Here is a 111,284-nt window from a genome sequence, read left to right as displayed (position 1 = left end):
AAACTTTGTCCTCGCTCTCCTGTCTCAGATCTACTACCTGAGTATTATCTACCTACAGAGGAAAGAAGAAAGAAGAGCACTGGATGTTATAAAAGGGTTCGGTGTTCCCGTTACAAGAGAAGTAAAGCTAGCCTATGTTACCGACACTTACGAAGAGATAAACGGTGTGGCACGTACCGCAGCATTAGTGAGACAGATCGCCCAAGAGGAGAACATACCCCTTGACGTCATCACAGTAGGAGACAACCACCGTAAGGATCCTAAGCTGGTGACTCTACAGGAGTTTTACCGGTTCTCACTGCCCTACTACAGGGACTTTCCCATCAGAGTTCCCGCTCCTGTAGATGTCTTCCGAAAGCTGAAGGACTACACTCACCTTCATGTGGCCACACCCGGACCTTTGGGTGTGTTGGCTCTTGTAGCCGCCAAGGTCCTCGGTATGAGAACTTCCTTCGCCTTCCATACAGATATACCAGCCTACGCAAGGATATACACAGGTGATCCTCAGCTGGAGGAGTTCCTGTGGTCCTTGATGGTTTATATGTGCAACGCCTGTGATAGGATTTTTGTACCTTCCAAGTACTACAGAGATCTTTTGGTATCCAAAGGGGTGGAGGAGGCTAAGATCAGAATCTTTGAAAGGGGAGTGGACACAGAACTCTTCAGCCCTTATAAGAGACAGGAGAATTTCTGGCAGAAGTTGGGGATAAAGGTACACGGGAAGGTGATCCTCTACGTAGGAAGAGTGAGCAAAGAAAAGAACTTGGACACCTTCGTGGAGGTGGCTAAAACCTTTCCCCAACATACTTTCGTGGTGGTAGGTGATGGTCCTTATCGTCAGCAACTGGAGGAGAACAAGCCTCAAAACTTACACTTGGTGGGTTATCTTGTAGGTGAGGACCTTGCAACGGCGTATGCCAGTGCCGATATCTTCCTCTTCCCTTCCGAAACGGAGACATACGGTCAAGTGGTTCTCGAAGCTATGGCCAGCGGTCTACCTGTAGTGGTAAGTGGGAGAGGTGGTGCTGGGGAGCGGGTGACGGACGGTTTAAACGGTTTTGTGGCTTTCTCTTTTCAGGACTACATCCAAAAGCTGGAAATGCTCCTTAAGGACCACCAACTGAGGGAAAGAATAGGAAATAGAGCTTATCAACATGCCCTCAGCATGAACCTCAGAGAAACCTATCTGAAGTACATAGACAATCTACTGGGAGTGTATGTAAGGTCATGAGGATAATGGACATAACACCCTACGTACACAGCAGGAGTGGTGGTATAAAGACCTATCTGAGGCAGAAGTCCTTCTTTATGGAAAGGGTTGGTTTTGAACATATTCTCGTTATACCAGCCAAAACAGGGGACTTAAAACTCAGTCCTTCCACCAAGGTGATAAAGCTGTCCTCCTTTCCTTTGATGGCAGGATACAGGTTCTTCCTGAATCCTAAGGAGATACTCCGGGTGGTTGGGCGAGAAAGACCGCACCTGGTGGAGATGGGGGGCACCTACCTTATACTCCATGTTCTCAAAGGCATACCTGAGGTGCCAACGGTAGTTTTCTATCACTCTGACGCGGTAGGTGAACTCTACCACACAAAGTTACCTAGCTCTATGAAAAAGATACTACTCAGCAAGATGGTGGAAGCTGTCAACAAGTACGCTCATACGGTGTTGGTCCCTTCTCGGCAACATATGGACTCCTTAGTGGATCTGGGAGTAAGGAGAGAGCTACTGAGGTACCTGCCCTTGGGTGTGGACACCAATGTGTTTTACCCCAATCCCCAGTATAGAAAGGATGTGTGCAGAGTCATATATGTGGGAAGGCTTTCCCACGAGAAGGGTGTGGATATAGTTTTGAAAGCCTTTTCCTTGCTTCCTCCCGAAGATTACACTCTTACGATGGTTGGTGCAGGACCTCTGGAAGATCTGGTGAGGAAAGAAGCCTCCAGAAGGCCCAACGTACGCTACTTAGGTTATGTGGAAGATCCAGAAAGTTTGGCGGATATATACCGTCAACACCATGTACTGGTTACCGGTAGCAGATACGAAACCTTCGGTTATAGCTTGGTGGAGGCCCAAGGATGCGGTCTTGTGGTAGCAGGTTTTAACATAGGTGTGGAAACACAGCTGATAAAAGATACCTTGGCGGAAGATTACTCTCCCGAAGCTCTGGCTATAAGTATACAGAAGGCTTGTGCTATCGCCTCTTACGAAACAGCTCTTCATCTTCATACCCTTGTGAAGGAAAACTTCAGTTGGGAAAACACCTTTAAAAATCTCACCAAGTTATACGAGGAGGTGTGCCATGGAGTACATAGGTGAGCTTTATCTGAACCACGTGGGATATAAAGAGAGGACTGCTTAACAGTAAAAATGTTATAATATTGCAATCGAAATTTAATGCTTTATTGGAGGGGAAAGATGAGAAAAATAGCGTTTCTCTATCTGGCTTTCATTTTATTTCTCACCTCTTTAGCTCATGCCCTCAATCCAATTGATGAATGCGCTAACTATCTGAATGCAAAGGATTATGTAAGGGCAATTCAGGCAGGTCAAGAGGCAGTAAAACTTTATCCAAGAAGTGTGGATGCTTATTTTTGTCTGGGTATAGCCTATTACAAGACCGGTCAGCTCAATCTTGCCCTTGAAAATTTTAAGAAAGCCGAAGCCTATGCAGTAAGAGATGATGATTTGATGTATATCTATAACTGGCTTGGATCAGTTTATGACAGCAAAGGAGATTTAGATAATGCCCTGTTATATCACAGTAGAAGCCTTGATCTAGCTAAAAAACTGGGAAATAGAAAATTAGAGGCTACCCAGCTTAACAACATTGCATTAATTTTTGATAAAAAAGGTGAACTTGACAAAGCTTTATCATACTATGAGGAATCACTAAGGCTACAAACTAATGAATTGGACAAGGCTCCTACCTATAACAACATTGCTGTGATTTATGACAAAAAAGGAGATTACACAAAGGCAATAGAATACTTTAAAAAAGCTATTGATATCTCTACAAGATACGGAGACTATCATGGAAGTGGTATAGCAATGCTCAATCTCGGAAATACATATCGCAAGTTAAAGGATTTTGATAATGCCTATTTTTATCTTGATGAAGGACTAAAAAGAGTTAAAAAAGTTGGAGATAAATACTGGGAAGGAGTTGGATACAAGAATTTTGGCTGGTATTTCATGGATAAAGGAGATAAAAAGCTTGCAAAAGACTACCTGAATAAGGCATACGAGATTTTCAAATCCATTGGTGCTGAAGCCTATGCATCTCAGGTTTTATCTGATATTGCCTCACTTGAACGGAGGAGAACAGCTGTTTATGGTGGGGTTGAGATAGGTGCAAAGGGAGTTAAGGCAATTGCCCTTGAGATTACTCTGAGAGAGGATGAACTTTACGACATAAACGAGCTATTTCGGGAAAACATCAATACCACGATTATTGCAGGAGTTAAGGAAAAAGGAGAGTTTACCTCTGAAGGAATAGAGGAGACTGCTCAGGCTGTAAAAACTCTCATTAACAAAATGAGAGAGAAAGGAGTGCCAGGTAACAATATATTTCTTGTTGCCAGCAGCGCCATCACGGCTGTGAAAAATAAAGAGGAACTTTCAAAACGAATTGAAGCACTCACAGGATACAGGCTTTTGTTCCTTACTGCTCAGGATGAAGTCCTTTACAACATAGCTGGTGCTCTGCCTCCAAAATACTATTACAACTCAATCGTCGTTGATGTGGGAAGTGGAAACACAAAGATTGGATATCTTGAAAAAGTTGCTGACTCTATAATCGTAAAAAGCTTTGAAATTCCTTACGGCAGTGTAAGTCTCACCGAAGAAGCAATAAAAAGAGGAAGCTTTAAAAAATCACTGACAGAAATTTTACACAGGGAAATAATTCCCTTACTTAACAGAGAAAAGAGCAAAAATCCAGCTTATGTTAACAGGAAAAATGTATTTCTCATAGGTGGTGCTGTATGGGCATTATCCACACTGCAGAAGCCCGAACAGATTAAAGAAAGCTATGTCAAACTTACAGCAACTGATATTGAAAAATTCTTAAACACGATAAACAAAAACCCTGAAAAGGCTTTGAATCCCGATATCTCAAAACTGAAACCTGAGCTGAAAGACAGAGCACAAAAGCAAATTGAAAAAGTAAAAGATGTATTTACTCAGGAAAATCTCATATCGGGAATATCACTGTTGAATACCATCTCAAAAGAGTTCAATTTCGGACAGAGACAGTTAATCTTTCCTCGCTATGGGAACTGGCTTATCGGATATGTAATGCTAAATGGATACTGGATTGAAAAAGAGAAATAAACGGAGGTAAAAAAATGGTTAAAAGGGTAATTTTGGTATTCTCCTTATTTTTATTTTTCAATCAGGCGTTTGCAGAAGAGCCAAGACCTTTCGGACTAATTCTTGGAAAAACGACAAAAGAGGAAGCAATTTCAATCCTGAAAAAAGAAGGAGGTGAAATTACAGATTCAGGCTACAGAATAATAAAAGGAGACATCTACAACCCGAATGTTGAAGGAATTGATTTTAAAGGATTGCCCATTGAAAATCTCAACAACGCAAGATTCTGGTTTTTTCAGAAAATTCTGTTTCAGATAGTTTATACTTTTCCTCTTTCTATGTCTAAGGAAGAGTTTTATGTGATGTACAAACAGCTGGCATCGAAGTATGGAAAACCTTCAAGATATGTTAGGCCATATCTTGCTGATGGTCTGGCAGTGTGGAAATTTGGAAATGTAGAAGTTAGGCTGGAAGCTCCGTGGGTTTCGTGGAATATGTATGTAATTTATACACATCTGCCTCTATATAAAAAAGCAGAACAAGACGATGATGAAGTTTTTAAAAGAGAAACTGCTAAACCTAAGAGAGGATTATAAAAAACCAAAACACTGGAGGTGAATTATGGACAGAAGAGTTTTGGGTGTAATCATTGGAGTAGCAGGGATATTCCTATGGTTTATGCCTTTTGTTAGCTGGGAGGAAGAATTTTTTGGAGTTACATGGCAGTTATATCAAACCGGATACCATATTGGTGGAATTGCTTATCTATTGCTTTTTTCAATGTTTGCCTATTCTGTTCTTTCATGGTTCAGGCTTCATTCTCTAAGAATTATTGCTGGAGCTCTTTCTTTGTTGATATGTCTGATATTTTTCGTTCAGGCACTATCCAATGTGGCGTGGGGACTGATAGGACTGATTATTGTCTCAATTGTTGGAATTGTGATAGCTGTAATAGATAATCGTAAGGATAAGCAGAGTTAACTATTAAAACATTAATTTTTATGCATAATAAAATCGGGCCATTTAACTAAGTTTTATCTGAACCCTGTGGGATATAAAGATTAACCGTTTATTAACTCTTTTTTAATGAAATTTTAACAATTTTTTTGTAAGTTAAATATCAAACAACTTAGGGGGTGTGCCATGGAGTACATAGGTGATCTCATCAAAAGGGCTTTGTTAAGCAGAAGGGACATGCTACTGGCGATACCACCCTTTCTAATAGCCTGTGGTGGTGGCTCTTCCCTAACACCTTCTACGGTACGTTTTAACAGTATAAAACCCAACACCTTGGACGATATTACGGTACCTGACGGTTTCAGGTGGAGGATGGTGATAGGTTGGGGTGATCCCCTCTTCCGTCAAGAGGAGAGAATAAATTACCAAAGACTAAGGGAGGGAGGAACAACAACACAGGATGTAGAGATACAGAAAAGAACCTTTGGTTACAACAACGACTTTATAGGGGTGATAGAACACAACAACCGCTACATTATGGTGGTCAATCACGAGTATTTCAACCCAGAGCTTGTTTTTCCACCGGAACATCTCGGCAAACCCACATACGAGGAAGCTATGCTAATGTTAGAAGCTCACGGCCTCTCCGTGGTGGAACTCTTCAGAAACTCCGACTTCACCTTCAGGCCAGTAGTGGGCTCCAACTACAATCGGAGGATAACAGGGTCTACTCGCTGTCTTATAGAAGGTCCAGCTAAGGGACATCGTTATGTAGGAGACTCAGCGGAAGGTACCCTCAACAACTGCTCCGCCGGTAAAACCCCTTGGGGAACGGTTCTCACCTGCGAAGAGAACTTTAACTCCTACTTTGGTGGAGACATAAACAGTGTGCAAGAGACTCTGGTTAGGGAAATCCACCAAAGGTACGGCGTTCCTAGCAGATTCGCTGATGTATACGGTTTTTATAAGTATATGGACCGGTTTGACGTGTCCAAGAACCCTTACGAATCTTTCAAGTTTGGTTGGGTGGTGGAGATAGACCCCCTTGATCCTAACAGACCACCCATCAAAAGGACAGCCTTAGGAAGGTTCAAGCACGAAGCTGCCACCTGTGTGGTGGCACCCAGCGGTCAGGTGGTGGTGTATATGGGTGATGACGAACGTTTTCAACACCTTTACAAGTTTGTAACTAAGGGCAAGTACGATCCCATCAACAGAGAAAATAACATGAAGTTGTTGGATGAAGGAACCCTTTACGTGGCCAAGTTCTACGACAACCTGACGGGAGAGTGGGTTATGCTGGCAGAAGTGTCCGCAGGTCAGATAAGAGTAAACCCCTCTTTGCCTTCTCTTTACAAACAGGACCCAGCTTTGGTGTTTATAGACACAAGAGGCGCTGCCACTTCCCTCGGAGCCACCAAGATGGACAGACCTGAAGATGCAGAGTGGAACCCAGTCACACAAAGCCTGTGGGCCGTGATGACCTACAACGACAGAAGAACCTCACCAGAGCCTGCCAACCCACGTCCCTATAACTACATGGGTCACATTTTGGAGATAATAGAACAGCGCAATGATCCTACTGCCACCTCCTTCTCGTGGAGGATACCTCTCCTCTGCGGTATACCACAGCATCCTGACCCCACCAAGGAACTCCTCGTATACGGTCAGAGAGTGTCTACCGACACGCCTCCCATATCGGCCCCCGACAACATCACTTTTGACAGATTTGGTAACGTTTGGATAGCCACCGATGGAAATGAAGATGATGTAAGACTTAGAGTCAACGACGGTGTTTACGTGTTGGACATCTACGAGAGAAGTCTCAAGATGTTCCTTTCGGGACCAAGAGGGTGCGAGATATGCGGACCGGAGTTCACCTCAGATAACAGAACCTTCCTGTGTGCCATTCAACATCCTGGAGAAGGAGGTAAGGGATCGTGGCCTCACGACGCCGTTGTTCCAAGACCATCCGTTATATGCGTAGTCAGAGAAGATGGCACAAAGATTTAAAATAGATTTATGCCGTCCTTCCGAGAAGGTGAGATTCTGTTAGACACATACCAGATACTGTCCTTTTTAGGTAAGGGTACCTTCGGTGAAGTCTACAAAGTGAGGGTCCTGAGGGGAAGATATGCAGGTAGAGTTCTGGCCCTTAAGGTGGCCACCGATCCCGAAACGGTAGAGTTCCTCAGAAGAGAGGTACAAACCCTTTTACTTTTCAACCATCCTCACATAATTTCCATGATCAGTTACATGTACCGCAAGGACAGAAACGAGCTATATGTCCTTTACGAGCTTATGGACGTGGGAGATCTTAAGGATTACGTACAAAGAAAGGGAAGGCTGTCGGAGGAAGAAGCTCTGGGGGTTCTGTTCCACGTAGCGAAAGGCTTAGATTACCTTCATACAAGAGGCTATATACACGGGGATGTGAAACCCCAAAACATATTTGGTAAGAGGGTGATGAAAAACATTCTGTGGAAACTGGGAGACTTTGGTTTAGTGAGGGTGAGGGGTTCTCAAACAGTGCTAGATGTGAAGGGTACGGTAGGGTACATAGCACCGGAGGTATTCAGAAACGAGCTTCGAAGGAGCAGTGACATCTTTTCCTTAGGTTGCGTTCTCCTCTTTATGCTGACGGGTGAGACGCCCTTTGGTGGAGACATAAAGAAAAACAAGGCCGTAGAATACAGCATACCTCAGCACGTGTCGGAACGTACCCAACGGCTTCTAACCAAGATGCTGGAACCTGATCCTTCCAAGCGTTTCAAAACAGCAGGAGAACTCATAGAGTACCTGATAAAGGAGAGGATGGTATGAAAGTTCTCATGTATCACAACATAGACCACCCACCCAAGACCTCCGAGATGAAATCTCTCTACGTAAGTCCCCAAAAATTTCAGAGACAGATGCAGATTCTTAGAAGTATGAAGTTTAGAGTGGTAGAACCTAACAGATTTGTGGAGGGAAAAAGGAGCGTGATGCTCACCTTTGACGACGGCTACAAAGATTTCTTGGAAAAAGCTTACCCAATTCTAAAGGAGATGAATCTGCCTGCTATAGTTTTTGTACCTGCAAAGCTGGTAGGTAGCTACAACGTGTGGGACAGTTATAAACTGGGAGTGAAAAAGTACCTTATGGATTGGGAAGAGCTCAGTTTTCTTGTGAAAGAGGGCATAAAGATAGGGTCTCACACCCTCACCCATCCCTTCCTGACACGCATAAGCCCATCGGAAGCACGGAGAGAGATCGAAGCTTCTAAAAAACTTCTGGAAGACAAACTGGGTATCCCCATAGACGCCTTCTGCTACCCTTACGGTGACTACAACCAAGAGATAAAAAAGATGGTGGCAGAGGCAGGTTACCGGTACGCCTACACCACCGTAGAGGGAGACTGGAGAAGGGAGGATGACCCACTTGAGATAAAAAGAATATACGTTTCTGGATACTGGACAAGCTTACGCTTTCTCCTTAAGATTCTTATCTGATGGAACTGGAGAAAAAACCTATAGTGGAACTGGAAGCTCCGGTGGTGGACATCATCACCGAAACGCCATCCACCAAAACCCTAGTCCTGGACGTAAGACACCAACCCATAGATTTCTATCCTGGTCAGTACGTACTCCTGTACGTACCTTATCCACCCACCGGAGAGATCCTAAAGAGGGCTTACTCCATAGCCAGTTCACCCCTTAAAAAGGACTTCCTGGAACTCACCGTAAAGCGCGTTCCTAACGGAAGAGCTTCTTCCTTTCTTACCCAGATGGTGAAGGTGGGAGATGTTCTCAGGATAAAGGGACCCTACGGTAAGTTCATATGGCTCCCATCTATGTCGGAAGACATAGTACTCATAGGTGCGGGTAGCGGTATAGTACCTCTCATGTGCATCCTTCGCTACATAAAAGACGCCCGTCTGGAGAAGGTGAAGGCTCTACTCATATACTCCAACACCTCTTATGAGGAGATCATATACAGGGAGGAACTAAATAAGCTCTCTCAACTACCCAACATAAGGGTGGTACACACACTGACACGTCAGGTACCTGAGGGCTGGACAGGATACACCGGGAGGATAAACCTGGAAATGTTGGAGAAGGAAGTAAGAGAGCCTCATGGAAAGCTCTACTATCTGTGCGGACCACCCGCTTTCGTAGATTACATCTCTGGCCTCCTTACGGAGATGGGTGTAAGAGCAGAGAACATAAAGAAGGAAAAGTACGAGTAGGTCCTTAGTGCGATGGTCAGTTTTGAAGAGTTGAAGACAAGCTATCGTTGGACAGCGGAAGATGAGGAGAATCTGAGAAGTTTGAGCCACTTAGTTCCCTCCTGGGTGGAGGAATTTTTGGAAAGTATCCGAAAGGATGAACATGACGAGAGATGCTTTCAGAGTATAAGGGAGTGGCTCATAGCTACCTTCTCAGGACCTCATGATGAGAGATACGTAAGGAAGATACACAACATGCTTCAGGAACATCTCAAAGCGGGTTGTACCCTACACCACTTGCAGGTTCTTCTGAGTAGTGTGAGGGAGTTCCTTTTGGACAAACTTACCGCACAGCTAGGATACTCCCACCAGCGAGATAGCCTCTTTAGGTCCGTGGAGAAGACACTGGACCTCAGTCTAAGCATCATGCTCTTATCTCAAAAGGAGGAAGTACCGCGCCACAGGCGCCTTCTCCTAGATAACATTCAGAGGGGGTTATGGATCTTAGATCTTTTCATAGTCATTTCCCTCTTCATAGTGGGGGTGTTCCTCATATCTTGGATCTCCTACGAGTTTCTCTTGGTGTTGCTGGGTCGTCTTCCCTTAGAGAAGGGAGGACTCAGCATACTGGGTTCTATACTCATCCTCTATGCCATATCGGAACTGTTGGCCCATGAGGTCAAACACGTAAAGAGCGGGATCATAAGCCTCAAGGTGTTTGTAGGTGTTGCCTTAGCCGCTCTCATAAGGAAGGTTCTCATAGTGTCCCTTACTCCCGAGAAGATGTACGAGCTTCTGAGTCTAGCAGGTGTGATAGTGTCCTTGGGCCTAGTCTACTGGCTCATACACAGGGTGGAGGAAAAGGTTTAAAAGTTGACTTTTTCCCTTTGTATAAGATTCATAAGCCTGATGAACCCGCTTATTATCTCCGAAGGTTCAGGCGGGCAACCAGGCACATGCAGGTGTACAGGAATATGTTTAGACACAGGACCCTCTACACTGTACGAGTCTTTAAAAAAGGGGCAGCTTTCAGTGCAATCACCTACCGTTATAACCCATTTAGGAGAAGGTGTGTTGTCGTAAGCCTTTTTTAGAGCAGTGAGCATGTTACGCGTAACGCATCCGGTAACAAGAAGTACATCTGCATGTTTGGGTGAGGCTACGAACCTGATACCGAAACTCTCTATACTGTAGTGTGGGTTTCCTAACGCAGCAACTTCTACTTCGCACGCGTTACATGAGCCAGAATCAACGTGTCTTACATACAAACTTTTACCTAATCCAGCTATACCCTCCGCGTTCTTCAGGACAAGTTCTCTTCTCTTTCTTTTAAGAACCTTCTTGAAAAAGTAAAACATGACACACCCCCATCATAAATCATTTCCCGCATAGGATAAGTTCATGCTTTTGTTAACGAGAGGAAAATCTGCTATGATATCTCCGAGAACAGCGTACTGTATAGCTGGCCAGTTTCTGAAAGAAGGATCAACGTACTTCATCCTGTAAATCTTACCTTCTTCGTCAAGCATCACGAAGAAAAAGGCGTTTCCTCGCGGTGTTTCCGCCATTCCTACACTCCACTCGTAGGGCTTTATCTGGAAAGTTGTGTTTGAACCCTGGTACGCAGGTAAGTTATCGAGGAGTGTCTCCACCAACCTTATAGACTCATGTACCTCGTCTATTCTTACCTTGGCCCGTGCCATGACGTCCCCATCCTCATGGGTACAGATGTTAACACCAACGTCCCGGTAAGCAAGATACGGTAGTTCTAAGCGTGTATCTCGAGGGACCCCTGAAGCTCTTGCGCATACACCGCACAGAGCGAGTTCCAGTGCTGTTTTCCTAAAAATCCTACCGGTAGTCTCCCATCTATCTTTAACGGAGGGGGTTTTGTCCACAAAGGTATCTATCTCCTCCACCTCCTTCTTTACTTCCTTTAGTATTCTCTTAATTTCCTCAGCTATAGTGGAATCTATGGAAACTTTTACATCACCCACCCTTAGTATGTCAAACATGAATCTGTGTCGCGTTAAGGCCTTGTTAAATCTCAGCAGCTTTTCCTGAAGCGAAAAGAGGTTATATGCTACGAAGGTGGCACCAATATCCATAAAGAGCCAACCGAGATCCCTAACGTGATTCCACACTCTTTCCAGCTCCGCTACTATTACTCTCAGATACTTGACTCTTGAGTGGGGATCCACCCCTACGAGCTTTTCAACAGCTTCAAGATAAGCTATACCTATGTTTACAGCGTTGTCTCCTGAGATTCTCTGAACAAGCCTGAGGGTTTCTTCTATGTCTTTCCCTTCCGCGACTTTCTCCACACCCCTATGCTTCCAGAAGTGCCTTATCTCAAGCTGTAGAATGGCCTCACCTTGTAAAGAGAAGCGGAAGTGTCCCGGTTCTATAATACCGGCGTGTATGGGACCTACCAATATCTGGTTTATACCAACACCTTCCACATCTTTATATCTGTAGGTGCCGTACTTCTCCATGGCAGGTTTTCTTCCATCAAAGTCCTTTCTCAAAGGGTGAAGGTGTGGAGGCCAGTTTTCTGGATGAAGCATGAGAGGTCTTGGGTCTGGATGTCCAACGGGCTCTAGTCCAAACATGTCCTTTATTTCTCTCTCATAAAGCTTCGCAGCAGGACATAATGGGGTTATAGATGGAAAGCTTTCTTCACACAGCAACTCTAGAACTCTCAACTTTCTCTGTTCCGTAAAGAAAAAGTATCTTATGCAGAACTTACCCCTTAGTTCTCTTTCATCACTTCCTACAACAGCCAATAAGTATCCACCTGCATTGAGTATACTGCTAACCTCTTTTGCTAAGTTCTCATCCGTCACCTCATGTCTTATTGTCTCAAACTTCATGCATCAACCTCCCTACGAGATGGGAAAATGCGTAAGGCATACCAAAGCTAAACATCACAAGGAGGAAAAGAATCATCAACGGAACCAAGAAAAGCCCTCTTTCCTCCTCTATAGGCTTCAGATCCTCGTCTTTGGAGAGTGACATAGTGAGAGATTGGTTCAAAAAGGCAGCCACAGCTAATCCTATTCCAAACAAACTGATTAATCCTCCCGCAAGACTCGCATTGAAGAGCCCAAGGAGTATATAAAACTTACTTATGAACGTAGCAAAAGGAGGTAACCCCACGATGCTGGCAGTAGCAAATATCAGTAAGAAAGCTGTCTTCCTTGCTCTGAAGAACAGTCCATTAATCTGATCAGTTCTCCTTGTATGGAAATACAGTAGAAGGTTCCCTGCCAGCATAAAGAGGACTCCCTTACTCAGAGCATGGAAAAGGATATGAAGAGCTGCTCCCATAACACCGTATCCACCGGCAGCCAATCCAGCAGTTATCAGACCCATGTTTTCCATAGAGGAGTACGCAAAGAGCCTCTTGTACTCCCGTTGTCTCAGCATGAGAAAACCTGCAGACACAAGAGTTATTAGTCCGAACAGAAGTAGAAAGTATCTCACGTGGGTGATACCAGCCTTTACACCCAGTTGATAGAATCTCAACACACCCAATAGAGCCGTGTTCAGTAAAACTCCAGACAACAGCGCACTTATAGGACTCGGTGCTTGAGAGTGGGCATCAGGTAACCAACTGTGCATTGGAACAAAACCAACCTTAGTCCCAAAGCCCACTAAGGCCAGGATGAAGGATAAGAAGAGTGTCTCCTTTTGTAGAAATGATGCCATGTTCAGAAGGTCACTGAAGGATAGGGCCTTCAGGCTGTACCCGTATATACTTGAACTGGAAAAGTACAGCACTACTATAGAAAACAGTCCTATGGTTATACCTATGGAGCACATGATCACGTACTTCCAAGCGGCTTCGTAGGATTCTTTGTTGCGATAAAAGGATATTAAAAAAGCCGTGGTAAGAGTCGTAGCTTCTAAACCTACCCAGTATAAGCCTATGTTGTTGGAAAGTACAGATAACATCATGCTGAAAATGAAGGCATTTTTCCAGAAGTAGTAACTCCTGAATTTTTTCTTTGATATGCCTTGGTTTATCTCTTTCCTCACGTACCAGAAGGCGTATAAGGCTATGAAGAACTCCAGTATAGACACAGTTACGAGTAGTAGAAGATTTAGAGGATCAACAAGAAGTAGGCTGTAAGCAAATGTTCCGTAAGAGCCTGCGTACAGAACATAGATAGCTAGCAGCAGCACAGAAAGGGACAGCAATAGTTGAACGTATGTCATGCCTATAGTACCTACCATTAAGGAGAGTATCATACCGGTTATGGGAAGTATTAAAAACAGGATGTTCATTCTTTGAGTGCCTCCAACCTATCGATCTTTATTTCTTCAAAACTTCTTTTAATACGTAAGAGAAGTAGTGATGTTATTAGGACGCTTACGAGTATGTCAAAGAGTACTCCCAGTTCCACAATAAGAGGCATACCCTTTGTTACACTGTTGGCAGCTAAAAAAATAGCGTTTTCCATTATAAGGAGGCCGAGTATCTGAGATAACAGTATCTTCCTTACAACTATAAGCATAGCGCCTATGAGAAAAGTGGAGATGGAACTTACAAGGGCAAACTTCCCAAATATAGATTGGAAGTTTAAAAGTTTAGCTGACAGCATCGCTGCTATCACCACCAGAAGCCCGGAGAATACAGTGGCTGCAGGTATACTCAGGAACATATCCATTTCCCTCTCTTCCCCCAATCTCCTAAGAGTTTTCATCAACAGATATGGAGCCAGAAGACCCTTGAAGAAGAGGGTTGCAAGAAAAGACATGTAAAGGTGGGGAGTATGCAAATATACGGCTGCTGTGAGTATGTAAAATGCCAGCATCCATGACTGTAACACATTAAGTCTTACAGCAAATTCAAGGAACGGTGATGCTACATTCATTATGGCTGTCACGAGCACCATTAAAGCAAAAAATTCCCTAAAGCCTCCAATTTTATACCTCCAACGCGAGGATCAAAGCCGTTAAAGACAAAACAAAGGCGAGTGCAAGCACGTTTGGTATTCTAAACAATCTCATTTTAGGGTTGATAACTTCTACGAAAGCTACAGTGATGGATATAAAAAACATCTTTGTTAGATAAAATAACAGTGCAAAGAACATTTCGGATATGCCATCTGCAACATAAGGAAAAAGTAAGAGAGATAAGAGCGATAGGAAGACAGTTAGCTTCAGGTAACTACCTAGTTCAAACATAGCCAGATGACTTCCAGAAGCTTCCAGTATGTTAGCCTCGTGTATCATGGTTAACTCAAGGTGTGTTTCGGGGTTATCGAAGGGGATACGGGCATTCTCCGCAAGAGTGAGTATGAATAAAGTCAGTATGAGTAAGAAGGGTATACCCACAGAAGCAACACCTATGCTACCGCGAATAACGTTGGCTGCTTCCCTGCTAAGGTATAAAAAGATGTCCGTTATGTTCCATGAACCTGTGTACAGGGATAGGGAGACAAAGATCGTTAAAAGTGTAGGTTCTGCCAAGCTGCTGAGAAACCATTCTCTACTTGCACCTAAAGCGCCAAAGGGGCTCGCCTGATCTAAGGCAAACAGCGTCATGGAGAAGGTTGATAAGGTGAGTAGATAAATAAAGAGTACTATGTTGGCACTACCTTGTAGAAGGGTATGTTGGTAGAAGGTAGGTAACATAGCCAGTACAAGTACGTAGGGGATAACGTATGCCAAAGGTGTTATACGTGATACATGAGATGAATCCTTCGATAGGACTTTCTCCTTCCTCAAAAGCTTGTACAAATTTACGTAAAATTGAAAAATCCCGATACTCCTCTGAGCACGTAAATTTTGCTTGATTTTGTGGATAAATCCGGCAAAGAGAGGAGCTATCAGAATCAGTATAAGAAACTGTAATAAAGATGCTACAGTTTCCATCTTACTTTACCCCCAACAAGAACATGAACAGTAAAATATTCAATACAAGTGTGAGGAAAATAAAGGCTATGTAATGGTTTAAATTACCGCTCTGTAATACAGTTCTAATACTGTCTGCAGTTCTCAAGACAAATCTACCTAAAGGTTCATAAACTGTTGCCTCAACAAGATCCTCACTTTCTTCTCTGAACTTCAATCTTTTTCTGAAATATTTCTTGACATCCTCCTCAAAACTGATCTCAGAAAGCGTACGAAAGAACATGGAGAACACGCGCCTGGTACTGTATGTAAGAGAAAGTACTGTAGCCTGGGCTTTTGGGTTTTCCTCTTCCAATCCACAAAGCCATGTTTCGTAAGTCCTTTCGCCCGCACCTTTTGAGAGTATGTAAAGAACGAATACAGTGAACACCGAGAGAGGTATCAGCTCAACAGGTCTGTAATCTAAGGGTCCAACGGTAAGAGCAAACAACTTACTTAAGAGATTGTAGTAAACAAACGGATCTAAGCCTATTGCTAAGGAGAGAACCACTGGTATGGCTAAACTCACCACTTCCAGAGAAGAAGGTTTTACACGCATACCTGCTCCCCTATTTTTTCCCAGAAACACCAGTCCTAAAAACTTCACAGAACTGAAGACCACAAATACTCCTGATATGGCTACCACGGGCACGAGGAGGGTTAAAAGAAAACTCATATTCTCTTTTGTGGCTACACTATCTATCAAGGTCTTGTACAGAAAAAGCTCACTTAAGAATATTCCCGAAAGGGGAAGGGCAGATATGGATGCTGAATACAGCAACATTAAAAGAAACAGAGAGGGGCTAGATTTAGATAGTCCCCCCATCCTGTCCAGGCATCTTTCGTGGGTATATTTGAGCAGTAAACCCGCACCCATAAAGAGGCCACTCTTTATAAGGGCATGCATCAGAGAGTGCAGTAAGATGAAAGTCATCGCATACTGGAATACGGCGGTGTGGTTACCTTTGAGGGCCCATTGAGCAATACCTATGGCCACGCCTATAAGGCCTATGTTCTCAATACTTGAGTATGCTAACATCTTTTTGATGTCGCGTTCACCTAACATGTACAGAGATCCGTATATGGCAGATACACCACCACATATCACGAAGAGGAGGGCAAGGAAAACATGCTGTTCGTGAGCGAACTCAAGTATAAATCGGAGCATGCCGTATACCGCTACCTTCAGCATAACGGCTGACATAAGGGCCGATACATGTGAAGGTGCTACGGGATGGGCGTGTGGTAACCAAACGTGAAAGGGGAAAAGGCCAGCTTTTATAGAAAATCCCAGCAGTGCTAAGGTGAGTATGAGTGAATCAGCTTTCCCTCTGTAATAATAAAAATCAAAAGAACCACTTTTGAAGTACAAAAGCATGAAGGAGATCAATATGAATGCTGTTCCTATATGTGTCATAAAGAAATAAAGGAAGCCTGCCCGTTCTACCTTTACGTTTTCTTCCGCGATTACTAAGATGAAAGAGAAAAGAGACATAAGTTCCCAGAAGAAGAGAAACGTGAGTGAGTTGTAACTAAAAATTGTAAGGAGCATGGACAGTATGAATAGGGAAGTGATAGGAAAGATGTAAACTTTCTTTTTGTACTCTTCTCCGTATTTAACTGTATAAACAGAAACACACAGAGAAACACAGGTAACTATGATAGAGTAATACAGAGACAGAGAATCTACGTCAAACTGTACGGTCCAAAAGGGTGTATTAACTCTCAGGGGCAGTATGGGGTACAGGAGTACACCCAACAGGGAGGCAAGAAGTGGTAGATAAAGGTGGAAGTTACCACTCACGTGTTTCAGTATAACTCTTTTCTGATTTAAGTCAACATGATACTTATCATACAGACTGAGTACCTTGACTTATATCATATTCGGTATATATTTATATAATGAAAGCTCATTCATAGGAGGTAGATATGGAGACCGTGTGGGATCTCTTTCGTAGAAGGGGCTATTCGAGAAGGGAGTTTTTGAGTTTTGTGTCAGTAACAGCTTCCCTCCTTGCGTTACCAGCAAATCTGTTGATGTCCTTTGGTCGTGCGTTGGAACTTAGGGAGAAACCCGTGGTGATCTGGTTGGAGTTTCAGGACTGCGCAGGTTGTTCTGAATCCTTCATAAGGTCCACATCGGTGATGCCCTCTGACGTTCTTCTCGATTTCATATCCCTGGAGTATCACGAAACGCTCATGGTGCCTTCCGGTATTTACGCAGAACAAGCGAAGGAAGATGCTATAAAAAAATACCGTGGCCGATACATACTTATAGTGGAAGGTGCCCTAACACCAGCTGAAGATGGAGTCTACTGTACTGTAGGTGGAAAGGCGAACCATCACCTTTTACGTGAGGCTATTGATGGTGCAAAGTGGATTGTAGCTGTTGGTAGCTGTGCCTGTTGGGGTGGTATCCCTGCCGCATATCCTAACCCTACTGGGGCGGTTCCCATCTCCGATTTGGTGGAGGGGAAAACCGTTGTCCATCTACCAGGCTGTCCTCCTATAGGGGACGTTCTCGTGGCGACTCTGGTACATCTCATAGCTTTTGAGCGCCTGCCAGAGCTGGACAGTATGGGTAGACCTAAAGTTTTCTACGGACAGACGATACACGATAGATGCTACAGGAGATCCTTTTACAGTGCAGGGAAGTTTGCCAGCGGTTTGGATGATGATGGAGCAAGGAAGGGATACTGTCTTTACAAGGTTGGATGTAAGGGGCCTATAACGAGGAATGCTTGTGCCACCATAAGGTGGAACGGGGGACTTAGCTTCCCGATACAGTCGGGACATCCATGTTTTGGCTGTTCGGAACCCAACTTCTGGGACAGAGGTTTCATCTACAAACCCCTTTCCGCAATGCCAGATGGTTTTGGACCTAAAGGAATGCTGGGGGCTCTTGCTGTAGGAACGCTGGTAGGTGCAGGAGTAGCCTATATGAATAAGAAGCAAGCGAAGAAGGGAGGTAAGTGAGATGACGGATATACTGCTTTATGATCTCATCAGGGGGCATTTACTGAAGCTTTCTGTCTATGCGTTTTTTATTGGGATAGCCTACAGATTCTTCAGAGTACTTTTCCTTGGCCTGCCACCTGATTACGCACCTCCAAAGGGTAAACCTATACTGAAGGCGATAGAGAAGGTTCTTCTGAAGCCTTCCCAGGCATGGCGATTCTTTTTGGAGGTGTTCGCGCATAGAGGTATACAGTACGTAGGTGGATTCCTATTTCACTTAGGCTTTTTGGGACTCACATTCTTTGTTCCACAACATGCCTTCCTTTGGGGGGATATACTGGGTTTTGAGCCTCCTTACCTACCACAGGTAGTTGCCGACATACTCGCTTACTCGGCATTGGGTTCTCTCTTCGCTCTCACGGTTCACCGTATCTTCAATCCTGTCTTAAGGCTTTTAACAGGAAAAGATGAATATCTTGCTAACTTTCTTATAGGGTTGGTTCTCTTCTCAGGCCTTCTGGCTACACGGTGGGCAGGAGGAGCGTATTACCTCTGGATGCTGAACGTTCACATGCTGTCTGCCTGTGTACTGATCCTTTACATCCCCTTCAGTAGGCTCTCTCATTTTGTCTATTACTTTATGTCCGTTTTCTTTTACGGAAGAAATGTAGGCAAGAGGGGAGTTTCCTTTTGAGGAGGTTGTGACATGATGAAGGTAGAGAAAACAGAAGAGATAGGTGAAAGAGAGGCGAGGTTGTTCTATGAATTCTGTGTCGCTTCTATAAACGCCGAAGTTGCTGCATATCTTGAGTCGTGCGTGAGATGTGGGTTGTGTGCTGAAGCCTGCCTCTTCTATATGGGAGAGAATATATCCGGTAAAATAGACCCGACACTAACACCAGCATACAAAGCCGATCTTCTCAGGGAGATATACAAAGAGAACTTCACTCTTTGGGGAAGGATCAAGAAGACTCTTGGAATGGGCGTAAAGATAGATGAGAAGGAGTTGAAAGAGCAGGTTAAGCTCGCTTTTTATACCTGCACTATGTGTGACAGGTGTACAAAGGTGTGCCCTATGGGTATAGATACACCAAGGCTCGTAGGTATAGTGAGAGGGGCTTTGACATCAGTGGGTATGGCACCTAAAGATCTTGTGGATGCTACCAACACGGCCTTGGAGAAAGGAAGTCCCCTCGGTGTGGATGTAACCACGTTTCTTCAGAGAATAGAGTTTATAAGTGAGGAATGGGAGGTGGAGATTCCGGTGGACCAAAAGGCTGAATGGCTCTACATCCCTTCTTCTATCGAGCTTATGAAATTCCCCTCTTCGGTAGCAGCTGCTGCAAAGGTGTTTCATCACGCCGGAATAAACTGGACAGTATCCACAGTGGCACACGAGGCCACCAACTTTGGCCTATTTCTTCAGGATAGAGAGGTAAGTAAGGAGCTGCTGAGGAGGGTACTACGCGGAGCTAAGGAGCTTGAGGTTAAGACGATTATTGCACCAGAATGTGGACATGCTTATCAATCCATGAGGTTTGTAGCCCCCAACCTGTTCCCTTCGGAATGGGACCTGAAGGTGCTCAATATAGTGGAGTTCATATACCTCATGCTGGAGGAGGGTAGGTTGCACATAAAGAAGAAGGTGGTAGATAGAATTACTCTACATGACTCGTGTCAGATAGGAAGAAGGGGAGGGGTTCTGAAAGAACCACGATACATTCTAAAGCTTCTGGCAGAGAATTTCGTTGACTCCGTAGACATGCCAGAGAAGAACATATGTTGTGGGGGAGGCGGTGGCGTTGTCGTTGTGCGTGATGCAGATTATCACAGACAGAAGGCATTCCTAACCAAGGCTGAACTCTTTGATAAGACGGGAGTGAAAAACGTAGCCTGTTACTGTGCTAACTGTATGCTTGCCCTTAACAAGAGTGCGCAAGAATTTAACAGAGATTACAAGTTCATAAGTATTGTAGAACTAGTAGCCGACGCTTTAGAAGGAGGTGAATCATGAAGAGATTGGTGATAGATCCTGTGACCAGAATAGAGGGCCATCTTAGGATAGAAGCGGAGATAAAAGACGGTGTTGTACAAAAGGCCTACAGCTCTGGAACTATGGTAAGGGGTATAGAGATAATACTGAGGGGAAGAGATCCACGTGAAGCATGGGCACTGGCACAGAGGATATGTGGTGTTTGTACCACGGTGCATGCCATTGCATCTGTCAGGGCTGTGGAGGATGCTTTACAGTGGAAGATACCACAGAACGCTTCTCTCATCAGAAAGCTTATGATAGGCACCCTATTTGTTCACGACCATGTGGTACACTTCTACCATCTCCACTCCCTTGACTGGGTTAATCCCGTAGAGGCGTTAAAGGCTGATCCACAGACTACATCACAGCTGGCGAAGAGCATTTCCAGTTATGAGAAAGCTAGTCCTGCTTACTTTGCGGAGGTGCAAAAGAAGTTAAAACAACAGGTTGAGAGGAAACAGTTGGGGATCTTTTCTAGGGGATACTGGGACCATCCCCAGTACAAACTTCCCCCCGAGGTGAACCTTCTTCTCATAGCCCATTATCTGGATGCCCTCAACTGGCAGACCAAGATAGTACAGGTTCACACCATCTTCGGCGGTAAAAATCCACACCCTAACTTTGTGGTAGGTGGTATGCCTTCACCCATTAATCCTGACAGTGATAGTGCCATCAATATGGAAAAACTAAACAGGGTGGCTAGTCTAGTAAAGGAAATGCAGAGCTTCGTTGAAGAAGTTTATCTGCCAGATCTACTTTTGCTGGCCAAATACTACAGGGATTGGTTCTTCATAGGTGAAGGGTTGGGTAACTTCTTGGTTATGGGGGAACCTATGTGGGATATTCACAGGGATAACGTATGGTTCATACCACCGGGTTTCGTAAGGGGCAGGAATCTTAAGGATGTCGAAGATGTGGATATAATGGAGATAAAGGAAAGTATCGCTCATAGCTGGTATACCTACACATCTGGTGATAACAGTTCCTTGCATCCTTGGGAAGGTGAGACGAACCTCAAGTACACTGGCCCAAAACCGCCTTACGATCTGTTGAACGTAGATGGTAAGTACTCATGGTTGAAGGCTCCACGCTATAAGGGCTACTCCGTTGAGGTGGGACCGCTGGCACGGGTGCTTATACTCATGGCCAGGGATATGTACGGGATAGGTGAGAGGGTAAAGGAAATACTAGGCAAACTTGATCTGCCGGAGAAGGCTATGTTCTCAACGATGGGCAGGACGTTGGCGAGGGGTATAGAAACAGAACTCTACGCAAGCAGCATGGAAACGTGGTTGAAGCAGTTAGTAGATAATATAAAGCGCGGTGATACAAAGGTATTTGAAGAAGGAAGATGGGATCCATCTACATGGCCGAAAGAAGCAAAGGGTGTCGGTATAATGGAAGCTCCAAGAGGATCCTTATCTCACTGGATCCACATAAAGGAGGGTAAGATAGCCAATTACCAGGCGGTGGTTCCAACCACGTGGAACGGTAGCCCTCGTGATGAGAAGGGGCAACCTTCCGCTTACGAAGCGGCTATCGTTGGTCATACGGTTCACAATCCGGAGGAACCCTTGGAGATTTTGAGAACTATACACTCCTTTGATCCGTGTCTTGCCTGTGCTGTGCATTTTATAGAAAAACTTGCGGGCTAAAACCCCGTATCCGTGATGCGGGGATACAGCCAGCCCCGAAAGGGTTGACACAAAAACATTACTGAATTAATTTAATGTATAGCTAATACCCCATCGCTCTCCTGGGTAGGAGAGTTCAACGGCTTTAAGGTGGGGTATAGGTGAAGTAGAAGAGTTAAAAGTAGCTCCGCTAAACCGCTATATGGCGGTATAGGCAGGAGTAGGGGCGGTGTGAACCCGCCCGTGGTGGTAAGGGACACGTTAAGTGTCCAGACCCACCACGAAGCTCCGCATCTTTGATGCGGGGTAGTTCACAGCTGTATAGGAAACGGTTCCAACAGTGACGCTACCTGACCCAGACACAGTCCTCCATCCCCTGCAGGTACTTTTTGGTGAGTGAAGACTTTAAATCCTTCCTCCGTAAGGAGTTCTTTTATCCTGCTTACCAGAGGATCGTTCTGCATAACACCACCCGAAAGGCAGACCCTTTCCAGCCCTACTGTCTGGGCTACATCTTTGCAGATATGGGCCAAAGTGTTTATGAACCGTGAGGGTCCCTTTCCACTCCTGTCTTCCAGTAATGCCAAGAAGATGGGTCTCCAGTCTATGAGGCCGTTCTCCAGAATGTATGGGTAGTGATCCTTCACAAGAGGATCGTACATGTCTTCCAGCATCATGGCCGCCTGCCCCTCGTAGCTTACCCTATGTCTTAAGTTCAAAAGAGATGAAACAGCGTCCAGCAATCTTCCCGCAGAGGAGGAGAAGGGTGAGTTTATACCCCTCTTATACATTATGTACAGCTTCTCCAAACTCTTGGAGTCAAAGTATCTTACGGTGGGAAGATCTCTGTTTAACACCTCCTCTCCCAGCACATCCAGTAGTATGGCGAGGGCGACACGGGCCGGTTCCTTCACAGCTTTTTCACCTCCCAAAAGCCTGAACTGCCTGAAGTGAAACACTCTTTTGTAAGAGCCGTACCTACACAGTAAAAACTCTCCTCCCCACAGAGTGTTATCATCACCGTAACCTGTACCATCCCACGCTATTCCCAGTACTGGTTCCGTGATACCATTCTCAGCCATACAGGAGAGGATATGGGCGTAGTGGTGCTGTACTTTTACCAGGGGTATTCCATTAGTAGTGGAAAACTCGTGAGCCCAACGGGTTGTTTCGTATCGCGGATGAAGATCACATACCACCACCTCGGGTACAAACTCGTAGAGACGCATCAAGTCCTTTACCATATCCTCAAAGTTTTTCAAGGTCTCATAGTTCTCCACATCACCAACGTGCTGGCTCATTATCACTTTATCGTCCCATGCGAGGGCAAAGGTGTTCTTCAACATGCCACCCACCGCAAGAACCTTCTTGTTGAGTCTTTTAGGCAACGTTATAGGTAAAGGAGCGTAACCTCTGGAACGTCTGATGGGTAAAGGTACACCACCCACCACCTTGATCACCGAATCATCACATCTCCTGACGATATCCCTGTTGTGTAATAGGATCAGATCAGCAAAGTGGGAAAGTTTACAGAGAGCTTCGTGGTTATCCTTAACTATAGGCTCGTCGGACATGTTACCTGATGTGGCTATAACAGGAACGTTTAAAGAAGACAAGAGGATATGATGAAGGGGTGAGTAAGGGAGAAAAGCGCCTATTTTCTTCAAGCCTGGTGCCACCGAAGGGGCAAGACCACCTTTTCCCTTTACCAAGACTATGGGTCTCTGTGGTGACAGTAGAAGGGCTATCTCTAAGGGATCAGGTTCGGCGTAGAGTAAAACCTGATGAATGTCTCTGAACATAACGGCAAAAGGTTTCTCCTGTCTTCTCTTCCTTTCCCTGAGGGTACGTACCGTCTCTTCGTTGACGGCACTACACATAAGGTGGAAACCTCCTATTCCCTTTACCGCTACTATTCTACCGTCCATAAGTGCCTTTACCGTTAGTTCCAATGCCTCTTGATGGGTTGCCAAAAGCCTCCCTGAGCAATCGTAGAGGCTCACGTAAGGACCACAGTGTGGACATGCGTTGGGTTGTGCGTGAAAACGTCTGTCATTGGGGTCCTCGTACTCTCGCAGACAGTCTGGACACATGCTGAAGACACGCATACTGGTGTTAGGTCTGTCGTAAGGCAAGCGCTCTATGATGGTGAACCGTGGTCCACAGTTGGTGCAGTTAGTAAAAGGATACATAAACCTTCTGTTGTTCCTGTCGAAAACTTCCTCCAGGCATTGATCACACGTCGCTATATCAGGAAGAATGAGGACCTCCTTTTTCCCCTCTTCCTGACTTTCTCTTATCTCAAAGTCCTCGTATCCAACCGGTTCCAGATACTCCACCTCCTGGGAGTAGATATGAGCCAGTGCTGGCTTTTCGGTGTGAAGTCTGATGAGAAACTCATCCAAAGAGGACCTGTCACCTTCTACCTCTATAGTTACACCTGATGAGTCGTTTATCACAAAACCCTTTAGGTTAAGACTTTTGGCTAGTTTGAACACAAAGGGTCTGAAGCCCACCCCCTGCACGGTCCCATTTAGGTGTACTCTCAGTCTAATGGGTTGTGCATACTGAGCATACATCGAAGCTCCTCAACACCATCTCTGCTTTCACTGGGTTATCTAACCCCAACAGGGCTCTTTCAGCAACACCTAAGAACCTGTCGCACCTCGGTCCCAAGTTCCACTGGGAGGGTGTGATGATCTGATATCCCACTATGGTTCCCCTATCGGCCACCAGTCTGTGTATGAGGGTACCCCTTGCAGCTTCTACCACACCCCATCCTTCACCGGAGAGGTGGGCCGTTTCTTGAGGTACGCAGGACCTCTCATGAGACACCTCCAGAAGTCTTTTCAGTTTCTGCTCAAGGATCGTTATTATCTCCCATATTTCCAAAACTCTTGCCAGCACTCTAACGAGATAACTTCCCCCGTATTTCTGATACATCCTCTTAACAAAAGGGTTAGAGTTTATCAGCTGACGAGCCAGCGGTCCTGTTTCGTAGGGAGTACCGTTGTACCTTACGTAGCTGGCGGAAGAATAAGGAAACGAGGACCTTACTGTAATTTTAGATAGATTTACGAAGCACACCTTCTTCTTCCCTGTGTGGTGTCCCGGTTTTATGCAGGGGAATATCTCACCCCCCGTAAAGAAGGTACCATAAGATACGCCTGTTGACATCATACCGAGATCCCCACACAGCTGTATAAACATCCCTACGTCACCTCTTAGCATCTCCCAATCTCCCGACTGCCGTATCTTCAAAAAATCCTCTTCTTCCATTCCTACAACGTTTCTGAGGAAAAAATCTTTTGTGCTTCTAAGTACCTGAAGGACCTGCACTATGTCCCCTTCCCCCGGGCAGGAGGTTATACCTCCAGGGACGGCGTAAGAGTTGTGAGGATACTGTCCAGAAAGGAGGGCTATTCCTCTACCTATGAGGCTTGCCTGGGTTACAGCGGATCTCCATCGGCTACCTTTGAAAGGTTCCAGCTGTGGGGAGAGTTGAGGGAAGAAAACTGTAAAGTCGGGCAGTACAAAGAGATAGAACCACTTTATGTGATTCTGTAGTATTTCCAAGGACAGGGTTATGTCCCTGAGGAGTTGGGCTTTTTCGGGTACCTTCAGTTTTGGTATAATAGCCTCTATTGCCCTAACAGTAGCCATGAGATGTGCATGACCACATATCCCACACACCCGTGGATTGATCACCAAAGCGTCCATGATGGGTCTACCGATGAGGACCCTCTCTATACCCCGTGCTGAAGGAATGCTTATCTTTGCGTCCGTTATACGCCCTTCTTTCCACTCTAAGATTAGCTGGGCGGTACCCTCCACTCTTGAGAGAACACTTCTTCTAACTATCATCCTTCAGTCTTTCAGGTGCAAACATCTTGGCTACTCCTGCCAGCATTATGTACCCTCTCTTAGAGACACCTATGGGTAGTTCGGCAGGTATTCCAGCAAGGGTTTTAGTTTCCCAAAGCCCAACTTTTGGAAAGTTGTACTCTGTACACCCAAAACACGGTGTTCCTGCCCTCGTTTTAGAACTTACACCGTTCCATAAAATCCTGTTACAGGTAGAATGGGTCATGGGTCCCCTACACCCAAACTTGTAGAACAGACATCCTTTGGGTGAACCTAGCCAGCTAGGTTCTACTTTCCATTCAAAGTACTCGTTACGGACACAGCCCCAGTGAGTAAGGTCAGAGTAGTACGCCTTTGGTCTGTTCCATTCATCCAGGGATGGAACAACACCTTCTGCCAACATCAGCATGGTACCACATATCCACTCAGGATGAGCTGGACAACCGGAGATGTTTATGACAGGAAGTCCACCCTTGGATACAAAGTCCTTAAGGGGTCCACCTTTTTCTGTAAATCTGAAAGATAAACCACTCACGTGAGAGTTGTTTATGGCAGGTATGTTCCCATAAACGGCACAGTTACCCACCGCCATGACCCACCTTGCTCTGTTTGCCAGTTCTAACAGGGATCTGTCTTCCTCCATCACGGCACCTTCCACGATGAGAAGGTCTATTTCTACATCCTTTTCCAAGAGAGAGGTGATCTTTTCCTCCTCACCCTCTAAGGAGAAGGAAGGGTGGAAGAGGAACTCCACCCTTTCCAGGAGAGTTTCCATATAGGGATAATTGAGAAAGGAGTGGGTGTTGCCACAGCAGGTAAGTCTTTGTAGCCATACAACCTTCATACTGCTGTACCTTTGTACAGCTTCACCTTAAACCGCAGGTAGTCTATCCATTCGTTGAGGCCCTCACCCGTTTTGGTGGAGAGTTTTATAACATCAATGCCAGGTTTTATTTTTCTGGCAGAACTTACAGCTCTACCTACATCGAAGTCTACATAAGGGAGAAGATCTATCTTGGAGATTATCATGAGATCTGCAGCCCTGAACATAACCGGATACTTCTCCGGTTTATCGTCCCCCTCTACCACCGACAGCAGAACGACGTTTATGTGAGTTCCCAGGTTATACACGGCAGGACAAACAAGGTTTCCCACGTTTTCCACAAACACTATATCCAGATCTTCAAGAGGTAAGTGGTGTATACCTTCATGTACCATAAAAGCATCCAAATGGCACGCGCTACCTGTGGTTATCTGGTACGCTGGTACGCCCTTTGCCTTCAACCTGTCCGCATCCCTTGTGGTTTCTAAATCACCTTCTATAACCCCTATTTTAAGCTCGTTACCTAGCAGTTCGGCCGTTTTCTCCAGAAGCGTGGTCTTGCCCGCACCCGGTGAGCTCATCAGGTTTACGGCCAAAATTCCGTGCTCCTCAAAATGCCTCCTGTTACTCTCCGCCTGCCTATCGTTGGAGGAAAGGATCTTTTCTACCACCTCAAGACTCTTTGCGTCATGATGATGGTGGTGGGTGTTGACACTGCATCCACATTCCTTACACATGGCAACCTCCTCTTAAGTTAATTTAGGCTTCTCCCAACGTGTCAGCTATTTCTTGAAGGAGCAATAGGACAAAGCCAATGGCCAGCTGGAGCTTTTCGTTACCTCTCAGTTCGTTAAAGAGCTTAAGAGGTCCTACTTTGGGTTTTTCCCTCTTTGCCCTTAGGTAAGCTCTGTGATTGGCTAGGGCAAGATCTTTGAGCCTTCCTATCTCCAGTGTACCTAGTAGCTCCTGCAAAAGGAAGTCCAGTTTCTGTGCCCCCTCACGTACAGATGCCTTTCGTACACCGTTTTCAGAGTAAATGTTGCGTTTGAGATCTTCCTTCATGTTGACGTATTCATGGAGTATCTCTGCCAGATAAGCTAGGGCATCCATTCCGTTCAGCAGTGTGACAAGGTGTCTTATGTTGGCAGGTTCCCTAAAGTAGTTTTCTACCAGTTCATCCTCACTCCTTCTGAGAAAGACGTAGGTCATCGTCTTCCTCCCAGTGCTTGTCCCATTTTCTTGAGGGTCAGCAGTAGAAAAGCCAGTGCTCTCTGTATATCCTCATCGGTCATAGCCCTCACAACACCCGTGATGCTGGTTCTGTAGTTATTTTCCTTTACCTCCGTGTAAGCTTCGAAAACTGAAGTGAGGAGCCTTGCTACGTCTTCCCTTTCCATAAGTTCGTAGAGTTTTGAGAGAAGTTCTATAGAGCGTCTCACACCGTCCTCCGATTCTCTGAACCTCTCTCTGAACCTTATAACCTCTTCACTGAGGGATTCCAGTATGAAGGGCGTCCTCTTCATGAAGTCCTCTAAGGTGGCCAAGAAAAAGTTCACCACCTCCAGCTTCTCCATGAGCTGGACAAGTTGCTCGCTCTGGTCCGTTTCCTTCAGTATATCGGGCACATGGTGACTCATAGCACACACCTCCTTTAAGGGATATGATTACAAAATATAACGAATGTTCGTTCGCTAACTATAAGATCTTCTTATAGTCACCATAAGAAAATTGAATGGACAAAGGGGTGTATAGAGGGTAATTTGATGAACGAAAAATCTTTCAGAAGGAGGTTTAGCTATGGCTACCTTGCTGTGGCTGCACGGAGGTGCATGTAACGGTAACACCATGTCCTTTCTAAACGCCGAGTACCCATCCGTGTGCGACTTGGTGACAGATTTCGGGATAGAGATCCTGTGGCACCCTTCCGCCGGATTGGAGATGGGTAATCAGGTACAGGCTCTTCTGAGGGACATACTGGCAGAGAAGATACCTCTCGACATATTCGTCTTTGAAGGAACCGTGATTCTAGGTCCGAATGGTACCGGTAGGTACAACATGTTTGCCGGCAGGCCCATGAAGGACTGGGTGTACGATCTGGCACATGTAGCCAAGTATGTGGTGGCTGTAGGAAACTGTGCTTGCCAAGGAAATATCCCAGCCGTTCCTCCAAACCCTACTGAATCTACTGGACTCCAGTTTCATAAAACCAAGAAGGGTGGTTTCTTAGGAGAGAACTTTGTGTCACGTGGTGGTCTTCCCGTTATCAACATACCGGGATGTCCGGCTCACTATGACTGGATAACGCAAGTACTAGTTGCTTTAGCGGTAGGTAGAGCTGAGGACATACAGCTCGATGAATACCACAGACCTCTGACCTTTTTCAAGACCTTCTCCCAAACCGGCTGTACTAGAGTTCAGTTTCATGAATGGAAGATCGCAGCTGAGGAGTTTGGACAGGGTACGAGGAAGGGATGTCTCTTTTACGAACTCGGTTGTAGAGGTCCGTTGACACACGCTCCCTGTAACAGAATCCTTTGGAACGGTGTTAGCTCCAAACAGAGATCTGGACATCCCTGTATCGGTTGTACTGAGTTTGCTTTCCCCTGGTTCGATCTTGCCCCGGGTACCATCTTCAAGACCCAGAAAGTGGCCGGTGTTATACCTAAGGAGACGGTGTACGAGGCGGACAAGTTTACCTACATGCTCCATGCTGTCACCGCACGTATAGCTGCACCTAAGTGGGCAACTGAAGATATGTTTGTGGTGTAAAGAATGTGGTTAAAAAAACTTTTAGGAGGTAAAGCCATGGCTACAAAGCAACATCTAGTTATAGACCCTCTTGCCAGGCTTGAGGGTGATGTGAGAGCCGACGTGTTCGTGGAAGACGGGCACGTGGTGGACGTACAGGTAGAAGCTGTTATGTTCAGAGGGTTCGAGATCATACTGCGGGGTAAGGATCCCCTGGCAGGTCTCATAGTCACTCCGAGGGTGTGTGGCATATGTGGAGGAAGCCACCTCTATAAAGCATGTCAGGCTTTGGATACAGCATGGCACACTCAAGTCCCACCTAATGCATGGTGGATAAGGAACATAGCGCAGGTATGCGAAACGCTTCAATCCGTACCCCGTTGGTACTACGCCATATTTGCCATAGATTTTGTTAACAAGAATTATGCCAAGAGTAAACTCTACGACGAGGTAGTAAAACGCTGGGCTCCTTTCGTAGGTACATCTTACAAGATAGGTCTGGAGATATCGGCACTACCTGTCAAGATATACGCCATGTTCGGTGGTCAATGGCCTCACTCCAGTTTCATGGTACCTGGAGGTGTGATGTGTGCGCCTCAACTGGATCACATTACTAGAGCGCACGCACTTCTGGAAAGGTATAGAACTGAGTGGTTGGAAAAAGTGTGGCTCGGTTGTTCCGTAGACAGATGGTTGGAAAATAAAACATGGGACGATATACTCAACTGGTTGGAGGAGAGTGAGAGCCACAGAAACTCCGACTGCGGCCTCTTCATAAGGTTCTGTCTAGAAAACGGGTTGGACAAGTACGGCGCGGGAGTCGGGAACTTCATAGCATGTGGTAGTTACGTAGATCCTCAGTTTTATCCTGTTTCCACCATAGAGGACAGGAATAAAGCTCTCCTGGCACCTTCTGGTGTTGTTTACAACGGCAAGTACTATCCCTTTGATCACCTTAACGTAAGAGAGGATGTGACCCACTCCTACTTTGAAGGCTCATGGATGTTGCATCCGTGGGATGAGGAGACCATCCCGGTAGATCCAGAAGTAGCCAAGAAGCAGGGTAAGTACTCTTGGGCCAAGTCACCTAGGTATCTCATCAACGGACAGCCAGTTCCATGCGAGGCTGGACCTCTGGCCAGACAGGTAGTTGCTGGCTATGAAGAGGCAAAACACACCTGTACTGCGGCGGGCTGCGTGGAACATGCCATAGACCCTCTTTTCAGGAACATAGTGAACAAGATAGGTCCTAGCGTGATGGTGAGGGTCCTCGCTCGTATGCACGAAGCTGTCAAGTATTACAAGTGGGCGAAGCAATGGCTGGGTAAAGTAGATTTCAAAGATGATAGGTTCTACAACAAACCTAAAGAACTCCCAGATGCGAAGGGGTTCGGAGGTACAGAGGCAGCTAGAGGTGCTCTCATGGACTGGATAGTCCTGGAGAACGGGAAGATAAAGAATTATCAAATAGTAACACCAACGGCCTGGAACATAGGTCCCAGAGACTCCAAGGGACAGATGGGTCCCATAGAGAAGGCTATCGTAGGTTCTCCTGTGAAAAACCCTGAAGATCCCATAGAGGTAGCCCACGTGGCTAGAAGCTTTGACTCGTGTCTGGTATGCACGGTACACGTTTACGATAGGAAGAGCAGAAAGGAACTGGCCAGATTCAAACTTGGTGGTACAAAATGAAAAGACTGGTGCTAGTTGGTTGCGGTAACCCACTCCGTGGAGATGACGGGGTGGGGCCCCGTCTTATTAGGTACATGTGGGAGAAAGGTGTGCCACCTGGCGTAAAGTTGGTGGATGGTGGTACGTCCGGACTGGATGTTATTTTTCACATGGAAGGTGCCGAGGAGGTCATTTTGGTAGATGCCTGTTATACTGGTTCAGAGGCCGGCAGCATATACTGTGTGCCCGCAGAGGAAGTAGAGGAGCTACCCGATCTGAGGGAAGCTAATCTTCACTCCATAAAATGGTTTCATGCTCTTGCCTTAGCAAAGGAGATGATGCCACCTGAAAAAAGACCAAAGCGGATAACTGTGTATCTTATAGAGGGGAAAAACTTCCAATTAGGTGAAGATCTATCGGAAGAAGTGAAACGTGCCATGGAAAATCTTGCACAGCACCTTATAGAAAAGTTCCAGTTGACCACAGGGGAGGTTTATAGGGTCGTTTTGAGGGAGGATGGTTACCTGGTGATTCCCGCCGAGGTGGCAGAAAAGTATTTTGTACGGAGCATGAGTGTACTTGTACTTCCGCGAGGCCTTGAGTTTCTCCTTGTTCCTCTTCCCAACGACAGGCAAGGTGGCCTTATTCTTAAACGTATAAACAGGAAGGGCGATAGAGCTGTGTTGATCTACGAGCTTCTACCTGCGGGAATACAGTACGGGTCTAAGGTGGCCCAGTGGAGTGAAGAGGAGGGAGCACTTGTGGTGTCTTTAATATAGGAGGTGTTAGCCATGTTCCCCAACAAAGCTTTGTTGGCAGAAACCTTTGTAGAAAAAGATGATGGTCAGTGGGTAGTTTACATAGAGGTCCTTTTCCCCGATGAAACGGTCAGGTACGAGGTAGGCAGGTACTTTACACAAGAAAAGGCCGAGAGAGCGGCCAGCTATATAAAGAGGTGTGCCAACCGAGATCTCCCCTATCCCAATGACGGTTTGGGAGGATGTTGTTAATGAACTGGAGAATGGTGTATCCCCAAACAGTAGGTCTGCTACCCTACCCTCTGGACAGTGTTGTGGTACCTTACGTAGATAGATGGGAAGAATACATAGAGGATGTTCTAAAACTCCACCTTAACCATCTACCACCAGCGTGGTCCTACTTGGAGAGTCTGGTCTCAGGTAATTTCCAAGAAGCTTTGGAGAGACTGACGTTAGTGGAAGAAGGGCCGGTTAGGGAATACATCCGTTGTCTGATAACGGGTGAAGTTAAGGAGACGGGAGATCCCCTTTTGGACTCCTTACTGAAGGGCTCGGAAAGTTTGCTGGAAAGAGGAGACTTGGACGCTCTTCTCCTTTACAGAAAGGCGGTAAAGTTAGCTTCTTCCGGACTGGTGGACGATGCTCTTCAGCTCTACTCAGAAGCTCAAGCGTTGGTAAGAGGTATATCCCCTCTGTTTGAGGCAAGACTACAGCTGGAGAGATTGAGACTTATGGCGGAACACAGAGGCTTGAATTACGGTATCATCGCAGCCCTCGAGAAGTTATTTGAAGAGTTGCAACAGACTGGCGCAGAGCAATTAAAGGCCGAGATCCACTTTAATCTCGGTAACTTCTACTCCTCCTTGGGAGATATAAGGAGGGCCGTATTTCACTTTTCGGAGGCTCTCACATACTTTACCCATGAGAGAAATCCCTACATGTACGCCCTGATCAACAACAACATGGGTTTAACCTATCTGTCCGTACAGGCTACGGATCTCGAGGACCAGATGAGGCTAGCTTACGGCATCCAATGTTTGAGAAATGCTCTGAAGGTTTTTACCAAAGAGGAGTTTCCTAAGGAGTGGTCCAGTGTCACCATGAACTACGCCAACGCCCTCGTTTACCTTCCGACGGCAAACCCCTTGAAGAACTTACTGAAAGCCTTAGAGTTGTACGAAGAGGTTCTAAGATGTAAGGAGAGTTTGGGGGATACAGAAGGAAAAGCCCGAGTTCTGGCCAACATGGGTAATGCCCTCGCCCATTTGGGTAGGTTTGAGGAAGCTAAGAAGAGGCTTACCGAAGCTCTTCAGTTATTCCGTCAGTTGGGGCTCAAAGAAGAGGCGGAGGGAGTGTTGGAGCTTCTGGAGGAGATAAGAACGACTCAGGTGGAGGGCCATGGAAAACACGTGGACTGAGTTTGAAGATACCGCCAAAAAGATAGATGAACTTTTGGAAAAAGTGAAGAACTTTCCCGACGAGGAAAGAGAAGTGGTAGGTCTGTTGGTGGAGAACCTACAGAAGCTAACGGCCCTAGGCCTCCGTAAACTCATAAGAGTCCTCAAGGAGGATTCTGTAGGTAAAGAACTGCTCTTGAAGGCTGTACGGGAACCTGAAGTCTACGCCCTTTTCCTCAAGCATGGTCTCGTGCGTGAAGACACTCATACCAAGGTGGCAAGGGCCATAGCTATGGTAAAACCTTATATACAATCTCATGGAGGGGACGTAGAGCTTGTGGATGTGAAGGATGACACTGTGATAGTAAGCTTAAAGGGTGCCTGTGTAGGATGTGCGCAGTCCGTCTTTACCCTAAGACAGACTATACTGGAAGCCATACAGGCCTACGTACCTACCATAAAGAGGATCGTGGAGGTCCATTCCGCAGGTGGTGGAGAAGGTAACTATGTGAGGGCCTTTCCTCTGGCAGATCTGCAGGAGGGAAGTATCCGGAGATTTTCCCACGGAGATACTGACGTGGTAGTGGTGTCCTTCAACGGGGTCATTCGTGCTTACAGGAACTCGTGCGCCCATCAAGGGTTACCCCTGCACGATGGTCAAGTTACACCAGACGGGAGACTTGTATGTCCGTGGCACGGTTTTGAGTACGTTGTGGAATCTGGAGAATGCCTGACGGCCAAGTACATACAGCTGGAGTCTGTGCCCATCAAGGTAGAGGATGGATACGTATGGATACTGGTACATTGAGCTGGAAGCCCTACAGAATTGTAGGCGGTTCTTCCCCTTTCGGTCTCGCTGTACCTCCTGCAAAGGCCACACCGTATACCCTCTACGGGCCAAGGGGCGTGTTCTATAACGGGTCTACACTGGTAGTAGCTGATACAGGGAATCACAGAGTGTTGATTTGGTTTGGTTTACCGGAAGAGGGGAGGGGAGCGGACGTGGTTCTCGGACAACCCAACTTCTATTCAGACTCTCCTAACGCCGGAGGTGATCCTGAGAGGGGTATGTTCATGCCCACGGGAGTATGGATAACAGAGGAAGGCCATCTCCTGGTGGCCGATGCTTGGAATCACCGTATACTTCTGTGGGAAAGGATACCGGAGAGAAGTTTTGTCAAGCCTGACAGTGTGTTAGGGCAAAGATCTCTACGCGATACCGACAGGAATGTCTTCTTTTGGTGCTTCGGAGTAGCTTACCACGATGGTAAGCTTTATGTGTGTGACACCGGAAACAGGAGGGTCCTAATGTACGAGGGGTTACCCTCAGGTGAAAGGAAACCCGACGAAGTATACGAAGGTTTTGCGTGGCCTCATAGTTTGGCCTTTGGCACCAACTTCTGTGCCATCGCTGATGCAGGTAGCGGAATCAGCAACGTTTTTATCTTTAGCGAAAAGCCGGGAAGTGTAAGGGAAGTTGTCACTTCTCTCGGTGATGGTGAAGGTTGTGGTGCTAGACTGCTGAACCTTCCTTACGGTGTATCCGCTTACGGTAAGATACTGGCTGTGGCTGACACCTCCAACAACCGGGTACTTGTGTACGTTGATCCCCTAAGTAGGGCGGAACCGGTGGGCGTACTAGGTCAAAGGGATCTATGTTCTTGTGGTGAAAACAGGTGGGAGGCGGTTCTTCCGGATACTCTCTGTTGGCCCTACTCTCTTCACCTGAGGGAGAATCTGCTGCTTATTGCCGACACCGGCAACAACAGGGTGGTCATATGGAGACAACAGGAAGATAATTGATATTTATGGAACTAGAGCTGGTCCTGAAAAGGGGAGACAGAGAGATAATAAAGGTGTTTTCTGTGCCTTCCAGTAGCCATATGACACTTCTGGACGCCTTGTGGTACATAAAGGAGAACGCAGATCCGACCATTTCTTTTAGAAGTATGTGCAGGGCTGGGGTGTGTGGTACGTGTGGTGTCAAGGCTAACGGTAAGCCTGTACTGGCTTGCAGTGTGGACATATCATCCTTTGGTGGTAGGGTAAGGGTGGAACCACTGGATGGGCTGAGGGTGATAAGGGATCTGGTGGTGGATCACGAAGCTTTGGTGGAACGCCTTCGCAGAAACAGGGTATGGATGGTGCCAACCTCCGAAAACAAGCCTCTTCCCCCTTCCCTCTTCAGAAGGTTAGAAAGAGGATACGAGTGTATTATGTGTGGATTATGTGACAGCGTATGTCCCGTACTCATACAAAACAACTCCTTCGGTGGTCCAATGGCCTTTGCGAAGGCTTATCCCATCCTTTTAGATCCCAGGAATAAGGACCCCAGATGGCAGGCCTTGGCTCTCAAGGAGAACCTAATAAACGCCTGCACCCACTGTAAGAACTGCTCTCTGGCTTGTCCTAAGAGTGTTATGCCAGAAGCTCTGATAAGCCTTGAGGAAAACTATCTGGTATCGCTAGGGCTCCTTGAGAAGAACAGGCAGGAAGATTTCGGTTTTCTCTGATGATAATATTTCACGGTCACTTTTACCAACCCGCACGAGAGAATCCTTACACAGGTGAGATACATATTGAGCCCTCAGCAGAACCTTTTGAAAACTGGAACGAGAGAGTATACAGGGAGTGTTATCTACCCAACGCCTACGCCCATAGGGTGGAAGATCATCGTGTAACGGACATAGTCAACAACTACAGGTACATGAGTTTTGACTTTGGGTGTACATTGCTCCGGTGGATAGAGAAAAAACATCCGGAACTTTTGGAGAAGATAAGGGAAGGAAGGGGAGCTATGGCCTCCACTTTCAACCATACCATACTCCCCCTGGATCCACCCGAAGACAGAGAGATACAGATAGCGTGGGGTATAAGAGCCTTTCAGAAGTTTTTCGGTAGAAATCCAAAAGGTTTCTGGCTGCCCGAACTGGCTGTAGATTCTCAGACCCTTAGGTTGCTCATCAAGCATGGCATAGAGTACATAATACTGGCACCACATCAAGTAAAAACTAAAAGTCCCTACGCACGGGTGTTCTTCCAGGAAGGACATCTGGATGTTTTCATTTACCACCATGAGGTATCTCATGGTATAGCCTTCGGTGATCTTCTTCAAGACGCAACCACCCTTTTAAAGAAGCTTCTCTCCTTAAAACAGCAGCCACTCCTCGTGGCGGTGGACGGTGAGACTTTTGGTCATCACAAGAAGTTTGGTGAGATGGCTTTAGCTTACCTCTTTTCTCGCTACGGAGATTTATTCACCACGGCAGAGGATTACCACTCGCGGCACGTACCCACCGATACCACCCAGGTGGTGGATTTCACCTCCTGGAGCTGTCCTCACGGTGTGGAAAGATGGAGGGATCACTGTGGTTGTTCCACAGGAGGCTTACCGGGCTGGCACCAACGCTGGAGGAAACCCCTCAGGGAAGGATTGGAAGAGGTGAGAAGGAGGATAAGGGATAGAGTTTTCAACACACTGGATAGGTACTTGAAAGACAGCTTCAGAGCTACCCTGGACTTCGTTGAGGTTCTGTTGGGAGGTTCTAAGGAAGACTTTCTGGCATGCCACTCCAAAAGATCCTTATCACGGGAAGAGTCAAGACTAGTCTTCCGTCAGCTCTACGCTCTCCTGTACTGCCATCTTGCTTTTTCTTCCGATGGGTGGTTCTTTGCGGACATATCAGGAATAGAGACCGTAAAAAACCTCCTGTATGCCAAAAAAGCCATAGATCTCGTAGAAGATCCAGAGGCAGAGAGGATTTTAACCCAATATCTGGCGGAAGCACCGGGGAACACCGAAAGATACCCTAACGGTCTTATGGTGTACCAAAGGCTGGTCCTTCCGCAGGTGTACACTCCCAAAGACATGGCCGTTACTGTGGCCCTCATGTACCTTGCTGATGTGGAAAAGGCAGAAGGTCAAATAGGCTCTTGGCGTTACAAAGTAGAGGGTTATGAACCCATCACCTTGTATCTTTCATCTTCGGAAACAGAGGAGGAGTATGTCTTCCATCTCAGTTTTGAAGATCTCAGTTTAGAAAGGGTCCCGGACGTTTTTCTCAACGGTGTAGTGGAACTTTGGATCAACAGCTACTTACACAGTTTCATAGAAGCCACTGAAGATTATGGGAGTTTGTTGGAGAGGATAGTGAAACACTCTTCTTGGGAACTTCTCGTAAAACAGCTGACCCTCTTCTTACAACTTCACCTGTGGAGGTCCTTGACGCAGAATGCTGATCCTAAAACCGTGGAGGAGATTCTCAAAGAGGCTCAGGACTTACGTCTGAACATACATGCCGTGTGGTTAAGGGAACTATTCCTCCAGTACGCTCTCAAAAAGGCTCAGGAAACTCCTCACCTTCTGAAGGAGGTGGTACGCCTTATAAAAGACTACAACAGGGACGCAAAAAGCTGGGAACTGATGGTGGATCTTTGGCCCCTTCAAAACTACGTATGGGAAAACAGAAACCAGTTTAAAGATAAAGAGCTGTTTGAACTTCTCAATCTTGAGGTGCCAGACGCCACACTATGACCAGCTCTCCCTTTATCTCACCCCTTTTGTTAAGCTCCTCCAGAACCTCCACCAGTCTACCCCTCAAGTACTCCTCGTGAAGTTTTGTAAGCTCTCTGGCGATACATACAGTAGTGTCCGGTCCATAAACCTCCTTCATGACTTCCAAAGATTTGAGAACTCTGTTGGGTGATTCAAAGGCTACGAAGGTGGTGTCTTCACACTTTTTCAGATCCTCAAAGAAACCCTGAAGACCCTTCCTAGGTAGGAAACCTACGAAGGTGAACCTATCGGTAGGAAGACCCGAACCCACCAGTGCTGTCAGTACAGCGCTGGGACCAGGTATCACCTCCACAGGTATACCTTTGTCTATGCATGCCCTTATGAGTTTGTAGCCCGGGTCCGATATGGCCGGTGTACCGGCATCAGTAACCAGTGCTACGTCCTCCTTTTCCAACAGCTTGATGATTTTGGGTACCTGAACACTCTCCTTAGGTTCGTAGTAAGACAGAAGCTTTTTATCCTTTATACCGTAATGTTGGAGCAAGATGCTGGTTCTGCGTGTGTCCTCACAGGCTATGAAGTTGACGGACCTAAGAACCTCCAGAGCCCTGAGAGTTATGTCCTGAAGGTTACCTATGGGTGTTGCTACCACATAAAGTTTACCCATCTCACCTCACCAACAACAGTGCTACCGGGCTGTGATGCAAAAGGAAGGTGGCCACACTTCCCAAAAAGAGCTCCGAAACCACAGACCGAGAAGTACGACCGGCCACCAGAAGGTCCATTCCCTCCTCCTTGCAATATTCTACCAGTTTTTCTTCCGGAAGTCCTCTCAGACGTACATAAACCACCGAGTCATCCTCTAAGCGTATATCTTCATCTCCTACATAAAGAGCTCTCACCTCAACACCGCCTTTCTGAGCTATCTCTTTGGCCACCTGCACAGCCTTCACCGACTGAGAACTTCCATCAAAGGCAACGCACACCTTTTCCAACTTCGCCTTACCTTCCGGAACCACCATAACATGACAGGCAGCCCTCCTGACTATCATCTCAGATGTAGAACCAAGAAACAGTCCCCTTACAGGTCTTTTCCCCTCTCTTCCCACTATCAGAAGATCTTCTTTATCTGCTTGCTCTATGAGCACCTTGTAAGGTTTGCCTACCGTTTGTAAGGAAGACACCTTAACGCCTCTCTCCCTGCCCAGTTTTAAAAACTCGTCTACGATGATCCCCGCCTGTTCTTCCAAAAAATCCCTCACTTTGGTGGTAAAACCCTGAGGTGGTATAAAGCCAAGGACACCTGCCAGATCTTCCAAAAAAGCCTCTTCCAGTAGCCCTTCGTCTATCACATGAATCCCCACAACAGGTACGTCCATTCTGAGAGCCAAAAGGAAGGCCCATTCAGCAGCGTTCCATCCTGCAGGTGAGCCATCAAGACCTACCAGGATCCTCTTATACGTCAAGGTTTCTCACCTCTCTGGCGTAAGCCTCTATGAACTCTCTCCTAGGCTCTACTTCCTCTCCCATCAGGATGCTAAATATACGATCTGCCTCCGCAGCGTCCTCTATGGTAACCCTCAGGAGCCTCCTGGTGGCAGGGTTCATAGTGGTTTCCCAAAGTTGTTCCGGATTCATCTCACCCAGACCCTTGTATCTTTGAATCTCCCAGTTCTCCTTAGCCAAGTCCAGTATGTCCCTGTAAAGGGAGAAAAGATCTTCTAAGGTTTTCTCCCTCTTTCCTACGCCCACCGTTAGAGGTGGTGTAAGACCTACTCCCTCCAACAGGTTCTTGTAGGTGAGGGAGGAAAGAAGATCCACGTTGATGAGGACCCTCTTACCTATCCTCTCATCAGAGAGAAGTATCTCAAAAGCACCCTCATCTTCGTCAAAACGTAGTTCCAGTTTCATGTCGGGTAACAGGGTAGCCAGTTTCTCTGCCACGCTGCGTGCCTTTTCTTCTTCTCTCAGATCCTTCTCATGAGGTTTTACCTTCATCAAGGCGTCCACCACCTCTTGGCCCTTCTTCTTTACCAGAGCCCTGTATCCTTCCTCCACTTCCCTGATAGTTTTCAGAAACTCCATCAACTTCTCCCCTCTTAGTTCCAAACCCTCTTTGTCTCTCACATACCCTTCCTTCTTTATGTCTTCCATAAGGAGCTGTTCCAGTTCTCTGTCATCTTTCAGATAAACCACTGTCTTACCCTTTTTGGCACGGTAAAGAGGTGGCTGTGCTATGTAAAGATAACCACCTTCCACCAGCTTAGGCATGTATCTGTAAAAGAAGGTAAGGAGAAGGGTTCTTATGTGGGATCCGTCTACGTCCGCATCCGTCATGAGAATTATCCTGTGATAACGGAGTTTGGAAAGATCCATGTCCTCCCCTATACCGCACCCTATGGAACTCACAATAGCCTTTATCTCCTCGTTGGAGAGAACCTTGTCCAGCCTTGCCTTCTCTACGTTCAAGATCTTACCCCTCAGAGGTAGTATGGCCTGAAACCTTCTGTCCCTGCCCTGTTTTGCAGAACCACCTGCCGATTCTCCTTCCACTATGAAGAGCTCACACTTCTCAGGATCTTTCTCCGAACAGTCAGCCAGCTTACCGGGTAGGGTGGTGTCCTCCAGCGGGGAACGTCTCCTCACCAGTTCCTTGGCTTTTTTTGCAGCCTCGCGCGCCAGCGCAGCCTCTATAGCTTTCTCCACTATAACCCTCAGAACGTCCCTGTTCTTGTCAAAGTAAGAGGAGAGCTGTTCGTAAACTACCGACTCTACTATGCTCTTTACGTTCTGATTACCCAGTTTCGTCTTAGTCTGCCCCTCAAACTGAGGATCCGGCACCTTACAGGAGACTACAGCCACAAGTCCCTCTCTTAGATCTTCTCCCGTTATTGTCTCCTTGAGTTCCTTCTGAAGTTTTATGTTAGGCAGAAGGCGCATAACGGCCTTTGTCAAGCCGGACCTAAAGCCGGTAACGTGAGTACCTCCCTCCAGAGTCTTTATGTTGTTAACAAAACTCTCCACCACCTCCTTGTAATCTTTAGTGTAAGTAAAGGCTATATCTACTATGACACCTTCATGCTCTCCTCCCACCCTTATGACCTCCTTTATCAGAGGCTCCTTCCCCCTTGCCAAGTAGAGGACCAACTCCTCTATACCCTTCTCAAACCTGTAGATGAGATCCTTACCTGTTCTTTCATCCACCAATCGGAAGGTACAGTTAGGATTCAGATAGGCCAGCTCCCTTATACGTTTTTCCACTATGTCAAACTTTATCTTAGTGGTTTCAAAAATCTCAGGATCAGGCTTAAAAGTGACCTTTGTACCACGCTTACGGGTTTTTCCCACTATCTGGACAGGTGTTGTAGGCTCACCTCTCACATACTCCTGCCTGTAAATGTTGCCGTCCCTGTATACTTCCACCACCAACCATTCTGAGAGGGCATTTACCACCGACGCACCCACCCCGTGCAAACCACCTGAGTAACGGTAAACCTTCTTATCAAACTTACCTCCCGCACCCAGAACAGTGAACACCATCTGAACCGCCGGGATACCTGTCTCGGGATGTATGTCTACCGGGATACCCCTACCATCATCTTCCACACTCACCGACATATCGGCGTGAATGGTCACCGTTATATGACTGGCATAACCGGCCATATGCTCGTCTACGGCGTTATCCAGTATCTCCCATATGAGATGATGAAGCCCTCTCTCCCCTACATCACCTATGTACATAGAAGGTCTTAATCTGACGTGCTGAAGCCCGGTTACCGCTTTTATGTCCTGAGCCTGATACTCTTCCTGAAGAACCCTTTTCTCTTTCATGGTGGTGTTATGAGCACCCCCGGCGGGATTTGAACCCGCGTTCTCCGCCTTGAAAGGGCGGTGTCCTGGACCTGGCTAGACGACGGGGGCTCGCTACCAAATACACTATTATTATACACAACCTTCACCCGTAAGTCAAGAGGTCCCCCATACCAATGTCCGCAAAAGCTACCTTACCTTTAACCCTTCGTCAATATGCTTAAGGAAGGGCGACAGGACTAACTCAATTACCCTACCTAAGCAATCATCTTCTAAACCATACTAAAAGCACAAGAATTAGAAGGAGTAACTTAAGGAAAATTAGAGTAGAAGTTGAAAGTGCAACAATTCTATTAAGTTTAATTTTTTCATATTCCTCTGCTTCTGCGCGAAGTTGAGCGTCTGATTTTACTTCTCCAGGTTTTATAACTCCTGAATCTTTAAACCCTGGTGGATAGGAAGGAACCAGTCTATCTGGTCCCAAATAAGGATTTCCATACATCTTGTCCAGAAAATCAAGAAATTCGCTCCAGCATGTAAGGAGATTATTTAACTTTATCCGTTTGCCATTTTGTTGGATTACGAAGTATTCATCTGGAAAAAGTCGTTTATATCCTGCTCCTGTCCTGATATATTTGTATTTGAACTCCTTAGTTAAATCAATCTCAACTTTTTTGAATGGCGGGAAAAAAGGATACGATACTATTTTGTTTTTATAAACCTCTACTTTTCTGGTGTTTATGTCGGATAGAATCTTAATATATCCAAGAAGAAGAAATATAATAATTACAATAATGATATAAAGCTCCATATCCGATTGTACATTACCTGATACCACTTCTCTAATTAAAACCAGAGTACCACCTATAGCAAATAAACTCATAAGGATAAAAGTAAATAAGAGTAAGCTGGCTCCTCTTAACTCAATCCTCATAACAAATATGGGCTTATTAGCATCAGTTTTATCGGTATTAATAAAGTCATGTACTTTCCTCAATTGTTCTAAGCCATCTTCATTATGTTTACCTAATGAAAGCCAAAAAACCCAAGCCATTAAGAGCCAATATATAACTGTAAATAAAATTTTTTCTGATTCTCCAAAATCCTTAACAAAAAGCATGAAAAATACTGAGTAGACAAGGATCATAAAAGTAACTGCAATAATAACTCCGCCCCTTTTCTTCACTTTCCTCCTCCTTTTGTAGACTTCTCACACTCTGCTGTATCGTCAAAAACTCTGTTTAGATTTTCTCCATCCCAGACATATTTTATACTACAGGTTTTAATTTGTGATGTTTTATATTCACAGTTTTCATCAATAACTAATTTTTCCTTTATGAGCTTAAACTCTACAGCCTCACCAGGGTTAAGCCTTTGCTTTTTCTCTAACTCTTTATTTACAAAATTCCAGTCAAATCTTAGTTGCGTTTCTTCTTTTCTGGTGTCCCCACAATAACCATCAAAATAGCTTAAATCCATAAGGTCAATACATTTCCAATTTTTAGAGTCACAAAGCTGAACTAAATCTATACTAATTCCCTGACCCGTATAAGTAGAAAAAACCATAACCACGTCTCTTCCATCATGCTTTCTTAAAAGCAGAAAACAATTTTTGAACTTGTCTGTAGTGCATCTTAAATTATCCAGTTTTTTCTCAATTTTACCATCTTTTACCAGCAAAGCATAACCAAAGTTGTTAACATGAGGTGCACAACTGTCTTTTACTGAAAGAAGTAATTCATTAGTAGCGGGAGCAGAAAAGTTCCCTTTGACTGAATAATCTATTGTAATTTCACAATTATTATTTAGAACACACACGGTTTTGTGAGAGTATTCGTCTTTTCTGATTTCTTTGCAAATCCCCAGTTGACGAAACAGCTCCGTATCTTTATCTGCAAAACTCGGCTTGTTTGAAAGCTCTGGCTGGGAAGATGCTTTTTGGTCATTTTTGCATGCAAAGAGGCTTAAACAAATAGTTAAAAACAGAAAAAGAAAAGCTCTTTTCTGCATCTTTGCTCTCTGTATAACTGCTAACTTAACTTTTCTCATAAATACCCTCCTTTTTTTAGTCTAAATTTAGCGCATATGTAGCATAAGGATTTGACAGTACTTCCTGAGGTAATTGATTTTTCAGCTTTTTAATAAGTTTCAGGGCTCTTTTAGAATCATGCTCATTCATTATAATGAGAGCAAGAAACCCTTTTGCTATTTTTTGCTGGTCCCCTGAGTAGAGAAGTTCTTTTACTCTTTTCTCAAATTCTTCTATATTGAAATCGTCTTCCAGAACTATTCTATCTACATAAAAGTCATAGTATGCAAGGATAACATCAGCTACTTTTTCTGTTTCTACTGCAAACCTTGCCAGTAAGCCTGCAAACATGGTATTCCAAGCTGCTGTCATTTTTCTTGAGTCAAGAGTATTTCCTTTACATCTGAGTTCAAAAAAATTCTCTCCACTAAATCTGCTTATTGCCCCCAGTTGTTCTATTTTCATCTGCTCACCATCAAGAAACTTAACCATTCTGTTTGTTCTATCTATCTGTAGGATATACAGGTGCAATCCTAGTTCTTCAGGAGTAGCTGCATCAACTTTCGCCCATCTATAAATGATTCTTTCAAATTTATTCAGCAGGACAATAAGATCCTGTTCTTCTGTTGCATCTTTGACCATTTTAAGAAGAGTGCTATCCAGACTCATAGCAATAGGTAGATCTGGTAGAAAGCCGTAACCTTTTATCCAAGGCAAGCCAATAACCTCCTCCACCAGTTTTACATCACGGTTGTAATAACTGTAAAGCCTGTCAACCTGAAAGTTTACATGAGCTATACTCAACTGCTTGCCATTCTCAAGCTCAACTTTAGATATTTCAGTTATCTTGTTGCCATTCCGATTTATATCCACCTGTTTTGGATTAAGATTTATTGATTTTATTCCAGCATCGCTGAGAGAAAAAAGCTCTCCTTTGTCAGTACGTCCATCACCGTTTGAATCCCGCCAGAGCTTAAGCTTAAAAAATATCTCATCATGAGAATCTATTTTGCCATCCTTATTAAAGTCATAAGTGGCAAGAAGTGCAAATCCTGACTGATTTAACCCACCGAATAATTCTGATATATCGTTTATATTGCCATCTTCGTTTTTATCCCACACCAAGAAAGCCTCTCCTTTGCTTATCCAACCAACTTTATTAGCAAACCCCGAACCAGTAAGATCAAACATGGCATTAGAAGACTCTAAAGGTAAAAGCATTATCCCATCTCCGTTAAGATCCACAACAAGAGCACCGTAGTTTTTGACTGGGCAGTTATTTGATTCTCTGGATATGAAAGTTTTTGACAGATTTTCAGAAGTCAGTTTAATAGCGACCACTATTAGTAAAATAAACAACACTAAGTATATGAATACCCTTGCCATGGTCTTTTTCCCCCGGATTTAGTTTCTCCATAAGAGTTTTATAAACTTTATTTAACTCCTCATCCCACATCTCATAGTCCTTCATAGCCGTTTTCAAAGAAGAAAGTATATCCATAGGCTCTGGCTCTACATTGTTTTGTCTCTTGTCCTCCATGGCTTAACCCTCCTTTGTGTAAGTTTTTTCTTTTATTAATTTTTTACGAACACCATTGCCATAAGTGGGAAGATATCTAAATTCATCAGGAGATTTTCCAGAAACTTTGCTTAAAAATTCAATAAATTCATTTTTATTAGTAAGGCGAGTATAAGGAATAAAGATAAGAGGGTAGAATAAGGTTTTTAGATATGAGGGGGTAGGAGTTAGAAATATGCCAAAATAGACTTTTACATAATAAGCTTCTCTCAATTCAATACAAACTTGTTGTCCGATTATTGGTAATGGGATTATGGGGCGTTTTATTATTTTACTAGTATAAACTTCTATCTGTTTTATGTTTATAATATTCAAAAAGTAAATCATTCCAATTCCACCAAATATTATTGAACCGTATTTTAAAAAATAGTAATTTGCCTTAACTTTAGCTGCATCTTCAGGTGTAAGTATAATACCATAATAGAAAAGCCCACACATAAACAAAAACCACAAGAAAAAGCTGAATCTTCCGAAAGGTCTGTACTTTAAAACCATAATTGGAGTTTCGTTTGTGTTGTTACAACTCATATCTTCCCTCCCTTTTAGGAGAAATTATACCCAAACCCTAACATTTTTCAACCCCATCTTATTAGCAAACCCCGAACCAGTGAGGTCAAACATGGCATTGGATTTGTTAATATTTACAAGCTTTATCCCATCTCCATCAAGGTCTATGACAAGAGGGTCAACCCTGCGAAGTCCTTCCCTAATGTTGGAGCGGGTTTTGTTCTCGTAGCCAGGTCTGGGTATCTTTAGCTTCCATCCGGGAAGGATGTAGTCAGGGTCCTTTATCCACGGATTCTCTCTGAGTAGATCATCAACACTGACTTTATACCTCATTTCCCCCACCCGGTCTCTGAACCCGTTCGGTAAACTACTCCATCTGCAGCCACCGGAACAGGAGTTCCAGCTGGTGCTGCATAATCTATCCCACGGTGAAACTTCCGTTCCCCTGTGATGGGATGGATTCTTTCCCCATACCGAGATGTCACTCTGAATTGTGCTCCAGGATTATACATCATGTTTCACCCTCCACTTAATATTTTTTAACTATTACTACCACCTTATCTTTCAAAAGAAATAAAACGGCGGTAGCTCTGGCCTTAAGACATAATATGCAGTCTTCCTCGGGATCAACGCTACGAAAACTATGCTTTGGGAAATAGTATAAAAGTTTTTGTTTTTTATCGGATAAGTCAAACACAAACACCCTGTTGAAGCTGTTGTAGTATATAGCATCATGTGTTATGGTATATTCCAAAAGACCTTTTACATCTATCAGTTTTTCTTTTCTATTATTTGTAATATACAAGCGATTTATAATCCCTTGTACTGAATATCCTTCTATTTCTTTTGTAGATTTGTAATAATAGATACTATTGGTATGTCTGTCAAACTGTACCAGTGTAGCTTCTTCCGGAAGTCTAAATGATCTCTCAAGCTTCTTTTTGCTAATGTTATAAAAATAATAACTCTTGAAATCATAAAAAACGCCTAAAATGTTTGAGTTTCGTTTGTATAAGTCTACAAGAAAGAATTTTATAAATCCTTGAGGAATATCTTGAGGGTTTATACAAATGAAGTTTGTACCATGTAATGTAAACACTTCTCCAGTTTTTAAGGATAGAGGACATACAAGAAAATTCGGTGGATAGTAAGGTAGTATTTTTTTACTAACTTTAAAATTATCAAAAATTTTTACCACACTTGAAGAGTCAACAAGAAACGCATAAATAGTATCATATCCTTTAATATCATTAAATATTTCATTTATAGCGAAAACGTATTTTCCATCCTCAGAACAAAGTAACTCTGAATATCTTATTGGTATCTCGACTTTTCGTGTTTTGGGAGACCCCGGATAAAGAGTGATCAAGTAGAAATATTTGCTGTTATATTTTCCTATAACTACACCCTTACCACCACAGAAATCTACAATAACCTCGGGAGTATCAAGATTTACAGATTTGCCAACAGGGTAAATACTGTATATCTCCCACTTACCGATACTCCTTTCATATACTATCCGAAAGTATTCGGATGTATTTTCCTTTCTCTCCTCCCCATACCCTCTACCATTCCAAAACAGCAGTACAAGAACCAGCACTAAAACCCCCACCCTTCCAAAACCATTCCCCTTCATATCTTTAATACCATAATAATATGCCTGAGCTTTTCAAACGTTGGCCTCTTAACCCTATCCTCACTCCAGAAAACTGGCCATATCCTGCCAACGCTGTTTTTAACCCGGGGGCTGTCCGCTTTGGCGACCGGATACTACTTTTGGTAAGGGTGGAGGACTTTAGGGGATTTTCCCATCTCACAGTAGCAACGAGTCCGGACGGTAAAACTGGATGGGATATAGAGGAGAGACCTACCCTGAAACCGGAACCTGATAAGTATCCCGAAGAGATGTGGGGTATAGAAGATCCTCGCATAGTCCTTCTGGAGGATGGTGTTTTCGCCATTACATACGTGGCTTACTCATGGCACGGACCTACTGTATGTTTGGCTCTCACCGAGGATTTTGTAAACTTTAGGAGGCTTGGCCCAGTACTACCTCCCGGTAATAAAAACGCCAGTCTTTTTCCAAAGCGCTTTAAAGGTAGGTGGCTTATGATCAACCGTATAGGAAATCAGGTATGCATTTCCTACTCGCAGGATCTGAAAAACTGGGAAAACCACACACCTATAATGGAACCTAGGCCCGGAGGCTGGTGGGACTCTTACAGGATAGGTCTGGGTCCGCCACCCATTGAAACTCCCGAGGGTTGGCTTGTAATTTATCATGGTGTGAAAAAAACGGTGGCGGGAGAGATATACAGGGTGGGGCTGGCCCTACTGGACCTAGAAGACCCTACACGGGTTATACGAAGGGGAGACGAGTGGGTACTTTCACCACGAGCAACTTACGAAAGGGTGGGTGATGTGCCCAACGTGGTCTTTCCGTGTGGTGCTGTGACTGTGGGAGAGGATCTGTTTCTCTACTACGGTGCTGCTGACACGTACGTGGCTCTTGCTTATGCCAATATCAGAGATCTTCTAGATTACTTAAGCTCCAGCTCCTGAAGAAGTTCTATGTTTCTGCGAGCTCTTTTTTTTGTAAAGTCCCCCAGTTTCTCCTCCAAGAAGAGTTTGGTCATAAGGAGAAGCTTGTCTCTCCTCTCATGGGCCATCAAACGGCCATCTACATAAACCTTCTCTTCTCCGAAATCCAGCAAAGTGTTGTGGTATTTACCTTTTATGAACCATCTTCTCCGAGGTGTCTGACTGTTCCATGAAACCCTAAGCAGGAAGGATACACCTCCCACTGTTCCCTCCAGTTCCCAAATCTCCCCCCTCCTTAATCCCTTTAGCTGGATATCTCCAGGTAGTTTCTGTAAAAGGTAAAGGTCATGCCATGCCAGATCCCAAAGGGGAGAAACATAGCCTGCTGATCTTCCGAAACGCTCTATAAGAATACTCTCTGCATCTTCCGGAAAATACTCGGCACACACAGAGAAAGATTCTATTTCCGATACAAAGAGGTTGCGGTATCCCTCTATTCTTTCCCAGTCTCCAATGGAGAGGGCTGGTGGTTTCTCTAAGAGAACGGGTATGTTTCTCCTAAGGAGGTACTCGGCTATGTAAGGATGGTATAGAGGATCGGTGGCCACTATAGCTCTATCTACCGGAACATCTACCTTCTCGGGATCTGTATAGAAGGGTATGCCGTCCACCCTCTTGGTGGGGTCTATATCGCACGTAACAACACTGACACCTATCTCCGTAAGTTTCTGGAGATACTTCCTTCCCATATTTCCGAGCCCGACAAGAAGAACGCGCATGGTTAAGCTTCAAGAACCGCACCCTTTGAAGCAGATGTGACAAAACGGACGTATCTCCTAAGCCACCTGCTCTTTATCTCCTTCTGTTTAGGTACAAACTCTTTCAGTCTTCTCTGAAGTTCTTCTTCCGGAATCAAGAGCTCTATTCTTCTACCGGGGATGTCTATGAGGATCTCATCACCGTCCTTCACCACACCTATCGGACCACCTGCCGCCGCTTCTGGAGATATGTGTCCCACACACGCCCCCCTCGTGCCTCCGGAAAAGCGTCCGTCTGTTATGAGGGCCACTTTATCACCTAACCCCATACCCATTATGGCAGATGTGGGAGAGAGCATCTCCCTCATACCGGGTCCACCTTTAGGTCCTTCGTACCTTATGACCACCACGTGTCCAGGCTTCACCCTTCCACCCAGTATGGCCTCCACAGCCTCTTCTTCTGAGTCAAAGCATATAGCTTTACCTCTAAAGACTAGCATGTTTTCGGACACACCTGCTGTTTTCACCACCGCACCTTCCGGTGCAAGGTTACCAAAAAGTATGGCAAGGCCGCCGTCTCTGGAGTAGGGTTCTTCTATTCTCCTTATGACTTCACCATCCGCATCGGGTGCAGACATAGCTATTTCCCTCAGTGTTTTGAGACTTACGGTAGGTCTGTCAGGGTGGGGAAGATAGTTACCCCTGATAAGCTCTTTCAGAAGGGCAGGAATACCACCCACCATGTCCAGATCTTGTATATGGTAGTGGGAGGCGGGTGATATCTTACAAAGGGTAGGAGTGGCCTTCGATATACGATCTATCCTCTCTAGAGGATAGTCTATGCCTGCCTCCTGAGCTATAGCAAGAAGGTGTAGAACAGTGTTGGTAGATCCTCCCATTGCTATGTCTACCGCAAAGGCGTTATCCAAGGCCTCCACGGTAACTATGTCCCTCGGTCTTATATCTCTTTTGAGAAGCTCCATTATCTGACGCGCCGCCTGGCGTGCCAACATCTCTCTACGAGGGTCAACGGCCGGAATGGTACCGTTGCCAGGAAGCCCAAGACCTAAGACCTCTGTCAGACAGTTCATAGAGTTGGCGGTAAACATACCTGAACAGCTACCACAGGTAGGACACGCTGTTTGTTCCAAAAGCTTCAGTTTAGCTTCGTCTATCTTGCCAGCCTTCAACTGGCCTATTCCTTCAAACACAGTGATGAGATCCACCTTTTGTCCTTCCAACTCTCCCGCCAGCATGGGACCGCCACTTATGAAGATGGTAGGTATGTTGAGCCTCACAGCAGCCATCAACATGCCGGGAACTATCTTGTCACAGTTAGGTATACATATGAGGGCATCCAGCTGGTGTGCCTCCACCACTGTTTCTATACTGTCCGCTATGAGTTCTCTGGAAGGTAGAGAGTAGTGCATGCCGTAATGTCCCATAGCTATACCGTCGTCCACGCCTATCACATTGAACTCTATGGGAACACCACCAGCCTTCCTTACTTCTTCCTTTATCGGTTCCACGAACTCTCTCAGATGTACATGGCCGGGTATTATGTCTATGTAAGAGTTGGCTATACCTATGAGAGGCTTGTCCATATCCTCGTCGGTAAGGCCGCAAGCTCTCAGCAGCGCTCTGTGAGGTGCACGTTCAACGCCTTTTTTAACTTTATCGCTTCTCATGTTTTCCAAATTTAGCTTGTGTAACGGATGTGTCAAGGGTTTAAAATTATAAACATGAAGCTTTCTAACGAAGCAAAGGTAGGCTTGTTGGTAGTTATAGTGGCTATGTCCCTCGCTTTCGTGATTCTAATCTTTGGAGAGATACCTTTCTTTAAACCTGCCACAAAAACTTACAGGGTGTACTTTGATGATGTGGCAGGACTATCTAAAGGTAGCGAAGTTAGGGTGGCCGGTATAAAGAGTGGTACGGTAAAAAGTGTGAGACTTAAAGATGGAAAAGTGGAGGTGGTGTTGGAAGTATACAGAGATGTTACCCTTTACAGGAACGCCACCGCTTACATAGGTACTCTTGGACTTATGGGAGATAAGTACCTTTCTGTGGATCCTGGAACGCCCGAGGCAGGAGTTCTGGAAGAGGGTGGGGTGATAAGATACACACAAGGCTACGCGGATACCGACAGACTAATAAGAGAGATGACAGCAGCAGCAGAAGCCATGAAACTTATGGCGCAGAACTTCCAGACAATCTTAGCCGAAAACAGAGAGGATATAAGGGCTCTTGTGCAGAATATGGAGATGTTGACACGCCATTTAGATCAGATGGTGGTGGAAAACAGGGAAAACGTGCGTGCTTCTCTTACTGGTATCAGACTGCTGGTAGAACACCTCAACAGAACTCTACCTCAAACCTTGGCTTCGGTGCAGAGATTGGCAGACACGTTGGAAGCTATGGCTTCAGAAAACAGAGAAGATATAAAGGTGGCGGTACGCAACTTGAGGGAGCTCTCGGAAGATCTACGTAGCAGCCTTCCCACCTTGGTGGCTCAGCTCAATCAGTTATCTGCCAACCTTAACACTGTTGTTACAGAAAACAGACAGGACCTTAGAACTATCTCGGAGAACCTGGCGGAGTCCTCCAAGAAGTTGAATCTTATACTCACCACGTTGGAAAGAGGTGAGGGGACTCTCGGTAAGCTGATAAAGGACGAAGAACTCTACAGAAATATAGCTTCTGCCACCAAGACCTTTGCAAAAGCTGGGGAGATAGCGGAGAGGAGCAACCTGCAGGTGGGTTTCAGAGGAGAGCTTTACCGAGGTGGAGATACAAAGGGAATAGCTACGGTGAAGCTTCAACCGGATGAAGAAAAATATTATCTTTTGGAGATAGTGGGGAACTCAAGAGGAAGAGTTTACTACGAAGAGATACTTCCCGACAGGGTGGTGGTAAAGAAGGAGTTTAAACCCCAGTTCACAATACAGTACGCCAGGATATTCCCCATAGGTGACAAGAAGTTGGTGTTGAGGGGAGGTCTCAAGGAATCCACGGGTGGTGTAGGTGTGGATGTGATTTGGAACTCACGCCTTATGTTCTTCTCAGATCTTTGGAATGCCGGTAGAAAGGACAGACCCATGGACAAGAACCTGAAACCCTCCTTGCAGGTGGGTGCCGAGTACAGAATTTCAGGTCCTCTTTACGTGCGTGTAGGTGGTGATGATCTTCTTAACTCAAGACTGAGGGGTGCCTTTGTAGGAGCTGGTCTCCTCTTTACCGACAACGACCTTAAGTACCTCTTAGGTGCTTTACGACTACCTCTTCCCTAAATTAAATTTATAATCATGTTTGAAAAGCATATACGTAGTCTTCTTGAAGTGAATATGGGACTCAGAGAGGAAGAAAGCCTCCTTCTCCTGACAGATGACACTAAAGATTACCTTCCCGAACTCATGGAAGAGTTCGTTAAAGTAGGAAGTGAACTGTGCTCGGGTGTTAAGCATATTGTTTATCCTTCCACAGGAAGACACGGTAAAGAGCCTCCGGAAGAGGTGTGGAGAACCACCTTTGGTGACGAAGCGGTAGAAGCTTTAAAGAAGGCCGGTCTCATGGAAAAGATCCTCAACAAGGAAGAGTACTCGGAAGATGATGTGGCAACGATCCTTCTCTCTGTGGCAAAGGATGTACCTCAGGTGGTGGTGGCCTTTCCCTACTACTCCACCACTCACACCTTTTACAGGAAGATTCTAACCAAGTACCTGGGTGTTAGGTACGCTTCCATGCCCCTTTTCGAACCGGACATGTTTCTGGGTCCTATGCAGGTAAACTGGGAGGAGGTTAGAAAACTTACGGAGGATGTGGCCGATATACTGGACGAGGCTGAGTGGGTTCATGTGAGGGCGGAGGGTACCGATATAGAGTTTTCCCTTCAGGGAAGGAAGGCTCTCAGGGATACAGGCATCTTTCACAATCCAGGTGATTACGGAAACCTACCGGCAGGCGAAGCCTTTATAGCTCCAGTGGAAGACTCTGCCTTTGGCCGACTCACCATCACTTATGGACCCGACAGACCTCTTCAGAGGCCTCTCACCTTAGTGTTTAAAGATGGTGCCGTTGAGGAGATAGAAGGCTTTGAAGATTACAGGTACTATCTGGAGAGGGTTTTTCGGGAGCATGATAAGGCTCGTTTCATAGCGGAGTTCGGTGTGGGCACCAACCCGGGTGCCAAGCGTCCCGACAACGTACTGGAGGCCGAGAAGATATTGGGTACTATACACATAGCTATAGGAGACAACCACACCTTCGGTGGTGTCAACAGGGTGCCCTTTCACACCGATTACGTAGTATTTAAACCGGAAGTAACGGTAGGAGGTAAGGGATGGCAAAAGAGGCTTTTAGAGAAGGGCAGGTTAAGGACATAAAGCTGGATCAGTTAAAAAAACTTCATCTCTTTGAGGACCTGTCAGAAGAAGAACTGAAGGACACTTTACGCTACATGCAGGTACGTACCTTCCGCAGGAACGAATACCTTTTCTTCGAAGAGGAGGGAGAGCCAGGCATATACATTCTCCTGGAGGGGCTCATAAAACTCCTCAAGGAAACCCACGACGCTCGCATAGTTATAGTGAGACTGGTTTATCCCGGTGATGTCTTTGGATGGATAGAGTGGGGAAAGAGGGCACCAAAAAACACTTATACCGCCAAGGCTATGGTAGAGTCCACGACTCTTTACATATCCAACAGGGATTTTATAAACCTCGCCATAAAACATCCCGCCATAGCTGTCAAAATGACCTGTGAGGCTACCGCCAACCTCCTTCAAACTTACGAAACCCTAAAGAGTATCGCGGGAGGTAAGGTGGAGGAGAGGATAGCCAAGGTACTTCTGGAGATAGCAGACAGGATAGGTAAAAAGCTGGATGACGTGATAGTGATAGAAGCACCCCTTACCAGAAACGACATAGCGGAGATGACCGGCACCACTGTAGAGACAACAATAAGGGTGATGAGTAAGTGGAAGAGGATGGGCATAATAAACACCGACAGGGGATACATAGAGATCCTCAAAAGGAGGGAGTTGGAAAAGTTAGCGGTATGAGCCGGGCGGGATTTGAACCCGCGACCCACGGATTAAAAGTCCGTTGCTCTACCAGACTGAGCTACCGGCTCTATAGCTTAAATATTTTACCTTTCCTTTAGCTGATCGTCAAGAAGTTTCTCCTTTCCCTTACCCTTTATCACCCTCATACGCGCTCTTCCTATGGCGAGATCTCCTTCCTCCACATTCTTGTTTATAACAGATCCACCCGCCACGTAGCTATAGTCACCCAATTTGATGGGTGCTATGAGAAGAGAGTTGCTGCCGATAAAAGCACCTTTTCCTACATAGGTCTCATACTTCCTCTTTCCGTCATAGTTGGCAAACACCACACCTGCCCCTATGTTGGTGAGGTCTCCCACGAAGGCATCTCCTATGTAGGCAAGATGTTTAGCTTTTACCTCCTTCCCTATACTGGACTTTTTCACCTCCACAAAGTTACCTATGTGGGAGGCTTCACCTATCACACTGTTATCCCTCACGTGAGCAAAGGGTCCCACGATGGCACCTTTCTTGATATGGGAGTTTTTAATGACGGAGTAGGGTTCCACAACCACGTTCTCTTCCAAAATGGAGTTTTCTATGACGGAGCCCTTTCCCACCTTGCATCCCCTCTTTAAAACAGTGTTACCCTTGAGGGACACAAGAGCCTCTATCTCCACATCCCCCTCTAACTTCACATCAGGCTCTATATAAACGCTCTCCGGTTGATGAACGGTGTTTCCTTCCTTAGCCCACTTTTGGAGGATCCTAAGTCTTAGGACGTTTTCCACCACCGCCAGGTCCCACCTGTCGTTTACTCCCATTATCTCCGATGGGTCCTCTGCCATAAAACTCCTCACCACATATCCCTTCTGATACATGAGGTGAAAGACCTCAGTAAGGTAAAGCTCTCCCGTCATCCGGCTGGGTTTTATGTGAAAGATAACCTCCAAAAGGTGCGGACAGTAAAAGAGGTAAACACCTCCGTTTATCTCGTTCACTAACTTCTCCTCTGCGGAAGCATCTTTCTCCTCCACTACCTTTATAACGTTACCCTTTTCGTCCTTTATCACTCTTCCATAACCCGTAGGATCCGGTAGAAAGGAGGAAAGAAGGAGAGCGCTCAACCTAACACCTTCGTACTCTTTCACCAAATTGAGGTAACGCACCATGCTTTTCAGAGTGCTGGCCTTAACGGCGGGTGTGTCTCCGTTTATAACCAGAAGATAACCGTCGTAGTCTCTCCAGAAATCTAGGGCGGAGATAACCGCATCGGCGGTACCACCTTTAGGATTGCTCTGCATAAAGTAACGGTAATTATTTCCTAAGAGGTTCATCACCTCACGGGATACATCGCTTACCACGAGAGCTATCTCCTTTATACCTGCATCTTCCAAGGCGCTTACCGCATACCACACCATAGGTTTTCCCAAGATGGGATAAAGAACCTTAGGTTTTTCACTTTTAAACCTCGTGCCGAGACCTGCAGCCAGCACTAAACCCCTCATACTCACACCCCTACCAGAAATTTCTTCACCCTGTTGGCTATGGCCTCTCCAGTAAAACCGAACTCTCTCATCAGGACATCTCCGGGAGCGGATTTACCAAAACTGACCATACCTATCACCAGACCTTCCTCACCCACATACCTGTACCACAGGTGAGGGCTTCCGGCTTCCACCGCCACCCTCTTCTTCACCGAAGGAGGAAGAACCTCCTCCTTGTATGAGATAGGCTGTTCCTCAAAAACTTCAAAGCTGACCATGTTGATCACCCTAACCTTTATACCTTCCTTTTCCAACAGCTCCTTGGCTTCCAGGCATGGGTGAACTTCGGAACCGGATGCCATCAGCAGTATGTCCGGCTCACCTTCCGTATCGGCAAGGACGTAGGCGCCCCTTCTCACGCCTTCCACAGATGCATACTTGGTTCTGTCTATTATAGGTAGTTTCTGCCGGCTGAGAATTATGGCTGTAGGACCATCCTTCCTGTTAATGGCCATGTCCCACGCTACGGGAACTTCGTTGGCATCGGCAGGCCTTATAACCCAAAGGTTTGGTATGAGCCTTAAAGAGGAGAGGTGTTCCACAGGTTGATGTGTGGGACCATCTTCACCTAAACCTATAGAGTCGTGAGTAAAGACATATATCACCTGAAGCTTAGACAGGGCAGCCATCCTTATGGAAGGTCTCATGTAGTCGGAGAACACGAGAAACGTCCCACCGTAAGGCAGTATACCACCGTGGTAAGCCATACCGTTCATTACGGTGCCCATAGCGTGTTCTCTGACTCCGTAGTGTATGTTCCTTCCCGTAGGATTGTCCCGTGCCATATCACCCTTACCGTAGAGATAAGTGTTGTTGGACTCAGAGAGGTCTGCAGAGCCGCCCAGCATGGTGGGTATATACTCGGCCAGCACCTGCAGAGTTTTACCGCTGGCCTGTCTTGTGGCCATGCTTTCCGTAAAGACAGGGAGCTTTTCCAGATAAGAGGTATCCCAGTCCTTCCTGAAGGCTCTCTCTAGCTGTTGTGCTAACTGAGGATAATTCTCCCTATACTGGTTCCAGAGTTTTCTCCACTCCTCCTCTTGCTTTTCTCCCAGTCGGATTCGTTCCTCCCTGTAGTGCCAGACCTCCTCCGGTACGTAAAACTCCTCCTGTGGCCAGTTGAACCTCCTCTTGGTTTCCAGCACAGCCTCCCTTCCGAGGGGAGCTCCGTGAGCGGAAGCATCGTCCTGTTTGGGGCTTCCATAAGCTAAGTGGGTCCTTACAGATATGAAGGAAGGTTTGTCTTTCTGGGATAGAGCTCTCCTTATAGCCTGTTCCAGTTTTTCCAGATCGTAACCCTCTTCCACATGATCCACATACCAACCAAAAGCTTCGAACCTCTTCAGAACATTTTCGGACCAAGCAAGAGATGTGGGACCATCTATGGACACTCCGTTGTTGTCCCATATAACCACCAGTTTGTGCAGTCCAAGATGACCCGCCAACTGCCCTACTTCGCAAGAAACACCCTCCATCAAATCTCCGTCACTCACCACCGCAAAGGTGTAGTGGTCTATTATGGGGAAACCTTCTCTGTTGAAGAGGGAGGCAAGATAACGTTCCGCCAGAGCCATACCCACCGCATTACCTATACCCTGTCCCAGAGGTCCCGTGGTAGCCTCCACGCCGGGTGTCAGAAAACTCTCCGGGTGACCGGGAGTCTTACTGTTAAGCTGCCTGAAGCTTTTTAAGTCTTCCAGTGTAAGATCGTATCCCATCACAAAAAGGAGAGAGTAAAGCATGGCACTACCGTGCCCTGCAGAGAGAACGAACCTATCCCTGTTGATCCATTGAGGATTCTTAGGGTTAAACTTCATGAACCTATCGTATATAAGAAAGAGTATGTGACTTGCACCCAAAGGCATTCCCGGATGTCCTGACTTTGCCTTCTCCACCTGATCTACACTAAGAAATCGTATGGTGTTTATGATAATCTCATCCCTACTCATACGGAACTATTATAAGTTTTATAGAAAAACTTGCGGGCTAAAACCTCGTATATGTGATGCGGGGATACAGCCCGCCCCGAAAGGGTTGACAAAGAAGCGTTTGCCGAGTAAATTAGTAAACAGCTAAATACCCCGCCGCTCTGAGAGGGAGACCAAAGGCTTTAAGGTGGGGTATAGGTGAAGTAGAAGAGCTAAAAGTAGCTCCGCTAAACCGCTATATAGCGGTATAGGCAGGAGTAGGGGCGGTGTGAACCCGCCCGTGGTGGTAAGGGACACGTTAAGTGTCCAGACCCACCGCGAAGCTCCGCTTCTTTGATGCGGGGTAGTTCACTAGGATGAAGGTAAAGGAAGGGTTCCTCCTGAAAACAGATCTCAAACCGGCTGGTGATCAACCTAAGGCCATAAAACAGCTTCTGGAAAACTTGGAGAAGGGTGTAAAGGAACAAGTACTTCTGGGAGCTACCGGAACCGGTAAAACCTTCACTATAGCCAACGTGATAGCTCAGTATAACAAACCTACCCTTATAGTAGTCCACAACAAGATCCTTGCAGCACAGCTCTACAGGGAGTTAAAGGAGCTCTTTCCTGATAACGCCGTCGAGTACTTTATATCTTACTACGACTACTACCAACCTGAGGCCTACATACCTGAAAAAGATCTTTACATAGAGAAAGATGCCTCCATCAACGAGATTTTGGAAAGATACCGGCACTCCGCCACCGTGTCAGTTCTGGAAAGAAGGGACGTGATAGTGGTGGCTTCCGTTTCTTGCATATACGGTTTGGGATCACCTGACTCTTACTACTCTATGCGCATACCCATAGAGGTGGGGGACAGAATAAGTATCACTAAGCTCACCAGAAAATTGGTGGAGATAGGTTACCAGCGCAACGATTACTCCATAAAGAGAGCTGTGTTCTCTGTAAAAGGCAACGCTCTTGAGATCATACCCTCTGACGCGGAAGACAGGCTTGTACGCATAGAGTTCTGGGACGACGAAGTGGAAAGTATCAAGATCCTGGACGCCATCAACAGACACGTTATTGATAGTGTCAACAGAGTGGTACTGTTCCCTGCATCCCACTACGTAGCTCCACGGGACAGAATAGAGGAAGCCTTGAAGGAGATAGAAAAGGACCTACACGAGAGGGTAGAGTGGTTCAGGAAGAGAGGCAGGCATGTAGAGGCTCAACGCCTCTACCAGAGAACCATGCATGACATAGAGATGATAAGAGAACTCGGACATTGCAAAGGCATAGAGAACTACTCCCGTTACTTTGACGGAAGAAAACCTGGTGAACCTCCCTTCACCTTACTGGACTACTTCCCCAAGGACTTTCTCCTCATTATAGACGAGTCTCATGTTACCTTACCCCAAATAAGGGCTATGTACAACGGAGACAGGTCCAGAAAGGAAAAACTGGTGGAGTACGGATGGAGACTTCCCTCCGCTCTTGACAACAGACCTCTCACCTTTCAGGAGTTTTTGGAGAGGATAAACCAGGTGATATACGTTTCCGCAACACCAGGTGAGTGGGAGTTGGAAAGAAGTAAGGGCGCTGTGGTGGAACAGATAGTGAGGCCAACGGGTCTGTTGGATCCTGAAGTAGAAGTAAGAAGCACTCAGGGTCAACTGGAGGATCTGGTGAAGGAGATCCAGATACGGAAGAAGAGGGGAGAGAGAGCTCTTGTTCTGACTACCACCAAAAGACTGGCAGAAGAAGTGGCTGAGTACCTCAACGATAGAAAGATAAAGGCCAAGTACATGCATTCTGATCAGGATGCCATAGAGAGAGCCAAGATAATAAAGGAGCTGAGGGAAGGTAGCATAGACGCTATAGTGGGTGTAAACCTCTTGAGAGAAGGTTTAGACCTTCCGGAGGTTTCCTTAGTGGCCATACTGGAAGCCGATAAGGAGGGCTTTCTGAGAAGTTACACGTCCCTCATACAGACTATAGGGCGGGCTGCGAGAAACATAAACGGTAAGGCCATCCTCTATGCTGACAGAATAACACCATCCATGCAGAGAGCTATAGAGGAGACCAACAGACGTAGACGCATACAACAGCAGTATAACCAAGAGCACGGCATAACACCTAAAAGCATTACCAAACCTGTGAAAGAACTCCTTGCCATAGAGGAGTTGGACTACGTAAAACTTCCTACCCATCTACCTAAGGGTATTAAGACAGAGGAGGATATTCTGGAGAAGATAGCGAAGCTGGAAAAAGAGATGTGGGAATGTGCAAAAAGGTGGGAGTTTGAGAAAGCTGCCCAGCTTAGGGACGAGATAAAGAAACTGAGGGATCTATTAAATCTGGTATAATGAAATCAACATGGGACACAAGTTTGATATGAAATCTGGTATAATGAAATCAACATGGGACACAAGTTTGATATGAACAAACTCAAGAAGCTGGATGATCCAGAAAGGTTAAAGGTTTTTGACGCATCCACAAAGCTGAAAGAGTTTGGTCTGCGAGCCGGTATGGTGGTACTGGATGTAGGGACAGGAGCAGGCTTTTACATCCCTTACCTCTCTGAGGCGGTAGGAGAAAAAGGCAAAGTCTATGCTATAGACATAGCCGAGGAGGCTGTCAGATACGCTGCAGACAAGGTTAGAGATCTGGGACTAAAGAACGTGGAAGTTTTAAAGTCAGAGGAGAACAGTGTCCCTCTACCTGACAACTCGGTAGACTTTGTGTTTATGGCCTTTGTGTTCCACGAACTGGATGATCCGGTGAGGTTTCTTAAAGAACTCTGCCGCGTAGCCAAGCCCAACGCCTACCTTGCCCTCATAGACTGGAAGAAAGAGGAGAGAGACAAAGGTCCTCCCCCAGAGGAGGTTTATTCAGAGTGGGAGGTTGGCTTGCTTTTGGAAGAGGCAGGATTGAGGGTAGGTAGGGTTATAGAAGTCTCACCTTACGCTTTCGGTTTTTACGCTATGTTTCCCGAAGACTGCCACCTGCGATAGCTGGCACTATAGACAGGACATCACCGTCCTTTAGCTCCGTGTCCAATCCCTTCAGGAAGCGTATATCCTCATCGTTAAGATAAAGGTTCACGAATCTACGCAACTCCCCCTTTTCGTCCAAAAGTCTCTCCTTGATACCCGGATACAGCTCCTCCAGTTTCTCTATAGCCTCCTTTATACTGTTGGCAGAGACCTGTACCTCTCCTTGTCCGTTGGTTATCCTGCGAAGAGGTGTGGGTATCCTCACCGTCACCGCCATTCTCTTCCTCCAACAAAGGTTATGGCTATATTATAACACCCTACCTATGAAAAGTGTCGCCTTGACGAAACCTTTAAGACCGCATAAATTTTAGAACACCCACCACAAGACTCTCGGGAGGTAAAGCATGGGTTACATGGTAAGGAGTGTTATACTGCTAGGTCTTCTTACCGGTATATTCCTGGCTGTGGGTCATCTGATAGCGGGTAAAACTGGTATGTTGATAGCCTTACTGCTAGCTGGCGTTATGAACTTCATAGCTTATTGGTTCTCCGACAAAATAGTACTGGCCATGTACGGAGCGAGGGAGATAACTCCTGAGGAAGCGCCGTGGCTTCACAGGATAGTGGAGGATTTAGCTCAGAGAGCCGGAATTCCCAAGCCTAAGGTGTATTTGGTTCCTATGGAACAACCCAACGCCTTCGCCACAGGTAGGGGTCCGTCTTCTTCCGCTGTAGCTGTCACCTCAGGCATACTACAGCTTTTAGATGAAGAGGAGCTGAGGGGAGTCTTAGCTCACGAGATAGGTCATATTAAAAACAGGGACGTTCTTGTAGCCACTATGGCCGCCACTATAGCGGGAGCCATATCTTACCTAGTGAACATGCTCCAGTGGTCCCTCTTACTGGGTCATAGCAGGGAGAACGAGAATAACTCCGGTGCCTTAGGTATACTTCCCGCCATTCTGATGATAATAGTAACGCCCATAATAGCCACCATCATTCAGCTGGCCATATCGCGCTCCAGAGAGTATCTGGCTGACGAGACAGGTGCCAAGATATGCGGGTGTCCTCTTGCTCTTGCACGAGCCCTTGAAAAGATACACAACTACGTTTATAGCATACCTGCCGAGGTAAATCAAGGAACAGCACACCTCTTTATAGAAAATCCCCTTTCTGGACAAGGTATATGGGAACTCTTCTCCACACACCCCTCCACCGAGAAACGCATAGAGCGTCTCCATGAACTGGCCAGACGTATGGGTGTTTACTCTTGATGAGTACCCTCCTAGAAAGTAAGTTCGTAGGTACTCTTTTAGGTGGGGCCATAGGAGACGCTCTTGGTAAAGATGTGGAAGATCTAACAGAGGAGGAGGTGCGTGACCTTTACGGAGGTAGGATAGAGAACTACGTGGGACCAAATCCGGGGGAAACCTCCGATGAAACCACCATCAGCCTCCTCCTCCTGGAGAGTATACTCAGTAGGAAGAGAATAGATCCTTACGACTTCTTTCAGAGGCTTTACAGCTGGAGGCTACAGGAGGAAAAGCACAGATACCCCGATCCAGCTCTTCTCACAGCCATAGATCTTCTTTCCGCAGGGGTGAGTCTTACAGAGGCAGGCTTTTACTCATGCTCCGTAGAAGGTATCCTAAGATGTACCGTGGTGGGACTATACCATTTCAACTCGCCCTACGTGGCCGCAGAAGGTGGTAGGCTCGTATCTCTCATAACTCACAGAAGCAAGGAGATTTACGATACATCAGCTATGCTGTCCGCCTTTGTTTCTTACTTGGTGTCTCAGGACTCCTGTTCTCTTTCTTGGGAGGAGGCTTTATCTCTCCTTCATGAGATCAAAAGCTTTGCCCGTTATCCCCAGCACGCTAAGGTGATAGACAGGGTGGTAGATCTTCTTTCAGAAGGTGCTGATCTAGAAGATGCCATAAAGACTCTGGGTAATTCCACCCACGTGTTAGAGGCCTTTCCTCTCTCCCTTTTCATCTTCGTGAGGAGGATAGGGGAACCCTTGGAAGCACTGTACGATGCGGTAAACTGCTATGGACCCTTTGGAGGAGATACCGATGCGGTGGGGTATTTGGTGGGATCTTACTTGGGAGCTCTCCACGGTGACGAGATCTTCCCACGGCATCTTGTTGAAAACCTAAAAGATCTCAGCTATTATATTAATAGCGCACGTGCTCTTTACCAACTTACCCTTAATCAGCTGAATATATGAGGGTGTCCAAATGCCGCCTGCTGGGGATGTGGACACCCACAAAAGGCGGGATATAAATACCCCAGCCCCGAGCTGTGTAAAGCAGCTTGGGTTATCAGGTGAGGAGGATGCCTTACAAACTGCAGGAAGCCTTCCTTAACACTGCGAGAAAGAGGAGGATCAAACTCACTGTGTATCTAATAAATGGCGTGAGGTTACAGGGAAGAGTAAGGTCCTTCGACATATACACCATACTGCTGGAGGACGGAAGACAGCAGATCCTTGTGTACAAACACGCCATAAGCACTATAATCCCAGCGGAGCGTATGGAGATAGAGTTCGAAGAGGAAGGAGTACCGGGGCAGGCGTGAAACCCTGCCCTTTTAAAACATACCCGGTGGCTTTCCCTTTGAAAGAACAAGCCTTTCTACAGGTTCATTACCCTTAAGGTGTTTCTCCACTATCTCATCCACGTCCTCAGGTCTCACGTTGCCGTACCACACTCCCTCTGGGTATACCACCACAATAGGTCCAGCACCACAGGCGTTCAGACAACCTGTAGGTGTGACCATGGTGCTCATAAAGAGTTCGGGATCAAACTGTACCTTCTCCATAAGGCGCTGAAGAACATCCCTGCTGCCTCTGTCGGAACAGGATCCCATAGGATGTCCTGGGGGTCTCTGCTGTACACACACAAACACGTGTCTAAACTGCATCCTTCACACCTCCTTTTCTTTGTCTTTGTCTCATACAATTCTACCAAACAAAGCCGAAAGCTTCTATGATACAGGTCAAAGGCATTATAATACCTGTTATGTTAAAGGGGATAATGAAGCTGTTGGGAATATTCTCCAACAACCTCGGTATAGACTTGGGTACCGCCAACACCGTTGTGTATATGGAAGGTAAGGGCATAGTTCTTTACGAACCTTCCATAGTGTCTATAGACACTCGCACCGGAAAGGTGCTGGCGGTAGGGAAAGAAGCCAAGGAGATGCTGGGTAAGACGCCCGAACACATTCAGACCATAAGGCCTCTCAAGGACGGTGTCATCACCGATTTTGAGGCCACAAAGGTCATGCTGTCTTACTTTATAAGGAAGGCTTTGGGGAGTGGTATATTGAAACCAAAACCACGGGTGGTGATAGGTGTGCCTTCTGGCGTTACGCAAGTGGAGAAAAGGGCCGTTCTGGATGCTGCAAAAAGCGCAGGCGCTAGGGAGGTCTTCCTCATCGCGGAGCCTATGGCTGCAGCTCTGGGAGCTGGCCTTCCAGTAGAGGAACCGGTAGGTAACATGATAGTGGACATAGGGGGTGGAACTACCGAGATAGCTGTTATATCACTGGCGGGAATAGTGGTATCCACTTCCATAAGGATAGCGGGGGACGAGATGACAGAGGCGATAATACAGTACATAAAGAAGAGGTTTCACCTTCTGATAGGAGAGCAGACCGCTGAAAAAATTAAGGTTGAACTAGGAAGTGCCATAATGGAGGATGATGAGAGAGAGATGGAAATAAGGGGAAGGGATATGACGGGCCTTCCGAAGACTATACGTGTCACCAACAGGGATATTACAGAAGCTCTTGAGGATGTCATCAATGCCATAATAAACGCTATAAGAGGCACGTTGGAGAAAACGCCACCGGAGTTGGCTTCTGATATAGCGGACAGGGGTATAGTACTGGCGGGGGGTGGTTCTCTCCTCCGAAACATGGACGTGCGTGTAAAAAGGGAAACAGGTATAGATGCAAGATACTGTGAGGATCCCCTCACCGCGGTGGCCAGAGGTGTGGGTCTCGTGCTGGATAAACTGGATCTGATAAGGAAGGTTGCCATGGAATGAGGAGATATCTAGCTGTTTTTCTTTTTTTCTTTCATCGTTGGCCCTTTATCTTTTGGGAGCTTCCGTTGGTAGATACGTACACTACATTACCGACCCCCTTCTTGTACCTCTTCTCCAGCTTAAGGCTCGTGTGGAAAAAGGTGTAGAAGATATCTGGAACACTTACTTAAATCTCGTGGATGTGAAGAAGGAGAACCAAAAACTCAGAAAGGAGATAACGGAACTATACTTAGACAGAGCTGCTCTGCGTAGTTGTTTAAAAGATTACCACCAACTTGCCTCTTTACTAAAGATCAATAACGTAGATTACTCCCGTCATGGCTTAGTGTACGCACATGTAGTGGCATACGATCCTTCTGGTATGGACACCTTCTTGGTGCTTGACAAAGGGAAAGCCGATGGTCTAGAGGAAGGTTATATTGTAGCATACCAGGACCTACTGGTGGGCTTTCTGGACAAAGTTTATACCAGTAGTGCCCGTGTAAGAACCGTTTATTCGGGAGACTTTACCCTCAGTGCTACGGTAGGTGATACCAACTACCCTTACAAAGGTGGGTTTCCTATAGGAGAGTTACTACACGTGAGGCAGGAGGACAATCTACAGACAGGACAGGAGGTACTGCTCAGAGGAAGCGATGCCCAGACACCAGCCCTGAGAATAGGAGTGATAAACCAAGTAGGTCCACCTTCTGGACAGTTTTTTAGAAAAGTTTACGTGAAACCTTACGCCAGAATAAAATCCATAGACTACGTGGTAGTGATAAAGGTAAGACCATGAAGTTTTATTGGGTAGTTTTTCTTATCGCTTTCCTTCAGAGTTCTGTTATGGTACCCCTGATGGGTAGTTATCTTTACGTTCCGGATTTTGTGCTGGTTGTTCTGTATACCCATACAGTTTTTTTGGAAAGAGTAGAGTACAGGAAGGGCATCATGTCCGGTCTTTTTTTGGACATTCTTCAGGACTCCCTCGGTTGGCACATAGCAGGGAAGACCTTCTTCCTTATGATGATAGATGTAGTCAAGAGTAGGGTGTTCCTTTTGGACAGGTATACTTTTATACTAGTTTATCTTATGATGAGTCTCATGGAGCACTTCCTTCGCCTCTCTCTGTTCCGCATAAAGTATTACTATCCTCTCAGCTTATCCCGAATAGCTTTGCAGATAGGCCTGGAAATGTTATTCCTCCTTTACACTTATCGTTATATCTCCTACCGTGGTGAGACGTAGGACGTTCCTGTTTGCTATGCTGAGCATCATCCTGTACATAACCATACTGGGCCGTCTGTTGTACCTTCAGCTGATAAAGGGTACCTACTACAGGGAGCTCTCTCATAGAAACTACGTCAGATCAAGGATCGTATACGCCAGAAGAGGGGACATACTGGACAGAAATGGGGTAAAACTGGCTTACGATCTACCTCAGTACGTTATGTTTATTGACCCTCAGGTTCTGGATGAGAGAGACACACTACGGGAGCTGGTGAGGAACCTCAAAGAGATCTTCCAGCTTGATATAGAAGAAGAGAATCTCCTTAAGAGAAGAGGTGGTGCTCAACCTATTTACATTAAGAAACTGACCCCTGAGGAACTTAACTCCTTTTACAACAACAGCTTTAGACTACCGGGTGTTTTTGTCAACACTGTACCTCAGAGATATTACCCTTTCGGTGAGATGGCCGCCCACCTTCTGGGTTATGTGGGATACCCTTCCGAGGAGGAAATGAAACGTTATGCCGACAGAATAGGACCACAGAGCTTGGTGGGTAAAAGCGGGTTAGAGAGAAGTATGGAGAGTATCCTGCTGGGATACGTAGGGAGAGAGGATGTGATGGTGAACGCGGTAGGTAAGGTTCTAGGAAAAATAAGGGATGTGGAGCCTGTACCCGGCAACACCTTGGTTCTCACTATAGACAGCCGGATACAGGAGATAGCCTATAACACCTTCAAGGAATCTGGGCACAAAGCTGGAGCCGTATTAGTTCTCAACGCCAGAACGGGAGAGGTGTTGGCCCTCGTAAGCATGCCCTCTTACGATCCTAACCTCGTTTCGGAGAAGTGGGAGGATTATGCTAAGGATCCTCTTAAACCTATGTTTAACAGAGCTCTGATGGCTGCTTATCCTCCTGCCTCCGTTATCAAGGTGGCTTACGCCTGTGGCCTTTTGGAGGAGGGGCTCTCTCTCAGAGAGGGTGTTCTGTGTAAGGGGAAATTTCATCTTGGAGACAGGGACTTTTACTGCTGGAACAGGCACGGACACGGTTGGGAGAACGTGGTACGCGCCGTGAGAGATTCATGTGACGTATTCTTTTACCACCATGGTTACTACACTTTGGGACCTAACAAAATGGAGAGAATTCTGAGAGATTTCTCTCTAGGTGAAAGGGTTCCCTTTGAGCTCCCCAACGCTACGGGTTTTATTCCTTCTCCCCAGTGGAAGAAGAGAAAGATGGGTGAGCCGTGGTACGGAGGTGATACCATCAACATGTCCATAGGTCAAGGTTTTATGCGGGCTACTCTTCTACAACAGTGTCTTATGGTGATGGCTGTGGCCAACGATGGTGTCATTTACAAACCCACTCTCCTTAAAGAGGTGAGGGATGTAAACGGGAGAGTACTTTGGAGTAATAAGAGGACCGTCTACAAAGTGGTAAAGATGAGACCGGAAGTGTTTGCGGTGGTGAGAGAGGCTATGAGGGAAGTGGTAAGATCAGGTACCGCTGTATCAGCCAACTCATCTATAGCAGAGATAGCAGGTAAGACAGGCACAGCCCAGGTTTCTCCCTATACGAGAGGCCGAAAAAACGTTCCTTATCATCTGAGAGATCACGCTTGGTTTGTAGGTTTTGCTCCTTACAGAGACCCTCTCTTCATAGTGGGTGTTCTGGTGGAGCACGGTGCATCGGGAGGATCTGCTGCAGCCCCTATAGCTCGCCGTATCGTAGAAGGTATCTACATAGCGGGTATACACAAGGAGCTTCAGTAGGCTCTTGTGTACTCTATGGCCACGTCCTCCCCCAACTGCCACAGCCTTCTCTTTCGTAAAGGGATAGCATCCATCAGTTTTTCCGCACCGGGAGATCTCACTCTAATCCCGTTACCTATCAGGAGTGGTCCCAAAAACACCACTATCCTGTCCCAGAGACCCTCTTCTATGAAACCTTCCAGGGTTCTTGCCCCTCCTTCTACCATCAGATGCATGATCTCCTGTTGGTGCATCCATCTCATCAGCCACCGTAGATCTACCCTGCCCTTCACACACTCAGCCTTTACAACACTTACACCCATATCTTCCAGCTTTTTGACCTTATCCTCCTTTTGAGAGCATGTAACAAGGATAGTCTTTGCAGAAGTATCCACCATCAAGTTGGCCTGAAGAGGTGTTCTCAAGTAAGGGTCAAGAACTACACGTATGGGTTGTCTCTCCCACAGAAAGGCCCTCACCGTCAGCAGAGGGTCATCCTTTACGACAGTGTTTACCCCCACCAGTATAGCGGTGGCCTCCGCTCGCAGTCTGTGAGCAAACTCTCTGCTTTCTCTTGAAGTGATCCACTTACTATCTCCCGTTTTTGTAGCCAAAGAACCATCTATGCTCTGAGCCCACTTGAGGGTTATGTAAGGTCTGTTCTGAGTTATGTAAACAAAGAAGTCCTCGTTTAGTTGTCTTGCCTCTTCTTCAAGGACACCTACGTCCACCTGTATGCCTGCAGCCCTCAGTCTTTCTATACCTGACCCCATCACTTTCGGGTTAGGATCGAGGGTAGCCACCACCACCCGTTTCACGCCTGCTTCTATGATAGCGTTGGTACAGGGTGGAGTTCTACCGTAGTGGGAACAAGGTTCAAGGGTGACATAGAGAGTGGAGTCTTTTGCGTTCTGCCCGGCTTTACTGAGAGCAACCACCTCCGCATGAGGAGCTCCGGCTCTCTCGTGATAACCTTCTGAGATTATCTTACCATCTTTGACAACAACACAACCCACAGTAGGGTTAGGGTGTGTGAGTCCTTTCCTAAGCCGAGCCAGTTCCAAGGCCCGGCCCATAAAATAGATATCCCGATAGGATATCACACCGCAGCTTCCAGGATCTCTTTCATCAGTTTTTCTACTTCTTCTGCCACGGGCTTAAGTTCCGGTTCATTAAACACCTCCAGCATGGCGGTGGGAGCCATTGTACTGATAACCGTTTTTCCGTCCTTTTGGAACACGGAGATCCTACAGGGCATGGCTGTGGATATGTAGGGGTTCTTGGTAAGAACCTGACTGGCGTGACGAGGAGAACACACCTCCACTATCACACACTGGTAATCTATGGGAACACCCTTGTTGCTGAGAATCTGAGACACATGATGCACCGCCATAACACCAAAACCTAAGCTCTTGGCCTTCTCCTCCAACACTTTGACCACATCTTCCACGCTTTTGGTGGTTTCGTAATTTATCAGCATGGTCTACCTCCTTATAAGGGAGTTTAGAATATCAGGATATATTATAGTCATAAGACTGTCTAACGCGCTCCTGCGGGGCAGGTCCCCCCTGGAACCATCGGGTAGACTGTAAGTGGTCACGGCAGAAAAGGCCCTCTTCATATCTTTGGTTTCTAAAAGTAAAGTAAGCTTAAGAGTGTAGGCGTTCACCCTCTGAAAGGGAGAGTACCCTACTGGTATATCCTGAAACTCCAGCACGGACACTCTCATCGGTTGAGAGCCTTCACCACAGCTCAAACTTTCCCCACTTTCCAAAACAGCCCTCTCCACCGTCCTTAGAACTGTTTGGTACAGATAGGGATCTGGGTAAGTGGTTTCTGTCTTTATACAGAAGGCGGCGCCGAAGGCGCAGGATATGCCTGAGAGAAAACCTAAAAGTTTCATGTCTTACTGGCCTGAGCCTCTTGTTTTGCCTTCCATCTTAGGTAGGCCTCTATGAAGGGATCTATCTCACCGTCCATAACAGACTCCACATCTCCTATCTCCACTCCGGTGCGTAGATCTTTCACCAACTGGTAAGGTTGAAACACATAAGATCTTATCTGATGACCCCAACCTATCTCGGTCTTTTCCCCCTCAAGAGCCCTCTTTTTTTCTTCCAGTTCCTGAAGTTTCAGTTGATACAGTTTTGCTTTAAGGAGCTCCAGAGCCTTCATTCTGTTCTGGTACTGGGATCTTTCCTGCTGACATGTGACCACTATACCTGTGGGTTTGTGGCGGATCCTTACGGCCGTGTCCGTTTTGTTAACATACTGCCCTCCAGCACCGCTGGCCCTGAAGGTCTCCATCTCTATATCCTCTTCCCTTATCTCTATGTTTATGCTCTCGTCTATCTGAGGAACCACCGTCACAGATGCAAAGGATGTGTGTCTCCGTGCGTTGGCATCAAAGGGAGATATTCTCACCAGTCTGTGAACACCACTCTCTCCCTTCAGATACCCGTAAGCGTAAGGACCCTTGATGAGAAGGGTGGCACTCTTTATACCGGCCACATCATCAGGTGTTATGTCCACCACTTCCACTTCGTAGCCGTGTTTCTCAGCCCATCTCCTGTACATACGCAGCAACATCTGAGCCCAATCGCAGGCTTCCACACCACCGGCACCCGCCTGTATGGTGAGGTAGGCGTTCTTGGCATCCATCTCCCCTGACAGAAAGGCTCTTATCTCCATATCCTTTATCATCTGCTCCGCCTTCTCAAGTTCTTCCTTCAGGAGAGTTTGGGTCTCAAGATCTTCCTCCTCCGTGATATGCAGCAGTTCTCTTATATCCGACAGAACTTTCTCGGTAGCTTCCAGTTGCTGTATGTTTTCCTCAAGCCACTTACGTCTCTGTAGTATCTTCTTGGCTTTCTCCTGTTGGTTCCATATGTGGGAAGAGGCCATCAGATTGTCTAACTCCTTCAGCTCCTCCTTCATACTGTCCAGTTTTAGACTCTCCTTTACCTCCTCGAACCTCTCCGTAAGTTCCTCCAGCTTTGTTCTTATCTCGTTCAGCATAAAATTTAAATATACTTCTTTTTCCGGAGGGTGTCATGCGCAGAGTCCACGTAGCTATAGCAGGTTTGGGAAGGGTGGGAAGCCAGTTTCTGGAGGCTTTGCTGGCGGTACCTACCGAAAACGTCAAGGTGGTGGCTGTGGCAGAGAAAAGGGAGGATACCGAGAGTGTTAAAAGGGCCAAAGAGGCAGGTATAGCCTACTTCAAAGACGCTAGAGACATGCTGAGAGCTCTGGAAGATTACATAGACGTACTCTTTGATCTTACAGGGGATGCTGTAGTACATACGGAACTACAGGAGATACTGGCGTCTACAGGCAACACCAAGACAGTCCTAGTACCCGAGCCGGTGGCTTACCTAATATGGAGCATCATAACAGGTGGGAGGTTGGCCTATCCCAGGTGATGGTGAGAAGGATGAGGGAGGAGGATATACCGGATGTAGTGAGAATAAGTGAGGAGAACTTTTCCACCGAGGCGTGGGGAGAAGCTGCCTTTAGGAGGGAGCTGACCTCTCCTCACTCTCATCCCTTCGTAGCTGTGGTAAACCAGAAAGTGGTAGGTTACGTAGTGGTATGGATCCTCTACGACGAAGGCACTATAATGACGTTGGCTGTAGACAGATCCATGTGGGGGAAAGGAGTAGGAAAGGAGCTCATGAGGTTCTTGTTGAAGTTTCTCAGAGGTAAGGTGAAGAAGGTTCTCCTAGATGTAAGGAAGAGTAATGTCAGAGCGATAAGACTGTATCAGAGGTTTGGCTTTCGCATAGTGGGAGAAAGACCTGGGTACTATTCGGACGGTGAAAACGCTCTTCTGATGGAATATCTTTACACTGAGGAGGTAAGTCATGAAGGTCAAGCTCTGTCCTCATGACGCCCTTATAGTGGTAGATGTACAAAATGATTTTATGCCGTGGGGAGCTCTACCTGTACCAGAAGGTGACAAAGTGGTTGAACCTCTTAACCAGTACATAGATATCTTTCACAGGAAGGGTCTGCCGGTGTTCTTCACAAGAGACTGGCACCCACCGGATCATATATCTTTCAAAGGTCACGGCGGTATATGGCCACCTCACTGCGTACAGGACACAGAAGGTGCTATGTTTCACAAGGATCTTTTCATCCCTCCCGACAACAAATTCATCATTTCTAAAGGAACCAGTAGAGACTTCGATGCTTACTCCGGCTTTCAGGGAACCTTCCTGGACCAGCTTCTGAGGGAAAGGGGAGTAAAGCGCATCTTTGTGGGAGGAGTGGCCACCGATTACTGTGTGAAAAACACGGTGCTGGGTGGTCTCCATCTTGGATACCAGGTCTTCTTACTGCATGATGCTGTAAGAGGCTTAGAAGGATCTACAAGAGCCATAGAGGAGATGCAGGAGGCCGGTACCGTACTGGTGGAAAGAGGGGACTTGACAATTTGATAATGAAACACTAAATTTTCTTAATAGAAAACCTTATAAGGAGGTGATAGCCATGAGGAGAGGGTTGATGGTGTGGAACCCTTTTGCAGAGCTGGAGAGAATAAGGAGGGAGTTTGACAGACTTTTGGAGGAACTTATGCCTAAGGAAGAAGCTGTGGAACGCGTGTTTGCTCCGGCGGTGGAAGTTTATGAGACGGACAGTGAAGTGGTAGTAAAGGCAGAACTTCCGGGTGTAAAGAAGGAGGATGTTGACGTAACTCTAAAAGACAATCACCTCATCATAAAGGGTGAGAAAAAGGAAGAGAGAGAGGAAAAAACGGAGACAGTACATAGGGTAGAGAGGGTTTACGGACGTTTTGAAAGAGTGATAGCTCTTCCTGCAGAAGTGAAAACGGAAGGTGTGAAGGCTGAGTTCAAAGACGGCGTTCTAGAGATAAGACTTCCGAAGACACAGACTGCCAAAGAAACCAAGATCCAAATAGCGTAAAGTTACCTCTGGGGGACTCTAACCACAGAGGCCCCCAGACTTTTTAGTTTTTCTTCCAACTTTTCATACCCCCTGTCCAGATGGTAGATATCTCTCACCACAGTAGTGCCCTCAGCCACGAGCCCTGCTAACACAAGACAAGCAGAAGCTCTGAGGTCTGTGGAGTAAACCTCGGCTCCACTCAGTTTATCCACGCCCACCACGGTAGCTGTCCTACCTCTTACCTTTATGGAGGCTCCCATCCTCTGAAGTTCAGCTACGTGTTGGAACCTGTTTTCGAAAATGTTCTCTGTTATGTAAGACGTTCCGTCGGCTATGGAACACATGGCCATAAACTGCGCCTGCATGTCGGTGGGAAAACCCGGATACTCTGCAGTGGATATCTCCAGAGGTGCTATACGATCTTTCCTCATGGAAACGCGTACCTCGGTGGGGTTTATAACCTCTACGGTGGCTCCCGCTTCCTTAAGTTTTTCCATTATAGCTCCCAGATGATCTACCCTCACGTCCTTTAAAAGCACATCACCGAAAGTCATAACAGCTCCCACCATAAAGGTACCCGCTTCTATTCTGTCGGGGATAACGGTATGCTCAAAACCGGATAGTGAATCACTACCTTGAATTATAGCCGTTCTCCCATCTATCTCTATGCTGGCACCCATCTTACGTAGGACCTCCACAAGATCCATAACTTCGGGTTCAAGGGCTATGTTCCTCAGTACACTCCTCCTCTCACACTTACTGAGGAGCATCAGAGCGTTTTCTGTTCCCGTCACCGTTATGACCTCAAAGGTGTATTCCACAGGGTTTATTTTGTCTATCTCCATGTGTATATAACCGTGACGTATGCTTACGCGTGCCCCAGCCTTTTCAAAGAGTTTCAGGTGCTGATCTATAGCCCTCACACCTATAGAACAACCTCCGGGCATTCCCACCACAGCTCTTCCACACCTTGCCAAAAGTGGCCCCATCACCAATATGGAAGCCCTCATCCTTCTGACAAGATGGTCAGGGGTGATATGCTGAAGGGATCTGCTCGCACAAGCTGTCACGGTACCATTCTCATACTCTGCATCCGCTCCAAGTTGTGTGAGAAGCTCCAGTGTGGTTCTCACATCAAGGAGATCCGGTACACGCTTTATTACACACTTTTCTTCTGTGAGGAGTGTAGCCATAAGTATGGGTAGAGAAGCGTTTTTAGAACCTGATACATGCACAGTTCCCCTCAGTGTCTTCCCACCTTCTATGAGGAAAATGTCAGAAACGTATGATGTGATGTCTCTCATCCTTTTTTATTACTATCTTCACCACGTCCCATAGACGCGAGTAGTATATGATAACTCCATCATCTTCCTCCGTATGAACCGGCTCATCGGGGGAGTATATTACGGTGATACTACTCTCGTCTTCCAGCACAATGGGATAGCTCATATTCTCACCACCACGCAGGTGAGAGCCTCCTTTACTCCCTCCAAGGAATGGATCTTGTTGATAACGAGCCTACCTAGTTCGTCCTGGTTCTTCACCTCAGCGAAGACTATTATGTCGTAAGGTCCAGTAACCACATCGGCGGTCCTAACTCCCTCAAAGGTGGACAAGGCTAGCATTATGGACGGTATCTCTCTTGGGTCTGCCTTTATCAGTATGTAGGCCTTTATGGAATACTCAGACTCCAGTTCCATCAGTTCTGTTATGGACATAGGGTATCCTTCTGAACGAGTTTCCATAATCTAGCACCTCCTCCTGTAGCAGTATTTTAAACCATCTGTCAGCAGAAGAAGGATCCTTTCTTATCTCTTCCAAGACGGTGTGTAGAAGTTTGCGTACTTTAGGCTCCCTCTCCGCCACATCCCGCCATGTCTCTAAAAGCTTTACGATTTTATCCTCCAGTTTTAGAAGGTCCAGCCATTTCATGAATTTACGAACCTCATCCCATACTATTATCTCACCCTTTTCCTTCTCCTTCAGTCTGTCCCTCAGATTACTTTCCGCCACTGTCCTAAGATCATCTATATCGTATAAAAAAACTTCATCCAACTGGTTCACTTCAGGATCCACGTTTCTGGGCACCGATATATCTATGATGAACATAGGTCTGTACTCCCTCCGCTTTATGGCGTTCTTTATCGTGTCCTTCCTTATCACATAGTCTTTAGAACCTGTGGAAACAAGGACTATATCAAAGGTATGAAGATGCTCACCTAACTCTTCAAACCTTATAACATTACCATCCAAGCTCTTGGCCACGTCAACAGCCTTCTCATAGGTTCTGTTGGAGATAAAGATACTGGCTCCCATTTTTCTGAAGTATCGTGCAGCCAGCTGCGCCATCTCCCCAGCACCCACCAGTAGTACACGTGCCTTCCTGAGATCCCCAAATATCCTTCTCGCAAGATCAACAGCTACGTAACTGACAGACACAGCGTTTCTGGCGATAGCCGTCTCGGTCCTCACCCTCTTAGCGGTCTTTAGAGCATGTTGATACAACCTGTTCAAGATCTTACCTACGGTAGATGCCTGCCTTGCCAAGAGATAGGCATCCTTAAACTGGCGAACTATCTGAGGCTCACCCACCACCATAGAGTCTAAGCTAGAAGCCACCATAAAAATGTGGGCCACTGCTCTCTCTTTCTCTAAGAAGAAGGATATGTTCTTCCCTACATCTGCACCCTTTATATCTGTGTAAACTTCCACAGCTCTCTTAGCATCCTGGGCCGAACCCACCATATAGAGCTCCACCCTGTTACAGGTACTCAGTATCATGAGTTCCTTAAGACCACTGGCAGATGCCAACAGCTTGAGGATATGGGGTGTTTCTTCCTGACCACAGGCCAACTTTTCTCTAAGTTCTACGGGAGCTGTTTTGAAGTTTATCCCCCAAACCAAAATGTCCATCAGAACAAATAATATAACTCTTTTTAGAGGTTCAAAAGTCTTCGTGAGTTAAATTTTTATGATAGAATATCCTTATGGGGTGATAAACATGGAACATATCAGTGAGGAGAGATTGGAGGAGTTGGCTGAGTTTCTCAAAGCCCTCGCTCATCCCATAAGACTGAAGATCCTGGCCGTACTTCTCGAGGGCAGACAGTGTGTCAAGAATCTCAGCGACCTCCTTCAAACGTCCCAACCTAATGTATCCCAACACTTGGGTGTGCTCCGTAACAAAGGTATAGTGGGGTGCAGGAGGGAAGGCTCCATAATGTGTTACTTCATTAAGGACGAGCGCGCTGTACAGGTTTACAGAATACTAACGGGGACAGCATCCGTTGCAGGTAAAGAAAGTTAAGCTCGTAGGGGTGTCCAAATGGCGCCTGCCGGGTATCTGGACACCCATTGAAGGGCGCGTTACAAATAGCCCGGCACCCGAACATGGATGGTTCGGGTAACAGGGTGAGATTATGGCAGGGCATGTGATAACGCTTACTGAGAGCAACTGGCACTCTGAGGTTATTAACTCGTCCATACCCGTTGTAGTGGACTTTTGGGCACCTTGGTGCGGACCGTGTAGGATAATAGCACCCATAATAGAGGAACTGGCGGCTGAGCTGGAAGGGAAAGTCAAATTTGGTAAGCTTAACACCGATGAGAATCCCAACATCGCCATGCAGTACGGCATAAGAGCCATACCTACTATTATGCTCTTCAAGAACGGTGAGGTGGTGGACACCCGTATAGGCGTCCAGCCTAAGGAAGCTCTGAAACAGATGATACTCAGTCATCTGTGATGGGGGTAAGTGAGGACATCCTCTACGACTGCGTGATAGTAGGTGGTGGGCCTGCCGGTCTGACGGCAGGTCTTTACTGTGCTAGAGCCAAACTGAACACTGTCCTTTTAGAGAAGGGAACTTTGGGTGGACAAATAGCCATAACGGATCTTGTGGAGAACTACCCTGGTTTCCCCGATGGCATAAGTGGTAAGGAACTGATCCAGCGCTTTAAGTCACAAGCGGAGAGATTCGGACTTCAGATAGTGCGTAAAGAGGTTACCGGTCTGTCCAAGAATGGAAAGGAGATCCATCTTCACCTAAGAACAGGTGAGGTGGTGAGGAGTAAGGCGGTTATAGTGGCTTCAGGGGCAAGCCCGAGGCGTTTGGGAGTCCCTGGCGAGGAGGAGTTTATAAACAGAGGTGTCTCTTACTGCGCTACCTGTGATGGACCTCTCTTTGAGGGTGTTCCCATAGCGGTGGTAGGAGGGGGAGACTCCGCCTGTCAGGAAGGGCTTTTTCTCACCAGATTCGGCAGTGTAGTTTATCTGATTCACAGGAGGGATCAACTCAGAGCTCAGAAGCATCTGCAGGAGAAGATACTTTCCCACCCCAAGGTAAAGTTCCTTCCCAACAAAGTGGTAGTGGAGATAAAAGGATCGGAAGCTGTGGAGAAGATAATCCTTCAGGATACAAAAACGGGTGAGTTGTCAGAACTTCCCGTAGAAGGCGTTTTCATATTTATAGGACTTGAACCTAATACGGGATTCTTGAGGGGTGTGGTGGATCTTGATGAGAGGGGGTACGTTATAACAGACAGTAAGCTGAGAACCAGTATGGAGGGAGTTTTTGCTGCGGGAGACTGCAGGAGCGGATCTACAGGACAGGTGGCTGTGGCTGTAGGTGAAGGATGTTTGGCAGCTCTTGAAGTAGAAAAGTATCTAGAGGGCTAAATTTAAGTTAAATGGAGTATCAGGGGGGGTTTGAAACCTTCAGAGAAGCTACCAGGTACATGTTTCAGAAACCTACTCTTACTGACGTGTTGGGCGTTATACTGATCCTCTTACTTTCAGTTTTACTCCTGTTGCTAATACCATATCTTTACTCCAGATATGTTCTTGGAAGGAGAAGGAGAGAGGAATTTCTGCTTTACGCACGACAGATGGGCCTGGAGGATAAGGAAGCCTACATTCTTTACTCCTGTGCCAAGAGGTTAAAGGAACCGTTGAAAGTGCTAAACAGCAAGGTGGTTTTTGAGCGCTGTGTGTCGCACCTCGTAAGGGAAAAACCGGACAGTGTGGAGTTTATACCAGTTATAAGACGTAAACTTCGCTTCGATTATCTGCCATGGTTCATACCTCTTACCACCTCTAGGGAGATAGATCTTTACCAAACAGGTTTCGTAAGTTGTGAGGGAGGTATGTATGGTGCCGCTGTGTGGGAGAAAACGGAGGAAGAGATCCACATAGCCCTTCTGGAAGAGGGATGCAGGGGCGTAGGTGTAGGGGATACTGTGAAGTTTATCTTTACGCGGGAGGATGACGGTCGCTACCACATGACGGCTCCGGTGTTGAGAAGTTATAGAGATAGGAACAGACTCGTTTTAGTCTTACCCCACGTAGACAAGCTGGGGAAGATTCAGCTGAGAGAAACCGTTAGATGGAAGGTTCGCATACCAGCTTTGCTTTGGGTAGCCGGCCTTCCCAGATCCGTGGAGGTAATAGTAGAGGATATAAGTCCGGGAGGTCTACGTGCTTGCAAGGAATCCTTCCTGGACTTAACTGAAGGACAGGAGGTGTCGGTAACCTTTGAGTGGAAGGGATACTCTTTCCGGGATGTGAGAGGCATAGTGAAACACGTGCGTGGCTCTGCAGACCGTACGTGTGTCGGCATTCAATGGGTGAATGTAAACACAGAACTTCAGGATTTGATAAGGAAACTCATAATAGAGGAACAGAGGGAGGTGTTAAGGCTCTATAAACTGGGAGAGCTTAAAGAAGGTTCCGCTTCTTGAGGGCCTTAATTATCCTCTTACGGGCAGCCCTCTCCTTCCTCTTTCTCTTCTCGCTGGGCTTTTCGTAGAACTGCCTTCTCCTTACCTCCGTCAGTATACCCTCTTTCTCCACCACTCTCTTAAACTTCTTAAGAACCTTCTCGAAGGACTCGTTATCTCCTACTACTACTATAGCCAAAGCACTCACCTTCTTCCCGAGCCACTGTTAAAGCACAGCTCGGGGCTGGGGTATTTGTATCCCGCCTTTTTAAAGGTACCCAGTCCCCAGCAGGCGGCATTTGGGTACCCACATACTTATTATACCAACTAAAGAGGAAGCTTACCCTTCTTCAAATAGTAAACTAGGGTTGCCAGTACCAGTGACAGAGTTATTCCCAAAGATAGTGGTAGGGCCATGGTTCTGTTTATGCGTAAGAAGGTATCCCACAGAAGCAGGAACAATAGATAGAAACCGTACGCTGCTAACAGAAAGCTGAAAAACTGCCAAAGGTAATGTTTTATCTTGCCCACATCAGGCCTCCAGTAGTATCTCCAGTGTATCTGCTACGCATTCTGACAGCACTCTGAGGTTATAACCACCCTCCAAAGCCAGTAGCAACGGTATGGAGAGGGCTTTAGATACATTCACTATGCTACTCACTATCTCCCTTATTCCCTCTGTGGTGACATCAAGGTAAGTGAGAGGGTCATCTTTGTGTAGATCGTATCCGGCGGAAACTAAGAGAAACTCCGGTTTGAAGTCCTTTACCAAGGCAGGTAAGATTTCCTTGTACACCCTAAGATACTCTTCGTCTCCGGCACCGGCCTTCATGGGAACGTTGTAAGTAAAACCGTACCCCCTACCGGCACCTCTTTCATCTGCTGAGCCAGTCCCTGGATAGAAGGGATACTCGTGAGTGGAAAAGTAAAACACCCTATCATCTTCATAAAAACTGCGCTGAGTTCCGTTACCGTGGTGGGCATCAAAGTCTATGATGAACACCTTCTTAATACCCCTGTTGATAAGATAGTGAGCTCCCACCGCCACGTTGTTAAATATGCAGAAACCCATAGCTTTTGAACGTTCCGCGTGATGTCCGGGAGGTCTTACGGCACAGAAAACCGCCTCCAGTTCACCATTCAGCAACCTATCTATACCCTCCAAAACACCGCCTACGGCGTATAACGCTACCTCGTAAGACATGGCGTTAGCGTAGGTGTCAGGATCCAGATACCCGCCCCCCGCTGCACAAAAATCGTGTATCTCCTGAATGTATGCGAGGTCATGGTTTAGAGAGACCTCCTGAACGGTGGCCCTACGGGGTCTTACTTTCACCACCTTCTGGAACAGCCTCCTACTTTCCAATCCTTGCATTATAGCTATTAACCTATCTTTGTTTTCCGGATGGCCTCTGTTGTTATGTTCCAGATAAATGTCGTCATAGAGGAAACCTGTACGCATGGTACCTCCCACTATTATATAAGGATATCTTAAAAAGCTATAAAGAAAATTAATGACATAGAACAGGTAGGAGGATATAATAAGAATTGCTTAGGAACTTTTAAAGGAGGTAGAGCGATGGCTACTGTAACACCCCACAAGACACTGGACGCTTCAGGTCTTAACTGTCCTCTTCCTGTTTTGAAGACCAAAAAAGCGCTGGAGGAGCTGCAGTCCGGACAGGTGCTGGAGGTGATAACCACAGACCCAGGAGCTAAAGCGGACATACCCGCCTTCTGCAACAGAACAGGTCATCAACTTCTGGAAGTGGTGGAAGAGGGAGGTAAGATAATATTCTATATTCAGAAAAAGTGAGGGAGGAGAGAAATGGCCACCGAAAGGCTCGCCATAATAGCCACTAAAGGAACGCTGGACATGGCCTATCCGCCCCTCATATTGGCTTCCACAGCGGCATCCCTAGGTATCGAGACGGCCATATTCTTCACCTTCTACGGTCTCAACATAATCCACAAGAAGAAGATGCACGAACTTAAGATAGCGCCCCTTGGAAACCCTGCCATGCCCATGGCCTTCCCACCCTCCATGCAGAATTCTGTTACCAACCTCATCTCTTCGGTGTTTCCCGGACCTCCACAGATAATGGGTGTGATACCGGGAATGACGGATCTTATGACTTACATGATGAAGAAAACCTTAAAAGAACACGGTGTTGCCAGCATACCAGAGCTCTTAGAAGCTTGCAAGGAGGCTGATGTAAAGCTCATCCCCTGCCAAATGACTATGGAACTCTTCGGATACAAGTACGAGGACCTCATAGACGGTTTGGAGCCTCCGGCAGGAGCAGCCACCTTTATCAATTACGTATTGGAAGCTGATAAGCCGATGGTAATCTTCGTTTGAAGGGTGTCCAAATACCGCCTGCGGGGGCCATGGACACCCTAAAAAGGCGGTATACAAATACCCCCGCACCTGAGCTGTGTGAGTTTGCACAGCTTGGGTAACACAGGTGGGAGGTATGGCGTACGAAAAGCTGCTCTTTTACATCCTCACGGTACCTTTCTTTGAGCGAGCAGAACCCACAACAGGAGAGCTCATAAACCCTCAGGCAGGTGCACCCTTCTTTTTAGCCACAGCAGCCACCACTATGGATTACGAGGTGGAGATGGTCATAACTTCAGAGGCAGGATTCCTGCTCATGAGGGACAACGCCAAAAAGGTGAAAGTGAGGCCAGGTGTAGAGCAGACGGTTTATGACTTTATTAAGATGGCTAAGGAGGCCGGTGTGAAGATATACCTCTGCGTGCCATCTTTGGACCTTACTGACGTGTATAAGAAAGAGGATGTGAACCCGGAACTCTGTGACGGTATCATAGGTGGTGCCGCTTTCTTGGATAAGCTTATGAGTGGTGAGTATGCTGTTATTACCCTCTGAAGCCCTCTTTTGGTGGTCCTTTATAAGCTCATGCTTATATATACATAAGAAAAATTTAAGTTCTTTTATGAGGAAGTGCATAAATTGTGAAACAGGAACTTGTAGGAGGTTTAGCCATGGAAGGACACCCTTATGGGTATAACATACCTATATCAGAGAAAACCAAGGCGGTGCCTTGGGAAGAGAAGGTAAGGGTCATAGAGGAAGTAAAGTCGGACTTCCGGTTTAAGGAGTACCTGTTTGGATGTCTCAACTGCGGTGTTTGTACAGCCTCATGTCCATCCAACAGGTTTTTTGACTACTCTCCCAGAGAGATAGTTCAGAGGTTCCTGGAGGAGGACGTAGAGGTCCTCTACGATATGATGCACGAATACATATGGGCCTGTTCCCAGTGTTTCACCTGTTGGATAAGGTGTCCCTTCGTTAATAACCCCGGTGGTCTTGTGGCCATAATGCGGGAAGTGGCTGTAAGGAACGCCTTTGAAGCTACCAAGGACCTTCTGAAACCTTACGGAAGAGTTCTCCTTAAGGTGATGACAACGGGTAACCAGCTCTCCGCTGACATGCTTCAGCCTGACTTCTTCCCTGACTGGGGTCCAAAGATGGCCGACAACATGGAAAACCTAAGGGCAAAACGTATGGCCATCCCCTTTGACGTGGGTAAATCGGTAAAGACCGCATGGGAAGTTTCTCTGGAAACCGCTATAGAGATGTACACCATATGGAGAGAGACCGGAATATTTGAGATGTTGGAAAAACTGGATCCTAACCTTTACAACGTGATAATGGACATAGTGGAAGAGAACGAAGAGAGATACCAAGAGCTGTATGCGGAAGAGGAGTGAGCTTATGAAGGGGGTTGAAGCCCCAAAAAAAACTAAGGAGGTGTTACCATGGGACACGCTAAGTTAGATTCAAAATGGGGTTACACGAGCCCCGGAGGCTTGCTGAGGTACCCTGAAGAACCACCCTTCCCCGTTAAGGAGTACGATGCCCACTACGACCACATCTTTGAAATGATGGAGGAGCTGGAAGCAAAGGGTGAAATTCTCATTCACAGGATAACGGAGGAGCATCAACCTGTTCCCGTGTACACGCGTACGGGTAGAATAAAGCTGATACCCACCAACAAGCTGTGGCATCACAAGTCCTGTGGACAGTGTGGTAACATACCCGGCTATCCTGCATCCGTCTTCTGGTTCATGAACAAGTTCGGTCTGGATTACCTGAACGAACCTCACCAAACTTCTTGTACAGCTTGGAACTATCACGGATCAGGAACTTCAAACCCGGTAGCTTTAGCAGCTGTGTGGCTGAGAAACATGCACCAAGCTTGGAAGACAGGTTACTATCCTCTGATCCACTGCGGAACTTCCTTCGGTTCCTACAAAGAGACGAGGGAACAGCTCATAATGAACAAGGAACTTAGGGATGCCGTAAAACCTATTTTGAAGAAGTTGGGTAGACTTACGGAGGATGGAAGGATTGTCATACCCCAAGAAATAGTCCACTACTCCGAGTGGGTCCACGCTATGAGATACAGGATAGCGGAACTCTATCAAAAGGAAGGTAAGGCCAAAGGAATAGATGTCTCTAACGTGAGGGTGGCCATCCACAACGCATGCCACACTTACAAGATGATAGCTGATGACTACCCCTACGATCCTGAGGTGTTCAACGGTCAAAGACCCGCTGCATCCACGGCTGTTATGCAAGCCCTGGGTGCACAGGTAGTAGACTACTCTACCTGGTACGACTGCTGTGGTTTTGGTTTCAGACACATCCTCACCGAGCGTGAGTTTACAAGGTCCTTTGCTATACAGAGGAAGCTGAAGGTCATCTACGAAGAGGTGAAGGCGGATGTGATAATAACCCACGACACCGGTTGCACCACCACCTTTGAAAAGAACCAGTGGATAGGTAAGGCCCACGGCATGTACTATCCTGTGGCTGTCATGTCTGACGTTATGTTTGCTGCTTTGGCATGTGGTGCACATCCCTTCAAAGTGGTCCAACTTTACTGGAACTGCTCTTCTTATGAACCTCTCCTGGAAAAGATGGGTATAACCAACTGGAGAGAACTGAAGAAGGAATGGGAAGACACTGTTAAGTACATAGCTGAATTGGAAAAGGCCGGTAAATACGACCAGCTGATGGAGTTCTTCAAAGAGTACGACCTGTATGAACCTTACAGCAGAACTTCCACAGGTAAGCCAAAGGCTTCGGCAACAGCCAACATGCCTCTCTTCAAGTCGTAATAAGGTTGGGGCGCTCTGCGCCCCTTAACACCACTAAAGGAGGTTAGATATGGCTAAGAGTGTGCTAGTGGTAGGTGGTGGTCCTGCTGGTCTCGCTGCGGCGAGAACCCTAGGAAGGTTGGGCGTTCCCACCATCCTGGTGGAGAAGGAGGACAGACTGGGTGGAAGGCCCATCCTGGAAGATTACCACACCCTCATACCTCGTAAGCTGAAACCGTCACAGGTCTTGGGACCTTACATCAAGGAAGTGGAAAGCAACCCCAACGTGCAGGTAAAGCTCAAGACGGAACTGGAGGCCTGTGAAGGAGAGCCCGGCGCTTACAAGGTAAGACTCTCCAACGGCGAAACCCATGAAGTGGCTGCCATAATAGTGGCTACCGGTTTTCAGCACTTTGACCCTAGGAGAAAGGGTGAGTTAGGTTACGGCATATATCCGGACGTTATCACAAACCTAGAGCTGGAGCAGATGTTCTCTAGGGAAGGTAGGCTTTACAGACCTTCCAACGGACAGCTTCCCAAGAGAGTGGCCTTTGTCTTCTGCGTAGGCTCCAGAGACAGGCAGTTGGGTGTTACCAACGTGCACTGCTGCAGATACGGTTGTGCTCTCTCCGGTCTGCAAGGTTCTGAAATCAAGGAACACTATCCCGATGTAGAAGTCTTCTGCTACTATATGGACGTAAGAACCTACGGTACTTGGGAGTATCCCTTCTACTGGGCTCCTCAAGAAAAGTACGGTGTAAGGTACGTAAGAGGTAGAATAGCGGAGATAACCTATAGCCCGGCGGACGGAAGACTGAGAGTGAAGCACGAGGATACCATAGTGCAGAGACCCGCAGAAGTGCCTATGGATCTGGTGGTACTTGTTCTGGGTATGGAACCATCCGAAGGTACCAAAAAGGTGGCCAAGATACTGGGTCTTGCACAGGATCCCGATAGCAAGTTCCTCATACCTTCTGAGGAATCAGGTTCCAACATAATATCCAACAAACCCGGAGTCTTCATTGCAGGGGCATGTAAAGGTCCCATAGATATAGAGTCCTCTCTATCAGAAGGTGAGGCTGCTGCGGCAGAAGCTGCCACTTTCATAGGAGCAAAGGTGACGGTATGAAGAAAGTAACAACACTGGATGACTTTTTGGTGAGAGATTACCTCATAAAGATCTTAGGAGAAGGCGAGGAGTTCGTTCAAAACTTCTACAAGGACCTCCTCGCCAAGTCCCTTCTCTTTCAGAAACTCTTGGCGCGGGAGAAATTACCTTCTCTTACGGAGGAAGAACTCAAGGAGGTTCTGGAGAAGGTATTCTCGGTACGTAGAAAGAAGGAGAAACTGTTAGAGGAGACTGGTGTAGAAAAACTAAAGAAGGCCATTGCGGATCTCTTGTATGGCAAAGCTGACAGCTGGGAAGAGCGCGTAGAGAAGTTTGTGAAGGAGATAAGGGGGGTAGATAGGAGAGCTGCGAGAGACTTAGCTTCCGAGCTCCTTCACTTCACCTTCCCGGAGGAATACGTGCTGTGGACCAGTTGGATATGGGATCCTGAAAGTGAGAGTGGTGCTGTGGTGTTCCTTAAGGAAGAGCCTCCCAAAAGACATATGTACGGTGAAACTTACGAAGAGTTTCAACAGATATACAGACAGATACAAGAAAAGCTTCAGGACTTTGGTATAAAGGTAAGAGGTTATCTCTTTGTGGACATATTCCTGGCTATGATATACGCCACTTACGTAGATTATATGACACTCTCTACTATGCACAGCGCTAAAGGCTTTTTCCCTCCTGCGGGAGTTATGGCCAGAAGATTACTGGGAGTACAGAGGAAGGATGAGATTATGGAGGTAGGCTCATGAGAAAAAGGGTGTCCAAATGGCGCCTGCCGGGTCTCTGGACACCCATTAAAGGGCGCGTTACAAATAGCCCGGCACCCGAGCCAACACACGTGCTCGGGTAATAAGGTGTGAGACATGGCTATTCACGAAAGGAGCTTGGTAGAACCTGAGAGGATCTTAAGAAAAGATAGGTTGGTTATAGACGGTGTGGACGTTTCAGGTGATTGGAACCTCATCATACTACCTAGGGTTATAGACGATTACGATCTAGATTTTGCAAAGGAGGTAATGAACGCTCCCGATGGTAAAACGATAGTTAACTGCTATCAGTGTTCCTACTGTACGGCATCCTGTCCTGTACACAACTACTGGGACGAACGTTACAATCCTAGACATTTCATCTATTTGGCTCGTTTGGGAATGGTAGATGAGCTTCAAAAGAGAGCAGACGTAATGTGGAGGTGTGTTTCCTGTCACAAGTGTACTCACAGATGTCCCAAAGGTGTTCTCGTGGAAGAGGTCTTAAAGGTCATACTGCGTGTTATGGCCAAGAAAGGACTGATAGATGAGTATCCTTCTAAAAAGTTCGATAAGTTCTTTACAGAAACTGTGTTGGAGTACGGTAGAATAGAAGATGGAGAGCTGCTGTTTGGCTGGATTGAGAAACAAGGTTACAAAGTGGTGAAGGATCCCATCCTTAAGAAGCCTATACCCTTCATAGGTGAGACTCCCGAATGGCTCAAACAACTTACTGTAAAACCCATCAAGTCTATGAACATAGGCTTCCTTGTTCTGAACGCTAAGCATATGCTGTTCCACCCTAGAACCAAGAACTGGAACAGGTTCAAACAAGTTTTGAGAAAAGTTATGCAGGAAGAAGGAGCATTGACATGAGAAAAAGGGTGTCCAAATGGCGCCTGCCGGGTCTCTGGACACCCATAAAGGGCGCGTTACAAATAGCCCGGCACCCGAGCCAACACACGTGCTCGGGTAACAGGATCTTAGTATGGGTGTAATAGGAAAGAGAGTGGCGTACTATCCTGGATGTTCCTTGGAGGGTGCTGCAAGAGCCTACGATGTTTCCACAAGGATAGTGGCGAAGGAGTTGGGACTTGAGTTGGACTATCTGGAAGACTACAACTGCTGCGGTGCCATGGAATCCAAAAACGTAACCTTTATGGGGACTATGCTCCTCAATGCCAGAAACATGGTACTGGCACGCAGGCAAGGGCACGACGTCATAGTGGCTCCCTGCAACGGTTGTTCTTTCTCCCTTCAGAGAGCCGAGTACTTCCTGGAGACAGATCAGAAAGTATACGAGAGAGTAAACAGCCTTCTGAGAGAGGCTGGTTTGGACCCCCTAGACAAGATACCCCACACCTATCACATACTGGAGTGGTTCTACCACGAGGCAGGTCCGGAAAAAGTCAGGGAGAAGACAAGAAAACCCTTGAAGGGTCTTAAAGTGGCCAACTATTATGGTTGTCTCTACACCAGACCTCACTTTTATGCTAGGACCTACGCTCACGCAGGGGGTCAGGAGGAAGACGCCAGGCCCCGTAAGAGAGAAACAGCCGACGATGACGAACATCCGTACTATATGAATGCCCTCTTGGAGGCTGCGGGAGCCACCAGTGTGCCTTTTGAACCTATGCACACTCAGTGTTGCGGTGGTCCTCACTCCCTGTCCGACGAACAGGTCTCAGAGAAGTTCGTCATGATGATTCTTCAGACAGCCAAAAGGAACGGTGCTGACATCATAGCTACCGAGTGCCCTCTGTGCCACGCATCTTTGGAGATGTACCGTCACAGGTTGATGATGAAGGGAGTTCCCGACGTGGATATACCCGCTGCGTACTTTACACAGCTCCTTGGGCTTGCCTTCGGTTACAGCGCCAACGATGTAAAACTGAAAGACAATCTCTCGGATCCTATCCCTGTTCTGAAGAGACTCGGTCTAGTGTAAGGAGGAAAAGCGTGGGTCTGGAAGGCGGGCATGTCCAGAGAGAGGAGTGGGAGTACAACGGTTGCATAATACCCCTAGATCTCTACTACGAGATAGATACTCAAACATGGGTTAAGGTGAACGAAGATGGTACTGTGACCATGGGTCTCACTGATGTAGGACAAGTGAGAGCAGGTAGGCTTCTACATGCCCGCATAAAAGAACCCGGGAAGTTTATAAAGAAGGGTAAGCCGGTGGCATCCTTAGAAAGTGGCAAATGGGCGGGTCCCATCAACGCTGTGGTGGAAGGTGAGGTTGTTGAAAGAAACGAAAAGGTTCTAGAACAGCCCGACATCATCAACTATGATCCGTACGGTGAGGGTTGGATAGTGAAACTCAAGCCTGTGGATCTGGAGAGGGATTTAAGGGATCTCCTCTTCGGTCCACAGGCCATAGAAAAGATGAAGGAGTACATAGATGAGTGGGATATAATCTGTATGAGGTGTACATAACATGGCGGCGAAGGACAAGCATGTGATACTCTTAGTATCACAGTGGTGTGCCACATGCCCCGATGCCGATGCTCTTTGGAGGAAACTACAAGCGGAGTACGGTTTTAAGTACGAAGTGCTAGACGTAGCTCAGCCTGAAGGTAGGATGTGGGCAAAGAAGCTGGTGGTGAGGGCTGTTCCTTCCACCATAATAGACGGGAAGCTGGTCTTTGTGGGTGTTCCTGACGAGGCAGAAGCGAGGAAGGCTATAGAGTCATGAAGGTGATAATCTTGATGACCAGCGGACCGAGGACCCCTTGGAGATGTGCCTCTCCTTTTTACATAGCTGCTCTTATGGCAGCCAACGAAGCTGATGTAGAGATGTTTTTCAACATGGATGGTACCAGACTGCTGAAAAAAGGGGTAGCCGAACGTTTGCTGCCGGCGGAACCAAACTGTCTTAGTCCTAACGGTAAGAAGCTGAAAACGGTCTATGACTTTATGAAGGATGCTAAACAGGCAGGTGTGAGGTTCTTCTCTTGCAAGCAAGCTATAGACTCTTTGGGTTATAAGCCCGAAGATCTCATACCTGAGCTGGATGGTGTAGTGCCAGCCAGCGAGTTTGCCCTCAGGGCTCTAGAGGCTGATAAAGTGCTGGTTTTTTAAAATCCTATAGAAGGGAGGTAGCAGCATGGCGGTAGTTAACGGATGCCTCATACCTGAGGACCTATACTACGACGTGGATGCCGAGGCCAACGCCTTCACGTGGGCCAAGGACAACGGTGACGGTACGTGGACTATAGGCCTCACCTCTGTAGCAGCTGCTATGGCGGGTAGGTTGGTGGCTTACACACCCAAGAAGCCGGGTAGAACCGTAGAGAGGAGGAAGAGCGTTGCCACTATAGAGAGCGGTAAGTGGGTTGGCCCTGTACCTACACCTCTAACAGGTGAGATAGTGGAAGTTAACGAAGCTCTGAAGTCTAACCCTGCTCTCGTCAACGATGACCCTTACGGGCAAGGTTGGATAGCGCGTATAAAACCCACCAACTTGGAAGAAGTGAAGCTACTTCTTACCGGACAGGCAGCGGTGGATGCCCTCTCTAAGGTGGCCAACGAGAAGGGTATCAAATGTGGATAAAAGATAAAGGCGGGTTTTTGCCCGCCTCCCTCGAAGATATACCCCTGGATCAACAGTTAGTGGAAGAACTTTTGGAAGGGTGGGAGATAAGGAAGAGAAACTTCGGTGATAGGGTTTTCTTTCACAGTCCTGGTTTTAAACACTACGAGGTGGATGACTTTTCCGTAAAAGGTGGCCCTAAGTTTGTGGACATATCTATAACAGGAAAGCAGTGTGAGCTTATGTGTGATCACTGTGCTTCAAAGATACTCTGGCACATGATACCTGCCACCACACCCCATGAGCTGATGCAGGTAGCACAGAACCTTAAGGAGAAGGGAGTAGAAGGACTGCTGATATCGGGTGGTTCCAACAAAGATGGCGTTGTGGAACTCTACCCCTTCCTAGATACCATGGCTCGCATAAAGGAAGATCTCCAGATGCTGGTAACATGCCACGTAGGTTTGGTGGATGAGGATCTGGCGAAGGGTCTTAAGGAAGCAAAAGTTGACGCAGTGTTGATAGACATAATAGGTGATGATGAAACGATAGCTCAGGTTTACAAGTTACCCCATAAAACAACGGCAGACTACGACAGATCTCTGTATTTTCTCAAAAAGTACCAGCACCATATAGTACCTCACGTAATAATAGGTCTGCATTACGGTAAGATAAAAGGTGAGTACAGAGCTATAGACATGATATCCCATTACGACCCTGATGCTCTTGTTTTAGTAGTAGTGATGCCTTACTATGGAAAGGCCAGATTTCAACTCCTTCCACCACCATCTCCCGAAGAGTGTGCCAAGGTTATACTTTATGCCCGTAAGCAGATACCTACCAGGCCTGTGGTTATAGGTTGTGCACGGCCCGCAGGTCAAGAGAGGGTAAAGTTAGATGTGTACGCCCTCTATGCGGGGGTTAACGGTATAACCTTCCCTGCCGAAGGCGTGGTTACTTACGCGCGACAGCTAGGTATTGAACCTGTAGTGTCTCCTAACTGTTGCTCCACCGTCTTTATGCTTTTAAATTAGTTAGTATGGAGATGAAGGTTTTTGATCTGGACTCAGCTCGAGAAACGTTGGTGCTTATAAAACCTATAGTGGAAGAGATAAACATAAAGAGGGAGGAGTTGGCCCAGTGCTACGCAAGACTGGAGGAAGAGGAGGATGATCTGGAAAGAATGTACCTGAGAAGTCACGTAGAGGATCTGGATTCTGAGATACGGTCCCTCTTCCAGAAGATAGAAGCCTTAGGTGGAGTCATAAAGGGTATAGATCCCATACTGGTAGACTTTCTATCCTTTCACAAGAACAGATACATATGGCTGTGTTGGAAAGAGGGAGAGGATACCATCATGTACTGGCACGAGCTGGACGAAGGTTTTGCAGGTAGAAAGCCTATAGATCTCTTAGAAGAGGATCTTTAGTCCTCCTCTTCCCATATTTTTACTTTCTTCCAGTGTTTGTGCTTGTGTTTGTGTTTCTCTATAATGATAACCTTGGCAGGTGCAGGATAGTAATAGTAGGGAGGTCTTTCTATATACACCACTTTCCTTTCGTAGCAGTAAGGTGTGCCTAAACCTATGTAGGCCTTTATCTCTTCGTGGGCAAAGGAGACAGCCATGCTTCCCAGAAGGAGTAACAAGCTCAACCTCTTCATAACATCACCTCCTTCTCTAATATCTTTTACCCGAAAAGATGAAAAGGAGATGAAATCCTCACGTGCGGAAGAGTTCTCTAAGAGAGCTTCTGGGATCAACAAGAAGTCTATCTATCTTCTCCTTAACCTCTCTAATCATCTCTACGACAGATGGCCATTGGCGTGTGTATCCTTCTTCCCTCCACTTAGTGGTGGCATCCACTATCATCTTTCCTCCAAAACCTACGCTGTTGGTGCTGTGATCTAACACATCTATAGGTCCCTTCAGGATGAGAACATCCCTCAATGGATCCACATTGTTTCCCCATGCCCACAGAACCTCACCTATGTCGTGTACGTTGATCCAGTCGTCAAACACTACGATGTGTTTCTCTAAGGAGAGTAGCCCTAAACCCAACAGAGCATAGGCCACCTTGTAGGCATGACCGGGGAAACGCTTCTTTATAGACACAAAGCAAAAGTTGTGAAAACAGCCTTCGGCAGGTAGGTGATAGTCCACCACTTCAGGAAGTTGAAACTTTATTAGGGGAAGGAATATCCTTTCGGTGGCCCATCCTATGTACTTATCCTCCTGAGGTGGTCTGCCCACAAGGGTGGTGAGGTATATAGGATTGTTGCGATGCAGTACGGCGGTTATATGCATCTTTGGATACTTGTCCACAGGTGTGTAAAACCCCGTATGATCCCCGAAAGGCCCCTCATCCACAAGAGGCTCGTTAGGATCCACATAACCCTCTATCACTATCTCCGCATGAGCGGGATACTCAAGATCCACTGTGACGCCTTTTATCAGCTCCACACCGTCCTCTCTTATTATGCCTGCAAAGAGATACTCGTCCACTTCCGGTGGCAATGGAGCGGAGGCCACATAAGAAAGAACGGGATCTCCACCTATGGCTATGGCCACCTCCAGCTTTTTACCCAGCTTCTTGGCCTTCCAGTAGTGATGGTTCCCGTCTTTGTGAATCTGCCAATGGAGGGCCAGTTCGGTAGGCGATAGGACCTGTACTCTGTAAAGTCCCACGTTTCTTATACCACTCTCGGGATCTTTGGTTATCACTTGACCGAAGGTAATGTATCTACCACCGTCCAAAGGCCAGCACTTGAGTATGGGGAAATCCAGTATGTCTATGTTCTTGGTCTTTACATTCTCCCTTATAGGTCCGTCCTTCACCTTTTTAGGCAAAGAGTCGTTGAGTTTTTTTAGTTCAGGTATTTTCTTGAGCTTTTCTAGAAAGGTACCGGGTATCTCAGGTTTCAGGAGTTTGTACAACTTCCAACCTATATCCTCCAGATTCTCGTATCCCAGAGCCATTTTTATCCTCTTCTCGGAACCCAGCATGTTGGCGAGTACAGGTATACTGTATCCTTCTGGTTTTTCAAAAAGCAGAGCCTTTCCACCCCCTGGGAGTTTGGATACTCTATCTATGACCTCACTTATCTCCAATATAGGTGACAGAGTTTCCTTTACCCTGAAGAGCTCACCTTCCTTTTCCAAGGCTCTTATGAACTCTCTCAGATCTCTGAAAGCCATAATATTATTGAATATACTATGGAAAGGAGAAAAGAGCGCCTAAGAGAACTTCTCAAACAGGAGATAGCCAATCTGATCCTTTACCACCTTAAGGACCCGCGCCTCAAGGAGGTTGTCGTAACCCGTATAGAACTCTCGCCCGACATGAAGGATATGACGGTCTACTACACCACTCTAACGGAGGGGGAAGAGGAGAAGATTCAAAAGGCTCTGGAGCAGGCAAAAGGCTTCATACGCCATCAACTTATGAAAAGTCTTGACATCAAGTACGTACCCAACATGAGGTTTAAGTTTGACAAAGAACTCAAGCAGATGGAGAGGCTTTGGGAGAAAATGAGTTGATGCGGAAAATAAAACTTCTCACAGAGAGTTACTTCAGCCTATCTCCGCCGGAGGGAAAAGCGGTATGGGTGGAGGAACCCTATTGGGAGAAGAACATCTCTCCCCTTCTTCCCGCTTACCTTCTGGACGAAAGGGTACCGCATCCTCTCCTCAATCCCCTCCAAACGGTGTTTTTCCACACCTACGAAGGAGGCTCCGCTTTAGTATGTGCTCCTACATCTGCCGGCAAGTCCCTCCTGGCTCTTATTTTCATGAAGAGACAGAAGGAAGGTCGGCTCGTTTACACCGCTCCTACAAGGTCTCTCGTTTACGAAAAAGCCAGAGAACTTCGTAGGTATTATGGGAAAGATCTGGAAGTAAGGACAGGAGACAGAGTAATAGAGAGTATAAAGGAGGTGAAGGGTAGGGTGGTGGTGGCTACCTACGAAAGCTTTGTGTCTGCTCTGCGCAACAGGTCAGACTGGACGGAGGACGTGGTGGGTGTAGTGGTGGACGAAGTTCACCAGATTCTCAAAAGGTGGGTGGTGGAAGAACTCATGGTGTACGCTTTGGACAGAGGTATACCTCTCCTGGGGCTTTCTGCTACCGTACCCGGCGCGGAAGAACTCGCCAGCTGGATGAAGGTAGATCTCTTTTTACAAAGTGCATGGAGACCTGTACCCCTTCATAGAAGAATACACGATCTAAAAGAACTGTTAGGCAAAGATATAAAGATAAATACTCGTGATGACGAAAAGGTAGCACACGCACTTCTCCAAACCCTTTACCAACTTAAAAAACCCGGTGAGAAGGTTATTCTCTTCGTACCTAAAAAATCTCTCGGCTGGAAATTTCTGGAGATTTGCGAGAGAGAAAAGATAGGAGTTTTCAACGAAACAGTGCCCTTTGAGAAGGAGGAAAGAGAGCCTGAGGTGGCCTTTCACAACGCCGATGTTCCTAAGGAGGAGAGAGATGCTATAGAGAAAGCTTTTCGGGACGGTTCTTTGGATATCCTGGTGGCCACTCAAACCTTGGCATACGGTGTTAATCTTCCTGCCGACAGGGTGGTGATTTACGTGAACATCTTTCCCGAAAGAGGAGGGTTATGGAAGATATTCCCAGATCTTTTAGACATACTCCAGATGGAAGGAAGAGCCGGGAGGCTTGGTATCAGAGAGGAGGGGTTTAGCGATCTTTTAGTTTATGGAAGAAGGAAGGATATACTGAAGGAAAATCTACAGTGCGCCCTCCAGGACAGTAAAAGTTGGGAAACCTCTATAGGCAAAGATACCCTCAGTTTTCTTGTGCTTTTGGGACACCTTTACCACGGGAAGGATTTTGTAAGGTTTCTTATGCGTTTCAGAGCTTGCAAAAACCTAAACAGAAACACCCTCTCGGAGGTGGAAGAGTTTCTCTACAACCACGGTTTTCTCTCAGGGGGAAAGCCTACACCAAAGGGTTTTCTGTGTGTCAGAACCGGGATATATCCTACCTACTTGGAGGAGTTTCTCAGAAGACAGCGTTTGGATCTGGATCCCGTTATAGCTATAAGGCCTCTTCTTTATACCAAGAAGCTGGATGGTCTTTTAGATTTTGTGAAAGGAGGAGAAAGTTTCGAAGAAGACTTCCATTACGTGCTTACTCAAATAACTCCGTGTGGTGAAAGATGTTTTGAGGACAACACTCATCAGTTTTTCTTCTACGTAGAGGGTCTTACCTTCAAGTATCCCAACATAAGCCATCCACCGGGAGAGTTCTCTTATCTGGGAACAGACGCTCTGTGGCTGTTGCGACTTATGCTGGACCTTCAGAGATACGGGATGTGTGACTATGGAGAAGAAATGATACTGAGGCTTGTTCATTCTGTCAAATACGGTGTGAGACCCGAGTACTCCTCTATAGCAGGTGTAAAGGGCATAGGTCATATAAGGGCCAACCTTCTCAGAAGGTTTTTACACAGGGAGGGAATACCTGCACCTCCCCTAGGAGAAAAGGTAGAGTATCTACTCCAGTCCATAAAGGACAGAGAGAACTCTCTTTTAGAGATCTTAGTAGAGGAAAGAGGACTGGACAAGGAAAAAGCTACCAAGGAGGTGAAAAAACTCACAGAGCTTTTAGAGAGGAACAAAGAGGGTCATCTCTTTGATGACAAGATACTTATGCTGTACGCCTTTCTCCAAGAGGGTCCACGTGCCTTAAGAATGTCAAAGAGAGATATGCTAAAGTTGGTCAGAGTCTACAGAGAGTAGATATCACTTCGTAGGGATGATCTTCTCCCAGTATGAGTCTTATCATGTTGGGTATGATGGGGGAGTCATCGGTAAAGTATAGGCTTAGGGAAGAGTTTCCCTCATCCTTCACGTAACGTTCTATCCATCTGGCGGTTGCGTGAGCTGAATCCACTATAACGGTACCATCCATATAAGCCTGTATTACATCCTTCAAAAGAGGGTAGTGGGTGCATCCCAATATGAGGGTGTCTATTCCAGACTCTTTAAGATCCTTCAGATAATGCTCCACAAGAAGTTCTGCCACCGGCCCTCTTACCATCCCTTCCTCCACCAGTGGTACAAAGAGGGGACAAGCCTTAGCTAACACCTTAACACCCTTTTTTTGGAGAAGGTTCTGGTAAGCACCACTGGATATAGTTCCTCGTGTTCCTATCACCCCCACCTTGCCCGATGTACATACCCTGAGAGCCTCCTCTACACCCGGCTCTATAACGCCGAACACTTCCACAGGTAATCTTTCCCTCAGGAGATCCAAAGCATAAGCACTGGCAGTGTTACAGGCCACCACCACAAGATCCACATCATGTCCCAACAAAAACTCAGCACACTCTATACTGTACCGTTGTACCGTCTCCTTAGATTTACTTCCATAAGGCACACGGGCGGTGTCTCCCAGATAAAGAAGATCCACCTTAGGGTATCTTTCCCTTATGGCCTTCAGTACGGTAAGACCACCTATACCTGAATCAAAGACACCTATTTTCATACTATCTTCATCCTGTTGTGTGTAATATAATAACAGAAACTTTTTAAGGAGGTGTAAGTATGAAGAAAGCGATGTTGGTGATGCTGGCAGGAGCCGTAAGCTTTGTCATGGCCAACGAGCAGCTGGCCAGACAGAAAGGTTGCTTTGCCTGTCACGACGTGAACACCAAGAAGGTGGGACCTGCCTTCAAGGATATAGCTAAAAAGTACGCCGGGAAACCCGATGCGGAAGCCCATCTGGTAACTAAGATCCAAAAGGGTGGTGCAGGTGTGTGGGGATCCGTACCTATGCCCCCTCAGAACGTGACGGATCAGGAAGCAAAACAGCTGGTTAAGTGGATTCTCTCCCTCAAGTGAAGGATTTAGTTCATCAGTTTATACTGCTACATTTTAAGAAACCTGTGGAGGCGTCCTACCGCCATTTGGGGGACGCTCTCCTCCTTACTGTCTTTATGGAGTACTTTGGTTTAGATAACCCCCTTGGTGTGTACGCTTTAGATCTCTATCCTCTCCTGGTGGAGGAGTTTCACCTCTGGCACAGGTCCTTAGGTATGGAAAAATCTCCTTTCAGTTTCATACCGTGCTGCTAAGAAAAGTTGTTCTCTTTGGAGGAAAGGGGGGTACCGGTAAGAGTACTCTCGCCTGCGCGGTAGCCCTAAGGTTATCTTCCTTAGGAAAAACCCTTTTGGTTTCTTTAGATCCGGCCCACTCCATAAGTGGTATATTGGGAATTGAACCAGCACCCCATCTTAGGGAAGTACATGAGGATCTGTGGGTTCTGGAGCTGGACGCCAAAAGGGAAGCTGAGGAGTATACCCAAAGGGTTTTGAGATTAATGGAGGAGCTGGTAGCTCCACAGGTGATAAAGGCTCTTAAAAAAATGGCCGGTTACATAGCTTCCTCTCCGACAGCTTTGGAAACGGCCAGTATGCATAAGTTGGCTCAGCTTCTCCCCCATTACTCCTACGTGGTTTTGGACTTTGCTCCTACAGGGCAGCTGCTGAGGTGGGTAAGCAGTCTCACATATCTTGACGAGTGGTTTAGGTTTATCCTCACACTGGCATCGGAGAAGGAGAGGGTGGACAGGTTTATGGGAAGAAAAGCTGACCTTGTCAACGCTTTGGAAGAGAGGAAAAAGGAGGTGGCCTTCCTACTTGAAACCCTCAAGAGTAGGGGTGTTCTCTTTGCAGTGGCCAACAGAGATCCCCTCTCCCTTCAGGAGGCTGAGACACTCCTCAAAGAGGTCCAGTTTCTTCCTGTATATGTAGTGATAAACAAAGTGGAGGGTGAGGTTCTCAGAGAGAGTCTTACGGTACCCTACGTGGAGGCTCCTTACGGTTTGGAGGGATTGGGTAAAGTGAGTGTGGAGGATATCCTAAGGATAGTGGCGGTATGATCCTCACCGCTGATGGTACTTTCACCGTTTTTCATCCCCTTTATGGAGAACCCTATCACAGTGTAACGGCTGGTGCCCTCACGGAATGTCTTGAAAAGTTTCTCTACCCTTCGGGAATCTTGCAACGGGCGAAGGAGAAGAGGGAGATCAGGATCCTGGATATAGGTTTTGGACTAGGTTACAACGTGGCGGTAGCCATAAAGCATCTGAGAGATGAAAACAGACATCTTCAGATATATGTTCTTTCCTTTGAAAAAGAACTGATGGAAAATCCTCCCCTTTTGCCAGAACCATACGGGTACTATCAGCGCCTCCTGTGGGAAAACCTACCTGCTTTTGAAAAAGAAGGAATATCCTTCAAACTTCTTTTGGGAGACGCCAGGAAGAAGATAACGGAGGTGAGTTCCTTTGAAGCTCATGTGGTTTTTCACGACGCTTTCTCTCCTCTGAAAAACCCTGAACTGTGGACTTTACAGTTTCTGCTGCAGGTAAAAAGGCTTATGGATATAGAGGGTGTGTGGATATCCTATACGTCTTCTCTCGCAGTGAGGAAGAGTCTGTGGCTTTTAGGCTTTAACCTTCAGACGACGGCCAGTGTGGGTAGAAGGAGGGGAGGTACCAAAGCGGGACTAAGCATACCTACGCTACTCTCTCCTCAGGAGATGCACAAGCTACTTCACTCTCCTTTCTCTGTACCTCTGGAAGATCATACCCTTGAAGATGATCCTTCCCTTATCCTGACCCGTTACAACCTCCGTGTGGAACACCTAAAAGCTCCCTTATGAGACTTTCAGCCAGATAGGTGTTGGTCTTTATTATCTCTTCGTCCACCTGTATGAGGGATGATGCATCTACACCTTCCTGAACAAGTTCATCTTTGTACAAACTCACCCACTCCCTCACCATAGGAATGTCCACTTCCAAGTGGAACTGCAAACCCACTGCTCTACCGTACACAAAGGCCTGGTGTGGGTATAGATCTGACGAGTAGATAAGGTGAGCACCCTCAGGTAAATCAAAGGTATCACCGTGCCACTGAAAAACTACCATTTCTTGAGGAAAGTGTTGGAAGTAGGGATGATGTCCCACTTTGTGCACTCTGTACCATCCTATCTCCTTGCCCCTATCTCCTTTGTACACCTTCCCTCCCAACACTTTTGCCAGCATCTGACTTCCCAAACATATGCCCAATAACGGCACATCCTCCTTCAGAGCTCTCTCCATGAGTCTCATCTCATAAGAAAGAAAGGGATACAGATCCTCCTCGTAAGCGCCCATGTATCCTCCCAACACCACCACCATACTGTACTCAGAGAGATCACCTTGTACCCGCTGTCCCTCAGCAGTGTCCACGTAAAATATCTGCATACTCATATTCTTCAGTACCTTCTCCAGAAGTCCCAGGTGTTCAGCTCTGACATGCCGGATGGCCAGAACCTTCATCCTTCACCTCCTGCAGGAAGTTATCCACAAAAAGTTTTTCCACATATGCTTCTAAAGAATCCAAAGGTACCGTGTCTATCTTCTTACCTCTTAAGAAGACGTCCACAGCCAGCTTTACCTCACCATCTACTTTCATCTTTGTACCCACAAAGCCTATGTCTCCTGCACCATGGAGACCACAACCCTTGGCACAACCGGACCAATGCATCCTGATAGGGATACTGGTATTGTATTTTCTGCTAAGATAATCAGCAAGTCTCAAGGCGTCTGGTTTATTTTCTATTACGCCAAAGGCACATGTCCTGCTTCCCTGACACGCTATGAGACCAGTGAAGAAGGGAGACGTAGATATAGGATACTTGTCCAACAACGGGTCACTGAGGAGCTGATTTAGATTCTCTTGGGGAACGTTCACTATAAAGAGGCGCTGATACGTAGACAGTCGTAGCTCCCCACTACCGTACTTCTGTGCCAGCCACGCAGCTCTCTGTAGTGCGTCGCCGGTGAATATACCCGCAGGTACTATGAGGGGCACAGCGTATAGACCGTTTCTTAACCTTATAAGTCCTTCACGCTCACCGCACCATCTTACCATATCTTCACCTGCAGCAGGTAACTTCTTTACCATTCTTTTTTCCAACTCTGCTCTGAACCCCTCAACTCCCAGTTCTCTTATGAGGAAATGTAGCCTGTTTTTACTCCTGTCTTCTCTGTTTCCGAGATCATTGTATATTTCGATAACTGCTTTTAAGATCCATATAGCGTCGTAAGGTTCTACGAATATGTCTAAATTCCATGCCTCATTTGGTCCACCGGAACCCATTTTACCACCGGCATACACATTGAAGCCATATTTGCCATTCTTTTTTGCAAGATAAAAACAAAGGTCATTGAATTTACAGTTTATCATATCACGAATAGAGCCAAGAACACCTACGTTGAACTTTCTCGGAAGATTAGCGTACTGAATTTTACCTAAAAATATCTCCGTCATTCTTCTGGTTATGAATACTGTGTCAATAACATTCTCCTCATGTAGTCCTGAGAGGGGATCCCCGGTGATGTTTCTTACATTATCCATTCCTGTTTGAAGGGTGGTTAGTCCTACCGTTTCCAGCGCTGCTAAAACCTCCGGAAGGTATCTTAGTTCTATCCAACGAAGCTGTATCTGCTGTCTAGAAGTTATATCTACTTCGTTTCTCCCAAACTTCTTGGCAAGATGAGCTATCACCTTCGCTTGTTGGGCTGTAAGCACACCGTTGGTTATCCTGATCCTTACCATGAAATAACCAGGCGTTGCCTTTCTGTAAAAAACTCCGTACCATTTCAACCCGTACTCCCTGTCTTCCTCAGGTACCTTTTGCCAATCCCCTTCCTCTGCCCATTCCTCCAGCCTTTTTCTGAGGTTTACCGAGAAGGGGTGACGTTCTCTCTTGTACTCTTCAACACGGTTCACCTTTCTTTGAATCTTTACATGCTGCTGCAATATGTTCTCCACCAAAGGGATACAGCTCCCACAGGATGTGGATGCGCGCGTCATCCTCTGTATATCTTCCAGAGACTTGGCTCCCAACTTTATGGCATTGAGAATATCTTCGTAGCTGACGGCGTTACAGTTGCACACCGTCTTTCCCACTAGATCTTCCGTGGTAGATGGACGGAGTATATCCGACAGGAGAATGTTGGGAAAGAGGTGTTTGGCGTTGACACCTTTCTTCATGACATCAAGAAGTTGGGATAAGCCTGAGAAGTTTCCTAGAAGTACGAAGCCCTCCAGCTTACCTTCCCTCAGCACCACCTTCCTGTAGTTATCGTTATCCATATACACGAACACCTCATCCCCCTCCTCCTCATGTACGCGTCCTCCCGATACAAGACGGATCTCAGGAACTTTGAGAATAGTGTAAGAGGGTGATCCTTCGTATCTCTCCACGTTCCCGTAGATGATGTTCTTAGCACACACCTTTACCTGTTCTAAGATAGGAGCTACGATACCATAAATCTTGCCCCTGTGCTGGGCACACTCTCCCACAGCATATACATACTGTGACGATGTTTCCAGATAGTCGTCCACCAAGATTCCTCTTTCTACCTTCAATCCTGATCTTACCGCAAGATCCGTGTTGGCTCTTATCCCTGTAGCCAGTAAGACCATATCCGCCTCTAAAGTATCTCCATCGGAGAAGCGCACACCTTCAACTCTTTTTTCTCCCAACAGTTCCTCCACTCTTTTTGAAAGGAGTACTTTTATACCTAGACGTTCCAGCTTATTTTTTACCAGCTGGCTACATTGCCTATCTATCCATTGCTCCATGAGGGTGTCCATAATGTGGATCAGAAACACATCAACACCTGAGTCCCTGATTGCTCTGGCACTCTCCACTCCCAGCAGCCCTCCACCTATCACAACAACTCTACGGGACAGGGGTAGCATATCCAGCATACCGTACACGTCCTTTATTGTTCGCAGAACAAAAACACCCTTCAGGTGTGTTTTTTTGATGGGAGGAAGGAGTGGCACGCTACCCGTGGCTATAACAGCTCTGTCATAGGAGTAAACGTCTCCCCTCTCGGTGATCAGCAACCTCCTGTGGGGATATAACCTGTCCACCTTTTGAAAGTGTAAGCGCACACCTTTTTCTTCATAGTACTGCCAGCTGTGTAACACAAGCTGGGTAAAGAGTTTCTTTCCAGAAAGCACATCCGCCAACTGCACCCTGTTGTAAGGTAGAACTCCTTCCCCACAGAAGAGATGTATTTCTGTATCTGGATCAAGACGGAGGAGCTCCTCCACCATAGCACTGCCGGCGATTCCTCCTCCTATCACAGCCACTCTCATCCCTAATCCTCCTACCTTCTTGTTTTGCAAAAAGTGTGCCAATATACCCTCTTCCAGGTGTGTAGATGATGTATGGACCGAAAAGGGTGTGTGTAGAAGTATTGTTAACAAACTTACAAAAATGTTAACAAATTTACTACAAAGTAGAAACACCTCCACAGGTTAGTCTGCGTTTCTGTAGATTTTTCGTTAAGGGTGAATTGGCAAGGTTTTTGCAAAAAACACGAACGGAGGTGGTAAGAGATGGATGAACAAGTGAAGTTAAGGATCAAGAGGAGTATACCTTTTCTTTCGTCTTCTGGTGAGGAACTAACATCCAGGATGTATGAGATCCTCTTTGAGGAAAATCCTGAACTTAGAAACATGTTTGAAGGTGACAATTCAAAAAAGCTTGCAGGTGCACTTCTTGCGGTCGCTCATAACTTAGAAAGACTTGATGTATTAGAAACTTCCTTTAAGAAGATAGCACTATCTCATGTGAGGGCTGGTGTAAAACCTGAACATTACGAAAAAGTTTGGAAGGCTCTCTATAAAGCTATGGTTGAATTTGGAGTGGAAGATGAAATCATAGAAGCGTGGAAAGAAGTTTACCACCTTCTCGCCGATAATCTCATTAAAAGGGAAGAAAAGCTTTATGCCTGTTTGAACCAATAACTTATTGGGGGTTCATTAATGAAGGAGCTTCTTATTATTGTTAGAAGGGAAAAAGCTGGGGATGTTAAAAACACTCTGTCAAGTATGGGACTTAGCTACGTATCAAAAACGGTGAAAGGAAGAGGGAAGGAGGGAGGGGTAGGATACAAAACAAAAAAGGGACTGCTCGTATCTTTACTTCCCAAAACGCTGATCATAACATGGGTTGAGGACACCCTGTACCAAGAGGTGATTGAGAAGGTCGTTGAATCTGCTCATACGGGGTACTACGGTGATGGGAAGATCTTCGTGGTGAGGGGTTTGTCATGAAGATGATAAAGGCTGTCATAAGGCCAGAGCTGCTTTATGAGGTTATGGAGGCTTTAGAAAAAGAGGGCTTCACAGGGATAACAGTTATAGACGTGGTAGGGAGGGGTAGGGAGGGTGGGTTACAGGTAGGAGAAAAAAGGTGGCCCGAGGTGGCAAAAGTGCTTCTCATGGTAGCGGTGGAGGACGATAAGGTACAGCAGGTGGTGAGTTTGATAAGCAGACATGCCCATACAGGGATGGTGGGGGATGGGAAGATCTTCGTGTGTCCTCTGGAAGAAGTGTGGACTATAAGAACCAAGAGTAGGGAGGTAAGATTATGAGGAGAAACATACGGGAGCTTGCTGAAGTGAAGTTTACTGTGCCATGTTGTTTTACGGTTATACACAAGCCGAAGCAGCTCGTGGACCTGCCCTTGCCGATGTAGCTCACGAGAAGTTTGGTGACGGCATCATGAGTGCCATAGATATGAAGGTGGATCTTCAGAAGGTGGAAGAGGACGGACAAGAGCGCATGCTCCTTACCATAAACGGCAAATGGCTTAGGTATAGAAAATTCTGAAAGGAGGTTTAGGTATGCCGAGCAGAAGAGAAGTGTTGAAAGGCTTCTTAGCCGGAACTGCTGCTTCCCTATTAGGTCCTTACATATCCCGTGGTGCTACCAAGATAAGGATAGGGTTTATACCTCTCACGGACTGTGCTCCGGTAGTCGTGGCACAGGAACTGGGGTTCTTTAAAAAGTACGGTGTGGATGTTGAGGTTTCTAAGGAGGCCAGTTGGCCCAACGTGAGGGATAAGTTGCTTAATGGGGAACTGAAAGCTTCTCATACTCTCTTTTCACTACCCCTCTCCGTTTACATGGGTATATCAGGCCCGAAGGGCAAGATAATACCGATCCCCATGACGCTAAGCTTCAACGGCCAAGGTATAACTCTTTCCAACAAGTTTAAGGGAAAGGTAGGTTTCAGGGAACTGGACAAAGTGAAGGCCGCAATAGAGGAGATAAAGGCAAAGGAAGGAGAATGCACTTTCGCCATGACCTTCCCGGGAGGAACTCACGATATATGGCTAAGGTATTGGTTAGGAGCGTGTGGTGTAAATCCCAACAGAGATGTGAGGGTGATCCCAAACCCACCTCCCCAGATGGTAGCCAACATGAAGGTGGGTAGGATGGACGGCTATTGTGTAGGAGAACCGTGGAACGCTGTGGGGGTGTTGGAAGGCGTGGGCTTCACCCATATAGCTTCTCAGGATATATGGAAACATCATCCTGAGAAGGTACTTGCCTTTAACTGGGAGTTTATGCGCCAAAATCCAGAAGAGGTAAAGGCCATAATGAAGGCTGTACTGGAAGCTGCCAGATGGTGTGACGATATGGGGAACCGCAAGGAGTTGGCAAAGATATTGAGTCAGCAGAAGTACGTCAACGCACCTGTCTCTGCCATAGAGAGCAGACTTATGGGCGTTTACGATCTGGGTATAGGTAAGCATGTCTACAAGGATGATTACATGCTTTTCTTCAAAAACGGTGAGGTACCCTTTCCGAGGAAATCCCACGCCATTTTCTTCTTAGCCCAGTTCAGGAGATGGGGAATGGTGAAGGAACCTATCAACTACAAAGCTGTTGCAGATGCTATAGTGATGCAGGACTTTTACGTAAAGGTAGCACAGGAGATGGGTATACCTGTTCCAAAAGACGATATGAAACCGCTTAAGGGTTTCATAGATGGTGTGGTGTTTGACCCCAATGATCCTGAGGGTTCCATCAAAAAGTACAAGGTAAGGGAGGTGTGATTATGGAAACAGGAAGGGTAAAACTGAGCACTGGGTGGAGTGGAAAGCCTATGTTTAGAGTTGTTTTCGATGGTTTACAGAAGGCGTTCCTCTACGTGCTGGGCGTGTTTACCTTCCTTATCCTGTGGTGGTTCCTGTCGCACTTCGTGGTCAGGGACCTCCCAGGACCTTTTACCACCCTGCAGACCCTTTATCACCTTTTAAGGGATCCCTTTTACGACAACGGACCCAACGATAAGGGCATAGGGTGGCAACTTCTTTACTCCCTCAAGAGGGTGTTCTTGGGTTTTCTTATAGGAAGTTCGGTGGCGGTGCCTCTTGGATTGTTCTTAGGTATGTGGAACAAGCTACAGACCATGTTCAACCCCATCATACAGACCCTTAGGCCTGTGTCACCCCTCGCTTGGTTTCCCATAGGACTCGCCATCTTCCAAGCATCGCACCAGGCGGCTGTGTTTACCATAGCTATCACCTCCCTTTGGCCTACGCTGATAAACACTGCCTACGGCGCATCCTCTGTACCAGAAGACTACAGGAACGTGGCGAAGGTCTTTGGTTTCTCCAGGTGGACTTACCTGAGATACGTAGTGTTACCTTATACCTTACCCTTCATACTGACAGGTCTAAAGATAAGTATGGGTATAGCTTGGATGGTTATAGTAGCTGCCGAAATGTTGGCTGGGGGGACGGGGATAGGTTTTTACATCTGGGATTCGTGGAACGCCCTTGACCTAAGGAAGGTTATATCAGCTCTACTGATCATAGGAATCGTTGGCCTTGTACTGGACAGTGTGTTCGGTAAACTTCAAAGGAGGTTTCAGGCATGAGGGCCTTTCTTGAGGTTTTTAAGGTCAGTAAATCTTTCGGTAATTATCAGGTCTTGAAAGATGTAAACCTCCTTGTAAACAGGGGTGAGTTTGTGGCACTGGTGGGACACTCGGGATGTGGTAAGTCCACCCTCCTCTCTATAGTGGCCGGACTGTTACCCCCAACGTCAGGTAGTGTGATATTAGATGGAAGAGAGGTAAATGCTCCTGGTCCAGACAGAGCTATGGTATTTCAAAACTACAGCCTTTTACCGTGGCTGAGCGTCTGGGACAACGTAGAGGTAGCGGTGAGATCTGCCCTACCTAACCTCAGTGAGAAGGAGCTAAAGGATCGTGTGGCCTACTATTTGAGCTTGGTAGGTTTATACGAGCATCGTTACAAGAAACCACCTCAGTTGTCTGGGGGAATGCGTCAGAGGGTGGCGCTGGCGCGCGCCTTTGCAGTGGAACCTAAGCTCCTTCTCATGGATGAACCTTTCGGAGCTCTGGATGCCCTAACCAAAGCTGTTATACAGGAGGAGCTTCTGAAGATATGGGAAGACAAAAGACTCACCTGTCTTATGGTGACCCACGATATAGAAGAAGCCATATACCTCTCCGACAGGATAGTGGTTATGAGTAACGGTCCTGCGGCTACCGTCTTTGATATCCTGGAAGTTAAACTCCCGAGGCCAAGGAACAGGCTGGAAATGGTGAAAACGGCTGAGTATGCACAGCTCAAAGAGAAATTGCTGTATTACCTGACTAACGTACTGAGGAAAGTGGCATGAGTGTACCTTTTCAATGTCCCTTCTGCGGGGTGGCATGTGGCCTCCTGTGGGAAGAGGGGAGGGTGAGGGGAGATAAGAAACATCCTGCTACGCGGGGAGACCTTTGCCAAAAACCCGTCTATTACCCCCGTATGATGGACAGTGGACGTATAACAGTACCCCTCTATAGGGAAAACAAGGATGGACCCTTCAGGGAGATAAGCTGGGATAAAGCATACGACATTCTTTCCTCCATACTCAAAAGCCTTGATGGTGAGGAGGTTTACTTTTACCTTTCTGGACAGCTTCTGACAGAAGATATATACGTAATGGTAAAGCTGGTGAAGGGCTTTCTGAAAACCAACAACATGGATGCCAACTCTAGATTATGTATGGCTACGCCCGCCACCGCTTACCGATTGGTCTTTGGATCTGACGGTCCCCCTGGTTGCTACGATGATATAGATGACTCAGATACCTTTGTTTTCGTAGGATCCAACGCTGCCTGGACACACCCCGTGATTTACAAACGAGTCCTCAAGAGGAAGCACGATGCGGGAGCATACGTAGTGGTTATAGATCCTCTCAAAACTGAAACGGCTAAGCACGCTGATATGCATATCCAACTGAAGCCAGGCACCGACGCTTTTCTCTTTAACGCCGTGCTCTACGTTCTTTACAAGGAAGGGTGCATTGATAAAGACTTTGTATCCTACTGCGTGGAGGGTTTCGAGGAAACCTTAACAACAGTAACTAAGTATGCTCCCTCTCTTGTGTCCTCTCTATGCAACGTACCTCTTTCTCAAATCATAAAGCTTGCCGAACTCTACGCCACTTCCAAGAAGCTTATAAGCTTTTGGTGTCAGGGTATAAATCAATCGTCCTCCGGGGTTGCCACTAACATAGCTTTGATGAATCTTCATTTAGCAACGGGAAGGGTGGGCGAAAAGGGTTTTCCCTTTGCTCTTACAGGTCAGCCAAACGCCATGGGTGGTAGAGAGATGGGGTATCTATCGCATGCGTTGCCTGGTTACCGAGATGTGAGGAACAAGGACCACAGACATCAGGTGGAAAGCTTCTGGGGTATACCGGAAGGCAGTATAAGGGATAAACCCGGACCCACCGTGATGGAAGCTGTTGATCTTATTCTAGAAGGTAAGATCAAGTTCCTTTGGGTTGTAGCAACGAATCCTGCAGTAACACTTCCCTCTTTGGGCAAGGTTTGGAAAGCTTTGAGAAAGGTTTTTCTTGTAGTACAAGACGCTTACTTTAACGATACAGTGAGCTTTGCCAACCTGGTGCTACCTGCAGCTCAGCTAGGTGAGAAGGAAGGGACCATGACAGGTTCCGACAGAACTATCACCCTGTGCAGACGGTGGTCCCATCCACCGGGGGAAGCAAGGCCTGACTGGCAGATTTTTACCCAGCTGGCTGAAAGGCTTGGCTTCGGCAAGAGTTTTCCCTACACCTCCTCTGAAGACATCTTTAATGAACTTAAACAACTGACCAAGGGCAGAGTATGTGACATCTCAGAGTTTTCCTACAGGGATCTACCTAGAAGGTGGGGTGGAAGGTGGCTTTATCCCAACGGGAGCTTCCCCACACCTACAGGAAAGGCTCGCATGTACCCAATAGATCCAGTTCAGAAAGAAACAACGGGAGGGCAGATGATTCTCATAACAGGTAGAACAAAGAACCAGTGGCACACTATGACACGTACGGGCAAAGTTCCACAGCTCCTTAAAGGCGAGGAAGAACCTTTCGTGGCTATCAATCCTGTCGATGCAGACAGATTGGGCCTAAGGGACCAAGATACGGTGGTTCTCAAACGTGGGCGTTACGCCGTCAGGATAAAGTGTAGAGTGAGCCATCATGTACCACAGGGGGTCCTCTTTTCTCCCTTTGGTTACGGTATATCCTTCGGTAATCCTATCAACCTACTCACTACGGACACAGTGGATCCTTTATCTTTCCAACCTGAACTTAAGTTTACACCTGTGGAGGTGTTAGGGTGTTATGAAGAAACGAGCTGCACTGTGCGGAAGCAGGAAGAAGGAGGAGTTCCTTAAGATGATGGCGGAAACTGACATAGAGGCTTATGTAGAAGAGGTGGTTACAATAGAGTATCTGCCAGCAGAGGAAGTAGCCAAAAAACTGGAGGAGGTTTTGTCCTTAAAACCAAGCCATTTCCTTTTCACAACGGGTGAGGGAGTCCAGAGACTATTTCAGGTAGCTGAAGAATACGGAGTTCTACCTCACCTTCTCCAACTCCTGAAGAACTGTGTCATACTCTGCAGAGGTTACAAAACTAGGGGTGTACTCCTCAAGTACGGCTTATCCATAGCTGCCTACTCTGAAAGTACCAGCCATCTTCTTAACACCCTTAAGGACGATGTAAAGATCGCTGTCCAACCCTACGGTGAAGAGATAGAGGAACTGAAGGGTAGGGCCTTTGTACTTCCCGTTTACAGGTATAAGATGGATACCAACAGGATGGACGCTTTTATCGAAAAGTTACTGAAGGGTTTCTACCACGGCGTACTCTTTACATCTCCTTACCAAGTGAGGTACACCTTTGCTAGGGCCAGGGATATCGGCATGGAAGGATATCTTGCGAATGTTATGACAGACAGGGTTTTGGTGGTGGCGGTGGGGCACATGACAGCGGAGGAGCTGTATAAAGCGGGAGTGTTCAGAGTGTTAAAACCACCTAAGGAGAGATTCCCGTTGGCTGTGAGAGAGTTACTGAAGGGTCTTGACCGTGGGTAAAGTCTACATAGTGGGAGCAGGACCTGGAGATGTGGAACTTCTTACGTTAAAGGCTGTGAGGATAATAAGGGAAGCGGATGTTATCCTCTACGACAGATTGGTCAGTGAGGACATACTCCAGTTGGCAAGACCCGACTGTGAGATTATCTACGTAGGGAAGGAAGAGGGTAAACACACACCACAGGACAGTATCAACAGGATGTTGGTGGAACTTTCTAAAGTTTACAGAAGGGTGGTGAGACTGAAGGGAGGGGATCCTTTCGTGTTTGGAAGGGGTGCGGAGGAAGCGCTCTATCTGGCTCAAAATGGTGTTGAGTTTGAGGTGGTTCCTGGTGTCAGTTCGGTGACTGGTGTACCTACGTACGTAGGGATACCCCTCACCATGAGGGGTGTTTCTTCCTCCTTTGGAGTGGTAACTGGGCACGAGGGGGAAGGTTGTTACGGTGTGAGGTGGGAGCTGAGCAGGTACGTGGATACTCTGGTGGTGGTGATGGGTGTGGGTAAGAGGCAGGAGATAGGTAGGAAGCTGTTGGAGTTGGGGAGGGATGCTGAAGAACCCGTGGCCTTTGTGGAGAGGGGATGCACATCCAAACAGAGGGTTGTGGTGACCAGTTTAGGTAGGTTGGCCAGTGATCCACCACCTGTGGAACCTCCTGCGTTGCTGGTGGTGGGTAAAGTGGTGGAACTATACAAAAAACTTAAAGATACTCAACAGCATCCAGAAGATGCGTTACGTCTGGGATAACTAAGTGGGGTATTATACACTTCTGTAGATCCTCCTCCCTGAACTTTCCCGTCTTTACCAAAACACTCTTCATGCCCACCCTCTGCGCACCCAACACGTCAGCCTCTATGTCGTCCCCTACCATAACAGCCTCCTCAGCGCTCACACCCAGTTTTTCTAAAACCTTTAAGAAAAAGGTAGGTGAAGGTTTTCCCAACAGAGTGGCTCTTTGTCCTGAGGCGTACTCAAGGGCTCTTACGAAAGGACCTGCGTCTAGGGAAAGCTCCCCATCTTTATCCTTAAAGTACCTGTTTTCGGCCAACGCTACGAGCCGTGCACCTTTTATAAGGTATCTAAAAGCCTTGTTGAGCGCATGGTAGGTAAAGTTAGTATAAGCATCACCCACCAGTACATGGGTCACAGGTTCACCCTCCAGTTCTCTGAGATCTTCCTTAGCTTCCTCGGTGGTCAAAGCAAACACCTTACCCCCCACAGTCTTTATGTAGTCTACCGCCACTTTGATAGGTGTGAACAACTCTTCTTCTCCTATATGGAAACCCGCGCCTCTTAACTTCTCCAAGGTTTGTGAAAAGGATGAACGTGTGATGTTACTGACAAGAGCTATCTTAAAGCGTTCCTTTAGCTTTTCCAAAATGAGGGGAGCCCCCGGAAGAGGGCTACCCCCCACCATGAGCACTCCATCTATATCTAAAAGAACAGCCTTTGGCATCAGAAGAGGAAACCCACCTCTACACCCAGTCTGGTCTGGTTCTTTTTACTGTTGGAAGTAAAAGGCCTGTCGGCAGCCACATAGGACAGCTCACCTCTTACGAAGAGAGGGCCTTTACTGTAGGAGGGTGTCAGAGTGAATGTCCATGCCTTGTTTCCATCTCCAAGACCTACGAGGTCTATTCCTCCTACGTCCGAGTTATCTTTGACGTACTCTATCCTACCGGCCACTTTAAAGGGTTTCAGATTGTAAGCTAAGTGTAGAGCAACTCCACTCGCTTTGGCCTTTGAAGGTACTTGGGCCTCTGAGTCTGCAGGAGCCTCCACATACAGGGCATCCACCGCAGCTGTTAAGTTACCTATGGAATAAGATGCAACCAGGTTATACTCCCTCTTGTTGGCCGGCGCGGCTGTGTTGTTGGGTCTTGAACTCTTGGAGGGTATAAGAAAGTTAAAGGCTATGGAACCGTCCTTCACGGGTGTTAGTGCTATGCTTCCTTCAAGAGCGGCTTTAGCATGCGCGGTGGAGGCGGTGAAAAAGCCATCGTTGACACCTAAGGTTACACCTAACAGATCTGTAGAATAGCTTACCCTGACACCCTGGTGGAAAACAGGTTGCATATTCCATACAAGACCTCTCTGAATGTAGTTGTTAAGATAAGTAAAGGCAGACTCGTACCCTATTATGGTAGGAAGTCTACCTGCCTTTATGGAGAGCCCCTTAACGGGAGTCAGCTCTAAGTAAGCAACAGGTAGTGCACTGTAGAGATCAGTATAGGTAGCGGTCTTAGAAAGACCTACACCCACAACGGGCAGGCTGTAGGCCCCACCCATCAGGTTAAAACCCCAAGGTTCCGCAGGTTTTGATATCTGGATTATGGCGGATCCTACGTCGTAACGTGTCTTTTTGTTGTCGGTTTTGTTGTTACTGTAGAGGATGTAGCCTGTGAGGGCACCGTTTACGTTGATGGAGCCCATGAAGTCTGTCTTCAGTTCCAAAGCGCTTGCCTGAAAGACACAGCCAGTGAGAGCTGTCAGCAGTAGGTACTTCTTCATGGTACACACCTCCTTATGTGATGTTGTAGGCGCTCTCTCCGTGCTGGGATCTGTCCAGTCCCGTTATCTCTTCTTCTGGCAAGACCCTAAGACCCACCAACGCTTTGGTTATAAAGAGGATTATGGCGGTCATGACGGCATCGTACACTATCACGACCCCCACACTGATAAGCTGTACCGTTAACTGGGAGGGATTACCGTAAAGCAGTCCCTTGCCAGCTTGGTTTATGGTGGGATCTGCAAACACACCTGTCAGTATAGCTCCCAGAATTCCAGCCACACCGTGAATACCAAACACATCTAAGGCATCGTCGTAACCCAGCTTTGGTTTCAGCATCGCTACGGCAAAGTAGGGCAGTATACCTGCGAGAGCTCCTATCACAATAGCGCCGTATATGTTGACGAAACCTGCTGCGGGAGTTATGGCTACAAGACCGGCCACGGCACCTGAAGCCAGTCCCAAGACGGTGGGTTTTTTGGCATGTAGCCATTCAGTGAACATCCACGCGAGAGCAGCCACAGCGGTTGCTGTGTTGGTGTTGAGAAAGGCCGCAGCAGCCAACCCGTTAGCACCTACCGCAGATCCCGCATTGAAACCGAACCATCCGAACCACAGAAGACCTGCCCCTATCACCACCAGAGGAAGGTTACTGGGAATAAGGGAGGTGTCCTTCCTTTTACCCAGCAGTAAAGCTCCTATGAGACCGGCTATACCTGCGTTTATGTGTACAACGGTACCACCCGCAAAGTCCAAAGCACCCAGTTTAGCCAGAAAACCACCACCCCATACCCAGTGGGCCACAGGTACAT

123 protein-coding genes and 2 tRNA genes (2 of these 125 running past the window's edge) are annotated in these 111,284 nt (G+C 46.6%); 75 read left to right on the top strand and 50 right to left on the bottom strand.

Annotated features, from left to right (window positions below):
- The 10 genes from THAL_RS07295 to THAL_RS07250 all read left to right on the top strand — a co-directional run.
- Nucleotides 1-1,231 carry the 3' portion of a glycosyltransferase gene (locus THAL_RS07295; protein WP_012992470.1) on the top strand. The gene continues 992 nt to the left of window position 1, outside the view, so 1,231 of the gene's 2,223 nt are visible here — the last part of the coding sequence; its start codon lies beyond the left edge, outside the window; the stop codon is at nt 1,229-1,231.
- The gene (locus THAL_RS07290; RefSeq protein WP_012992469.1) at nt 1,228-2,319 is read left to right on the top strand and encodes a glycosyltransferase family 4 protein; all 1,092 of its coding nucleotides are present in this window, start codon (nt 1,228-1,230) and stop codon (nt 2,317-2,319) included. Before THAL_RS07295 ends, THAL_RS07290 begins: the two co-directional genes overlap by 4 nt.
- A 99-nt stretch (nt 2,320-2,418) precedes the next feature.
- Nucleotides 2,419-4,335: a tetratricopeptide repeat protein gene (locus tag THAL_RS07285; RefSeq protein WP_012992468.1), complete on the top strand. Its 1,917-nt coding sequence runs from the start codon at nt 2,419-2,421 to the stop codon at nt 4,333-4,335.
- Nucleotides 4,336-4,349: 14 nt separating this feature from the next.
- Nucleotides 4,350-4,910 (top strand): hypothetical protein, encoded by a 561-nt coding sequence (locus THAL_RS07280; RefSeq protein ID WP_012992467.1) that lies wholly within the window; start codon nt 4,350-4,352, stop codon nt 4,908-4,910.
- Between the two features lie 25 nt (nt 4,911-4,935).
- The gene (locus tag THAL_RS07275) at nt 4,936-5,295 is read left to right on the top strand and encodes a hypothetical protein (protein WP_012992466.1); all 360 of its coding nucleotides are present in this window, start codon (nt 4,936-4,938) and stop codon (nt 5,293-5,295) included.
- A 162-nt stretch (nt 5,296-5,457) separates the two neighbouring features.
- Nucleotides 5,458-7,284: a PhoX family protein gene (locus tag THAL_RS07270; RefSeq protein WP_012992465.1), complete on the top strand. Its 1,827-nt coding sequence runs from the start codon at nt 5,458-5,460 to the stop codon at nt 7,282-7,284.
- Nucleotides 7,285-7,293: 9 nt separating this feature from the next.
- Complete coding sequence (locus tag THAL_RS07265) at nt 7,294-8,094, top strand: serine/threonine protein kinase (RefSeq protein WP_012992464.1); 801 nt, start codon at nt 7,294-7,296, stop codon at nt 8,092-8,094.
- Entirely contained in the window at nt 8,091-8,762 is a 672-nt protein-coding gene (locus THAL_RS07260) for a polysaccharide deacetylase family protein (protein WP_012992463.1), read from the top strand. Before THAL_RS07265 ends, THAL_RS07260 begins: the two co-directional genes overlap by 4 nt.
- Nucleotides 8,762-9,499, top strand: coding sequence for a ferredoxin reductase (locus THAL_RS07255; protein WP_012992462.1), 738 nt, complete (start codon nt 8,762-8,764; stop codon nt 9,497-9,499). The genes THAL_RS07260 and THAL_RS07255 overlap by 1 nt, the downstream gene beginning before the upstream one ends.
- A gap of 12 nt (nt 9,500-9,511) precedes the next feature.
- On the top strand, nt 9,512-10,348 hold the full coding sequence (locus tag THAL_RS07250) for a phosphate-starvation-inducible PsiE family protein (protein ID WP_012992461.1): 837 nt from the start codon (nt 9,512-9,514) through the stop codon (nt 10,346-10,348).
- Here the strand turns inward: THAL_RS07250 and THAL_RS07245 are convergent.
- The 6 genes from THAL_RS07245 to THAL_RS07220 are packed head-to-tail and all read right to left on the bottom strand — an operon-like array spanning nt 10,345 to nt 17,183.
- On the bottom strand, nt 10,345-10,836 hold the full coding sequence (locus tag THAL_RS07245) for an NADH-quinone oxidoreductase subunit B family protein (RefSeq protein WP_012992460.1): 492 nt from the start codon (nt 10,834-10,836) through the stop codon (nt 10,345-10,347). The two genes, THAL_RS07250 and THAL_RS07245, sit on opposite strands and share 4 nt — an antisense overlap.
- 12 nt (nt 10,837-10,848) lie before the next feature.
- Nucleotides 10,849-12,351: a hydrogenase large subunit gene (locus THAL_RS07240; RefSeq protein ID WP_012992459.1), complete on the bottom strand. Its 1,503-nt coding sequence runs from the start codon at nt 12,349-12,351 to the stop codon at nt 10,849-10,851.
- Complete coding sequence (locus THAL_RS07235) at nt 12,341-13,768, bottom strand: proton-conducting transporter transmembrane domain-containing protein (protein WP_012992458.1); 1,428 nt, start codon at nt 13,766-13,768, stop codon at nt 12,341-12,343. The genes THAL_RS07240 and THAL_RS07235 overlap by 11 nt, the downstream gene beginning before the upstream one ends.
- Nucleotides 13,765-14,379, bottom strand: coding sequence for an NADH-quinone oxidoreductase subunit K (locus tag THAL_RS07230; RefSeq protein WP_041434128.1), 615 nt, complete (start codon nt 14,377-14,379; stop codon nt 13,765-13,767). The genes THAL_RS07235 and THAL_RS07230 overlap by 4 nt, the downstream gene beginning before the upstream one ends.
- Nucleotides 14,380-14,410: 31 nt before the next feature.
- The gene (locus THAL_RS07225; protein ID WP_012992456.1) at nt 14,411-15,361 is read right to left on the bottom strand and encodes a respiratory chain complex I subunit 1 family protein; all 951 of its coding nucleotides are present in this window, start codon (nt 15,359-15,361) and stop codon (nt 14,411-14,413) included.
- Between the two features lies 1 nt (nt 15,362).
- On the bottom strand, nt 15,363-17,183 hold the full coding sequence (locus THAL_RS07220) for a proton-conducting transporter transmembrane domain-containing protein (protein ID WP_012992455.1): 1,821 nt from the start codon (nt 17,181-17,183) through the stop codon (nt 15,363-15,365).
- Nucleotides 17,184-17,308: 125 nt separating this feature from the next.
- Here THAL_RS07220 and THAL_RS07215 point away from each other — a divergent pair, with 125 nt between their 5' ends.
- Genes THAL_RS07215 through THAL_RS07200 form a run of 4 tightly spaced genes read left to right on the top strand, consistent with a single transcriptional unit; the run spans nt 17,309 to nt 22,027 of the window.
- The gene (locus THAL_RS07215; protein WP_012992454.1) at nt 17,309-18,355 is read left to right on the top strand and encodes a hydrogenase small subunit; all 1,047 of its coding nucleotides are present in this window, start codon (nt 17,309-17,311) and stop codon (nt 18,353-18,355) included.
- A gap of 1 nt (nt 18,356) precedes the next feature.
- Nucleotides 18,357-19,031, top strand: a complete 675-nt coding sequence (locus THAL_RS07210; RefSeq protein ID WP_012992453.1) for a hypothetical protein — start codon at nt 18,357-18,359, stop codon at nt 19,029-19,031.
- Nucleotides 19,032-19,043: 12 nt separating this feature from the next.
- A complete protein-coding gene (locus THAL_RS07205; RefSeq protein WP_012992452.1) occupies nt 19,044-20,351 on the top strand; it encodes a (Fe-S)-binding protein in 1,308 nt (435 codons plus the stop codon).
- The gene (locus tag THAL_RS07200) at nt 20,348-22,027 is read left to right on the top strand and encodes a nickel-dependent hydrogenase large subunit (protein ID WP_012992451.1); all 1,680 of its coding nucleotides are present in this window, start codon (nt 20,348-20,350) and stop codon (nt 22,025-22,027) included. The genes THAL_RS07205 and THAL_RS07200 overlap by 4 nt, the downstream gene beginning before the upstream one ends.
- A 290-nt stretch (nt 22,028-22,317) precedes the next feature.
- Here THAL_RS07200 and hypF read toward each other — a convergent pair whose 3' ends face one another.
- From hypF to THAL_RS07170, 6 genes are read right to left on the bottom strand one after another with little or no spacing between them, the layout of a single operon-like run.
- On the bottom strand, nt 22,318-24,585 hold the full coding sequence (gene hypF, locus THAL_RS07195; protein WP_012992450.1) for a carbamoyltransferase HypF: 2,268 nt from the start codon (nt 24,583-24,585) through the stop codon (nt 22,318-22,320).
- A complete protein-coding gene (locus THAL_RS07190; RefSeq protein WP_012992449.1) occupies nt 24,557-25,870 on the bottom strand; it encodes a nickel-dependent hydrogenase large subunit in 1,314 nt (437 codons plus the stop codon). Before THAL_RS07190 ends, hypF begins: the two co-directional genes overlap by 29 nt.
- Nucleotides 25,860-26,714, bottom strand: coding sequence for an NADH-quinone oxidoreductase subunit B family protein (locus tag THAL_RS07185; protein ID WP_012992448.1), 855 nt, complete (start codon nt 26,712-26,714; stop codon nt 25,860-25,862). The genes THAL_RS07190 and THAL_RS07185 overlap by 11 nt, the downstream gene beginning before the upstream one ends.
- Nucleotides 26,711-27,430 carry a hydrogenase nickel incorporation protein HypB gene (hypB, locus tag THAL_RS07180; RefSeq protein ID WP_012992447.1) on the bottom strand — a complete coding sequence of 240 codons (720 nt, stop codon included), beginning with the start codon at nt 27,428-27,430 and terminating at the stop codon, nt 26,711-26,713. The genes THAL_RS07185 and hypB overlap by 4 nt, the downstream gene beginning before the upstream one ends.
- A 22-nt stretch (nt 27,431-27,452) precedes the next feature.
- Entirely contained in the window at nt 27,453-27,902 is a 450-nt protein-coding gene (locus THAL_RS07175) for a hypothetical protein (protein ID WP_012992446.1), read from the bottom strand.
- Complete coding sequence (locus THAL_RS07170; RefSeq protein WP_012992445.1) at nt 27,899-28,330, bottom strand: DUF1641 domain-containing protein; 432 nt, start codon at nt 28,328-28,330, stop codon at nt 27,899-27,901. Before THAL_RS07170 ends, THAL_RS07175 begins: the two co-directional genes overlap by 4 nt.
- A gap of 160 nt (nt 28,331-28,490) precedes the next feature.
- Between THAL_RS07170 and THAL_RS07165 the strand changes: the two genes are divergently transcribed.
- From THAL_RS07165 to THAL_RS07125, 9 genes are read left to right on the top strand one after another with little or no spacing between them, the layout of a single operon-like run.
- The gene (locus THAL_RS07165; RefSeq protein ID WP_012992444.1) at nt 28,491-29,462 is read left to right on the top strand and encodes an NADH-quinone oxidoreductase subunit B family protein; all 972 of its coding nucleotides are present in this window, start codon (nt 28,491-28,493) and stop codon (nt 29,460-29,462) included.
- Between the two features lie 36 nt (nt 29,463-29,498).
- A complete protein-coding gene (locus tag THAL_RS07160; protein ID WP_012992443.1) occupies nt 29,499-31,133 on the top strand; it encodes a nickel-dependent hydrogenase large subunit in 1,635 nt (544 codons plus the stop codon).
- The gene (locus tag THAL_RS07155; RefSeq protein ID WP_012992442.1) at nt 31,130-31,891 is read left to right on the top strand and encodes a hydrogenase maturation protease; all 762 of its coding nucleotides are present in this window, start codon (nt 31,130-31,132) and stop codon (nt 31,889-31,891) included. The genes THAL_RS07160 and THAL_RS07155 overlap by 4 nt, the downstream gene beginning before the upstream one ends.
- 12 nt (nt 31,892-31,903) lie before the next feature.
- Nucleotides 31,904-32,122, top strand: a complete 219-nt coding sequence (locus THAL_RS07150; RefSeq protein ID WP_012992441.1) for an AP2 domain-containing protein — start codon at nt 31,904-31,906, stop codon at nt 32,120-32,122.
- Nucleotides 32,122-33,288: a tetratricopeptide repeat protein gene (locus tag THAL_RS07145; RefSeq protein WP_012992440.1), complete on the top strand. Its 1,167-nt coding sequence runs from the start codon at nt 32,122-32,124 to the stop codon at nt 33,286-33,288. Before THAL_RS07150 ends, THAL_RS07145 begins: the two co-directional genes overlap by 1 nt.
- A complete protein-coding gene (locus tag THAL_RS07140; protein ID WP_012992439.1) occupies nt 33,269-34,075 on the top strand; it encodes a NifU family protein in 807 nt (268 codons plus the stop codon). The genes THAL_RS07145 and THAL_RS07140 overlap by 20 nt, the downstream gene beginning before the upstream one ends.
- Complete coding sequence (locus THAL_RS07135; RefSeq protein ID WP_012992438.1) at nt 34,057-35,070, top strand: NHL repeat-containing protein; 1,014 nt, start codon at nt 34,057-34,059, stop codon at nt 35,068-35,070. Before THAL_RS07140 ends, THAL_RS07135 begins: the two co-directional genes overlap by 19 nt.
- Nucleotides 35,071-35,075: 5 nt before the next feature.
- Nucleotides 35,076-35,780: a succinate dehydrogenase/fumarate reductase iron-sulfur subunit gene (locus THAL_RS07130; protein ID WP_012992437.1), complete on the top strand. Its 705-nt coding sequence runs from the start codon at nt 35,076-35,078 to the stop codon at nt 35,778-35,780.
- Nucleotides 35,780-37,801: a DUF3536 domain-containing protein gene (locus THAL_RS07125; protein WP_012992436.1), complete on the top strand. Its 2,022-nt coding sequence runs from the start codon at nt 35,780-35,782 to the stop codon at nt 37,799-37,801. The genes THAL_RS07130 and THAL_RS07125 overlap by 1 nt, the downstream gene beginning before the upstream one ends.
- Here the strand turns inward: THAL_RS07125 and rsmI are convergent.
- The 12 genes from rsmI to THAL_RS07065 all read right to left on the bottom strand — a co-directional run bounded on the left by rsmI (nt 37,770) and on the right by THAL_RS07065 (nt 47,344).
- Nucleotides 37,770-38,450, bottom strand: a complete 681-nt coding sequence (rsmI, locus tag THAL_RS07120; protein ID WP_012992435.1) for a 16S rRNA (cytidine(1402)-2'-O)-methyltransferase — start codon at nt 38,448-38,450, stop codon at nt 37,770-37,772. The genes THAL_RS07125 and rsmI overlap by 32 nt on opposite strands.
- Nucleotide 38,451: 1 nt before the next feature.
- Complete coding sequence (locus THAL_RS07115) at nt 38,452-39,249, bottom strand: universal stress protein (RefSeq protein WP_012992434.1); 798 nt, start codon at nt 39,247-39,249, stop codon at nt 38,452-38,454.
- Nucleotides 39,239-41,614 carry a DNA topoisomerase (ATP-hydrolyzing) subunit B gene (gene gyrB, locus THAL_RS07110; RefSeq protein ID WP_012992433.1) on the bottom strand — a complete coding sequence of 792 codons (2,376 nt, stop codon included), beginning with the start codon at nt 41,612-41,614 and terminating at the stop codon, nt 39,239-39,241. The genes THAL_RS07115 and gyrB overlap by 11 nt, the downstream gene beginning before the upstream one ends.
- Before the next feature lie 14 nt (nt 41,615-41,628).
- Nucleotides 41,629-41,704 (bottom strand) — tRNA-Glu (locus tag THAL_RS07105).
- Between the two features lie 154 nt (nt 41,705-41,858).
- Nucleotides 41,859-42,779, bottom strand: coding sequence for a hypothetical protein (locus tag THAL_RS07100; protein WP_012992432.1), 921 nt, complete (start codon nt 42,777-42,779; stop codon nt 41,859-41,861).
- Entirely contained in the window at nt 42,776-43,642 is an 867-nt protein-coding gene (locus tag THAL_RS07095; RefSeq protein ID WP_012992431.1) for a hypothetical protein, read from the bottom strand. The genes THAL_RS07100 and THAL_RS07095 overlap by 4 nt, the downstream gene beginning before the upstream one ends.
- 16 nt (nt 43,643-43,658) lie before the next feature.
- Nucleotides 43,659-45,008 (bottom strand): EF-hand domain-containing protein, encoded by a 1,350-nt coding sequence (locus THAL_RS07090; RefSeq protein ID WP_012992430.1) that lies wholly within the window; start codon nt 45,006-45,008, stop codon nt 43,659-43,661.
- Nucleotides 44,950-45,162 carry a lysozyme inhibitor LprI family protein gene (locus THAL_RS07085; protein ID WP_041434125.1) on the bottom strand — a complete coding sequence of 71 codons (213 nt, stop codon included), beginning with the start codon at nt 45,160-45,162 and terminating at the stop codon, nt 44,950-44,952. The genes THAL_RS07090 and THAL_RS07085 overlap by 59 nt, the downstream gene beginning before the upstream one ends.
- A 3-nt stretch (nt 45,163-45,165) precedes the next feature.
- Nucleotides 45,166-45,729 carry a hypothetical protein gene (locus THAL_RS07080; RefSeq protein ID WP_012992429.1) on the bottom strand — a complete coding sequence of 188 codons (564 nt, stop codon included), beginning with the start codon at nt 45,727-45,729 and terminating at the stop codon, nt 45,166-45,168.
- A gap of 24 nt (nt 45,730-45,753) precedes the next feature.
- Nucleotides 45,754-46,041: a LysM peptidoglycan-binding domain-containing protein gene (locus tag THAL_RS07075; protein WP_012992428.1), complete on the bottom strand. Its 288-nt coding sequence runs from the start codon at nt 46,039-46,041 to the stop codon at nt 45,754-45,756.
- Nucleotides 46,038-46,220: a M23 family metallopeptidase gene (locus tag THAL_RS08545; protein ID WP_345775604.1), complete on the bottom strand. Its 183-nt coding sequence runs from the start codon at nt 46,218-46,220 to the stop codon at nt 46,038-46,040. Before THAL_RS08545 ends, THAL_RS07075 begins: the two co-directional genes overlap by 4 nt.
- A gap of 17 nt (nt 46,221-46,237) precedes the next feature.
- Entirely contained in the window at nt 46,238-47,344 is a 1,107-nt protein-coding gene (locus THAL_RS07065) for a hypothetical protein (protein WP_012992427.1), read from the bottom strand.
- Nucleotides 47,345-47,364: 20 nt separating this feature from the next.
- Here THAL_RS07065 and THAL_RS07060 point away from each other — a divergent pair, with 20 nt between their 5' ends.
- A complete protein-coding gene (locus THAL_RS07060; protein ID WP_012992426.1) occupies nt 47,365-48,270 on the top strand; it encodes a glycoside hydrolase family 130 protein in 906 nt (301 codons plus the stop codon).
- Here the strand turns inward: THAL_RS07060 and THAL_RS07055 are convergent.
- A complete protein-coding gene (locus THAL_RS07055) occupies nt 48,249-49,028 on the bottom strand; it encodes a Gfo/Idh/MocA family protein (RefSeq protein WP_012992425.1) in 780 nt (259 codons plus the stop codon). The two genes, THAL_RS07060 and THAL_RS07055, sit on opposite strands and share 22 nt — an antisense overlap.
- A gap of 2 nt (nt 49,029-49,030) precedes the next feature.
- Nucleotides 49,031-50,695, bottom strand: coding sequence for a dihydroxy-acid dehydratase (gene ilvD, locus THAL_RS07050; protein ID WP_012992424.1), 1,665 nt, complete (start codon nt 50,693-50,695; stop codon nt 49,031-49,033).
- Nucleotides 50,696-50,749: 54 nt separating this feature from the next.
- Between ilvD and THAL_RS07045 the strand changes: the two genes are divergently transcribed.
- From THAL_RS07045 to THAL_RS07035, 3 genes are read left to right on the top strand one after another with little or no spacing between them, the layout of a single operon-like run.
- On the top strand, nt 50,750-52,297 hold the full coding sequence (locus THAL_RS07045; RefSeq protein WP_012992423.1) for an MlaD family protein: 1,548 nt from the start codon (nt 50,750-50,752) through the stop codon (nt 52,295-52,297).
- Between the two features lie 15 nt (nt 52,298-52,312).
- The gene (locus tag THAL_RS07040; RefSeq protein WP_012992422.1) at nt 52,313-53,389 is read left to right on the top strand and encodes an aminopeptidase; all 1,077 of its coding nucleotides are present in this window, start codon (nt 52,313-52,315) and stop codon (nt 53,387-53,389) included.
- Complete coding sequence (locus THAL_RS07035; RefSeq protein ID WP_012992421.1) at nt 53,347-54,066, top strand: Crp/Fnr family transcriptional regulator; 720 nt, start codon at nt 53,347-53,349, stop codon at nt 54,064-54,066. Before THAL_RS07040 ends, THAL_RS07035 begins: the two co-directional genes overlap by 43 nt.
- Here THAL_RS07035 and THAL_RS07030 read toward each other — a convergent pair.
- The 3 genes from THAL_RS07030 to tkt all read right to left on the bottom strand — a co-directional run bounded on the left by THAL_RS07030 (nt 54,064) and on the right by tkt (nt 57,544).
- Nucleotides 54,064-54,137, bottom strand: a tRNA-Lys gene (locus THAL_RS07030). The genes THAL_RS07035 and THAL_RS07030 overlap by 3 nt on opposite strands.
- Nucleotides 54,138-54,152: 15 nt before the next feature.
- On the bottom strand, nt 54,153-55,556 hold the full coding sequence (gene glmU, locus THAL_RS07025) for a bifunctional UDP-N-acetylglucosamine diphosphorylase/glucosamine-1-phosphate N-acetyltransferase GlmU (RefSeq protein ID WP_012992420.1): 1,404 nt from the start codon (nt 55,554-55,556) through the stop codon (nt 54,153-54,155).
- A 2-nt stretch (nt 55,557-55,558) separates the two neighbouring features.
- Entirely contained in the window at nt 55,559-57,544 is a 1,986-nt protein-coding gene (gene tkt, locus THAL_RS07020; RefSeq protein ID WP_012992419.1) for a transketolase, read from the bottom strand.
- 335 nt (nt 57,545-57,879) lie between these two features.
- Here tkt and uvrB point away from each other — a divergent pair, with 335 nt between their 5' ends.
- Together uvrB and THAL_RS07010 are read left to right on the top strand one after the other, a co-directional pair.
- Nucleotides 57,880-59,871 carry an excinuclease ABC subunit UvrB gene (gene uvrB / locus THAL_RS07015; RefSeq protein WP_012992418.1) on the top strand — a complete coding sequence of 664 codons (1,992 nt, stop codon included), beginning with the start codon at nt 57,880-57,882 and terminating at the stop codon, nt 59,869-59,871.
- A gap of 54 nt (nt 59,872-59,925) precedes the next feature.
- Nucleotides 59,926-60,519, top strand: a complete 594-nt coding sequence (locus tag THAL_RS07010) for a class I SAM-dependent methyltransferase (protein WP_012992417.1) — start codon at nt 59,926-59,928, stop codon at nt 60,517-60,519.
- Here the strand turns inward: THAL_RS07010 and THAL_RS07005 are convergent.
- A complete protein-coding gene (locus THAL_RS07005; protein ID WP_012992416.1) occupies nt 60,488-60,778 on the bottom strand; it encodes a ubiquitin-like small modifier protein 1 in 291 nt (96 codons plus the stop codon). The genes THAL_RS07010 and THAL_RS07005 overlap by 32 nt on opposite strands.
- A gap of 127 nt (nt 60,779-60,905) precedes the next feature.
- Between THAL_RS07005 and THAL_RS07000 the strand changes: the two genes are divergently transcribed.
- The 3 genes from THAL_RS07000 to hfq all read left to right on the top strand — a co-directional run bounded on the left by THAL_RS07000 (nt 60,906) and on the right by hfq (nt 63,084).
- A complete protein-coding gene (locus THAL_RS07000; protein ID WP_012992415.1) occupies nt 60,906-61,775 on the top strand; it encodes a zinc metalloprotease HtpX in 870 nt (289 codons plus the stop codon).
- Nucleotides 61,775-62,734, top strand: coding sequence for an ADP-ribosylglycohydrolase family protein (locus THAL_RS06995; protein ID WP_012992414.1), 960 nt, complete (start codon nt 61,775-61,777; stop codon nt 62,732-62,734). The genes THAL_RS07000 and THAL_RS06995 overlap by 1 nt, the downstream gene beginning before the upstream one ends.
- 107 nt (nt 62,735-62,841) lie before the next feature.
- Complete coding sequence (hfq, locus tag THAL_RS06990) at nt 62,842-63,084, top strand: RNA chaperone Hfq (RefSeq protein WP_012992413.1); 243 nt, start codon at nt 62,842-62,844, stop codon at nt 63,082-63,084.
- A 12-nt stretch (nt 63,085-63,096) separates the two neighbouring features.
- Here the strand turns inward: hfq and THAL_RS06985 are convergent, their stop codons facing one another.
- Nucleotides 63,097-63,429: a (2Fe-2S) ferredoxin domain-containing protein gene (locus THAL_RS06985; RefSeq protein WP_012992412.1), complete on the bottom strand. Its 333-nt coding sequence runs from the start codon at nt 63,427-63,429 to the stop codon at nt 63,097-63,099.
- Between the two features lie 98 nt (nt 63,430-63,527).
- Here THAL_RS06985 and mreB point away from each other — a divergent pair, with 98 nt between their 5' ends.
- The 4 genes from mreB to mrdA are packed head-to-tail and all read left to right on the top strand — an operon-like array spanning nt 63,528 to nt 67,542.
- Entirely contained in the window at nt 63,528-64,559 is a 1,032-nt protein-coding gene (mreB, locus tag THAL_RS06980; RefSeq protein WP_012992411.1) for a rod shape-determining protein, read from the top strand.
- The gene (gene mreC / locus THAL_RS06975) at nt 64,546-65,337 is read left to right on the top strand and encodes a rod shape-determining protein MreC (RefSeq protein ID WP_041434123.1); all 792 of its coding nucleotides are present in this window, start codon (nt 64,546-64,548) and stop codon (nt 65,335-65,337) included. Before mreB ends, mreC begins: the two co-directional genes overlap by 14 nt.
- Nucleotides 65,334-65,786 (top strand): hypothetical protein, encoded by a 453-nt coding sequence (locus THAL_RS06970; protein ID WP_012992409.1) that lies wholly within the window; start codon nt 65,334-65,336, stop codon nt 65,784-65,786. Before mreC ends, THAL_RS06970 begins: the two co-directional genes overlap by 4 nt.
- On the top strand, nt 65,776-67,542 hold the full coding sequence (gene mrdA, locus THAL_RS06965) for a penicillin-binding protein 2 (RefSeq protein ID WP_148209106.1): 1,767 nt from the start codon (nt 65,776-65,778) through the stop codon (nt 67,540-67,542). The genes THAL_RS06970 and mrdA overlap by 11 nt, the downstream gene beginning before the upstream one ends.
- On the opposite strand, the gene ribD is transcribed toward mrdA, so the two are convergent.
- The 4 genes from ribD to prfB are packed head-to-tail and all read right to left on the bottom strand — an operon-like array spanning nt 67,536 to nt 70,539.
- Nucleotides 67,536-68,597, bottom strand: coding sequence for a bifunctional diaminohydroxyphosphoribosylaminopyrimidine deaminase/5-amino-6-(5-phosphoribosylamino)uracil reductase RibD (gene ribD, locus THAL_RS06960; protein ID WP_012992407.1), 1,062 nt, complete (start codon nt 68,595-68,597; stop codon nt 67,536-67,538). The genes mrdA and ribD overlap by 7 nt on opposite strands.
- A 23-nt stretch (nt 68,598-68,620) precedes the next feature.
- Entirely contained in the window at nt 68,621-69,001 is a 381-nt protein-coding gene (locus THAL_RS06955) for a DUF302 domain-containing protein (RefSeq protein WP_012992406.1), read from the bottom strand.
- A 3-nt stretch (nt 69,002-69,004) separates the two neighbouring features.
- A complete protein-coding gene (locus THAL_RS06950) occupies nt 69,005-69,424 on the bottom strand; it encodes a hypothetical protein (protein ID WP_012992405.1) in 420 nt (139 codons plus the stop codon).
- Nucleotides 69,421-70,539, bottom strand: coding sequence for a peptide chain release factor 2 (prfB, locus tag THAL_RS06945; protein WP_012992404.1), 1,119 nt, complete (start codon nt 70,537-70,539; stop codon nt 69,421-69,423). Before prfB ends, THAL_RS06950 begins: the two co-directional genes overlap by 4 nt.
- A 35-nt stretch (nt 70,540-70,574) precedes the next feature.
- On the opposite strand from prfB, the gene THAL_RS06940 reads away from it, so the two are divergent.
- From THAL_RS06940 to THAL_RS06925, 4 genes are read left to right on the top strand one after another with little or no spacing between them, the layout of a single operon-like run.
- A complete protein-coding gene (locus THAL_RS06940; protein WP_012992403.1) occupies nt 70,575-70,943 on the top strand; it encodes a Gfo/Idh/MocA family oxidoreductase in 369 nt (122 codons plus the stop codon).
- Nucleotides 70,943-71,410 (top strand): ribosomal protein S18-alanine N-acetyltransferase, encoded by a 468-nt coding sequence (rimI, locus tag THAL_RS06935; RefSeq protein ID WP_012992402.1) that lies wholly within the window; start codon nt 70,943-70,945, stop codon nt 71,408-71,410. Before THAL_RS06940 ends, rimI begins: the two co-directional genes overlap by 1 nt.
- Nucleotides 71,385-71,960 (top strand): nicotinamidase, encoded by a 576-nt coding sequence (locus tag THAL_RS06930; protein WP_012992401.1) that lies wholly within the window; start codon nt 71,385-71,387, stop codon nt 71,958-71,960. The genes rimI and THAL_RS06930 overlap by 26 nt, the downstream gene beginning before the upstream one ends.
- Nucleotides 71,961-72,012: 52 nt before the next feature.
- Entirely contained in the window at nt 72,013-72,447 is a 435-nt protein-coding gene (locus THAL_RS06925; protein ID WP_012992400.1) for an Hsp20/alpha crystallin family protein, read from the top strand.
- Between the two features lie 2 nt (nt 72,448-72,449).
- Here the strand turns inward: THAL_RS06925 and murA are convergent, their stop codons facing one another.
- Genes murA through hemA form a run of 4 tightly spaced genes read right to left on the bottom strand, consistent with a single transcriptional unit; the run spans nt 72,450 to nt 75,342 of the window.
- Nucleotides 72,450-73,733, bottom strand: a complete 1,284-nt coding sequence (murA, locus tag THAL_RS06920) for a UDP-N-acetylglucosamine 1-carboxyvinyltransferase (protein ID WP_012992399.1) — start codon at nt 73,731-73,733, stop codon at nt 72,450-72,452.
- Nucleotides 73,705-73,878, bottom strand: coding sequence for a hypothetical protein (locus THAL_RS08420; RefSeq protein WP_012992398.1), 174 nt, complete (start codon nt 73,876-73,878; stop codon nt 73,705-73,707). The genes murA and THAL_RS08420 overlap by 29 nt, the downstream gene beginning before the upstream one ends.
- Nucleotides 73,875-74,147 carry an Lrp/AsnC family transcriptional regulator gene (locus THAL_RS06915; protein WP_174248491.1) on the bottom strand — a complete coding sequence of 91 codons (273 nt, stop codon included), beginning with the start codon at nt 74,145-74,147 and terminating at the stop codon, nt 73,875-73,877. The genes THAL_RS08420 and THAL_RS06915 overlap by 4 nt, the downstream gene beginning before the upstream one ends.
- On the bottom strand, nt 74,113-75,342 hold the full coding sequence (gene hemA / locus THAL_RS06910; RefSeq protein WP_012992396.1) for a glutamyl-tRNA reductase: 1,230 nt from the start codon (nt 75,340-75,342) through the stop codon (nt 74,113-74,115). The genes THAL_RS06915 and hemA overlap by 35 nt, the downstream gene beginning before the upstream one ends.
- 88 nt (nt 75,343-75,430) lie before the next feature.
- Between hemA and THAL_RS06905 the strand changes: the two genes are divergently transcribed.
- The 4 genes from THAL_RS06905 to THAL_RS06890 all read left to right on the top strand — a co-directional run bounded on the left by THAL_RS06905 (nt 75,431) and on the right by THAL_RS06890 (nt 78,168).
- Nucleotides 75,431-75,736: an ArsR/SmtB family transcription factor gene (locus THAL_RS06905; RefSeq protein WP_041434269.1), complete on the top strand. Its 306-nt coding sequence runs from the start codon at nt 75,431-75,433 to the stop codon at nt 75,734-75,736.
- Between the two features lie 112 nt (nt 75,737-75,848).
- Entirely contained in the window at nt 75,849-76,175 is a 327-nt protein-coding gene (gene trxA / locus THAL_RS06900; protein WP_012992394.1) for a thioredoxin, read from the top strand.
- A complete protein-coding gene (trxB, locus tag THAL_RS06895) occupies nt 76,175-77,107 on the top strand; it encodes a thioredoxin-disulfide reductase (RefSeq protein WP_012992393.1) in 933 nt (310 codons plus the stop codon). The genes trxA and trxB overlap by 1 nt, the downstream gene beginning before the upstream one ends.
- 11 nt (nt 77,108-77,118) lie before the next feature.
- Complete coding sequence (locus THAL_RS06890; RefSeq protein WP_012992392.1) at nt 77,119-78,168, top strand: flagellar brake protein; 1,050 nt, start codon at nt 77,119-77,121, stop codon at nt 78,166-78,168.
- Here THAL_RS06890 and rpsU read toward each other — a convergent pair.
- The 3 genes from rpsU to THAL_RS06875 all read right to left on the bottom strand — a co-directional run bounded on the left by rpsU (nt 78,146) and on the right by THAL_RS06875 (nt 79,609).
- Complete coding sequence (gene rpsU / locus THAL_RS06885) at nt 78,146-78,346, bottom strand: 30S ribosomal protein S21 (RefSeq protein WP_041434120.1); 201 nt, start codon at nt 78,344-78,346, stop codon at nt 78,146-78,148. The genes THAL_RS06890 and rpsU overlap by 23 nt on opposite strands.
- Nucleotides 78,347-78,474: 128 nt before the next feature.
- Complete coding sequence (locus THAL_RS06880; protein ID WP_012992390.1) at nt 78,475-78,678, bottom strand: hypothetical protein; 204 nt, start codon at nt 78,676-78,678, stop codon at nt 78,475-78,477.
- A 1-nt stretch (nt 78,679) separates the two neighbouring features.
- Nucleotides 78,680-79,609 (bottom strand): histone deacetylase family protein, encoded by a 930-nt coding sequence (locus THAL_RS06875; RefSeq protein WP_012992389.1) that lies wholly within the window; start codon nt 79,607-79,609, stop codon nt 78,680-78,682.
- Nucleotides 79,610-79,726: 117 nt separating this feature from the next.
- Here THAL_RS06875 and THAL_RS06870 point away from each other — a divergent pair, with 117 nt between their 5' ends.
- The 15 genes from THAL_RS06870 to THAL_RS06800 all read left to right on the top strand — a co-directional run bounded on the left by THAL_RS06870 (nt 79,727) and on the right by THAL_RS06800 (nt 90,105).
- The gene (locus tag THAL_RS06870; protein ID WP_012992388.1) at nt 79,727-79,963 is read left to right on the top strand and encodes a sulfurtransferase TusA family protein; all 237 of its coding nucleotides are present in this window, start codon (nt 79,727-79,729) and stop codon (nt 79,961-79,963) included.
- A 12-nt stretch (nt 79,964-79,975) separates the two neighbouring features.
- Nucleotides 79,976-80,509 carry a DsrE/DsrF/DrsH-like family protein gene (locus THAL_RS06865; RefSeq protein WP_012992387.1) on the top strand — a complete coding sequence of 178 codons (534 nt, stop codon included), beginning with the start codon at nt 79,976-79,978 and terminating at the stop codon, nt 80,507-80,509.
- A 115-nt stretch (nt 80,510-80,624) separates the two neighbouring features.
- Nucleotides 80,625-81,041 (top strand): DsrE family protein, encoded by a 417-nt coding sequence (locus tag THAL_RS06860; protein ID WP_012992386.1) that lies wholly within the window; start codon nt 80,625-80,627, stop codon nt 81,039-81,041.
- A 116-nt stretch (nt 81,042-81,157) separates the two neighbouring features.
- Nucleotides 81,158-81,886 carry a 4Fe-4S dicluster domain-containing protein gene (locus tag THAL_RS06855; RefSeq protein WP_012992385.1) on the top strand — a complete coding sequence of 243 codons (729 nt, stop codon included), beginning with the start codon at nt 81,158-81,160 and terminating at the stop codon, nt 81,884-81,886.
- Nucleotides 81,887-81,934: 48 nt separating this feature from the next.
- Complete coding sequence (locus THAL_RS06850) at nt 81,935-83,299, top strand: heterodisulfide reductase-related iron-sulfur binding cluster (protein ID WP_012992384.1); 1,365 nt, start codon at nt 81,935-81,937, stop codon at nt 83,297-83,299.
- Nucleotides 83,300-83,348: 49 nt separating this feature from the next.
- Complete coding sequence (locus tag THAL_RS06845; RefSeq protein WP_012992383.1) at nt 83,349-84,407, top strand: FAD-dependent oxidoreductase; 1,059 nt, start codon at nt 83,349-83,351, stop codon at nt 84,405-84,407.
- Entirely contained in the window at nt 84,404-85,144 is a 741-nt protein-coding gene (locus tag THAL_RS06840; protein ID WP_012992382.1) for a hypothetical protein, read from the top strand. The genes THAL_RS06845 and THAL_RS06840 overlap by 4 nt, the downstream gene beginning before the upstream one ends.
- Nucleotides 85,145-85,258: 114 nt before the next feature.
- A complete protein-coding gene (locus THAL_RS06835) occupies nt 85,259-86,017 on the top strand; it encodes a 4Fe-4S dicluster domain-containing protein (RefSeq protein WP_012992381.1) in 759 nt (252 codons plus the stop codon).
- A 112-nt stretch (nt 86,018-86,129) separates the two neighbouring features.
- A complete protein-coding gene (locus THAL_RS06830) occupies nt 86,130-87,089 on the top strand; it encodes a CoB--CoM heterodisulfide reductase iron-sulfur subunit B family protein (protein ID WP_012992380.1) in 960 nt (319 codons plus the stop codon).
- Between the two features lie 11 nt (nt 87,090-87,100).
- Nucleotides 87,101-87,580, top strand: coding sequence for a glycine cleavage system protein H (gcvH, locus tag THAL_RS06825; protein WP_012992379.1), 480 nt, complete (start codon nt 87,101-87,103; stop codon nt 87,578-87,580).
- Between the two features lies 1 nt (nt 87,581).
- Nucleotides 87,582-87,839, top strand: a complete 258-nt coding sequence (locus THAL_RS06820; RefSeq protein WP_012992378.1) for a thioredoxin family protein — start codon at nt 87,582-87,584, stop codon at nt 87,837-87,839.
- The gene (locus THAL_RS06815) at nt 87,836-88,225 is read left to right on the top strand and encodes a DsrE family protein (protein ID WP_012992377.1); all 390 of its coding nucleotides are present in this window, start codon (nt 87,836-87,838) and stop codon (nt 88,223-88,225) included. Before THAL_RS06820 ends, THAL_RS06815 begins: the two co-directional genes overlap by 4 nt.
- A gap of 25 nt (nt 88,226-88,250) precedes the next feature.
- Nucleotides 88,251-88,697 (top strand): glycine cleavage system protein H, encoded by a 447-nt coding sequence (gene gcvH / locus THAL_RS06810; RefSeq protein WP_012992376.1) that lies wholly within the window; start codon nt 88,251-88,253, stop codon nt 88,695-88,697.
- Entirely contained in the window at nt 88,688-89,710 is a 1,023-nt protein-coding gene (lipS1, locus tag THAL_RS06805; protein ID WP_012992375.1) for a LipS1 family lipoyl synthase, read from the top strand. The genes gcvH (THAL_RS06810) and lipS1 overlap by 10 nt, the downstream gene beginning before the upstream one ends.
- Nucleotides 89,711-89,715: 5 nt before the next feature.
- On the top strand, nt 89,716-90,105 hold the full coding sequence (locus tag THAL_RS06800; RefSeq protein WP_012992374.1) for a DUF2203 domain-containing protein: 390 nt from the start codon (nt 89,716-89,718) through the stop codon (nt 90,103-90,105).
- Here the strand turns inward: THAL_RS06800 and THAL_RS06795 are convergent.
- Together THAL_RS06795 and THAL_RS06790 are read right to left on the bottom strand one after the other, a co-directional pair.
- Complete coding sequence (locus THAL_RS06795) at nt 90,102-90,338, bottom strand: hypothetical protein (RefSeq protein ID WP_012992373.1); 237 nt, start codon at nt 90,336-90,338, stop codon at nt 90,102-90,104. The genes THAL_RS06800 and THAL_RS06795 overlap by 4 nt on opposite strands.
- 58 nt (nt 90,339-90,396) lie before the next feature.
- Entirely contained in the window at nt 90,397-91,872 is a 1,476-nt protein-coding gene (locus THAL_RS06790; RefSeq protein ID WP_012992372.1) for a menaquinone biosynthesis decarboxylase, read from the bottom strand.
- Nucleotides 91,873-91,890: 18 nt separating this feature from the next.
- On the opposite strand from THAL_RS06790, the gene rbfA reads away from it, so the two are divergent.
- The gene (gene rbfA, locus THAL_RS06785; protein ID WP_012992371.1) at nt 91,891-92,214 is read left to right on the top strand and encodes a 30S ribosome-binding factor RbfA; all 324 of its coding nucleotides are present in this window, start codon (nt 91,891-91,893) and stop codon (nt 92,212-92,214) included.
- On the top strand, nt 92,214-94,442 hold the full coding sequence (locus THAL_RS06780) for a DEAD/DEAH box helicase (RefSeq protein WP_012992370.1): 2,229 nt from the start codon (nt 92,214-92,216) through the stop codon (nt 94,440-94,442). The genes rbfA and THAL_RS06780 overlap by 1 nt, the downstream gene beginning before the upstream one ends.
- Here THAL_RS06780 and murI read toward each other — a convergent pair.
- The gene (gene murI, locus THAL_RS06775) at nt 94,423-95,190 is read right to left on the bottom strand and encodes a glutamate racemase (RefSeq protein ID WP_012992369.1); all 768 of its coding nucleotides are present in this window, start codon (nt 95,188-95,190) and stop codon (nt 94,423-94,425) included. The two genes, THAL_RS06780 and murI, sit on opposite strands and share 20 nt — an antisense overlap.
- A 59-nt stretch (nt 95,191-95,249) precedes the next feature.
- Between murI and THAL_RS06770 the strand changes: the two genes are divergently transcribed.
- From THAL_RS06770 to THAL_RS06755, 4 genes are read left to right on the top strand one after another with little or no spacing between them, the layout of a single operon-like run.
- Nucleotides 95,250-95,546 carry a c-type cytochrome gene (locus THAL_RS06770; RefSeq protein WP_012992368.1) on the top strand — a complete coding sequence of 99 codons (297 nt, stop codon included), beginning with the start codon at nt 95,250-95,252 and terminating at the stop codon, nt 95,544-95,546.
- Entirely contained in the window at nt 95,543-95,779 is a 237-nt protein-coding gene (locus THAL_RS06765; protein WP_012992367.1) for a cory-CC-star protein, read from the top strand. The genes THAL_RS06770 and THAL_RS06765 overlap by 4 nt, the downstream gene beginning before the upstream one ends.
- The gene (locus tag THAL_RS06760) at nt 95,770-96,585 is read left to right on the top strand and encodes an ArsA family ATPase (RefSeq protein WP_012992366.1); all 816 of its coding nucleotides are present in this window, start codon (nt 95,770-95,772) and stop codon (nt 96,583-96,585) included. Before THAL_RS06765 ends, THAL_RS06760 begins: the two co-directional genes overlap by 10 nt.
- Nucleotides 96,582-97,370 carry a tRNA (5-methylaminomethyl-2-thiouridine)(34)-methyltransferase MnmD gene (locus tag THAL_RS06755; RefSeq protein ID WP_012992365.1) on the top strand — a complete coding sequence of 263 codons (789 nt, stop codon included), beginning with the start codon at nt 96,582-96,584 and terminating at the stop codon, nt 97,368-97,370. The genes THAL_RS06760 and THAL_RS06755 overlap by 4 nt, the downstream gene beginning before the upstream one ends.
- Here the strand turns inward: THAL_RS06755 and THAL_RS06750 are convergent.
- The gene (locus THAL_RS06750; protein ID WP_012992364.1) at nt 97,318-98,028 is read right to left on the bottom strand and encodes a type 1 glutamine amidotransferase; all 711 of its coding nucleotides are present in this window, start codon (nt 98,026-98,028) and stop codon (nt 97,318-97,320) included. The genes THAL_RS06755 and THAL_RS06750 overlap by 53 nt on opposite strands.
- Nucleotides 97,994-100,867 carry an FAD-dependent oxidoreductase gene (locus THAL_RS06745; RefSeq protein WP_012992363.1) on the bottom strand — a complete coding sequence of 958 codons (2,874 nt, stop codon included), beginning with the start codon at nt 100,865-100,867 and terminating at the stop codon, nt 97,994-97,996. Before THAL_RS06745 ends, THAL_RS06750 begins: the two co-directional genes overlap by 35 nt.
- Before the next feature lie 243 nt (nt 100,868-101,110).
- Here THAL_RS06745 and THAL_RS06740 point away from each other — a divergent pair, with 243 nt between their 5' ends.
- The 10 genes from THAL_RS06740 to cobA are packed head-to-tail and all read left to right on the top strand — an operon-like array spanning nt 101,111 to nt 108,710.
- Nucleotides 101,111-101,521 carry a globin domain-containing protein gene (locus THAL_RS06740; protein WP_012992362.1) on the top strand — a complete coding sequence of 137 codons (411 nt, stop codon included), beginning with the start codon at nt 101,111-101,113 and terminating at the stop codon, nt 101,519-101,521.
- Between the two features lie 18 nt (nt 101,522-101,539).
- A complete protein-coding gene (locus THAL_RS06735; RefSeq protein WP_012992361.1) occupies nt 101,540-101,830 on the top strand; it encodes a P-II family nitrogen regulator in 291 nt (96 codons plus the stop codon).
- Complete coding sequence (locus tag THAL_RS06730) at nt 101,827-102,150, top strand: P-II family nitrogen regulator (RefSeq protein ID WP_012992360.1); 324 nt, start codon at nt 101,827-101,829, stop codon at nt 102,148-102,150. Before THAL_RS06735 ends, THAL_RS06730 begins: the two co-directional genes overlap by 4 nt.
- A gap of 43 nt (nt 102,151-102,193) precedes the next feature.
- Nucleotides 102,194-102,388 carry a cyanase gene (locus THAL_RS06725; protein ID WP_012992359.1) on the top strand — a complete coding sequence of 65 codons (195 nt, stop codon included), beginning with the start codon at nt 102,194-102,196 and terminating at the stop codon, nt 102,386-102,388.
- A 14-nt stretch (nt 102,389-102,402) separates the two neighbouring features.
- The gene (locus THAL_RS06720) at nt 102,403-103,620 is read left to right on the top strand and encodes a CmpA/NrtA family ABC transporter substrate-binding protein (protein ID WP_012992358.1); all 1,218 of its coding nucleotides are present in this window, start codon (nt 102,403-102,405) and stop codon (nt 103,618-103,620) included.
- Nucleotides 103,621-103,622: 2 nt separating this feature from the next.
- The gene (ntrB, locus tag THAL_RS06715) at nt 103,623-104,447 is read left to right on the top strand and encodes a nitrate ABC transporter permease (RefSeq protein WP_012992357.1); all 825 of its coding nucleotides are present in this window, start codon (nt 103,623-103,625) and stop codon (nt 104,445-104,447) included.
- Nucleotides 104,444-105,217, top strand: a complete 774-nt coding sequence (locus THAL_RS06710) for an ABC transporter ATP-binding protein (protein WP_012992356.1) — start codon at nt 104,444-104,446, stop codon at nt 105,215-105,217. The genes ntrB and THAL_RS06710 overlap by 4 nt, the downstream gene beginning before the upstream one ends.
- A complete protein-coding gene (locus tag THAL_RS06705) occupies nt 105,214-107,265 on the top strand; it encodes a molybdopterin oxidoreductase family protein (protein WP_012992355.1) in 2,052 nt (683 codons plus the stop codon). Before THAL_RS06710 ends, THAL_RS06705 begins: the two co-directional genes overlap by 4 nt.
- Complete coding sequence (locus tag THAL_RS06700) at nt 107,213-107,965, top strand: uroporphyrinogen-III synthase (protein WP_012992354.1); 753 nt, start codon at nt 107,213-107,215, stop codon at nt 107,963-107,965. The genes THAL_RS06705 and THAL_RS06700 overlap by 53 nt, the downstream gene beginning before the upstream one ends.
- The gene (cobA, locus tag THAL_RS06695; RefSeq protein WP_012992353.1) at nt 107,958-108,710 is read left to right on the top strand and encodes a uroporphyrinogen-III C-methyltransferase; all 753 of its coding nucleotides are present in this window, start codon (nt 107,958-107,960) and stop codon (nt 108,708-108,710) included. The genes THAL_RS06700 and cobA overlap by 8 nt, the downstream gene beginning before the upstream one ends.
- Here the strand turns inward: cobA and THAL_RS06690 are convergent.
- The 3 genes in view from THAL_RS06690 to THAL_RS06680 are tightly spaced (at most 13 nt apart) and all read right to left on the bottom strand, a layout consistent with a single transcriptional unit that may run on beyond the window.
- On the bottom strand, nt 108,664-109,419 hold the full coding sequence (locus THAL_RS06690; RefSeq protein WP_012992352.1) for a TIGR01458 family HAD-type hydrolase: 756 nt from the start codon (nt 109,417-109,419) through the stop codon (nt 108,664-108,666). The two genes, cobA and THAL_RS06690, sit on opposite strands and share 47 nt — an antisense overlap.
- The gene (locus THAL_RS06685) at nt 109,419-110,474 is read right to left on the bottom strand and encodes a porin (RefSeq protein WP_012992351.1); all 1,056 of its coding nucleotides are present in this window, start codon (nt 110,472-110,474) and stop codon (nt 109,419-109,421) included. Before THAL_RS06685 ends, THAL_RS06690 begins: the two co-directional genes overlap by 1 nt.
- Before the next feature lie 13 nt (nt 110,475-110,487).
- Nucleotides 110,488-111,284, bottom strand: partial view of an ammonium transporter gene (locus THAL_RS06680; RefSeq protein WP_012992350.1) — the 3' portion only. The gene runs 487 nt beyond the window's last position; 797 of the gene's 1,284 nt are visible here — the last part of the coding sequence; the start codon falls outside the window, past its right edge — the gene reads right to left on this strand; it ends in the stop codon at nt 110,488-110,490.

The sequence above is a fragment of the Thermocrinis albus DSM 14484 genome (assembly GCF_000025605.1).
Taxonomy (GTDB): Bacteria; Aquificota; Aquificia; order Aquificales; family Aquificaceae; genus Thermocrinis; species Thermocrinis albus.
This window is presented reverse-complemented; position numbering and strand designations above follow the sequence as displayed.

Excerpts from the sequence above, each read along its gene's own strand:
- THAL_RS07290 (WP_012992469.1), top strand. The coding sequence starts at position 1,228 with ATGAGGATAATGGACATAACACCCTACGTACACAGCAGGAGTGGTGGT.
- THAL_RS07285 (WP_012992468.1), top strand. The coding sequence starts at position 2,419 with ATGAGAAAAATAGCGTTTCTCTATCTGGCTTTCATTTTATTTCTCACC.
- THAL_RS07280 (WP_012992467.1), top strand. The coding sequence starts at position 4,350 with ATGGTTAAAAGGGTAATTTTGGTATTCTCCTTATTTTTATTTTTCAAT.
- THAL_RS07275 (WP_012992466.1), top strand. The coding sequence starts at position 4,936 with ATGGACAGAAGAGTTTTGGGTGTAATCATTGGAGTAGCAGGGATATTC.
- THAL_RS07270 (WP_012992465.1), top strand. The coding sequence starts at position 5,458 with ATGGAGTACATAGGTGATCTCATCAAAAGGGCTTTGTTAAGCAGAAGG.
- THAL_RS07265 (WP_012992464.1), top strand. The coding sequence starts at position 7,294 with ATGCCGTCCTTCCGAGAAGGTGAGATTCTGTTAGACACATACCAGATA.
- THAL_RS07260 (WP_012992463.1), top strand. The coding sequence starts at position 8,091 with ATGAAAGTTCTCATGTATCACAACATAGACCACCCACCCAAGACCTCC.
- THAL_RS07255 (WP_012992462.1), top strand. The coding sequence starts at position 8,762 with ATGGAACTGGAGAAAAAACCTATAGTGGAACTGGAAGCTCCGGTGGTG.
- THAL_RS07250 (WP_012992461.1), top strand. The coding sequence starts at position 9,512 with ATGGTCAGTTTTGAAGAGTTGAAGACAAGCTATCGTTGGACAGCGGAA.
- THAL_RS07245 (WP_012992460.1), bottom strand. The coding sequence starts at position 10,836 with ATGTTTTACTTTTTCAAGAAGGTTCTTAAAAGAAAGAGAAGAGAACTT.
- THAL_RS07240 (WP_012992459.1), bottom strand. The coding sequence starts at position 12,351 with ATGAAGTTTGAGACAATAAGACATGAGGTGACGGATGAGAACTTAGCA.
- THAL_RS07235 (WP_012992458.1), bottom strand. The coding sequence starts at position 13,768 with ATGAACATCCTGTTTTTAATACTTCCCATAACCGGTATGATACTCTCC.
- THAL_RS07230 (WP_041434128.1), bottom strand. The coding sequence starts at position 14,379 with ATGGTGCTCGTGACAGCCATAATGAATGTAGCATCACCGTTCCTTGAA.
- THAL_RS07225 (WP_012992456.1), bottom strand. The coding sequence starts at position 15,361 with ATGGAAACTGTAGCATCTTTATTACAGTTTCTTATACTGATTCTGATA.
- THAL_RS07215 (WP_012992454.1), top strand. The coding sequence starts at position 17,309 with ATGGAGACCGTGTGGGATCTCTTTCGTAGAAGGGGCTATTCGAGAAGG.
- THAL_RS07210 (WP_012992453.1), top strand. The coding sequence starts at position 18,357 with ATGACGGATATACTGCTTTATGATCTCATCAGGGGGCATTTACTGAAG.
- THAL_RS07205 (WP_012992452.1), top strand. The coding sequence starts at position 19,044 with ATGATGAAGGTAGAGAAAACAGAAGAGATAGGTGAAAGAGAGGCGAGG.
- THAL_RS07200 (WP_012992451.1), top strand. The coding sequence starts at position 20,348 with ATGAAGAGATTGGTGATAGATCCTGTGACCAGAATAGAGGGCCATCTT.
- hypF (WP_012992450.1), bottom strand. The coding sequence starts at position 24,585 with ATGTATGCTCAGTATGCACAACCCATTAGACTGAGAGTACACCTAAAT.
- THAL_RS07190 (WP_012992449.1), bottom strand. The coding sequence starts at position 25,870 with ATGATAGTTAGAAGAAGTGTTCTCTCAAGAGTGGAGGGTACCGCCCAG.
- THAL_RS07185 (WP_012992448.1), bottom strand. The coding sequence starts at position 26,714 with ATGAAGGTTGTATGGCTACAAAGACTTACCTGCTGTGGCAACACCCAC.
- hypB (WP_012992447.1), bottom strand. The coding sequence starts at position 27,430 with ATGTGTAAGGAATGTGGATGCAGTGTCAACACCCACCACCATCATCAT.
- THAL_RS07175 (WP_012992446.1), bottom strand. The coding sequence starts at position 27,902 with ATGACCTACGTCTTTCTCAGAAGGAGTGAGGATGAACTGGTAGAAAAC.
- THAL_RS07170 (WP_012992445.1), bottom strand. The coding sequence starts at position 28,330 with ATGAGTCACCATGTGCCCGATATACTGAAGGAAACGGACCAGAGCGAG.
- THAL_RS07165 (WP_012992444.1), top strand. The coding sequence starts at position 28,491 with ATGGCTACCTTGCTGTGGCTGCACGGAGGTGCATGTAACGGTAACACC.
- THAL_RS07160 (WP_012992443.1), top strand. The coding sequence starts at position 29,499 with ATGGCTACAAAGCAACATCTAGTTATAGACCCTCTTGCCAGGCTTGAG.
- THAL_RS07155 (WP_012992442.1), top strand. The coding sequence starts at position 31,130 with ATGAAAAGACTGGTGCTAGTTGGTTGCGGTAACCCACTCCGTGGAGAT.
- THAL_RS07150 (WP_012992441.1), top strand. The coding sequence starts at position 31,904 with ATGTTCCCCAACAAAGCTTTGTTGGCAGAAACCTTTGTAGAAAAAGAT.
- THAL_RS07145 (WP_012992440.1), top strand. The coding sequence starts at position 32,122 with ATGAACTGGAGAATGGTGTATCCCCAAACAGTAGGTCTGCTACCCTAC.
- THAL_RS07140 (WP_012992439.1), top strand. The coding sequence starts at position 33,269 with ATGGAAAACACGTGGACTGAGTTTGAAGATACCGCCAAAAAGATAGAT.
- THAL_RS07135 (WP_012992438.1), top strand. The coding sequence starts at position 34,057 with ATGGATACTGGTACATTGAGCTGGAAGCCCTACAGAATTGTAGGCGGT.
- THAL_RS07130 (WP_012992437.1), top strand. The coding sequence starts at position 35,076 with ATGGAACTAGAGCTGGTCCTGAAAAGGGGAGACAGAGAGATAATAAAG.
- THAL_RS07125 (WP_012992436.1), top strand. The coding sequence starts at position 35,780 with ATGATAATATTTCACGGTCACTTTTACCAACCCGCACGAGAGAATCCT.
- rsmI (WP_012992435.1), bottom strand. The coding sequence starts at position 38,450 with ATGGGTAAACTTTATGTGGTAGCAACACCCATAGGTAACCTTCAGGAC.
- gyrB (WP_012992433.1), bottom strand. The coding sequence starts at position 41,614 with ATGAAAGAGAAAAGGGTTCTTCAGGAAGAGTATCAGGCTCAGGACATA.
- THAL_RS07095 (WP_012992431.1), bottom strand. The coding sequence starts at position 43,642 with ATGAGAAAAGTTAAGTTAGCAGTTATACAGAGAGCAAAGATGCAGAAA.
- THAL_RS07090 (WP_012992430.1), bottom strand. The coding sequence starts at position 45,008 with ATGGCAAGGGTATTCATATACTTAGTGTTGTTTATTTTACTAATAGTG.
- THAL_RS07085 (WP_041434125.1), bottom strand. The coding sequence starts at position 45,162 with ATGGAGGACAAGAGACAAAACAATGTAGAGCCAGAGCCTATGGATATA.
- THAL_RS07080 (WP_012992429.1), bottom strand. The coding sequence starts at position 45,729 with ATGAGTTGTAACAACACAAACGAAACTCCAATTATGGTTTTAAAGTAC.
- THAL_RS07075 (WP_012992428.1), bottom strand. The coding sequence starts at position 46,041 with ATGAGGTATAAAGTCAGTGTTGATGATCTACTCAGAGAGAATCCGTGG.
- THAL_RS08545 (WP_345775604.1), bottom strand. The coding sequence starts at position 46,220 with ATGTATAATCCTGGAGCACAATTCAGAGTGACATCTCGGTATGGGGAA.
- THAL_RS07065 (WP_012992427.1), bottom strand. The coding sequence starts at position 47,344 with ATGAAGGGGAATGGTTTTGGAAGGGTGGGGGTTTTAGTGCTGGTTCTT.
- THAL_RS07060 (WP_012992426.1), top strand. The coding sequence starts at position 47,365 with ATGCCTGAGCTTTTCAAACGTTGGCCTCTTAACCCTATCCTCACTCCA.
- THAL_RS07055 (WP_012992425.1), bottom strand. The coding sequence starts at position 49,028 with ATGCGCGTTCTTCTTGTCGGGCTCGGAAATATGGGAAGGAAGTATCTC.
- ilvD (WP_012992424.1), bottom strand. The coding sequence starts at position 50,695 with ATGAGAAGCGATAAAGTTAAAAAAGGCGTTGAACGTGCACCTCACAGA.
- THAL_RS07045 (WP_012992423.1), top strand. The coding sequence starts at position 50,750 with ATGAAGCTTTCTAACGAAGCAAAGGTAGGCTTGTTGGTAGTTATAGTG.
- THAL_RS07040 (WP_012992422.1), top strand. The coding sequence starts at position 52,313 with ATGTTTGAAAAGCATATACGTAGTCTTCTTGAAGTGAATATGGGACTC.
- THAL_RS07035 (WP_012992421.1), top strand. The coding sequence starts at position 53,347 with ATGGCAAAAGAGGCTTTTAGAGAAGGGCAGGTTAAGGACATAAAGCTG.
- glmU (WP_012992420.1), bottom strand. The coding sequence starts at position 55,556 with ATGAGGGGTTTAGTGCTGGCTGCAGGTCTCGGCACGAGGTTTAAAAGT.
- tkt (WP_012992419.1), bottom strand. The coding sequence starts at position 57,544 with ATGAGTAGGGATGAGATTATCATAAACACCATACGATTTCTTAGTGTA.
- uvrB (WP_012992418.1), top strand. The coding sequence starts at position 57,880 with ATGAAGGTAAAGGAAGGGTTCCTCCTGAAAACAGATCTCAAACCGGCT.
- THAL_RS07010 (WP_012992417.1), top strand. The coding sequence starts at position 59,926 with ATGGGACACAAGTTTGATATGAACAAACTCAAGAAGCTGGATGATCCA.
- THAL_RS07005 (WP_012992416.1), bottom strand. The coding sequence starts at position 60,778 with ATGGCGGTGACGGTGAGGATACCCACACCTCTTCGCAGGATAACCAAC.
- THAL_RS07000 (WP_012992415.1), top strand. The coding sequence starts at position 60,906 with ATGGGTTACATGGTAAGGAGTGTTATACTGCTAGGTCTTCTTACCGGT.
- THAL_RS06995 (WP_012992414.1), top strand. The coding sequence starts at position 61,775 with ATGAGTACCCTCCTAGAAAGTAAGTTCGTAGGTACTCTTTTAGGTGGG.
- hfq (WP_012992413.1), top strand. The coding sequence starts at position 62,842 with ATGCCTTACAAACTGCAGGAAGCCTTCCTTAACACTGCGAGAAAGAGG.
- THAL_RS06985 (WP_012992412.1), bottom strand. The coding sequence starts at position 63,429 with ATGCAGTTTAGACACGTGTTTGTGTGTGTACAGCAGAGACCCCCAGGA.
- mreB (WP_012992411.1), top strand. The coding sequence starts at position 63,528 with ATGTTAAAGGGGATAATGAAGCTGTTGGGAATATTCTCCAACAACCTC.
- THAL_RS06970 (WP_012992409.1), top strand. The coding sequence starts at position 65,334 with ATGAAGTTTTATTGGGTAGTTTTTCTTATCGCTTTCCTTCAGAGTTCT.
- ribD (WP_012992407.1), bottom strand. The coding sequence starts at position 68,597 with ATGGGCCGGGCCTTGGAACTGGCTCGGCTTAGGAAAGGACTCACACAC.
- THAL_RS06955 (WP_012992406.1), bottom strand. The coding sequence starts at position 69,001 with ATGCTGATAAATTACGAAACCACCAAAAGCGTGGAAGATGTGGTCAAA.
- THAL_RS06950 (WP_012992405.1), bottom strand. The coding sequence starts at position 69,424 with ATGAAACTTTTAGGTTTTCTCTCAGGCATATCCTGCGCCTTCGGCGCC.
- prfB (WP_012992404.1), bottom strand. The coding sequence starts at position 70,539 with ATGCTGAACGAGATAAGAACAAAGCTGGAGGAACTTACGGAGAGGTTC.
- THAL_RS06940 (WP_012992403.1), top strand. The coding sequence starts at position 70,575 with ATGCGCAGAGTCCACGTAGCTATAGCAGGTTTGGGAAGGGTGGGAAGC.
- rimI (WP_012992402.1), top strand. The coding sequence starts at position 70,943 with ATGGTGAGAAGGATGAGGGAGGAGGATATACCGGATGTAGTGAGAATA.
- THAL_RS06930 (WP_012992401.1), top strand. The coding sequence starts at position 71,385 with ATGAAGGTCAAGCTCTGTCCTCATGACGCCCTTATAGTGGTAGATGTA.
- THAL_RS06925 (WP_012992400.1), top strand. The coding sequence starts at position 72,013 with ATGAGGAGAGGGTTGATGGTGTGGAACCCTTTTGCAGAGCTGGAGAGA.
- murA (WP_012992399.1), bottom strand. The coding sequence starts at position 73,733 with ATGAGAGACATCACATCATACGTTTCTGACATTTTCCTCATAGAAGGT.
- THAL_RS08420 (WP_012992398.1), bottom strand. The coding sequence starts at position 73,878 with ATGAGCTATCCCATTGTGCTGGAAGACGAGAGTAGTATCACCGTAATA.
- THAL_RS06915 (WP_174248491.1), bottom strand. The coding sequence starts at position 74,147 with ATGTCCATAACAGAACTGATGGAACTGGAGTCTGAGTATTCCATAAAG.
- hemA (WP_012992396.1), bottom strand. The coding sequence starts at position 75,342 with ATGGACATTTTGGTTTGGGGGATAAACTTCAAAACAGCTCCCGTAGAA.
- THAL_RS06905 (WP_041434269.1), top strand. The coding sequence starts at position 75,431 with ATGGAACATATCAGTGAGGAGAGATTGGAGGAGTTGGCTGAGTTTCTC.
- trxA (WP_012992394.1), top strand. The coding sequence starts at position 75,849 with ATGGCAGGGCATGTGATAACGCTTACTGAGAGCAACTGGCACTCTGAG.
- trxB (WP_012992393.1), top strand. The coding sequence starts at position 76,175 with ATGGGGGTAAGTGAGGACATCCTCTACGACTGCGTGATAGTAGGTGGT.
- THAL_RS06890 (WP_012992392.1), top strand. The coding sequence starts at position 77,119 with ATGGAGTATCAGGGGGGGTTTGAAACCTTCAGAGAAGCTACCAGGTAC.
- THAL_RS06875 (WP_012992389.1), bottom strand. The coding sequence starts at position 79,609 with ATGCGTACAGGTTTCCTCTATGACGACATTTATCTGGAACATAACAAC.
- THAL_RS06870 (WP_012992388.1), top strand. The coding sequence starts at position 79,727 with ATGGCTACTGTAACACCCCACAAGACACTGGACGCTTCAGGTCTTAAC.
- THAL_RS06865 (WP_012992387.1), top strand. The coding sequence starts at position 79,976 with ATGGCCACCGAAAGGCTCGCCATAATAGCCACTAAAGGAACGCTGGAC.
- THAL_RS06860 (WP_012992386.1), top strand. The coding sequence starts at position 80,625 with ATGGCGTACGAAAAGCTGCTCTTTTACATCCTCACGGTACCTTTCTTT.
- THAL_RS06855 (WP_012992385.1), top strand. The coding sequence starts at position 81,158 with ATGGAAGGACACCCTTATGGGTATAACATACCTATATCAGAGAAAACC.
- THAL_RS06850 (WP_012992384.1), top strand. The coding sequence starts at position 81,935 with ATGGGACACGCTAAGTTAGATTCAAAATGGGGTTACACGAGCCCCGGA.
- THAL_RS06845 (WP_012992383.1), top strand. The coding sequence starts at position 83,349 with ATGGCTAAGAGTGTGCTAGTGGTAGGTGGTGGTCCTGCTGGTCTCGCT.
- THAL_RS06840 (WP_012992382.1), top strand. The coding sequence starts at position 84,404 with ATGAAGAAAGTAACAACACTGGATGACTTTTTGGTGAGAGATTACCTC.
- THAL_RS06835 (WP_012992381.1), top strand. The coding sequence starts at position 85,259 with ATGGCTATTCACGAAAGGAGCTTGGTAGAACCTGAGAGGATCTTAAGA.
- THAL_RS06830 (WP_012992380.1), top strand. The coding sequence starts at position 86,130 with ATGGGTGTAATAGGAAAGAGAGTGGCGTACTATCCTGGATGTTCCTTG.
- THAL_RS06820 (WP_012992378.1), top strand. The coding sequence starts at position 87,582 with ATGGCGGCGAAGGACAAGCATGTGATACTCTTAGTATCACAGTGGTGT.
- THAL_RS06815 (WP_012992377.1), top strand. The coding sequence starts at position 87,836 with ATGAAGGTGATAATCTTGATGACCAGCGGACCGAGGACCCCTTGGAGA.
- gcvH (WP_012992376.1), top strand. The coding sequence starts at position 88,251 with ATGGCGGTAGTTAACGGATGCCTCATACCTGAGGACCTATACTACGAC.
- lipS1 (WP_012992375.1), top strand. The coding sequence starts at position 88,688 with ATGTGGATAAAAGATAAAGGCGGGTTTTTGCCCGCCTCCCTCGAAGAT.
- THAL_RS06800 (WP_012992374.1), top strand. The coding sequence starts at position 89,716 with ATGGAGATGAAGGTTTTTGATCTGGACTCAGCTCGAGAAACGTTGGTG.
- THAL_RS06795 (WP_012992373.1), bottom strand. The coding sequence starts at position 90,338 with ATGAAGAGGTTGAGCTTGTTACTCCTTCTGGGAAGCATGGCTGTCTCC.
- THAL_RS06790 (WP_012992372.1), bottom strand. The coding sequence starts at position 91,872 with ATGGCTTTCAGAGATCTGAGAGAGTTCATAAGAGCCTTGGAAAAGGAA.
- rbfA (WP_012992371.1), top strand. The coding sequence starts at position 91,891 with ATGGAAAGGAGAAAAGAGCGCCTAAGAGAACTTCTCAAACAGGAGATA.
- THAL_RS06780 (WP_012992370.1), top strand. The coding sequence starts at position 92,214 with ATGCGGAAAATAAAACTTCTCACAGAGAGTTACTTCAGCCTATCTCCG.
- murI (WP_012992369.1), bottom strand. The coding sequence starts at position 95,190 with ATGAAAATAGGTGTCTTTGATTCAGGTATAGGTGGTCTTACCGTACTG.
- THAL_RS06770 (WP_012992368.1), top strand. The coding sequence starts at position 95,250 with ATGAAGAAAGCGATGTTGGTGATGCTGGCAGGAGCCGTAAGCTTTGTC.
- THAL_RS06755 (WP_012992365.1), top strand. The coding sequence starts at position 96,582 with ATGATCCTCACCGCTGATGGTACTTTCACCGTTTTTCATCCCCTTTAT.
- THAL_RS06750 (WP_012992364.1), bottom strand. The coding sequence starts at position 98,028 with ATGAAGGTTCTGGCCATCCGGCATGTCAGAGCTGAACACCTGGGACTT.
- THAL_RS06745 (WP_012992363.1), bottom strand. The coding sequence starts at position 100,867 with ATGAGAGTGGCTGTGATAGGAGGAGGAATCGCCGGCAGTGCTATGGTG.
- THAL_RS06740 (WP_012992362.1), top strand. The coding sequence starts at position 101,111 with ATGGATGAACAAGTGAAGTTAAGGATCAAGAGGAGTATACCTTTTCTT.
- THAL_RS06735 (WP_012992361.1), top strand. The coding sequence starts at position 101,540 with ATGAAGGAGCTTCTTATTATTGTTAGAAGGGAAAAAGCTGGGGATGTT.
- THAL_RS06730 (WP_012992360.1), top strand. The coding sequence starts at position 101,827 with ATGAAGATGATAAAGGCTGTCATAAGGCCAGAGCTGCTTTATGAGGTT.
- THAL_RS06725 (WP_012992359.1), top strand. The coding sequence starts at position 102,194 with ATGTTGTTTTACGGTTATACACAAGCCGAAGCAGCTCGTGGACCTGCC.
- THAL_RS06720 (WP_012992358.1), top strand. The coding sequence starts at position 102,403 with ATGCCGAGCAGAAGAGAAGTGTTGAAAGGCTTCTTAGCCGGAACTGCT.
- ntrB (WP_012992357.1), top strand. The coding sequence starts at position 103,623 with ATGGAAACAGGAAGGGTAAAACTGAGCACTGGGTGGAGTGGAAAGCCT.
- THAL_RS06710 (WP_012992356.1), top strand. The coding sequence starts at position 104,444 with ATGAGGGCCTTTCTTGAGGTTTTTAAGGTCAGTAAATCTTTCGGTAAT.
- THAL_RS06705 (WP_012992355.1), top strand. The coding sequence starts at position 105,214 with ATGAGTGTACCTTTTCAATGTCCCTTCTGCGGGGTGGCATGTGGCCTC.
- THAL_RS06700 (WP_012992354.1), top strand. The coding sequence starts at position 107,213 with ATGAAGAAACGAGCTGCACTGTGCGGAAGCAGGAAGAAGGAGGAGTTC.
- THAL_RS06690 (WP_012992352.1), bottom strand. The coding sequence starts at position 109,419 with ATGCCAAAGGCTGTTCTTTTAGATATAGATGGAGTGCTCATGGTGGGG.
- THAL_RS06685 (WP_012992351.1), bottom strand. The coding sequence starts at position 110,474 with ATGAAGAAGTACCTACTGCTGACAGCTCTCACTGGCTGTGTCTTTCAG.